Here is a 115,343-nt window from a genome sequence, read left to right on the forward strand (position 1 = left end):
TTACACATTGTCCACGTAAAATTGTATGTTCTGGTTGCGAGACAATCCTTTGCGGAAAACATTTTTTTGCTCTTTTATTGGGTTTTTAACCGATAGTAGAAACATTGATTCGACTGAATAAAAGATGTGTATAATGACAAGGGCTGAAAGCCGGGAGTTAATGAGAAGCGGTGGACGAGTGGGTGAGCGTTTGTTCCAAGAGGAAAATTCTTTCGTTGCTGGCGGGACTTGAATCGGAGGCGAACTAAAACCCAGCCATAAATGGCTGGGCTAAGATCTTTCGTCCCTGCGGGACTGCGGCGGCGTTAGTAGAGCTTTACCGGGGGCAATGTCAAGGGCGCCCATTGGGAAGTTTGGTTGCGATTTTGTCACGCACAAAGAAATGGAAATGCGGGACGGCGCTCATAGAGCGCCGCGACAGACGGAGGCATCCTCCGTTTCAAGTAATAGACGCTCTGGCTTATCCGCCGACTTCGGCTTTGGCTTCAGCCGCGAGCGGGGTGCTGAGGTAGCGTTCGCCGGTCGAGCAGGCGATGGTCACGATCAGCTTGCCTTTGTTCTCGGGACGCCTGGCGACTTCGATGGCGGCGACGACGTTTGCGCCGGTGGAGATGCCGACGAGCAAGCCCTCTTCTTTTGCGAGGCGACGGGCCATGGCAAAGGCCTCGTCATTGGTGACTTCGATGCACTCAGTGATTTGCGGGTTGCCCTTGCTGTCTTTGAGGTGAAGATTTTTGGGGATGAAACCGGCGCCCGTGCCCTGGATTTTGTGCGGGCCGGGCTTGAGCGGCTGGCCGGCGAGGGCCTGGGTGATGACGGGAGAATCTTTGGGTTCGACGGCGATGGCTTGGAAAGAAGGTTTGCGTTCTTTGATGACCTCGACGCAGCCGGTGATGGTCCCGCCAGTGCCGACAGCGGAAATCAAAATATCCACCTTGCCATCCGTGTCCGCCCAGATTTCTTCGGCGGTGGTGTGGCGATGGATCGCGGGGTTGGCGGGATTTTCAAACTGTTGAGGAATCCAGGAATTCGGAGTTTCCCTGGAAATTTGTTCCGCGCGGGCGATGGCGCCTTTCATGCCTTCGCTGCCGGGAGTGAGAACGAGTTTCGCGCCGAGCATGGCGAGCAAGGTGCGGCGTTCGAGTGACATCGTTTCAGGCATGGTCAAAATGATTTTGTAGCCCTTGGCCGCGGCGACGAAGGCGAGCGCGATGCCGGTATTGCCGCTGGTGGGTTCAATGATCGTAGTGCCCGGCTTCAACACGCCGCGCCGTTCGGCGTCTTCGATCATGGCCATGCCGATACGGTCTTTGACGCTGCCGAGCGGGTTGAAGAATTCGCATTTGAGGAGCACGGTGGCATCCAGGCCGGCGGTGACTTTGTTGAGCTTAACGAGCGGGGTGTGGCCTACGGTTTCAACGATGTTATTATAGATGCGTCCCATAAAATTTTTGGTTGAGTGTTTCTTTCTGTTAATTTGATTGAAAGCGTGGAAGTAATCTTCTCCAAATGACCAGCCACGGCAAGCATTTTTCTGAAAGGTCGCGGCGCGATATATTGAACGAAATTATTTGAACCTTCTGTTTTGCAGTGGGGATTGGTCGTCGCTGACGATGAATCAACCCAAGCGAACAATGCGCCGGCAGGTTTTGGGCTGTTCAGATTTTTTCGGCCAGAAAAACAATCACTGTCGCGACCGGGATGAGGAGGACCTGGGCAATGAGGGTTCCCGCCAGTCGGCTGCCGATCATCCATACGACCGCGCGGCGAAACGAAGGTTCGCTGACGCGGCCTTCGACGACGTCGTCGGTCATCATGGACATTTGCGGGTCTATGAATACAAACATGAGGACGGTCGCCACGCCGTTCACGACGGATGAAAGGGTGATGGCGGTCATGCGCAACTCGGGCTTGAGATAACCGGCGTAGAGCGCGGCGACCACGCCGACGGTCCAGACGGCAACGGCGGCGACATTGAGCAGGAGCAACGAGACGGTGACGCCCTGCCCCATTCGCAGTTGGGTGACGTTGCCGGAAACGGGAACTTTCATGGAATCTTTCACATAAATGACGCCGCCTCGAAAAAAGCCGTGTAGCAACAATGTGGGAATTGAACGGTGGGCTTGAAAATGCAGCACGGCGCGGCTGAAGACGCGTTGAAAGGTCGGAACCAACACGGCGCCGATGGCCGTGGCGAGTGTCGCCGAAAAAAGCAACCAGCGGAAATCCGCGAGCAGGTTGTGGGAGGCGGCATGGTCGAGGGATTGCTCGACTCGTTTGGCGAGGAAAGTGCCTTGAAAAGAATTGGAGGTGCGCGAGAGCAGAACGAGCACGTTGAACAGCGCAAAGGACACGGCAATGCGGCGGGTGCGAACGCCCGCGATGCGGACGGAGTAGGCGAGCGTGCCGATTAAATGAATGATGAACGTGAGGACACAGATCAAAATAAGTTGGCGGTCCATGGGTTGCCTTGAGCTGACGGATTCGCTGCGAGGTCAGGATGAGGGAGATGATGGATGGCGTCCATAATATTCAGATTTATCGAGTGAAAGAGTTTTCTCACTAAATGCCTCCATGCTGGCAAACGAGAAGTATCAAGCGAGTATCAAAGATTTGGTTTCAGGGAGCGATTCTTTCGTCCCGTTGCTGGCGGGACTTGGTTAAGAGGAGACTTTTTCCCAGCAATAAATTGCTGGGCTAATATCTGCCGTCCCCTGCGGGACTACGGCGAGACTTCTCTTACCGCGATTTAGAGTTGCTGGCGTGGCAGGATTTGATTTGAGCTTTCACAATGTTAAAAAAACAAAAAGTCCCCGCCCGATCTTTCGATCAAGCAGGGACAAATTGGGGATGGGAGTTCGCCGCACTCTCTTTCCCGGGCTGACATTTGGCGCACTTTGGCTGCCAGCTTCCCGACGCCATTCTCCACGGCAAGCGGAGTTATCGCGGCCTCATAGCAGGGCCGTCCAGCGCTTTACAGTCGCTGAATTTTGAGTGAGGCCTCTCAGCTCGCTTCGGCTGGCGTTTGCGGACGCCGGCGGGCGAACCAGGTAAAGACACGTTTGTGATTTCGTATCCACGTCTTTACCATTAGCTCCGGGTCGGCCACCGCTTTTTTCGGTGCGTTGGCCCGGTGCCACGGGTCTGACCTCTTAACTCTCAGGTTGCATTTCGCTCACATGCCAGCGGTGTTTTTTTGACATCGCCGACGTTTCGGAAGTTTAACGAGGCTTGCCTGCTCTCGAATTCTTCCCGGGGCGCAGACTCATTTTGTCACGCCTTTCGGCGTTTTTCATTGGCGCGTTCTTTTGGGGAACGGCCAGAGTTTTGCGCTCCGTGCTGGCGCACAGTAGCAACCATCTACCCTCTGGGTAACTGCGATTCACTCAGGCTCGAAACCTGCCTGAGCTACTTGACTCGGCTCGGAACGGTTTCTCATCGTTCCTAGCGGCTCAGTTCCTTTTTCGCGTTTACTGGCAGCGCGCGAACGCTGACAGAGGAACTGGTGAATTCTGCCTCTCCACTTTGCCTTGCGGCTTGGTTGCAGAGGGGTTGGGCCAACCAGCCTGGCTCAACCTTTCCCCAGTCGCCTGGGATTATCCTCGAGACTTTCTCCGGTTTTCTTTCGTCCGCCGGGCTCGTCTCGGTTCTTTCAATGAACTGTGAACAGGTTATCACTTTTTCTTAATCCAACAATGAAATGATATGCACATACTTATTCACCGAAACGGCGCGGTGAGTAAGCGGGGGACAAGTTGATTCATCCAATGTTTACGGGCGCTTTTTGCATTTCACGACCGGAGTTATTCACCGACAAAAACCTGACGAAAAGCGGGCGGTGAACAACTTGAATCCACGTTGCGTCAAAAAGCTGGCGAACTTATTGGTACATAAAAAAACCGTCCTTGCGGACGGTTCAACGGGATGCGAAATCGCTCAGGCTTTCTTGCCCGCGGCCTTGGTTTTGACTTTGGCCTTGGCAGCGTCACCTTTGCGTTTGATGTAGGCTGTCCGGCGTTTCCGTTTTTCCGCTTTGTTGTTCTGTTTACCCATAAGAATGAATCTTTACTTTGTCCGCGCTCTGCGTTTGTTTAGGTGAAGACTATGATGATTAAATTTATTCGATTCAATACCTATTTGTGGCTCGCGGCGGGCGCGCTGCTGCTGGCCACGGGTTGCAAGACCGGGGACAAGGACAAAAAACATCCGCTGAGCACGCTGGAATTGCACGCGGAGGTCGGACGGGACAATGGCGGCGATAACGAGATGGTTCCGGTCCTGCGCGAGCATCCGGTTTATGTGAATGTGGCCAAGGAAACTTTTCTCGACGCGGCGGACATCGTCGAGGCGAACGTGGTGGATGACCTGGGCGGCTTCAAGATCCGCTTGAAGTTCAACTGGCGCGGGACGCAATTATTGGAGAGCTACAGCACGGCGTATCGCGGGCGGCATATCGCGGTGTTTGCCGTGTGGGGCCCGGCGCGATGGATCGCCGCGCCCGTGGTGCAGAAACCGATCGCGGATGGGGTGCTGACTTTCACGCCGGATTGCACGCGCGAAGAAGCGGACCGGCTGGTCAAGGGGTTGAACAATGTCGCGGATGACATCAAAAAAGAAGAGAAGTTTTGAAATTGCTGACGTTGTGCGGCGCAGCCGCAGTTCTGGTTCTCACGGCGGATTTTTCCGCGCGGGGAGAAATGTTTCAACTGCCCACGGCGAACCATGCCTTGTTTGAACCGGGCGGCGAGGACCGGATGTTTGCCGGAACGGTCGGCAAGGGCTGGGAGAGCGGGACGTTCGGGTGCGTCCGCTCGGACGGCTGGCAGGTCCATGAGGGACTGGACATCCGCTGCCTCCAGCGCGACCGGCATGGCGAACCGACTGACCCGGTGATGGCGACGGCGGATGGGACCGTGGCGTACATCAACACGCGTCCGTCGCTGTCGAATTATGGCAATTACATTGTGCTGCGGCATCAGATCGAGGGGATGGAGATTTATTCGGTGTACGCGCATTTGCAGAGCGTGAAAGCCGGATTGCACAGCGGACAGCCGGTCAAGCAGGGCGAAGTCATCGCGATCATGGGGCGCACGGCGAACACGCACGAGGGCATTTCCAAGGACCGCGCGCACGTGCATTTTGAATTGGACACGTTCGTGAACGATCGTTTCAGCGAATGGTACGCGCACGCATTTCCCGGCCAGCGAAATGATCATGGAATTTGGAATGGGCAGAATCTCAATGGCATTGACCCGCGGCTGATTCTTTTGCAGGAGCATCGCGAGGGGGCGAATTTCAGTTTGCTGAAATATCTGCGTTCAGAGACGGAACTTTGCCGCGTGGTGGTGCGCAGCACGAATTTTCCCTGGCTCCGGCGTTACGCGCCGTTGATCAAGCGCAATCCGGTCGCGGAGAAGGAAGGCGTGGCGGGTTATGAGATGGCGATTGATTTCAATGGCGTGGCGTTCGAGTTGATCCCGCGCGCGAACTCAGAGATCAAGAGCAAGGCGAAGTTTACTTTGCTTTCGGTGAATGAACCGGAGGAGAAAAAGAATCCGGCGCGGCGGTATGTCGTCAAGCGGGGCAATCGCTGGGAATTGACGAGTCATGGGATTGGGCTACTGGAGTTGATCACGTATTGAAGGGCGAGTTGGGTTGATTGGTTTCAATTTTGGATAAGGCTGGAGCGGCAGTCTGGTCTTGTGTTGCTGCGGGTCATAGACCCGCGGTCCGTACGGAAGGAACAAAGCCTGACCGGGCGCGTCTTATGTAAGAGATAATGAACTAGCAATTTTTCGCATTTTTGCTAACTTGGGATGACCATTCCATCATCGGTCGCGAGAGATGTATGAAAGCAACCGGACAGCATCGAATATCCGTCGGCACTCCCAGCCGGCGTGGAGAGGCTGCGCCTTCTTCGGCTTTTACGCTGATCGAACTGCTCGTGGTGATCGCGATTATTGCGATCTTGGCCAGCTTGCTTTTGCCGGCATTGAGCCGCGCGAAGACGCAGGCGATTAGTCTGGAATGCCTTAATAATCTCAAGCAGCTTGCGGTTTGCTGGCATGGTTATTCCTCGGACAATAGTGATTTGCTGGTGCCGAATAATTCGGTGATGGGTTTTACCCAAACGAGCAGCAATTCGGACACGACGTCGTCCCTCGCCGCCGGCGCTTCGTGGTGCATGGATCATCCGCGCACGGACACGACGCCGATCAACATCATCAATGGGCTGCTGTATCCTTATAATCAAAGCGTGGCGATCTATCATTGCCCGGCGGATAAATCGGTGGTCGAAGATGCCAATGGCGTTCCCCTGCCCTCGGGCCAGCTTCGCACACGGAGTTATAATATGAGCCAATCGCTCAACGGCTATCCCGAATTCGACCAGGGATTTCTCATGCAGGACATTCCGTGGTTCAAGAAATTCACTGACATCTCCAACCCGAATCCTTCGAGTTGTTTTGTCTTCATTGATGTGCATGAGGACGAAATCATTGACGCGCAGTTCGGCATGCCGACCCAACCGGCTTACATCAATCCCAATGAATGGTGGGACATTCCGGCCAATCGCCACAACCAGGGTGCGAATCTCGCTTTCACGGATGGGCACGTCGAGCATTGGAAATGGGCGTATCCCAAGAATTACCAGGGATGGGACCCGCAGACGGTCGCGCCGACGGAATTGCCGGATTATCGGCGCGTGCGTTCGGGGATGCGGTTGTCGTTTGGCAACTAACCGCGCGGTTTTACCTTCGTTACTTCCTCAGCTTCCGCGTTTGATCCGATAGAACTGGGCCGTGGCTGAACTGGTGACGGTTGCTTGAAAATGTCCGGCGCTGGTGCGGGTGATGACCGCGCTTCCAACGGTCGTGTAGCCAGAGTTTGCCATCGCCGAACTTTGCAAGCTAAAGGACGTTGGAGAGGCGTCCGAGGGGTCGGTAAAGTTGATCGTCACGGTCGTGCTGTTTAGAATAATGCTCGTTAAGGTAATGGAGGAGATGACCGCGCCGGGCACAAAAACGGTTTCGACGGCCACAGTAGTGGTTTGATTGGTTCCCGGCGGCGAGAAGACGCGCCATTTGTTATCGCTTGCCGCGCTGTTGTTGATCGCGCCATACAGATTGCCCGCGCCGTCCCACGCCACGCCGTAATAGAGATTGGTCGAATCCAAATTGTCGAGCACTTGCGTGCCGTTGGTGATGATGAAGCCGTTCGTGGCGTTCAACACGCGCAATCCGCCGGAGATGCTGAGTGCGACAGCGACATATTTGGGATTGGCGCGCGAGTCGAGAGCGAGGTCGAAGCCGCCGAGAAAGCTGTCGTCGTTCGCGCCGGATTGCCAGGCAGAGCCGTTGGTGAACGTGCTCATGCCGTCCCAATTCGTGAATTCCAAAACGCGCGGCGAACTGCTGCCGCTGGTTTCAATATTCTGGCCGACAAAAATATTCGAGCGCTCATCCATCATTGAACCGCCGTTCGCGAACAAATCCAAATCGCCGCCGACCGCGATTACTTGCTTACCCATCGTGTCGTTTGGATCAGCGACGCCATTGGTGAGTTGCCAGAACCAAAGACCCAAGCCGGGCGAATCATTATCGCCGAGGAAAATGCGGCCGTTGGGCGTGCCGGCATCGGTGACATCAAATTCACCCCAGCCGAGCGATAAGCCGGTGACGGGATTCGCAGAATAATTATTGGCGTCGAGCACGACTTGATTGGTTGAAACCATCATGTCCATCGCATACACGACGCCGCGGTCATCCCAGTCGAGCGCGTAAATGCGGTCGTCCTGGCCGTAGCGAAGGAAATGCGGATTGCCGTTGAAGCCGTCCGTGCCCCATTGGATTCCGGCTTGAAAACCGTTGGTATTCCCCTGCCCTTCGTCAGCGGGGCTGCCGTCGGCGTTGGCCTTGAGAATGCCGGCCAGATCGCCGGGCAGCGCGGCGGAATCATTTTCCGTGGCGTTGCCGACAAAGACGCGGCCATAATAGACGCTGTTCGGATTTGTATTCACGGCAATTCCGCGCGGGGAGAAAACGTGGTAGCCGTCGTTGGTGTCCGTGCTGGTTTGGGTCCAATTCGTGAAACCGGTGGCCGAGGCGGTGATGTTCACGGTGTAGGCCCCGCCGCCCAAAGTTGCGCCGCCGCTGCCGAAACCATCCCAAGTGACCAGATTCGTGCCTTTGCGCGCACCGACGGCGCCGGAAGCAATCGGGATGGAACGCACGACGGTGGAACCGGAGAGAATATTGACCGTCACGCCACGAGTCGCGGGCTCGTTCAGAATGTAGCTGATGGCGACATTGGTTCCCGATCCATTCGTGATGCCGCTCAGGCCGCCATTGAGCTTAATATCGGTGGCATAAACATTTGCGCGGGCCGAGGGCGTAAAAAAAGCGCCTGCGAAAACGGACGCCAAGGCCGCGCCGATACAAATAATCTGATGATGGAAACGCATGGTGGATTTTCTCCTACTGTGGCCCGCGAAGATTAAAATGTCAAAACTTCGAATCAACGGCGATGGCTGGTTATGTCTCTTTCTATTACGGCGACGAATCGTGATTCATCAGGGAGGTTCTTAGCGCATCGGCCAACGCCAGTCCAGCAAAAAGGCCTCGCCTCTCCACTTGAGCGCATTTTGATGCGGTTCTTATTGGTCGCGGCAATTTTACAAGCAAACCGGCCCGGCCTGACATCTCTGCAAAAAACTTTGCGCCGTTAAGCGGACTTATCCGAACTTATGCGAACTTATCCGAGCCAAGGCGAACTTAGGCGAACGACTCAGGCGAACTTTTCCGCCCTAGTCCTAGTGGGCGTCCCTATTCGTCATATCCGCCTCGGTTGTCCTATTGAAACTTTTCAAAGAACCGCCCCACAATACTACATTCCCCAAATACAATCCACCCTTCCATAGGATACAAATACGCGTCCCTTTAAGAACCCTGCCCCGACGCGCCCTCCACTACGCTGCGAATCTCGCCGGACTTGAGGCGGGTGCGCAATTTTTGGCCGGGCTGAACTTCGGAAGCGGCGCGAATGACTTTGCCGGTGTCCGCGAGTGTGGTGATGGAGTAGCCGCGCGCGAGGACTTGCTCGGGGCCGAGGAGGCGCAAGCGCGATTCCAGCGTCGCGAGACGCGCACGTTTGTTTTCGATTTGCCAGCGCGCTTGTTCGTGGAGGCGTTTGGCGATGGCGATGGTCAATTCGCGTCGCTGGGCGAGAATTTGTTTGGGGCGCAAGCGCAGGAGGCGTTCGGTGAGGGCGCGCGAGGTAAGCGCGCGTTCACGCATACCCTGGCGGGCACGGCGCGAAATGCTTTCACGCAAATCGTCGAGGCGTTGCGACCATTCTTCAAGGCGGCGGCGTGGATGCACGCGGGCGAGGCGCTGGCCGAGGCGCGCGAGTTCTTCTTCCTTGTCGAGCAACCGTTGGCCAAGCAACTGGCGCATGCGCTCACCGACGAGTTCGAGAAAACGGCCACTGGCGAAGACGCCTTCGGTGAGAATCTCGGCGGCGGCACTTGGAGTCGCGGCGCGCAGGTCGGCGACAAAATCGCTAATGGTAAAATCTATTTCGTGGCCGACGGCGGAGATGACCGGCAGCGCGGATTCAAAAATGGCCCGGGCGACGACTTCTTCGTTGAAGGCCCAGAGGTCTTCGAGGCTTCCGCCGCCGCGGGTGACGAGAATCAAGTCCAAGTGCGGAGTGCGGAGTGCGGAGTGCGGAATGGGCGGTGGTGGATTTTGTGATTCGGCGTTGAATTGATTCAGCAGGCGGATGGCGGTGGCGATTTCTTCGGCAGCGCCTTGGCCTTGCACGCGACAGGACGCGATGACAATTTCCAGCGCGGGATTTCGCCGTTTCACGACGTGGAGCACATCGCGAATGGCGGCGCCGGTGGGCGAGGTCACGATGCCGATGCGCCGGGGAAAACGCGGCAGCGGGCGTTTGCATTCGCTGGCGAACCAGCCATCGGCGTTGAGCTTTTGCTTGAGACGCTCGAAGGCGGCTTGCAACGCGCCGACGCCGACCAACTCGACTTGCGAGACGCGCAGTTGATATTGGCCGCGCGGTTCATAGACGGTGAGGTCGCCCTGGAGAATGACTTTGCGGCCGTCCTGCAAGAGGCCGCGAGTCTCGCGCGCCTCGGTGCGGAACAAGACGCAGTTCAGTTGGGAATCGGCATCCTTGAGCGTGAAATAAAAATGGCCGGAACTTTGCGCGCGGAAATTGGAAATCTCGCCAGTGACCCAAATCTGGCCGACTTGTTTTTCGAGCAAGCCCTTCACCCGCAGCGTGAGTTCGCCGACGGACAGGACTTTGCGTGTCGCTTCGGTTGGAAACAACTCGCCGAAATCCCACTGTGATTTGGATGGTTTGGACACGTCAGCGTTTGTCGTACTTGGCGGCGGCTTCGGGGTCAATTTTTTTTAGTGAGATCAGGGCCTCGCGGCTCTTTTCACCCATGTTGCGTTCGATTACGATTTTCAACATAGGAACAGCCGATTTTGCCGCTGGCCCAAAATCTCCGAGAGAGCGAACCGCCACATTTCCCCAGAATCTAACGGCAAATATAGCATTGGTAAAGACTGGGATAGGCGCGGGATCGTTCTTATCTATTTCGTGAAGGTACACGGCTGACATCATTCCCAAGTCCAGGCCGTTTGAAAGCGGCGCGGCATTCAGGCCAGCGTGAAGCGCCGGAATGCCGTTGGTCAGGCGCGCAATCTGCCAGAGCGCTCGCGCGGATGAAATACGCACCCCCAAGTCCGGATCCTGCAAGGCGCGGTTCAAATCGGGAATGGCCGAAGCCGCATTGGTTCCCACGTGTTCCAAGAGGCCGGGAGCAGATTCCCGAGTCGAGACATTTGTGTCCACCAGCATTTCTTCAAACAGAGGAACATATTTTACGTCTATCGGTGCCGGTGTGGCCAGCACCACGCCAATAACGTAATCGCGCGCGCCATTGTTTTTATCGGCGATCATTTCCATCAACTGGGGAAATATGGGGCGCGGGTCGAGAAGCTCGGTTAGAACCGCCATAGCGGCACCCCAGCGTTCCCGTATTGGGAATGGTTTCCACGCGGGGCGCTGCCATTTCAACGGCAGATGGAAGTAACCCCACGCGTAAAATCTATCCTCGACGGTTTCTTTGCGTACTAGGTTCCGAGCCAGGTCCGGCAAAGCATTCGTGCCCATCTCGCGAAAGGCCTGGAATGCTGCGGATCGGTTGGTCGTAAAAACTTCCTCCAGCCATTGATCCACGTTTCGCCCTTGATAGACGGGTTGGCGATTTTTGTGGATGACGGTGGCAATGGCGTAACCCGCGAGAGCGAGAACCAGGACGAGCAGAATTATTTTGAACCTCTTATTCAAACGTGAGCGGTTGGGGACAACCGTCACTTCTCCATGTACTGCTTGAACTCCGCGGGGTCAATCTTTCTCAGGGCATAATGATCTGTGCGTTGCCAGCCCGCTACACCCACGGCTCGGAGACGCGCTGGATTTTTTCGGCGTGGCCGGTGTGGGAATTGATTTCGATGATTGCGCCCTGGAGTTTCACATCTTTTTCGGCGACGGCGAAGCGCTGGGGTTGCAATGTCAAAAAGCGTTTGATGACGGGTTCGATTTCACGGCCGATGATGCTTTCGTGCGGACCGGTGAAGCCGGCGTCGCTCAGAAAGGCGGTGCCGCCGGGGAAGATTTGTTCGTCGGCGGTTTGGACGTGGGTGTGCGTGCCGATGATGGCGCTGACCTGGCCATCGAGCATGCGGGCCATCGCGGCTTTTTCAGAGGTGGCCTCGGCGTGGAGATCCATGAAAATGATGTTGGTTTTTTGGCGCAGTTTTTCCACTTCGGCGCGCGCGGCGATGAAGGGGTTTTCGAGAGCGGCCATGAAGGTGCGGCCTTGCACGTTGAGGATGCCGACGGGCGGCTGGTTGTTGGCTTGATAAATGACGCTGCCCTGGCCGGGGGTGCCGCGCGGGTAATTGAGCGGACGCAGAAAGCGCGATTCGTTTTGCAGGAGGCCCATGACTTCTTTCTGGTCCCAGAGATGGTCGCCGGTGGTGATGATGTCCACACCGGCGGCGTAAATTTCTTCGGCGATTTTGGGCGTGATGCCGGAGCCGCCGGCGGAATTTTCGCCATTGGCGATGACGAGATCGAGTTCGTGCTGGCGTCGCAGGCGGGGCACGAGGCCGGTAACGGCGCGCCGCCCGGGTTCGCCGACGATGTCGCCGATAAAGAGAATTTTCACGGGTTGAAGTTACTGGCGGGGTGGATGGTGGCAAGTTGGAAGTGTGGAACGCGGAGTGTGGAATGCGGAATGCTCGGAGGCGCAAATTAATTTTGGGCGCGGTAGTGGCGGGTGGACGCGGCGGATTTATATGGGGCCCGCGAGTACGTTCGCCCACCCCATATTCCCCATATTGACTGGCCGGGATCAATTTGCCGGCGTGGCCAGCAGGCGGAAGAAGCGGATGGGGTCGGCGGGTGAAGGGGGCAGTGACGCGGAAGCCGCCGTGCCTTGGCCGGGAACCAATGAACCCAGATTTATCCACGCGCCGCTGGTGAGTGAGGTACGGTACTGCACTTGATAGTTTTCATTCGTGAGGCCAAACCAGGTTAAGCTCAAGACTGATGGATCGCTGGGCGACGGGCTGATTGACAGTGCGGGCAACTGGGGCAAGGCCTGGAGCGAAATGTTGCCGAGTTGAAATTGGGCGAAGGCGGAGCCGGGGGTGTTTAGTTGGTACGTAAGATTTAATTTGTCCGTGGCAGCGGCGGGGAGTCCGGCAAGGATGAGAGTGACCTCGGTGAAACCATTGCTCAATATCGTGGGCGCGTTGAGGTGCGCGACGACGCGACTGCCGAGCAAGACATCCACGGAGCCGCTGGTGGTCAGCCATTGGTATTCAAATTGTAATTGCACGGCCTCATTCGTTTCGACGACGGACTCGCCCGCGCGGGAATCAAATTGCAACCGGGGATCGGTCATGGGCGCGACGATGGAGAATGGGCCGTTGGTTGAGGACAGGATGAGGGTGTGAATGTTGTTGGTGAGGCCGAAGGTGAGGATGCCGTTGCCGAAGGTTTGCCAGTTGTTGGGCGCGTTGGTTCCGGAGTTGGGATTCATCACGGTGAGGCTGCCGCCGGGGCCGTCATTCCCTTCTTTTCCTTCGGGGATGTCGGCGGTGCCCTGGCCGTCCTGCCCATTCGGCGCGCCTCCGGCGCCGCTTCCGCCAGCGCCGCCCATGGCGGTATCTTCCGGTTGGCCGGCGCCACCCTTGCCGCCTTTACCGCCGGAAAAATCCATTTTGGCGAAGTTGGTAAAGCCAACCGAAACATTTATCGTTACGTTGCCGCCAAAACCTCCATTGCCCCCTGCTCCGCCCGGATTTATTTGAAGCGAAGCATCACCGCCATCGCCGCCGTTTCCTCCCCGGCCACCGACGCCGCCTTGCGGATCGGGGCTGCCGTTGCCGCCATCACCGCCGTTCATGGGCATGCCGAAATCACCACCATCGCCGCCGTCGCCCGCCTTTAATGAAAGCTGGCCTTCGAGATCAACTCCCAAAGCGGTTATGGTCAGGCTGCCGCCGCCAGCACCGACGCCACCGGTTCCGCCAAATCCAGCCGAGCCACCATTTCCGCCCGCGCCGCCGCCGAATCCGCTGCCACCATCGCCGCCTCTTCCGCCGGTGCCACTGTCACCACCTTTGCCGCCGCCACCGCCGCCGCCCATGTTATCGAGGGAGATGACGCCGTTCGTGCCCAGAATGAAACTGCCCGCGTTGGGCAGGGTACCGCCCTGGGCCACGACGCTGATAAATAAAGACGGGACGCCGAGAGATTGCCCGCCGTTGCCACCGACGCCGCCGAACCCGCCGAATCCAGCGGGCGCGCCTTGAAAACCCCCGACCGCAGGTGGACCATCGGCGCCATTTCCGCCGCCGCCGCCATCGCCGCCATCACCCCCGGTGGCTTGCGGATTGAAAAGAATGGAACCGTTGACGGTCATGTTCTTCGCAAGGATCGTCAGGCTCGGCGCGTCAGCGAAGGCATTGGTGCCATTGCCGGCGTCGGTGCCGCCATCGCCATCGGTGGCGCGGTTGCCGATGACTTCGCCATCGCCGCCGTCATCGCCATCGGTCCCCGACGGCGCGGTGCTGGAAGAGCCGCCGATCATTTGGCCGTTGATGAGGACGTTGGAACTGACGGTCAAGGAGACCACGCCGGAAATTTTCAGAGTGCCGCCGGTCTCGACGGTGACGGAGGTGAAGGAATAATTGGTGGAGATACCGGGCAGACCCAGTTGAATGGTCTGACCGCTGGTAACATCGAGTGAAGCGGCGCGGGTTGGACAGACAATCAGCAGCGGGAGGGCAAGGCTAAACAGGCTGAAAGCGAGTGAATATGACTTGCTCATAATGTGGGTTTTCGCGGCGGGAATTGTCTTTCTTATATGGGAGAAAAAGTTGACACGGGGTGGGCGTTTGTCAATTTGATTATTGTCCAGTTTCCAGCCGCGAATTTATTTCAAGACGTGATTTAATCCTGATTCCTGATCGTAATTTTTTCGCTTATTATTATCGAAGCAATGGAAACTAAGGGGTTGAAAAAAATTAGAACCAAACCATATTCAACCTGCCCTTCGCCTATCTCTATGAATGTAAAATTCTTAACCCTCTCGCTTGTCGCGGCAATGGTTTTGTTCAGCGCTTCCGCCGATGATTGGCCGCAGTGGCAGGGGCCAGACCGAAATGCGATGTCCAAGGAAACGGGTTTGCTCAAGGAATGGACGAAGGACGGGCCAGCGCTGGTTTGGGAGATTAAGGGACTTGGCGGCGGGGATAGCGCGCCGTCGGTCTCGGGCGGGCGGCTTTTCGGGATGAGTAATCGCGGCGGTTACGAAGTTGTCTGGGCGTTGTCGGAAAAAGATGGCAAGACGCTTTGGACGACTAATCTGGGCCCGGCTTTCAACCAAGATTGGCCGCAGGGAAAAGAAGGCCCGGGTTGCACGCCCACGGTTGATGGTGATTTGGTGTACGTCGAGGGCCTGGGCGGCAATGTGGATTGTCTGCGCACAAAGGATGGTTCGATTGTTTGGCGGGCCAGTCTCACGCAGGATTTTGGCGGTGAAGTGCCCAACTGGAGTTACCGCGAATCGCCACTGGTGGACGGGGACAAGGTGATTTTGACGCCGGGTGGCGCGGACGCGACGCTGGTGGCGCTGGACAAGAAGACCGGCAAAACCCTTTGGAAGAGCCAGGTTCCCGGAAATCCCAAAGCGGCGTATTCCTCGCCCATCGCGATTGACTTTGGCGGGCAGCGTCAATATGTGCAGTTTACTCAGAAGGCGCTCATTGGGGTCGCGGCGTCCGACGGCAAATTTCTTTGGCGTTATGGCCGGGCGGCTAACGGTTTTGGCGTTAGCTGTTCGACGCCGATTTATCACGATGGCGAAGTGTTTGCGGCGTCGGCTTACGGCGCGGGCGGCGGGTTGGTGAAGTTGAGCAAGGATACCGACGGCAAGTTCACGGCGGAGGAAATTTATCTCAGCAAGAAAATGCAAAATCATCACGGCGGCATGATTCTGCTGGACGGAAGTCTTTACGGAGCCAACGGCGGCAATGAGGGCGGCGCGCTCGTTTGTCTTGATTTTCAAACGGGCAAAGTTTTGTGGGATGAACGTGACGATGCCGGGCATCGCGCGCCGAAAGGTTCGGTGGCTTACGCGGACGGAAGAATTTATTATCGCACGGAAGCGGGGCCGGTGCTGCTGATTGAGCCGAGCCCGAAGTCTTATATCGAGCGCGGGCGTTTCGAGCAATCCGACCGCAGCCGATTGCCGGCGTGGTCGCATCCGGTGGTCGCAAACGGCAAACTGTATGTGCGCGATCAGGATATTTTGTTTTGTTATGATGTGAAGGCGGCGGGGAAATAGGGGGAGGAAATTTTTGGTCGGAATTATTTCGGGTGGGTGAATTTTAGATGTTCAGGTCTTCTTCAGAGCAAAATGCAAATTAAGGGCCGCCTACTTGCGCGGCCCATCGCGGCAGGTTATCCTAGGGGCAGCTTTCAAGCGCAATCATTTGCTCCTTACATTTCCAAACTTGTGACGGCCTTTTTAGGTTTGTCAGGTGCAGGAAAATAAATGGGCGTGGGCTACATCGCTTTCATGAAAACCATCCCTTTACTCTTCGCGTTAATCGCCCTTGGGAACATAAATGTCAGCGGGCAGCTATCCGTTTCAAACGTGGCGAATGGAAGTATCCAGATTTCCATTCCGTCGAACACAAACGCCGAATATTTTCTTGAGCGTTCGACTGATCTAAAGGAATGGGAACGAATGGGCGGCATTCTTCCAGGAACTGGCTCGGCTATCACGTGGAAAGATTCTTCGACCAATAGTTTCTCATTTTATAGGGCGTCAATAAGTCCATTGGTGAACGCGCCTCTTTATGGCATTGACTTCAGCCCTTACCTGGACGGCCAAAGTCCGGAAACAAATTTCGCCGTTTCACGCAGCCAAATCGAATCGAGAATGCACCCGTTGATTCCGCGAACCGGATGGATTCGTACTTTCAGCATGGTTGATGGCTTACAGGTTTCCGGCCAGGTGGCCCACCAATTTGGACTCAAAGCGGCGTTGGGAGCGTGGCTTGGCCCCGAAACAACTCCCGCCGGGATTTCTGCCAACCAGATAAACATCAGCAATTTGATTACGGCAGGTCTGGCAGGTGAAGCGGATTTATTAATCGTAGGAAGCGAAGTTCTGCAAAGAGGAGATCTTCCGGTGTCGAATTTAGTCGCCTATATCAATCAAGTGCGCGCGGCGGTTCCCGGTGTGCCGGTTGCCACGGCTGATACTTATTCATCCTGGATGTCTTCGTTCAACTCAGAATTGCTCGATGCCAGTGATGTTCTATTGGTTAACTTTTATCCATTCTGGCAAGGAATCGCGGTCGAAGACGGTGCCTCGACGGTTTACCAGCAGTATATCAATATGGTTTGGTATGCGGGAAGCAAACCCGTGTGGATTTCAGAGACTGGCTGGCCTTCGGCAGGACAGGCGGTCGGTGATGCCGTTCCGTCACCACAGAACGCAGCCAAATATTTTTCCGATGTCGTCACCTGGGCCAGATTTTATGGCGTGCCCTTTTTTTACTTTGAAGGCTATGACGAAGGTTGGAAATCTGACGAGGGTGCGGTGGGGCCAAATTGGGGAATATGGCAAAGTGACGGCACACTCAAACCGGGGATGGAGCCAACTTTTGACAATCGCATTTCGTCAACTAACTGGAATGCGCCGATTGACGGGGCGGGAATTCCAAGTCTGTCCTTTTCAAATGTTCCGGCGGTTGGCGACATGACCAACCTTTACGTTAGCGGCACGGCAAGTCACGTTTCACCTTTTAGCGTATTTTTGTGCCTGTACATTCAGGTCAACGGGTCCTGGTATCAAAAACCGTATTACACTGCTCCATACACCGCGATTAATCCGCAAGGAACGTGGCAGTGCGAGTATGCAACCGGTGGCCAAGATATATATGCGACGAATTTCACCGCATTCCTATTTCCCACAAATTATTCGCCACCTTTCGTTTTTGGCCAACCTTTACCCGCAGAGCTAAGTAGTAACGCGATCGCTTCGGCAACGGCGTCGAGACTATGAATTTAGTTGTTCACGGATGAATTGGGCCCAGATGGGGTCGGGTTGCCAGATGGCGTGCAGGTCGCGGGTGGCTTCGGTTTCGCTGATGCCCTGGCGTTTCACGCGGTAGAGAAAATGAAGGCGGAGACGCGCAGGTTCGCGGCGCAGTGGACGAAAACGGGGCGGTCGGCGAAGGCATCCATGATTTGAGTAAAGGCGCGGAAGTCGTGGGGCGTGGGTGAGGAGAAATCCACGGGGAGGTGGACGTACGCGAGGCCGAGGCGGGTGACGAGGCTGCCTTCTTCGGGGATGGCGTTATCGGAGGTGGGCAAGGCGAGGTTGATGACGGCGCGGAAACCGGCGTCGCGGATGAGCGGGAGTTGCGCGGGAGTGGGCTGGCCGGAGGTTCCGAGGCGGTCGCCGATCTGCCGGAAGGCGCGGATGGCTTGAAGAGGCGTGGAATTTTCCATGGCGGGAAGATAATGGGGATTTGCGGGGATGAAAATAATTTTGGCGAGTGGAGAAATAGGCGGGAGGGCGCGACAGATTTTATAATTGCCCGGCCTTTCCTTTTTCGGAGGCTGGTGGTATATCCATGCTTGATGACGCGCATCCAAATTTTGTCCAAGTGTCCGAATGAATGATACTGCCGCGCAAAGTGCTCCCGGCCTGACGGTCGGCGCGCGTTGTTCAATCACGATTCACGATATCGCTTTTGGCGGGGATGGCGTGGGGCGATACGAGGATTTTGTGGTGTTTGTGCCGTTCGTGTTGATCGGCGAAAAGGTGGAGGTGGAGATCACGGAGGTGAAGAAGCGCTTCGCGCGCGCGCGATTGTTGGAGGTCTTAGCGGGATCGTTGGAGCGAGTGAAGCCGCCGTGCCGATATTTTGGCGATTGTGGCGGGTGCCAATATCAGCATGTGGACTACGCGGCGCAACTTCGCCTGAAGCACAAGCAGGTTTCTGATTTGTTCGAACGCATCGGTGGCTTTGACGCGGAAGTGGTGGCGCCGGTCGTGCCGTGCCCGCAACCTTATGGCTATCGCAATCGCATCATGATCCGCAGCCAGTGGGATAAATTTAAACAGGGGCTGAACATCGGCTACATTCGCACGGACAATCGGCTGGTCGTGGACATCGAGGAATGTTTGATCGCGGAGCCGGCGTTGAACGAACAGATTTTGCACGTGCGCGCGCATCCGCCGCCCAAGGGCGGAATCAAAGTGGTGTTGCGGGTAAACCCCGAAGGCTGGGAAGTGCCGCGTGATTCTTTTTTTCAAAATAATTTTTTTCTGCTGCCGGGATTGGTGGAGACGGTGCGCGGATTTTTGCGCGAGGGGAAAAACCGATTTCTGGTGGATACGTATTGCGGGGTGGGATTTTTCGGTATCGAATGCGCGGACCTGGTGGAATCGTTCATCGGTGTGGAACTGGATATTCAAGCCATCAAGGCCGCGAAGAACAACGCAGCGAAGCGCAATATTTTAAATGGCGAATTCCTGACGGGTCGCGCGGAACAAATGCTGCCGGAGTTACTCCAGCGTTTTCCCGCGGAAGCGACGACGGTTGTGCTTGATCCGCCGCGGACGGGTTTGTTGCCGGAAAGTTTGAAATTGCTGCGCCAAGTGCGGCCCGGGCAGGTCATTTATATTTCCTGCCATCCGGCGACGATGGCGCGGGACTTGAACGCTTTATGCTCCGACGGTGTCTTTAAGTTATTACACGTGATTCCGTTGGACATGTTTCCGCAGACTGCGCACGTCGAATGCGTGGCGGATTTGCGCCTGAATCCGGCCAACCCCGGCCCGGCGTGTCTTATTTAGACGACATTCTGGGCTTGCCAATCCAACCACCATGATTTCAACTCTGGCCTTCACATCGAAATGACAAACCAAACCGAAACTCGACAACCGCAGGGAAGATTTTTTGTCACCTCCAAATGGCCCTGGATTCTGGGCGCGGCGATGTTCGCCGTCTATTTACTGACACTCAATCATTGGGTGACGCCCCGAGGCCTGACGGAAATCGCGGACGTAGCTGGGTGGAGTTACGGTCATGATATTTACAGCCCGGTCACATTTATTGTGCTGTGTCCCTTCCGCTGGCTGCCTGCGCAAATCATACCGCCAGCGCTTAATCTTTTTTCCGCAATCCTCGCGGCGCTCATCCTGTGGCAACTCGCCCGCTCAGTTTCATTGCTTCCACATGATCGCACCGATGACCAGCGCCAGCGCGAGCAGAGTGAATATTCCATTTTGACCATCAGCACGGCCTGGGCGCCGCCGCTTTTCGCCGTGCTCGTATGCGGTTTCCAAATGACCTTTTGGGAACACGCCACGCAGGCGACCGGCGAGATGATTGACCTGTTCATGTTTAGTTATGTGATCCGCTGCCTTTTGGAATATCGCGTCACCCAGCGAGAATTCTGGCTCATAAAATTCGCACTGGTCTATGGGCTCGGCATGGCGAACAACGTCGCAATGGTCGCATTTTTTCCAGCGTTTCTGGCGGCGGTGATCTGGATAAAGGGGACAAGTGCTTTTAATCCCGGCTTCATGTCGCGGACTCTGTTATTCGGGCTTTTGGGTTTCTCTTTAATTTTTTTCCCCTCGATTTACACCAGCCTTTCGCAAACGCTTCATGCTGATTTTGGGGAGACCATGCGGACAATGTTCGCAAGCGACAAACGGTTTCTACTGCACTTCCCGCGCAGTGTGATTTTGCTGATGTCTCTTACGTCAATTTTACCTGTATTCGTAATCGGTATCCGATGGTCATCCTATTTCGGTGATAACAGTCCGGTGGGAATCCTTCTGGCCAAATCGGGGTTTCACGTTGTCCATGGCGTGTTCCTCATCGTCTGCCTTTGGGTCATGCTCGACTGCCCCATCAGTCCGCGCGTGCTCGGCTTCGGCCTGCCATTTCTCGCTCTTTATTATCTGACGGCCTTGAGCATCGGTTATTTTATCGGGTACTTCCTGTTAATTTTCGGCACAAAAATTCCACGATCGCGCCGTTCGTTGAATCCCTTGCTGCAATTCACCAATAATTGTGTACTGCTGGTCATGTGGGTAGCGATTCTCACCACTCCGGCTATCCTTATCTACCGTAATTTTTCTGTACTAAAGGAAGACAAAGTTCAATTCCATTGGTACCAGGACTATTTCAACCAAATTGATGGCTCGCTTCCGCCGTCGGGCGCAGTGGTGCTCAGTGATGACACGTTTCGGCTTTATTATTTGGAAGCGGCGGCTTCTCGCAGAGGCCAGAACTCCAGCCACCTGTTCGTTGACACTAAATCGCTTGTCACCTATCCCCGCTACCTTTCATTTCTAGCCGAACGGAATCCCAGCTATCAAATTTCCACCACCTGGACGAATATCCCTCCCCTTGCACCGTCAATTCTTGGCTCGATCCAAATACTCGACCACCTTTCTCAAGCTCACGAATTATATTATATCCATCCCAGCTTCGGTTATTTTTTCGAACATTTTTATCTGCAACCTCAGGGACCGGTTTATCGCTTAAAAGTGTATCCCGAAAATTCGTGGGACGCCCCGCCGATGACTCCAGCCCAAATCGCTGAAAACGAAACTTTCTGGCAGAAAACTTACGCGGACCTGCTGCCCCCGATAGCGGCAACCATGACCAATTTAACCGCAAAAATCCAGCCGGAATGGTGGGGTGATTTTCTTACTTTGGCCCACATCAGACCCGAACCCAACCGTTTCGCGTTGTTGCTCGGGTCTTACTATTCACGCGGCTTGAATACCTGGGGCGTGGAAATTGAGTGTGCCGGCAAGCTGGATGAAGCCGCTAAAAATTTCGATTGCGCGCTTGAAGTAAACCCTTTGAATGTTTGCGCCAAACTTAATCAACTGTTCAACAAGAGCCTCAAGGCCGGTGAGAAACAATCCATTCAACCGCCGAAAGACATTGAAGAACGGCTGGGCGGACGCAGAGGAGATCTGCTCAACGCCAACGGCCCGATTGACGAGCCGAATTTTCGCGTGGACTTCGCGAGCTTTCTCGCCGACGGCGGAAACTTTCGCCAGGCAGTCCAGCAGTTGGAACGCGCCAGCCAGGTAGCCCCGGATAACTTTCGTCCGCGGCTCGAATTGGCCCAGTTGCTGGTTTACATCCAAACTTACACGAATGGCTTATCTCATTTGCTGCCCTACGAACATGGCTTTGACGAAGCGCTGCAATATACGGACGATATTCTCAAAGTTGCTCCCACCCAGCCGATCGCGCTTTTCCTGAAAGGTGTCGCGCTCATCCAGCTTCAGCAGTATGACAATGCCATCGTGCCCCTGAGTAAACTGCTCACCACAGAAACTAATAATTACGCCGCCCGCCTTAACCGCGCGATCGCCTATTATAAAATAAATAATTTGGACGCCGCCAAAGCCGATTACACCGTTATCACCAAGGTTTCTCCCAAGGCCTATCAGGTTTATTACGGCCTCGGAGAAATCGCCTACCAGCAAAAGGACAAGGCCGGCGCCATCAAAAATTACGAGCTTTACCTGAGCAACGCTCCGACGAACACCACTGAATCCGCATCAGTCGCTGAGCGCTTGAAAGAATTGAAATCCAGCGCGCCCTGACGCATGCGCGTCACGCACGTCATCACCCGGCTCATCGTTGGCGGCGCGCAGGAAAATACCATCGCCTCCGTCCTTGGGCTTCGCGAAAAACCAGGCATGGATGTGCGCCTTATCTCCGGCGCGGACACCGGCCCGGAAGGTTCACTCGCCTCCGCCTTTGACCGCATACCTTCCGCGCTAACTTTCGTGCCCGAATTAGTGCGGCCGGTTCATCCGGTGAAGGATTTGCAGGCGCTGGGCAAGCTGGCAAAAATATTTCGCGAACAGCGTCCCGATATTGTCCACACGCACAGCGGCAAGGCGGGAGTGCTGGGCCGCCTCGCGGCGCATCGGGCCGGTGTCCCCGTTATCATCCACACCATTCACGGGCCGTCGTTCGGCGCGTTTCAATCCGCGCTGGCGAATCTTATTTTTCTCGAAGCCGAACGGCGCGCTGGAAAAATCACCACCCATTTTGTCACGGTCGCGGATGCGATGACTCGGCAATACCTGGCGGCAGGCATCGGCCGGCCGGAACAATATACGAAAATTTTTAGCGGCTTTCCGCTCTCGCCTTTTTTGTCGGCTGACAACGATCCGAAATTGCGCGCCCGCTACGGCCTTACGCCAAAAAATATCGTCATCGGAAAAATCGCGCGCCTGTTCAAGTTGAAAGGCCACGACGATCTGTTCCGCATCGCTCCTGAACTCGTCCGCGCGCATCCGCAAGTTCGTTTCCTGCTGGTTGGCGATGGTTCCTGGCGCATGCATTTTGAACAACAGGCCCGCGCCCTGGGCCTCGAAAAACATTTTATTTTCACCGGCCTTGTGCCGCCCGCCGAAGTGCCGCGACTGGTGGGTATCATGGACATCGTTGTGCATTTATCCTTGCGCGAAGGACTCGCTCGCGCATTGCCGCAGGCGCTTGCCGCGGGCAAACCCATAGTCGCTTACGATTGCGACGGCGCGCGCGAAGTATGCCGCGATAACGAAACCGGATTTCTCGTTCGCCCCGGTGATTTGACCACGTTGCGCGAACGACTGGGAAGGCTCGTGGCCGACGCCGCGTTGCGCGAAAAATTCGGACGCTGTGGCCAGGAATTTGTTCGCGAACACTTTCCTGTGGAAAAGATGGTGGACGATTTATTCGCGCTTTACTTGAAGCTGTCCCCTGCGCGTAAATAAAGGAACGTGATTTTTCCTTTCAATGTTTATCTTGCTGCGCTGGTGGCCGCGTTCGCCGTATCGCTGCTGGCGCTGCCCGGATGCCGCGCGTTGTGCCGCCGCATTGGGCTGTTGGATGATCCCGGCCATCGCAAAATTCACGCCACGCCCATTCCTCTCGCCGGCGGGTTCGCGGTGCTCATCGGCATGGTAATTCCGCTTCTGCTCGGCGCAGCGATGGTGCATTGGAATTTGCCCAAACTGCATCACGGCGATGGACTGCTGGAACATGGTCTTGTCAAACGAGGCTGGGAATTGATCGCCATCATCATTGGAGCATTTATCATCGTCCTCACCGGCGGACTCGACGATAAATACGAACTGCGTCCCGCCGTAAAGTTTGCCGGCCAATTTTTCGCCGCAGTTCTAATCGCAAAAGCGAACGTCCGCATCACTCTGTTCGTTCACAGCGATATTTTCAGTTACGCCATCACCATTCTTTGGATTCTCACCGTGATCAATGCCTTCAATTTCATGGACAACATGAACGGCCTCTGCGCGGGACTGGGTGCGATCAGCGCCTGGACTTTCGCATTGATCGCCGGGATGGATGGTCAATATCTCGTGACGATTCTCGCGCTCCTGACGAGCGGGGCATTGCTCGGATTTCTGCCCTACAATTTTCCGCGCGCCAGCGCGTTTCTCGGCGATACCGGCAGCCATCTCGTCGGTTACCTCCTCGCGGTCATGGCCATCCTTCCGCATTTTTACACCGCGCAACATCCGCGTCATTTCACGGTGCTCATTCCCCTGCTCATCCTTGCCGTGCCGCTGGGCGATCTCGTGTGGGTGGTGATTTTGCGCTGGCGCATCGGCCAGCCCTTTTATCAGGGCGACAACAATCATCTGTCGCATCGCCTGGTAAAACGCGGCTGGAGCAAACCCAACGCCGTGCTCATTATCTGGCTGCTTGCCGCTGTCTGCGGCGGAGTGGCCGTCGCGCTAATGCTTGTTCCCGGATAATTCCGCCGGTGGCTGCGTTTGCGCGCCTTTGGTCGCGATGGCTTCAGACAAAAGCCCCAGCGCCTCCGCGCGCAAGACCGCGCCCACCAGCCGGTTTTCCGTTCGCGAATTGACCACGGGAATATTTCGCAATTCACTCGAGAGTAGCACCGGCAGCGTATCGAGCAATAATTGATCGGGCGTGATCGTGAGCGGCGGCGGGCGCATCACGTCGTAGGCGATGACTGCGCTCATTTCCTCACCTGCCGAGAGATATTCTTTTAAGTCTTGCAACGCGACGACGCCAATCAATTTATAGCCGCTGTCCACCACGGGCAAAAAATTATTCGGGCTGGTAAGAAAACGCTCGCCGATCTGTTGCAGGGTGGCCGTCTCGCGAATTGGCGGCACCGGCGTGTGCATGAGGTCGGCCACGGTTTGCTCTGTTGCCGAACCGGGCCGAAGATTTTCCCGGTCCATGAGCAAGCCTTTTTTGCGTAACGGCGCCGTGTAAATCGAATCTGTGTGAATGCGCCGCGCGACCAAAGTTGAAATCACGCATGCCAGCATCAACGGCGGCATCACTGAATAGTTCAATGAAATTTCAAACACCATGATCATCGCCAGCAATGGTGAACGCGTGGTGGCCGCAAGCATGCTGCCCATGCCCACCAATGCGAATGCGCCCGTCGGCAGTTCGCTTCCCAGTCCCAGCCGATGCAACGCCGTGCCGGTGATCGAGCCTACTGCCGCGCCGAGAAACAATGTTGGTGTGAAGACACCGCCCACCGCGCCTGAACCCACCGCCGCGAGTGTTGCGAGCAATTTGGCAAAATACAGCGCCAGCAAACCGATCAGCGGATACGCGTATTCCAAAAATCGCTCGTGCAATATTTTATTGGTGACGCCGTAACCGTTGCCCCACACATCGGGATAACCGAGTGTGATCAATCCCACGATTAATCCGCCAATCATCAACCGCACATAAATCGGCACCGGAATTTTTTTGAACCCGGCTTGTGACCAATCGAGCATGCGCAGAAAAACCGCGCCCATGATTCCAGTGAGCGCGCCCAGCACCAGGAACCACGGCAGCTTGGTCAGGCTGTTGAAATCGAACGGCGGCACGTCGTACCACGGTTGCAATCCAAAAAAGCTTCGCGAAACCATCGCCGCGATGACCGAGGAAAACACCAGCGGCGCGAACAGGCTCATCGAAAAATTTCCCAGCACAATCAGCGACGCAAAAACCGCGCCCGTGATCGGCGCATTGTACGCCGCCGCGATTCCCGACGCCGCGCCGCACGCCGTCAGCAGGCGCAGGCGATACGGTTGCCAATGCGCAAACTGTCCCCACTTCGACGCAAACGTCGCGGAAAGCTGCGTGATCGCGCCTTCGCGTCCGATGGATGCGCCGCTACCGATGCTGATCAGTGAGGAGATGGCCTGCACAATGCCCGTGCGCGCGGGCAGCCGACCATCGCTCGTCGTCACCACTTCAAGAATATTGGTTGAGCCTTGCTTGCCCACGAGTCGCAAGCCCCAATACAACACCACTCCTGCGACCAATCCGCCAATCATCGGAACCAGCAATCGGATTGGATAACTGCTGCTCGCGGCGAGTTCGACCGGATCGCCCGTGCGCTGAAGAAAAAGCAACTGCGAGAGATCAATGCATTTGTGAAAAACCAGATTGACCAGTCCGCCGATCACGCCCACGCCGCCGGCGAGCACCAAATGAAATGCCTCCTCGCTGAAGCGCAATTTTTCGCGGATGCGCAAGGCACGCTGCCAATGCTTGCGGGCCAGCGCCCGGAGCGTCGTGATCAACTGCTCGATTTTACCCTTGCCAGCCTGCACTGGTTTAATATGCCCGCAGTTGATTCCTTTTACGAGTCGCGATTTCATTTGCCTCGCGATGGCCAACACCGCCGCCTTGCAAATCGCCGCCTCGTCAGCCAAAGTAGCGGGAATGGATAAGCGTTTTTACATCACGACTGCGATTGATTACGTCAATGGCGAACCGCACCTCGGCCATGCGTACGAGAAAATTGTGTCGGACGTCATCGCGCGGTCACAGCGCAGTTTCGGGCAGGATGTTTTTTTTCTTACTGGTCTGGATGAACACGGGCAAAAAGTTCAGCAAGCCGCGCTGGCGCAAGGAAAGAGTCCTCAGGCTTACTGCGACGAACTGTTTAGCATTTGGAAAAATTTTCCAACCAAACTGGAATTGACGAATGATGATTTCGTCCGCACCACCGAGCCGCGCCACAAAAAATTTGTCCAAGCGATCCTGTCCAAACTCAACGAGCGCGGACATTTTTATAAGGCCGCCTATAAAGGTTATTATTCAACGAAGGAAGAAACTTTTTTGACGGAGAAAGACCGTTTGCCCGATGGCTCGTTTCCCGCGAATTACGGCCAGGTAACCGAGTTGCTCGAAGAGAATTATTATTTCAAACTCAAAGACCAGCAAGCGTGGCTCATTGAATATATCGAATCGAACCCGAATTTTATCCAGCCGGATTATCGCCGCAATGAAGTGCTTGGCTTCCTCAAAAATAATGCGCTCGAAGACCTCTGCATCTCCCGGCCAGTGAATCGCCTGAACTGGGGCATCCCCATTCCGTTCGATGCCAATTTCGTCACCTACGTGTGGTTCGACGCACTGGTGAATTATATCAGCGTTGCCGCCGCGCAGGGTGATCCGCTCGTGAATGCCGCCGCCGGAACTGTTTCCGAATCGCCGAATGCCGCTCAACTCTGGCCCGCCGATATTCACGTCATCGGCAAAGACATTTTGAAATTTCACGCCGTCTATTGGCCGATCATGCTCAAAGCGATGGGCCTTCCCTTACCTAAGCAAATTCTCACGCACGGCTGGTGGCAAAAAGATGGCGAGAAAATAAGCAAGAGCACCGGCAACGTCGTAGATCCCATCGCCGTGATTGACGAATGGGGGCTGGATGCGTTTCGTTTTTATCTGGTGCGCGAATTGGCGATCGGCCCCGATGGAAATTGGACCGATGCCGGTTTTCAAGCGCGTTATCAGGCCGAGCTTGCCAACGGCCTCGGCAATCTCGTGAACCGTTCGCTTTCGATGCTCAAGCGTTATCGCAATGGCGTCGTTCCCCAGCGTTCTGATGAACTCAGCGCCGAAGCCGCCAAAATCATCGCTGAAACTCGCGCGCATCTGGAACAAAATCAATTGCAAGCCGCGCTCGTTTCGATCTGGTCGCTGGTCAACCGCGCCAATCAATACGTGGACCAGACTGCGCCGTTCAAACTGGCGAAAGATCCTTCGCGCGCGCAACGGCTCGACGAGGTGCTCTACAATCTCGCGGAAAGTTGCCGCATCCTCGCGGTGCTGCTCTGGCCGTTTTTGCCGGGAACGTCCTCGAAAATTTATGCGCAACTGGGCTTGAGCGGCGCGCCGGAAAAATTTTCCGCGGCGGCCTGGGGCGGACTTCCCGCCGGCCACGCTATCGGCGAACCCGCGGCGCTATTCCCGCGCAAAGACAAGCCGCCGGCCTAACCAACATGGACTGGATGGGCACGCAAGGAAGCGATACCATGAAACCGCAGTTGCGCCGCAAGATTGCTTTTGGGCTGCGAGGATTTCTGTCGCTATTCCTCCTCGCGCAAGCCGCCCGCGCGCAGGTTCTCGCGTTACCGCCTCGCCCGGCCGATGCGCTCACCGGAAGCGTGTTTGCGCAGAGTCTCACCAATCTTGCCCGGCCAGAGCGCGAGGAAAAAATTTACCAGCAGATCGCGCTGGGAAACGTGCCCGATTTTCTACGGCTGCTTTGCCCGGTTCAGGTTGAGATGAGCGAAAACGGAAAAACCAACTCGGCGATTTTTTATGTGACGCCGGACTACCTCGCCGTGGGTTGTGATACGAATTATTTTTTTACACCACTTACGCCCATCACGGCCCAGCGAGTTGCCGACCTGGCCCATTGCTCGCTGCCCACCCGTAAAATGGTGGACATGATTTACTCCAACGCGGTGGTCAAGCTTGCGCCGTTCCCAATTCTGCCGAATGCAGCGATGACGACCGTTCCCATTTTCATCGAGCATAATTATGCAATCGCGAATCAGCGTGAGGCTTCTCTGCCGGAACATCCGCTCGGCGCGTTGGTTGCGGGCGACAAAAAGGACGTAGTCATTTCGGCAAAACTTGCCGGCACATCCGGCAAGGTCGCCATCTACGGCTGGCATAAGCTGGACGGCCACGCGATCCAGCCATTATATCTTGGCCACACGGAAACCTGGGCCGATTACAGTCACGGAATTCGGCTCGTCCAAATGGAGATGACCGTAAATGGCAAGCAAACAACTGTCGCAACAACGCTCGCGGACCCGGCTTTATGCGAATTGTTGAGCGACGAAGGCCCGATCGGCACACCGCGCTATCCGACAACCTTCAAGCCGGTTCCCGTCGTTGCCAGCGCCACCGGAAGCGACACCAACCATGAAGCCAAATAAATCTCGCGATATATTTTGGCCTGGCATCCTGTGGTTGAGTCTGTTCGCTTTTTTTCTGAGCGGCTGCCAGAGTGCGCCGGTGATGCGAGCAGTCACCCTGCCCGGCTTTCAACCCGCGCCGTTTGATGAGCAGACGATTTCCTACGTGTTTGAGCCGGAGACGAAAGTTTATATTGATGCGCCACAACATTTCCCCGCGAACCGCAAAGTGAAATTGATTTTTTACGCGCTGCCCAACGGCAACACGACGGAACAGACCATCGGCAAACTCACCGGCACAAACGACGATGGACATTTCGACATTCAACACATCGGGGCGCAAACGCGATTCCTCCGGCGAGTCTATTCCAACGAGGCCATCGTTGTCGTTTATCTCGAATCGAATCAGCGAAGCTGGCCTGCGTGGCGCAAAAAACATGCGCTGCAACCCAACCTGGTTTTGCAACTCGTGGATGAAGTCAAAAAACGCTTCAGCAATTTCAATGTGCGGGTGACCTTGAGCGCTCACAGCGGTGGCGGCAGCGAAATCTTTGGCTTCATCAACGCTGAACAACACATCCCCGACGACGTCGAACGCATCGCTTTTCTGGACGCCAATTATGCCTACAACGAGTCGTTGCATCACAAAGAGAAATTGATCGAGTGGTTGCGCGATTCAAACCGCCATTATCTAAGCGTGCTGGCGTACAACGACGCGGTCGCGCTGCTCAATGGGACTAATTTTGTCTCCGCCACCGGCGGGACGTGGGGTCGCACCCACGCGATGTTGAAGGATTTAGGCAGTGAATTGAAATTTACTTCCCAAACCAATGCCGCGACTGGAATTGAAACCTATGCCGCATTGAACGGCCGCGTGGAATTTCTGCTCAAGGAAAATCCTGATCAAAAAATCTTTCACACCGTGCAAGTCGAGCGCAACGGTTTCATTCAAAGCCTGCTTTCCGGCACGCCGCATGAAGGCCAGGACTACATTTATTTCGGAGATCGCGCTTACACCAACTGGATCGCAACCAACTAACTCATACCATCATGAACCAGCAATCCCTGTTTAAAAAAATAAAGGCCGCCGCGTTGTTTGCGTTCCTGGCAGGCGCGCTTGCGTCGGCGCACGCCGCGGACGTTTTCTTTTCCGACGGTTTTGAAAATTACACTCTCGGTCCGCTGGATGCCGACCTCGCGGTGAGTTCGGGTGGCGTGAATAATTTCACCAATGGCGCTCCCTACGTGCGCGGCGCTTTTTTCAATCCGTGGTGGGGCAGCGAGCCACCGAACTTGATCGTGGTGGGCGCGGAGAATGGCGTGACGCCGCACAGCGGGAGCCAGATGGTTCGCGGCGCTTCCACTAATTTTATGACCGTTAGCCAGGACTTGTATAATATTGCCTACCGCGAAAATCTCGGCACGCCTTTCCGGGGAAACCTGGTGCTCGATTGGTGGTTCTACGACCCCATCGGCGCAGGCACGGGTGCGGTCAATTATCAGGATTCGATCTCACTGGTTTACTATCCCGATTTGCCAACGAACGCCGATTACACAGATCCATTCTTTTTCGGCGCGGGAGGCGCGAGTCAATTTGCGCTGGGCGCCGCCAAAGACCAAAATGGAGGTTTCAACCCAGCCAAATACCAGGCGGAAGTCGCCACCGGCAGCGGCTACGATGGCACCGGTCCCGGCCTCGGCTGGTTCAACACAGCCACGACGCGCAGCGTGGGCTGGCACCATGCGCGCATCACGATTTCCGCCGTCCTGCCGACGGGCGGTGCGTTTGTTTTCTTTTATATTGATGATCTTTCCCATGCGACGATGAGCACCAGCGCTCCAGTGGGCGTGGGTGTAAACGCGATTCAAATGGATGCGGGTTTCGGCACTACCACCGGTTACTATGATGATGTTACTTTTGACCTCTCGCAACACGCGCAATTAACCATGACAAGGTCGAAGACAAATATTGTCCTTCGCTGGCCGGCGGGTTGGGTGCTCCAAAGCGCAGCGAACGCGGTGGACACGAATTTTACCGACGTGCCGAGCGCTGCTAGTCCCTACACCAACAATTATTCCGTCGTCACGCACTTATACCGGTTGCGTTCGGCGAACCCTTGAACGATTTTGAAATCGTATCGCGCGGCTGAATTCCCGCTTGCACTGGGGGCCGCTGCTCGTTATTCCTTTCCGGCTAAATATGAATTATAAGATTTCACATCGCGCCGCGTCGCTCACGGCGTCGCTCACGCTGGCGATTGATGCCAAGGCCAAACAAATGAAGGCCGAGGGCGTGGACGTGGTCGGCTTTGGCGCCGGCGAACCGGATTTTGACACTCCGCAGCATATCAAGGATGCGTGTGCGAAAGCGCTCGCGGATGGTTTCACCAAATACACTCCGGCGGCGGGCATACCCGAATTGCGCCAGGCGGTCGCGGACAAATTCAAGCGCGATAACGGCCTCACGTATAAGCCATCGCAAGTGATCATTTCCTGCGGCGGCAAACATTCCTGTTACAACGTCATCCTCGCCACCTGCGAAGAAGGCGATGAGGTCATCATCCCCGCGCCGTATTGGCTGAGTTATCCCGAAATGGTGAAGCTCGCGGGAGCCATGCCGGTGATCATCGAGACGAGCGACCAGACGGAATTCAAAGTCACGCCGGCGCAACTGCGCGCGGCGATCACTCCGCGGACGCGTCTCTTCGTGCTGAACACGCCGAGCAATCCGACGGGCTCCCTCTACACGCGCGATGAGATCAAGGCGCTCGGAGATATCTGTGTCGAAAAAGGCGTGCTCATCATGAGCGACGAGATTTATGAGAAGCTCGTTTATGACGGCGCGGAACACGTGAGCGTGGCGAGCTTTTCGCAGGCGCATTATGAACACACGATCGTCGTGCACGGATTTGCGAAGGCGTGGTCCATGACGGGTTGGCGTCTTGGTTTTCTTGCGGCGCCGGAACCCATCGCCAAGGCGATTGACGCGATTCAAGGTCATAGCACGAGCAATCCGACTTCATTCGCGCAGAAGGGCGGCGTCGCGGCGTTGAACGGCTCGCAGGAGCATTTGAAACTGTGGCTGGCAGAGTTTGACAAGCGCCGCACCTACGCGCACAAGCGTTTCAACAGCATGCCGGGGATCACTTGCGTCAATGCAAAGGGCGCGTTCTATTTGTTTCCAAACATCTCGAAGCTCGGACTCAAGTCCACGGACTTCTGCGCGAAATTGTTGGAGCAGGAAAAAGTCGCGGCGGTTCCGGGAATTGCCTTCGGCGCGGATGATTACTTGCGCATCAGCTATGCGACGAGCATGGCGAATATCGAAAAAGGGTTGGACCGCATCGAGAAATTTGCCAAAGCGCTGGCGAAGTAAATTAAGTTCTGGTTCTCGTGATAACGTGGTGGAAAAACGAAACTGTTAAAACAGTTTCGCCTCTTCTCTTGCATTATACCCCCCCCAGCTAAAGCTGGGGGTTAATGAGAAACGGTGGAAAGTTTGAATGCCTTAGACGGCCAATTCCAATATCTTCGCGACGGCTTCTTCGACTTTCACTGGCGTTAGTGCACCGCCGCGGAGCTTCAATTCCACTTCGCCTTTGGCGAGAGATTTTTCGCCGATGCCGAGACGGATGGGAAAGCCGACGAGTTCGGAATCTTTAAACTTCACACCGGGACGTTCATCGCGGTCATCAAGAATTACGTCCACGCCTTTCGCGGTAAGCTCAGCATAAATCTTTTCAGCGAGCGTCATCACCGGACCGCCAGCGGCGACGCTCAGCGGCGTGATACATACACGATACGGCGCGACACTCAACGGCCAGATAATCCCGTCCTTGTCGTTCGATTGCTCAATGACCGCCTGCAACGTGCGGGTGACGCCGATGCCGTAACAACCCATCACGGCGGGTTGTTGTTTGCCGGCCTCGTCGAGGAACAATGCTTCGAGTTTCTCGCTGTATTTGGTGCCGAGCTTGAAAACGTGCCCAACTTCAATAGCCCGGCGAATTTTCAGCGGTTGTCCCGAGACGGTGCATAATTCACCGACCTGCACGGTACGCAAGTCAGCCCATTCGGTGGCCTTGATATCGCGGTCAATCGTAATGTTGCGAAGATGGAAACCATCTTCATTCGCGCCAGTCGTCATGCCGGATGCGCCACGAAGGACTTCATCGGCGATGATCCGCTGGCCGCTCACATTGACCGCGCCCAAACTGCCGGGATGCGCGCCGAGCGCGGCGAAGATTTCCTCGGGCGTCGCTGGACGAAATTGCGCGGTGCCGAGATGCGCGACAAACTTGGCTTCGTTCAACTGATCGTCGCCGCGCATGAGCGCGATGACCAATTTGCTTTCGACCATATAAATAAGCGTCTTGATTTGCGCGTGCGCGGCGACGTTGTGCGGCGCGGCAGCGAGCGCTTCGATGGTGAGGACCCCGGGCGTGGCAAATTTTTCGGGAGCGGCAGCGGCGGGAGTTTTGGGCGTCGCAGTCAACGGTCCCTGGCTGGTGGCTTTTTCAAGGTTCGCGGCGTATTTGCCGGACTCGCAATAAACCACTTCATTCTCGCCTGTCTCGGCGGGAACCATGAATTCGTGGGAGAATTTTCCGCCCATCACGCCGGTGTCAGCCTCAACCGCAATGGCCTTCAACCCGCAGCGTTGGAAGATGCGTGTGTAAGCGTCGTACATCTTTTGGTAGCTAAGTTGCGCGAGTTCGTCGGTGGCGTCGAAGCTGTAGGCGTCCTTCATGATGAACTCCTTCGCGCGCATCAAACCGAAACGCGGACGCACCTCGTCGCGAAACTTTGTCTGAATCTGATAAAAATTTTTCGGCAACTGGCGATACGAATTGATTTCTCCGGCGACGAGCGTCGTGATGACTTCCTCGTGCGTCGGCCCGAGAATCCATTCGCGCTTGTCGTGGTCGCGCGCCTTGAAAAGAACGGCGCTTGCGGTTTCGTAACGGCCGCTTTTGCGCCAGATTTCGGGCGGCTGCAACGCGGGCATCAGCAATTCCAACGCGCCGGCACGATTCATTTCTTCGCGGACGATTTGCTCGACTTTGCGCAAGGCCCGCAAACCGAGCGGCATGAAAGTGTAGAGGCCCGCCGTGAGTTTGCGCACCAATCCGGCGCGCAACAGAAGCTTGTGCGACGTGATCTCCGCCTCGGCAGGAGTTTCTTTGAGTGTCGGAATGAGGGTCTGGGTCCAGCGCATATTAAATGTTCAATGTTCGGTTTAAATCGAGGGGTTACGATAGTGAAGGGAACGCCGCGCGACAAGCCTTGTTGAAGCCGAGGTTGAACCGCGGAGACGCGGAAGCGCGGAGGTTGAAACTAAAAGGAGAAATTTGAGAAACCGGCGGTGAATTAGTTGTGAATAAGTTTCGGTTGATAACCACCGTGAAAGTGCTAAATAAAAAAGCAGCAGAGCAATGAGTCTGTAGTCCAAATACCGGGTTTGAGAACTTCGTCCGGGGCCAGGACTTGCCGCAAGGCAAAATTCCCGTTCGCGGGACGGCCTATCTCGTTAGACCATTGCTTTGCGCTTTTTTTTTTACCGATTCGATTTGCCCAAATTCCTTCCTTTTTCTCAAGCCGTTTGACCTGCGCACGAACGCGGAATAGTTTGTCCTCATGCAATTAGATGAAGTGCAGAAGGCGGCGCAGGAGCAATTTGCCAAACAGAGCCATCGTTACGGCCAGGGCCACATTTTGGAAAATGTGGAGGACGTGCGAAAAGCCGTCACCGAAATTTCACTGCCAGCCAGGGCTCGGGTGCTGGACGTCGCCACTGGCGGCGGCCACACGGGAATTTTTCTCGCGAGTCTTGGGCATGACGTGACGCTCGCGGACATTGCCCAGCCCATGCTGGATCGCGCTGCCAAGGCGGCGACCGAACGGGGATTCAATGTCGGCACGCAGTTGCATGCCGCGGAAAAATTTCCCAATGCCGATGGCGAATTCGATCTGGTCACTTGCCGGGTCGCGGCGCATCACTTTAGTTCGCCGGAAGATTTCATTCGCGAGACGGCGCGCGTGTTGAAACGAGGCGGTTATTTTTTATTGATTGATGGTTCGGTGGCGGATGACGAAGCGGAAGCCGAGGAATGGCTGCATGCGGTGGAGAAATTTCGCGATCCGAGTCATCACCGATTTTTGACGCCGCGCGCGTGGAGCAAAATATGCGAAGCAAAGGGCCTCACGATTCAAAGCGTGGCGATGAATCCGTTCAAGCAGCCGGATTTGAATTGGTATTTTGAAACGGCGGCGACTTCGCCGAGAAATCGCGAACGCGTTTTGGAGTTGATCACGAACGCGCCCGAGTCCGCGCGAAGACTTTTTCGCCTCGGTGGGGAGGACGGAAAAATTGTCTGGTGGTGGCAGCGCTTGACGTTAATTGCGCGAAAAAATTAATCCACGTTTAGAACCACGACCAACTTTGCGGGGAGCGTGACGTCGAAAATTTTCCCCCTTTTACTTTGCGAGTTTTAGATTACTTTGGCGGCGTGACGATTCGGGAACAAATGATTGATCTCGCCAAAAAGGCGAAGGCGGCGTCGCGTGAACTGGCCAAACTCACGACCGCCGAGAAGAATGCCTGCCTGCTCGCGATGGCGGACGCCCTAATTGCGGGCACGGATACCATCCAGGCTGCCAATGCCAAAGACATGGCTGGTGGCACGGAGGGCGGTCTTTCCTCGGCGATGCTGGATCGTCTCAAGCTGGATGACAAACGCATCGCGGGAATGGCGAAAGGCTTGCGCGAAGTCGCGGCGCTGCCCGATCCGGTGGGGCGCATCCTCGACAGCCGCACGCGGCCCAACGGGCTCAAGCTGCAAAAAATTTCCACGCCCATCGGTGTCGTCGTGATCATTTACGAATCACGGCCCAACGTGACCGCCGATGCCGCGAGCCTTTGCTTTAAATCCGGCAACGCGACCATTTTGCGCGGCGGCAAGGAAGCGATTCATTCCAACCAGGCCATCGCGCAGGTGATGTTGAGCGCGGCGAAAAAACAATTTCTTAATTTTCCCGTGGACGCCATCCAGGTTGTGCAGACGACCGAGCGCGAGGCGATCAAGGAATTGCTTTCGCTCACGCAATACGTTGATCTTTGCATGCCGCGCGGTGGCGAGGGATTGATTCGCGCGGTTGCGGAAAATTCCAAGGTGCCGGTCATCAAACATTACAAGGGCGTGTGCCATATCTATGTGGATGGCGAGGCGGATTTCAAAATGGCCGAGGAGATCACGATGAACGCGAAGGTGCAGCGGCCCGCTGTTTGCAATGCCGCGGAAACTTTGCTCGTGGACCGAAAAATCGCGCCGACGTTTTTGCCGTTGGTTGCGGCAAAACTGGTCGAGAGCAAAGTGGAGTTGCGCGCGGATGAGGAGAGCGAGCGCTTGATCGCCGAGGCCGCGCCGCATTTTAAATCCGCGCCCAATTTAAAGCGCGCGAGTGATGAGGATTTTTTCACCGAGTATAACGATTATGTTTTGAATGTGCGCGTGGTGGATGGCGTGAACCAGGCGATTGAGCATATCAATCATTATGGCTCAGCGCATTCAGACAGCATCGTGACCCGCGATGAAAAGCATGCGAAGCAATTTCTCGCCGAGGTGGATTCGGCCACGGTGTATTGGAACGCCTCGACGCGTTTCACCGACGGCGGCGAATTCGGCATGGGCGCGGAGATAGGCATCAGCACCGATAAAATCGGCGCGCGCGGGCCGATGGGTTTGGAGGAATTGACGACTTACAAGTGGGTAGGAATTGGGACGGGGCAGTTGCGCGGTTGAAAAAATTCAGAAGGAAATATTTGTGACCACAGCCATCACGCCGGTTCCCGAGACGGATTCTGATCGCGCGAATTTTGTCCGCAGCAATCTGCCGAAAGAAGGACTTTTTTCCGGGCACGACTGGCGCGTGTCCCCTGCCCCGCTGCATCTCGGCACAGAGATGGCCAAAGACCTGGCGACGCTCGGTCGCGTGTTGCTGCAATTCAACAAGGCGGTGAACCGGCTTTATCGCTTGAGTATCGAAGGAAAGCAACCCGCGTGGGTCGCGGCGTGGCTCGATCAGGGCAAACCGGCGGAGTTGATCGAATTGCAACGCGATTCGGTGATGAAGAACGAATGGCCGCGCGTGATCCGGCCGGATCTTTTGATCACGGAACATGGACTGAGCGTGACCGAGTTGGACAGCGTGCCCGGAGGCATCGGCCTGACTGCGTGGCTGAACCAGACGTATTCGCAAATGGGATTTTCGGTGCTCGGCGGTGCGCGCGGAATGTTGGATGGATTCGCCAGTATTTTTGGCGACGCGCCGAAAGTGGACATCGTGGTTTCCGAGGAAGCGAAAACTTATGCGCCCGAGATGGCGTGGGTCGCCGCGCAGCTGGGCGAAGAACGCTTCAAAGTGCGCGATGCTAATTTTACCGATTTCAGCGACGGAAACGCGGCGTATCGGTTTTTTGAGTTGTTCGACGTGCCGAACGTGGCGAACGCGCATGAGCTTTTCAGTCGCGCTCGCAACAAACAACTTCGCCTGACGCCGCCGCCAAAAACTATTTTCGAAGAGAAATTACTTTTCGCGCTTTTGTGGAATCGCAACCTGCGGGATTTTTGGCGGCAGGAATTGGGCGAAGGTTTTTTTGCGCGCATGCTCAAGCTCGTGCCGTATAGCTGGCTGGTGGATTCCTCGCCGCTGCCGCCGCACGGGGCGATTCCTGAATTGAATCTTACGGATTGGAACCAGCTCAAGACCCTTTCGCAGCGCGAACGCGAATTGATTTTGAAAGTGTCGGGCTTTTCACCGAAGGCATGGGGCGCGCGGGGGGTTTATTTGGGGAACGATCTTTCGCACGCCGAATGGTCGGCGGCGGTGGACGAGGCGCTGCAAAGTTTTCCAACGTCGCCATATATATTACAGCGTTACCAAAAACCGAGCCTGGTGGATTTTCAATGGTTCGATTTTGCGAAACAGGAAATCGTGAAGATGCCGGGCCGCGTGCGGCTATGTCCCTATTATTTTGTTTCAGGCGATGGCGATGCCGCTCGCGCCAATCTCGGCGGCGTGCTAGCAACGGTTTGCCTCGCCGACAAAAAAATCATTCACGGCATGACCGAGGCGGTGTTTGCGCCGGGCGCGGAATAATAATGAGTCCGAGCATCCAACGCCAAAAGGTCTTGAAAACGGTCAATACGGTGGGATAGTTTTGCCATGAGTGCGACCATTGTGAGGAAGAAAAACCAGACCACCCTGCCAGCGGACGTGCTGGCCGCCGCCAACATCCAAGCGCGGGACCAGGTAGAATGGCGTTTTGAGGACGGCGAGATTCGCGGGGTCAAGCTCATCCCGAAAAAAAATGAAGCCCCGCGCCTCACGGTGGTCAAGCGGAAAGGACGCCACATGTTGTCCGGCAAATTAAGCCGCGAGCAAATTCTAGCGGCTATTCGAGCCGATCGTGAAGGTAAATGAAAGCCTATTGGGATTCGTCGGCACTGATAACCGCCGTCAGAGATGATGCCACCAGAGATCGTCTCCAGTTTGAACGAGGTTTTTCGAGGCGGCACGCGCTGGCGGAAATGTTTTCGGCGCTCACGGGCAAGGCTCATCTCAAGTTGGACGCCTCCAAAGCGGCGCTATTGGTTAAGGAAATTGCCGCCGATCTGGACTTCATTGACCTTTCCACGGCTGATATTCTTCGAGCAATGGCGGATGCGCAGAGGCTGGGTGTTCGCGGGGGAGGAATTCATGATTTGCTTCATGCCCGGGCGGCGCTGAAATCCGGCGCTGCAGAATTTCTCACAATGGACAAAAACGATTTTTTACATCTGGTGCCAGGGATGTCCATCAAGCAGGTTTAGTGGATAGATATTTATGGACGCTTTCAGAATAATTTCTGAGAAGCATTAATGCGTGGAAACTGCCAGCGAGAGCGTACGAACGGTGTATAATAGGTCCGCCGCTTGGCTTGAAGTTCGATAAAATTATTTTTTTAGAGAAAGACCTTGCATCGGCGGTGGATTGAAGTAACTTGTCCTACCTTGATCGCGGGGTGGAGCAGCCCGGTAGCTCGTCAGGCTCATAACCTGAAGGCCGTAGGTTCAAATCCTACCCCCGCAACCAATTTCTTCCTTACCCCCGCCTGTTGCCCAAAGAACCTGCAACAGCAATTCTCGACAAACTGGATCAGTGTATCCGTGAATTATCTTAGTCTCTCCATTCAGTGGATTGCCCAAAAATTGTTTTAGGATACCAGTTCTGCGGACGGATGTTTAAGCTGTCCGTCGAGCGTGGCGAGTTTGAAACCATGTTTTGAAGCCAAATCAGCCAGATAATGATCCGTCACCTGGCCGGAAGTCCGGGGACGACTGTTCAAAGCAGGGAGATCATCGGGGATTCTGTCCGCTTTGGTTTGAATGGCAAATTGGTTCAGTCCGGTTCGAGCATCTTTCATCGCAAAATTAAAAGCCCGGCGATGTGCGCTGATACGAAGAAACCCAAGCTCGGAGATGGGCACAAAACAAGGTCTTTTTGTCCCAGCCAAGTTTTGGCTTTAGCATGATCCGGATGCTGAGTCCAAATCGCCGCGAGCAAGACGTTCACGTCCAGGAGATATTTCATGGAAATTCCGCCAAAAGTTCTTTTACAGCTTCTATCTTCACCGGCACGTCCGATTCTCCCACGGTATAACGCCCGCGTTTGACGAACTTAACTTTGGCCGGGCGAGATTCCGGCTGCTCTACCGGTTTTACCAGCGTAAGTGTAAAATGTCCTTCCGAGGCGCTTTCAAAGACAAAGACCTGCCCGGGCTTGGCTCCCGGCAACTGGACTCGCCGGCGGTTATCAGCTTTCACCGTAATCATACGAGGATTATCCCACATTTTTAGCCTGAATCAAAATGTTTTGCATGTGGCGCTGATTCGCTAAACGTAGCGCGCCACAATAGGTGTTGTGGAAAGCAAAAACGCCATCCATCAGCACTGGGTTAACACACCTGTGCCGGACACGACTAAAAACAACCTCGTTTTTGCGGCTATTTGCTTCGTGCATCACGATTTCGATACCCCGCTTTGGGGGAATGACAGGGCTCGGGAATTTGTTGATGATTTTTGATGCCTTTAAATTTAATGCCCGCCCTGCCCGCGATGTGCCGGCAGAATTTTTTTAATTTTAAACCGCGATTCGTTCGCAGCGTTGCCGCCGTATTGTTGTTTGCGATGCCGGCATTGCCGGGTTTTGCGCGAGAGCAGACGGATGTTCGCGAATCGCTCGATGCCTGCAACGTGACGTGGAATGAACCGGGGCCGACTTCGGCGGAATCCATGCCGCTGGGCAATGGCGACATCGGTCTGAATGTGTGGGTCGAGCCGAGTGGTGATCTGCTTTTCTACATCGGCAAAAGTGATTCGTGGGATGAAGATGTGCGGTCGGATCACGGCTTGATGAAGCTGGGAAAAATTCGCGTGTCGGCAAAACCCAATATGTTTGCCGCAGGCGCAAAATTTTCGCAGATGCTCAAGTTGCAGGATGGCGAGATTCAAGTGGATGAAGGCTCGGGCACTGAGGCGATTCATTTTCGCGTTTGGGTGGATGCGAATCATCCAGCGATTCATGTTGAAGCCAAAAGTGACGGGCAGCCGGTCTCGCTGGCGGTGGCGTTGGAAGATTGGCGACTGTCGCAGAGGAATCCGGATGTCATTCTGCCGAATCAGACTAACCAGATTGTCTGGTATCATCGGAATGGTTTATCGGCTCAGCATGTTAGCAACTTAACTTTTGGCGGAGTGATTGAGGGCAAAGGCTTTGTCAGCACGAATGCCGCGATGCTCGAATCGTCTTCGCCCGCGAAAACTCAAGTGGTGTCCGTTTATCCGTTGACCGCAGCGACAGCTACGCCGGATGAATGGGTGTCGAAGGCCGAGGCGCAGGCGAAGCAACTTGAATCGGTGAAATTGGAGCGCGCGCGCGCTGAGCATCAAAAATGGTGGTCACAATTCTGGCATCGCAGTTGGATATTTGTCAGTGGCGATCATCATGCTGATGAGGTAAGCCACGCATATATTCTTCAACGATTCGTCACGGCGTGCGCCGGGCGCGGGGCGTATCCGATCAAGTTCAACGGCTCGCTGTTCGTGGTGGATGATCCCGCGTTGCCGCAAGGCAATGGCCGCGCGCCGCGCGCGGTGACGGCGGACTATCGCACCTGGGGCGGGCAATATTGGTTTCAAAATACGCGGGCGATGTATTGGCCGTGCCTGGAGGCGGGCGATTTTGAGATGATGCTGCCGCTGTTCAAAATGTATTCGGCTATGCTGCCCGCGAATGCGGCGCAGGTTCGCGAATATTATCATCACGGCGGCGCGTACTTCGCCGAGACGGCGCCGTTCTGGGGCGGGTTGCGGTATTGGGGGCCGGAAGTGAAGGAGGATTGGACCGGGCATTATTTCACGCCGATCCTCGAATTGAGCATGATGATGTTTGATTATTATGAGTTCACCGGCGACAAAAAATTCGCGAAGGAAATGCTGGTTCCGGTGGCGTCGGCTGGCGTGCAATTTTTTAATGAACATTTTGGCCGTGACGACCAGGGTAAAATCCTTTTGGACCCGGATAACGCGATTGAGATGTATTGGAAAGTCCACGATCCCGCGCCAGACATCGCTGGTTTGCGAGCGATTCTGCCGCGCCTGATTGCGCTGCCGGATGATCTGGTCACGGCATCCAATCGGGTTGCGTGGCAGAAAATGTTGGGTGAAATTCCGGAATTGCCCGTCGGAACTCGCGATGGAAAAACCGCCCTGCTCCCTTACACCGGCCCGCAAACTGCGCGGTTTCGCAACGGTGAAAACCCGGAGCTATATGCGGTTTATCCTTTTCGGCTTTATGGAATCGGCGAACCGGATTTGAACCTGGCGATTGATACTTTTAACACGCGCCGGATGACGCAGATGGGCTGCTGGGTGCAGGACCCGATCCAAGCGGCGATGCTCGGCCTCACGGATGTCGCGCGAAAATATACGACGTATGATTTGACCAACAAGGAACCGCGCCTGAAGTTTCCGGTTTTTTGGGCCAAGAAAAATGATTACGCGCCGGACGAAGACGATGGCGGCAATGGCCAACATGCGTTGCAGGAAATGTTGATGCTCACGCAGGGCAGCAAAATATTTCTGCTGCCCGCATGGCCGCAGGGTTGGGATGCCGATTTCAAATTAAACGCCCCGTTCGAGACCACGGTCGAGGGACGCGTTCAGAATGGAAAAGTCGTCAATCTCGTAGTCACTCCCAAAAAACGCGCGGCGGATGTGGTGGATATGTCGGCGCATTAACACTCAAAAGACATATACCGATGAACTACGAAATTATTAATTCAAACTGTTTAATGGGCCGCCGTCGTTTTACAAATTTGATTCGCGCCAGTTTTGTATTTGCGTTGATGATGATGGCCTCCTTCGTGCGCGCGGATGATGAGCGCGTGACCAAAGACCTCGTTTATAGCACGGTGAATGGACGCAAGTTATTGCTGGATTTCTATCGTCCTGCGACGCCGCCGCCCGCGGATGGGTATCCGTTGATCATCAGCATTCACGGCGGAGCGTGGGCAGGCGCGGACCGCCACAACGATTTGATATTGCGCAAGCTCACCAATAGCGGTTACGCGCTGGCCAGTATTGATTATCGCGTCAGCGGCGAGGCGAAATATCCGGCGCAAATTGATGACTGCCGGGAAGCCGTGCGCTGGCTGGTGGCCAATGCCGCGTCACTGCACGTCAACACGAATAAATTTGTCGCCACGGGCATTTCCGCCGGTGGACATCTTTCGTTGCTGCTGGGTCTTTCACAGCCGCACGGAGATCGGACAATCAAGGCGGTTTGCGCGCTTTATGGGCCCGCGGATTTGGTCGAAATACTTCCGCCTGACATGCGCGACAAAAAGTCCAACGCTGTCGCCGCGTTGCTTGGCGGTTCAGTCACGGAAAAGCTGGCGCTCGCTCGCGAAGCCAGTCCGATCACTTATGTCAGCAAGGACTCGATTCCGATTCTGCTGTATCACGGAGAACAGGATAAACTCGTGCCTGTCGCCCAGAGCATTGCGCTGAATGCGGCGATGAAGGCAGCGGGAGCGCAATCAACGCTCGTCATTTATAAAGACAAAGGCCACGCCTTTGGGCTGGACGATCAAGCCCTGGCGCAAGTGAAAGAGTTTTACGACCGTTGCCTGAAAGATTAATTACGCTTCCGTTCTTTTTTGGAAAGGCCAGGTGCCGGAAATTGCGGACCAAATCAGGAACGCGACGATTCCGACAATCAAAGCTCCGGTGCTGTAGAGCATCTGATTTTCTCCGGAAGTCACAAAAAGAAAAATCCATCCGGCAAGGGCCAGCAAGGCAGGCAGCGGATACAGCCACATCTTGAACGGACGTTCACTGGCGGGTTTGATTTTGCGCAGCCGCATCACCGCAAAGATTTGGCCGATGAATTGCACGAGAATGCGCATGGTTACGAGCGTATCAATCACGACTTGCAAAGGGTAAAAACTCGCGGCGATGGATAACACGCCGATGAGCAGCAGGGAGAAGTGCGGAAATTGTTTTGTGCGATGGAGTTTTCCAAAAATCCGGAAGAAGCCGCCGTCCTGTGCCGCCGCGAAGGGAATGCGCGAGTATCCGAGCATCAAGGCGAATACGGAAGCAAAGCTCGTCCAGAGCACCATGACCGTAAAAATCAAGGCGGCTTTTGAACCGTAAAGTTTTTCGATAAAGATGGAAGCGATTGGCGGCGCATCCGCGTTGGGATCTTTAAGCGCAAATTCGCGCCACGAAATCACGCCGTTGATCGAGAGATTCATCGCAATATAGATGACAGCAACAGCAAACAGGCTGATAAGAATGGAGCGTGGAATGACCTTGCCGGGATTTTTAACTTCATCACCCAAATAGCAAACGTCGTAATAACCAAGATAATCGTAAATGCCAATCCGAGCGGCTGCGCCAATGCCAAAAACAAAACCCATGCTGAAATCAAACGCCTTCGGCGGAAAATCGAATGCAATGCGGGGATTGAAATGGCCCGCGCCACCGAAGATGACCACGCCCGTGGTCAACAAAACACCGATCCAAAGCGCAACGGTGATTTTTCCAATGGAATTAATTTTGCGATACAGCAAGGCGATGGCGACGACGCCCAGCGCCGCCGTAATGAGTTTTAATCGCAGGTCCAACTGCGCATCGCCGGCGACCGGCCAAAAATAATGCAGGTATTGTTTGAAGCCGATGAAGCCGGTGCCGATTTCCAACGGGCCGCTGATGATGAATTGCCAGATGAAAAGAAACGCCATCAGGCGTCCCCAGGTTTCGCGGCCAAAACCTTCGCGCAAATAAACGTAGGAACCGCCCGAACCGGGCATGGCCGCGCCGAGTTCCGCCCACACCAAGCCATCGGGAATCGCGATGAGCAAACCGACGATCCAGCCGAGCATCGCCTGGGGACCGCCGCCATTGATCGCGCCCATCAGTGCAGGAATCGTGATGAACGGCCCGACGCCGACCATGTTCGACATGTTGAGCGCGGTGGATTGGAGCAGACCGAATCGGCGTTGAAGGTGGGGAGATTCGGCGGCAGAAGGTTGGTTTGCCATGCGCGGATTTTGTATGCGATGCGAAGGCGCGCGGAAAGTTTAAAGTTATGAAGGGCGATGACCGGTAGTGGAGTGGAAAGCAATTCCTGGCGGACCGCGGGTCTGTGACCCGCAGCAAGGTTCATGCGGTCAAACCGGTCTTGAATCAGCCTGACGCGGCAATCTTAATTGTGAATTGCTGCGGGTCATAGACCCGCGGTCCGTTGGGAAGCGAAGGTGCTTGCGGGAATAATAATTATAATATTAGCTAACGCGCGCGTATGAGAAAAACTTTTTCCCTGCCGAGCCTCACGCTGGCCATGATTTTCCTGCTCAGCCATGCCGCATGCGCCGTGGATGGCTGGCCTTCAGACAATGACCATATTGTTTACCTGCGCGATGGCTGGACGGTATCGCCAAGCTCATCCGACACCAATGCCTCGCCCGATAGCCTGCCCGCTGGCGGACATCCGGCTTCCGTGCCGGAAACTGTGCTGGCTTCGCTCGTGGGTGACGGGGTTTACACAGATATTTTTACCGGCACGAATCTCGCAAAAATCCCCATGGAACCTTTTGAGAAGCCGTGGTGGTATCGCAAAGAAATTGACGTCACCGCCGACCAGGCGGCGGAAGGCGCGACGCTTATTTTTGAAGGCATTAATTATCGCGCGAACATCTGGCTCAATGGTCAAAAACTGGCGGGCGAAGATACTATTTTCGGCGCGTTTCGCATTTTTAAATTGGATGTCACCGGCCATTTGAAGGCGGGGAAAAACCGGCTCGCAGTGGAAGTATTTCCGCCGAAAAGCGGCGATTTCACGATGGGTTTTGTGGATTGGAATCCCAAGCCGCCGGACAAAAACATGGGTTTGTTTCGCCCGGTCAAATTACATTTTTATAATACCGTTTCGGTGGACAATGTATTTGTTGAAAGCAAAATTGATCACGCGAATTGGCGGACCGCGGCGTTGACCGTGCGGGCGGATGTCATGAACCATTCGGATAAATTGGTTCAGGCCGTGTTGAAAGGCGAAGTGGACGGGCGGCATTTTAGAGAATTGGTATCGCTGCGGCCAAAGGAAGAAAAGTCAGTGACTTTGACCACGCAGGAACATCGGGAACTTTTATTTGACGACGCACATCTCTGGTGGCCATGGGAATTGGGTGAGCCGAATCTTTATACGTTGAATTTAAATTGCGATGCGAATGGTGCCGTGTGCGACGAGACGAGCACGCGTTTTGGCATTCGCGAAGTTTCGGATTACGTCAATGCGGATGGCTATCGCGCTTACAAGGTAAACGGCAAACGTGTTTTGATTCGCGGAGGCGGTTGGGCGGATGAATTGCTGCTGCGCGAGAGCGAAACCAACCTGACCGCGCAGGTGCATTACACACGCGACATGAATCTCAACACGATTCGACTCGAAGGTATTTGGGGCAGCAGCCAGCGGCTTTACGATCTGGCCGATGAAAATGGTTTGCTGGTGATGGTAGGCTGGAGTTGCCAATGGGAATGGGGAAATTATTTTGGCGGCAAGGAAAATCCCAAATACGGCGGCTTCACCACCGAGGCGGAGATGACGCTCGGGACGAATTATCTTCATGACCAGGTTTATTGGCTGCGCAATCATCCGTCCATTTACGTCTGGGTGCTCGGCAGTGACAAACTGCCGCGACCGGATATGGAGCGGCGTTATGATTCCATGCTTGCGGTGATTGATCCGACGCGCCCGACGTTGAAAAGCTGCGGCGGCGGCACGAGCGATGTGAGCGGGCCTTCGCGCGTGAAGATGGAAGGTCCTTATGATTATGTGACGCCGGATTATTGGTATCTCGACGACAAACACGGCGGCGCGTACGGCTTCAACACCGAGACCGGTCCCGGCCCGCAACCACCGCCGCTGGAAAGTCTCAAGCGCATGTTTCCGGGCGACGAACTTTGGCCGATCAACAGCGCGTGGAATTTTCATTGCGGACGCGGTGAATTCGGCAACATGAAACGCTACCTGAAAGCGTTCGATGCGCGTTATGGCAAGGCCGATACGGTTGAGGATTTCGCCGCGCGCAGCCAGGCCGCGAATTACGAAGCGATTCGCCCGATGTATGAGGCGTTTTCCGCGAACCTGCCGAAGACCACAGGCATCATTCAATGGATGCTCAATCCGTCGTGGCCGAAATTATACTGGCAGCTTTACGATTATTATATGGTTCCGGGTGGCGCGTATTTCGGCGCGAAGAAGGGCGCGGCGCCGATTGCGGCGATTTATAATTACGGCGACGGCGGGGTTTATCTCGCGAACCAGGTGGATGCCGAGCAAGGCGAAATGCAAATGACGATCAACGTCTATGATTTGGAATCGAAAAAGGTTTTCTCTACCAACATCACGGCGGAGTGTCCCGTGTTCGGCGCTAGGAAACTTTTGGATCTGCACACGGTGAAATTGCCCACGCCGGTGTATTTTCTGGAATTGCAGGTCACCAATAGCGCCGGAAAAGATGCGGCGGATAATTTTTATTGGTTGTCGGCCAAGCCGGATTTGCTGGATGAGAAAAAGAGCGAGTGGTACGTGACGCCGAATACGTCATTCGCGGATTTTACGGCTTTGAATCGGTTGCCCAAAGCGCATGTGGACTCCACGGTTTATTTTACTCCGACTGCGGGCGGTATGGATGCGGAAGTCACGCTCGCGAACACGGACAGTCATCTGGCGTTTTTTGTGGAGATGTCGGTCGTGGGGGCGGTGTCGTATGAAATACTCACGCCGGTGGTGTGGACGGATAATTACGTTTCCTTGCCGCCGGGCGTGAAACGGGTTTATCGGGCGCATATTCCTTCGGTCGCGCTGGGAGAGAGACCAGAATTGCGGTTGGAAGGCTGGAATTTGCGGTAGGCAAGCAAAACCGGGGAGCAACCGGACATTGTTCGCGATGATAGCCAAGGTGGAAACGCCTGCGGTTTTGAAGAGCGCATTTGTATCCTATGGAAGGGTGGATTGTATTGGGGAAATGTGGCATGGTGGGGGACAGTTCTTTGAAAATGGAGCTGATAGTTGACATGGAGCCGGGTTGGGTGACCAAGGTTTTCTGAAGGGCGAGATGGATAAAAAACGCCATTGAAGTGTTTTAAGCGAGCCAAAAAGGCTGGGTCAGTTGAAATTTGGTTCGGAAAAGTTCGCCTGAGTTCGCGTTGGCTCGGATAAGTTCGGATAAGTTCGCTTAACGGAGGAAAAAAAATTATTGAGTGAATGGCCTGTGCCTTACCGGCTTGCCAATAAAATCGCTTCCCGTGGCGTCTTTGCTCGAACGGGTTAGCGACATTCCAAGAGCCGTTAGGCCATGGACCGATACCCCAAATGCGAGCGTTAAAACTTGATTTTAAGGGCAATTCTGCGAGGATTGCTCCTTACATGACTTACCGGCGCGACGAATCTAAGGAATCCAACTCACAGGCTATTCATCCGGATGGAGTGGGTATCTTTTCCAAAGACGTTTCGCAATTACTTGGAAGCTGGGCGGCAATGGCACGAGACCAGCTAAGTCACCAATGATGAGCCGTTTAGAAATCGTCAAGGGAGGCGTAAAGGGGTTCAACTGGCGAATGATTTACCTGGTTGTAACTCTGCTGATTGCGTTGATGCATCAAGACGCATTGGCGAGCTTAAACGTCGTTGCGACCAACGCGCCGATGCACAAGATTCAGGTCAGCGATCCGGCGGCGGCCAAACAAATCGAGGCATCCGGCGGACACCTGCTGGCTGATTATGGCAGCTACAAATTATACGAGACACCCATGCTGACCTCGAAGCTTCTTTCCAGCCGACGCGCCGAATTGCGCGATCGCTATAATTTGATTCTCCTGAATGCCGGCCATCTCGACACGACGAGTCCACAGATGAAGGCTGCGCGCCGAAGCGCCGGTTTTTTTACGGGCAAGCACCTGCATCTCGTCCAGTTTGTCGGGCCGGTGCAACCATCCTGGCGAAATGAATTACTTGCTGCCGGGGTGCAAATCATTTCCTACATTCCCGAAAATACTTATCTCGTTTATGGCGATGCGGCCAGTCTTGCGCGCGTGCAAAATTTTGCCAGCACTACGCCGCACGTGCAGTGGAATGGCAGTTATCTCGACGACTATAAAATTCATCCGATGGCGCGTGACGTGGACAAGCAGGGTCATCCGCGAAATATCGGCACCGATCTTTTTGAAATCCAACTCGTCGCTGACGACGCTGCCAACACAAACACTTTGAACCTGCTCAATCAGTTGAAATCAGAACCCTTCAAACGCAACAGCCGCGTGGCGCAATATTTGAATATCATCGCGCGGCTCGATGCGAAGCAGTTGAAACAGATCGCGGCCCAGCCGGACGTGGTCGCGATACTGCCGTATTTCAAGCCGCAAAAACTGGGCGAGCGGGCGGACCAGATTATAGCGGCCAATCTCACCGGCACGGTTCCCAGTGCACCGGGATATTTATCGTGGCTCGCCGGACTCGGTTTCACACAGGCGCAATTCACCGCTTCGGGACTGGTCGTGGACATTTCCGATAGCGGCGTGGATAACGGCACGACTTTGCCGACCCACTTTGGCCTTTATACTTCGGGCGACGAAACCAATCTCAGCCGAGTCGTTTATGCGCGGTATGAAACGAACGCCAGCTACGACGATAATTCTCTCGAAGGCTGCGATGGCCACGGCACGATCAACGCGCATATCATTGCCGGCTATGATGATTTTCCCGATTTTCCTTTTGCCGACACTAATGGATTTCACTACGGCCTTGGCGTCTGCCCGTTCGTCAACATTGGTTCCTCGGTCATCTTCGATTCGGCGGACATGGATAATTTTTATTTTCCGAACTACAACAATCTTCAATCGGAGGCTTATCACGATGGCGTTCGCATCAGTAATAATAGTTGGGGCGGGCGAAATTCCGAGGGCGTTTACGATTCTGATTGCCAGAATTATGATGCGCTCGTTCGCGACGCCCAGCCGACCAATTCCACTTACCCGGCCGATGGCAATCAGCCGATGGTGATCGTCTTCGCGGCGGGTAATGACGGCCCGATGGCCCAAAGCATGGACTCGCCCAGCACGGCAAAAAATGTGATTACCGTCGGCGCGGCGGAAGGCGTGCAGGCATTCGGTGGCGCTGACCACAGCAATATTCCTGATTCCCAGGCGGACAGCGCGAATGACATTGCGGTGTTTTCCAGCCGCGGCCCCTGCGCGGATGGACGTTTCAAACCGGATCTGGTCGCTCCCGGGACGCACATCAGCGGCGGGCTTATTCAGGCGACCAATGACCTGGTGAATTTTCCCGATGGCGATGCCGATGCTTGCTTTCAGGGCGCGGATGTTTCCGGCGGCCCGAACGGTTCCATTTTCTGGCCGAGCGGCCAGCAATTTTATACGGCGTCATCGGGCACGAGCCATTCCACGCCGGTCGTCTCCGGTGGATGCGCGCTGGTGATGCAGTATTTTTTGAACAGCTTCACCAATCTGCCGAGCCCCGCGATGGTCAAAGCTTATTTGATGAACTCCGCGCGTTATCTCAATGGCGACGGCGCCAATGACACCCTGCCCTCGCAAAGCCAGGGCATGGGCGAAATGAATCTTGGCCAGGCGTTCGACGGCACGCCGCGAATTTTGCGCGATCAACTTCCACAAGACCTTTTCACCAACAGCGGCCAGATCCGCACCGTCACCGGCACGATCGTGGATACGAACAAACCTTTCTGCATCACGCTCGCATGGACCGATGCTCCCGGCACACTGACGGGAAATGCCTATAACAATAACCTCGACCTGAGCGTGACCGTCGGCACGAACACGTATAAGGGGAATGTCTTCAACGGCGCGTATTCCGCCACGGGTGGAGCCGCCGACGGCCAAAATAATGTCGAAAGCGTTTTTCTTCCGCCCGGCACGTCGGGAAATTTCAACCTGACCGTCGCCGCCACGAGCATCAATTCGATCGGCGTTCCCAATACAAACGACGCCGTGAACCAGGATTTCGCGCTTGTCGTTTATAATGCCCAGGCGGTTTCTCTGCCGATCGTGATACCGGACGGCACCAGCCTCGAATCGGAAACTTGCACGAATGGCGCGATTGACCCTGGCGAGACGGTGACCGTCAATTTCACTTTGCAAAATATCGGCACGGCAAATTTCAGCAACCTGGTTGCCACGCTGGAGGCCAACACCAATATCACCGGCGTGAGCGCGCCGCAAAGTTATGGTGCGCTGGATGCCGCCGGTCTGCTGGTCAGTGAGGCTTTTACTTTTACCGCGAACGGCGCATGCGGTGACACCATCAACGCGACATTGCAGTTGCAGGATGAGGGCGTGAATGTGGGGACGATTACTTTTCCCTTGTCGCTCGGCAAATTGACTTTTGCGCCGACGTTGATGGAGAATTTTGACGAGTTGGCCACGCCCAATCTTCCGCCGGGTTGGACCAGTTCGGCCACGAATGCGGAAGCGCCGTGGGTCAGTTCCACGAACCTGTTCGATACTGCGCCCAACGCGCTTTTCGTCGGCGAACCTGACATGCCGGGCTTGAGCGAACTTGACATGCCGGTCATCCATATCCAGACGGCGTCTGCCCAGCTTACGTTCATGAACGATTATGATTTCGAAGCATTCCCGACGAATGATCCCTCGCCAACGATGGCATTCGACGGCGGTGTGCTGGAGATCAGCGTGGATGGCAGACCCTATGCGGACATCCTCGCGGGTGGCGGCAGTTTCGTTACGGGCGGTTACAATTCCACAATCACCAACAATGACGCAAACCCACTCAATAATCGCGCCGTATGGGGCGGCAGTTCGGGCGGCTTTATTCAGACGGTGGTAAATCTTCCCGCGAATGTGGCCGGGCACGACGTCCAACTGCGCTGGCTTTTCGGAACGGACATGGGCAATGCCTATGGCGGTACGGGATGGTACATTGACACGGTCACGATGATTGATGGTTATTTTACCTGCTGCACTCCTTTGGTTGCGCCCACGATTTCCAATCCGCAATTCGACGGCACGAACGTGACCTTCACTTTTCAAACCGTGCCCGGGCAGACTTATTCGGTGCAGTTTAAGAATGATTTAAACGATTCTTTCTGGACAACTTTTCAATCCGTCACCGGCGACGGCACGATGCAGCAAATCTCCGACACGCCCGGCTTGCCGCAGCGATTCTATCGCGTGAGTTCGCCTTGAGATCAGCTTCGGATGACCGGCGGGACATTCGGCAAAGGCACGAGTGATTGCCGGTTGGTGCGATACCCCGGAATCGCCGTCTCGCGAAATTCCTTCGTTAATCTTTCGCGCCCCAGCAAAATAAAAAAGAGATCGAAGAAGACATTCGGTATGCAGAACAGCATTACCGGAAAAATGGCGCCGAACAGGATCGTCCAGGCCGGCGCGAAGGCCGGTTTTTTGGTCGTCAATCCCATCCACATTCCCAGCCATCCAATTGCGAAAATATCCGCCACCAATATCAAAAGTTTGTATCCCATGAGGACCGCATTGATAAATGACGCGGGAATGGCTCCATTGAACAAATTGCCGTTCGAGAATCCCGTGCCGATTCTCATGAATCCCGCTACACTCCGGGTATCAGTCATCTGCAATATCAGAACGAACAAATAAGCGCCGCAAAAAACCAACACGGGCCCCAGCATGACCCGCCGAAACGCAAGCCATTGTCCGCGGATGATATCACGGGCTGTCAAGGGCGTGCTCAGGATCAATTCCAGTGAACCATTGCGCCGGGCATCCGCAAAAAAACGGCATGCCTCGGTAGCTGCGAAGACTTTCAATACAAAAGCGAGCGCCAAAAAAAAGAAAAGCGAGCCTCGAAGGACTGCCTCGTCCGCCTTCATATAGAAAAGAGAAAATGCGAACACGGCTGCAACTACAGCAATCGCCCAAATCCGCCAGCGAACCCCTCCCTCTCTCGCCGCCAGCCAAACCAGAGGACTTTGATCGAGCAAATGCGCGCGCTGGATGTTTCGCCGCGCACTCGCTCCTGCGCTGCGTGACACAGTAATGAATTTCGCCCTGCGCTCTTTGACCGGCCTGTCCTGCCACACCCGCGGCACCAGCCACGTCGTAACCGCGAGCATGCCCCACGCAAATAAATTCGAACTCGCCAGACACGCGCCGTAAGAAAATAAATTCGTATGTCCCAGCGCGCAGGCGAAAGGAAAGTAGGGGCTGAAGGAAATCGCGTAAACCCATGTCCGCGAAATGGGCAAAACTGATAACAACAAACCCAGCAATGGCAAACCGACCGTTGCCAGAATCAGCAGGCTCGTGGTATTCGCCGCCGCGCGATTAGCCTTGCGTGAGCACGCCGAAACCAGCATGCCCATTGTCAGTGAGAAAAATAACGCGTTCACCAGCGCGAGGGCCATACGCCAAAATTCCGCGCCAGTCACGCCGCCAAGCAACAGCGGCAGCCCGGTCACCGGCAGCACCGCGACCAAGCCGTACAGGGCGTTGAGTCCGACGGTGATGAATTTTCCCGAGACGATGTCATAACTTTTCAAGTCGGTGAGAAACAACAGTCCGAGTGTGCCTTCGCGTTTTTCCTGACTGATGCAATCGGACGCCAAAAAAACTCCCGCGAGCAGCGACAGTCCAAATGCGTAAAATGTCAGAATGGAAAAAAGCGCCCGTCCCATCCCGGGCGAAGCCGACCCCGAGATTTCATTGCCCACCAAAAACAAAAAACTCAGCGCGAGCGCGAAGGAAGTCGTCCACAGCCGCACGCGGTATGTTCCCTTGCGGCGGGTGGCGAGGCTCAATTCCCTTTCTACAATGGGCAGAAATACCATGACTCATTCGGGAGGCAGACTGGCCGGCTCAACGGTTTCAGGAACGTCACCGCGCAAGCGGCTCCAAATCGAAACCGGCGGCGTGTAGCGCTGCACCGCGCGCGTGCGAAATTCATCGTGTAATTTCCCCCACGATTCAAATCCCATTTTTAAATCCACCCCTAATCCGACGACCATATAAATCACCAAAAATAAAAGCCATTCTTCACTTCTGCCAACTTGTGAAAATATAAGCAAAGAAATGATGATCAATACCCAAGGGAAAAGGAGCATCCATCGTAACACGATGCCTGTCGTGCGATTGGGATTTTTTGTCGTGAGGCTCACCCACATGGCCATCGCGCTCATCGCGTACAAATCCGCGAAAAGCATTACCGTGATTCCAATGGCGTAACACACCGAGCCCACGGTTTCGTCTGCACCCGGTGATTCCTGCTGAATGCCTGCCAGCAGCAACAATCCTTCGGTCACGAGAATCGTTATCACCGGCCAGAGAAACTGCCGCCGCAACGCGAGCATTTGTCCGCGCAAAATATCCGGCACGGTGAGCGTGGTCGAAAGCAGCAATTCGAGCGCGCCACTTTTACGGTCTTGTCCCAGCCGGTATCCCGCTTCGGACGTCACCCAGATTTTGAGCGTCGTATTCAAGACGACCGCTGTCAGAAAAAAACCATAGACGCTGGTCCAATCACGCCCGCCCGCTGCCGCGCCCCACAGCCAGAGACCCGCGTAGCCGATCAACACCAGCCAGATCAGCGCGTGCTTGAATCGCCCCCGCCCCGCCAGCCAGGAAAACGCGTTGCTATCCAACTGTTGTGTGCGCACCGCGTGTCGCTCGGCGCCGTTGAGGTCGTTGACGCCAAGGGAATTTTTGCGCGAGCTGGCGGCTTTGTCCTGCCATGAGCGCGGCACGATGAAACTTGCCAACGCCAGCATCAGCCAGCACGTTCCTTGCGTAATGGCGACGGACAGCCAAAAATCGTCCTTGCTCGTTTTATAGACTATATCCGGCGCATAAACCATCGCGGAATCCGGTGTGCCGATCTCGAAAAAATGATTGAGTCTTGGCCAGGCGTTGCCACGACTGGTCCATCCTTGAAACAATGGAAAACCAAAAGCGAATATTCCCAGCAGCACCAGCGTCGCGCTCATCGCCTTCCGCGGATATTTGCTGATGGAAGAAACGAACATTCCGGCGCAAAGCGAAAACAGGCAGGTGTTCGCCAGTACCAGCGCCGTGCGCCAAAATTCGCCTTGCGTCACGCCGCCCATCAAAAGCGGAATCGCCAGCACCGGAAAGATTGAAACCAAACCATAGAAACGGTTGAGCGAAGTCGCAAACAATTTGCCGATGACCACGTCGTAACCCTTCAAGTCCGTAAGAAATAGCAAGCCCAGCGTGCCTTCGCGTTTTTCCTCGCTGATGCAATCGGCCGTGGCCGTGCCCGCGCAAAACGCATAAATGAACGCCAGCCAGGAAAGCGTTTGAAAAATATTTCTCCCTTGCTGCTCCGGCCCGGTCGAGCCCGGCGAATCGTTATACACGAACATCCCTAGGCCGATGGCGATCAGCGCGGCGATTGTGCGCGAAAAGTAAGTGAATCGCCGGCGGGAGGCGAGTCGCAATTCGCGCTCGACGATGGGCAGAAACGTCATGGGAAGCTCACGTGATGATGGGCGGCGCCACGGTAATGGGCGCCGTTCTCGAAGACAGCTGCGGACGATGAATCATGGTTTCGTTTCCCCGCGCCACTCGTTCGGCAAAACGGGTCAACAGTTGATTACGCGCCCACCAGATGAGGAAAATATTTTTCACCAATTCAAAGATCCCGGCGAATACCACGCCGATCCAAAAGGGCAATCTGGCCCGGCCCGCTGACATCATTCCAAATACCATGATAAACATCTGGATCAAATATGGCAAAACGACAACGAAACAAACCGTCTTCAATATCGCCATGGAGGCTTTGCGCGAAGTCACGCCCATCCACATGCCGAACCAGGCCATGGCGAGGAAATCGCCCGCAAGGGTTACAAGGCCGCAAATACCACTGATGATCCAGTACGTGTCCAATGGCGTGGATGGGGGCGTTAACAAATGCCGGGCATTTGAAATTTCATGAACCAGACTCACAACTTGCATCGCCAGAATCACGAGCACGGGCAGCCAGAAATTTCGGCAGATGGCTTTCCATTGGGCGAAAACGATTTGGCGGGGCTTCACTGGCGTGACCAGAATCAATTCCAGCGCGCCGTTGCGGCTGCTCTCCACAAAAAAGCGGCAGGCTTGCGATGCGACCCATAGCATTATGACGACCACGAGCAGCGCGTGGGCGGATGACAATGCGTTATAAGCTTTCTGGGAATCCCATATATATAAGTCCATGCCCATCCAAAGGGCCGCGATCAGCACCGCCAGCCAGATCAGCCGCGCCATCCAGAGGTCGCGCAACGCAAGCCATAAAATAGAATCCCGCGAAAGCGTTTTGCGACGGAATGCCAACCGCGCCTTGCGTCCGCCGTAGCGCCACCATTGAATCATGGATCGGCGCGGCCCTTTCGCAGAAGCGGTTTTTTCCTGCCACGCCCGTGGAATGCAAATCGCTGCCGCTGCCAAAAAGATCCATGCCAATAAATTTTGCAATCCAAGATACGACCAAAAACTTCCTTTCAAATCCCCCGCATGTTCGAAAAGAAATCCTGGACTGAGGACGCTCGTGATCGGTTTGAATTTTGTGTCGTCCCAATGCGTCAGTCCCAGGTCCAGCCACGGCAAGCCAACGAGCAGCGCGAGATTGATGAACAGCGTCGCGTTCATCGTCTTCATCACTTCGCGGCTGATGGAACTGGCAAAGATTCCAACCGCGAGAGAAAGAAAAAGCGTGTTGCAAATTACCAGGAGCGAGCGAGCGAATTCCGTTCCGGTGACGCCGCCGACCAGCAAAGGCAGCGCGAGAATCGGCAGTGCCGCCAACAGGCTGTAAAATGCCTGGAGTGAGTGCGACATCAGTTTGCCCAGCACCACGTCGTAACCATGCAAATCAGTGAGAAAAAGCAAACCCAACGTGCCTTCGCGTTTTTCTTCGCTTAACGAATCCGAGGTAAAAAATACTCCCGTCGAACAAACAAAAATGAAGGCGATCCATCTGAGTGTGCTGAATTGCGCCTGCCCCGGGCTTCCGAATGGCGACGACATCGTAAACAGCACCAGCGTCATCACGAACATCAGCAACATGAACGCGGCCGCGATCACCCGCAGCCAATAGCTCATCTGCCGGCGCGCGGCGATCCGCAATTCGCGTTCAACTATGGGCAGAAAGGTCATGTAAAATTTGTCCACTGGTGGGCGGCATGCCAACGGTTCCCACGGAAAACCAGGCTGGAACTTGTCACTGAGTTTCGCCGCGCGTGACGCGCAGGAAAACTTCCTCAAGGCCTAGCTCGTCTTCCTGCAACGCGGTAAGGCGCAGCCCCGCGCGAATCAGCATGTCGGCGACAAAGCTATGGTCAGTGTCATGATTCACCATCATGACTTTGATGCGGCCATCCACCGGCGTGACTTCGGCAACTTCGGGGCGGGTCTTCAATAATTCCACGGCCCGATCAGTTTCGGCGGCGACTTTCACCCAGACAATCAAACCCGCCGCCATCTGATCGCGAACGCCTTGCACCGGACCGCTGTAAATCAATTTGCCCTTTTCGATGATGGCGACGCGATTGCACAACGTCTGCAACTCACTGAGAATGTGCGATGAAATGATGATCGTTTTTCCGAGGCGCTGGAGTTCCTGAAGAATCGCCATCATTTCAATGCGCGCGCGCGGGTCGAGACCGCTTGCCGGCTCATCCAGCAAGAGCAGTTGCGGATCGTGAATCAATACGCGCGCCAATCCCAGGCGTTGCTGCATGCCGCGGCTCAAAGCGCCGATCAATGCGCCTTTTTTTTCGCTGAGGCCAACCAGTTCAAGCACGTCGTTGACCGTCTTCTCGCGTTGCGCCGTCGGAATTTTGTAACACGCGCCGAAGAAATCCAGATATTCCGTGACCTCCATGTCTTTATACACGCCAAAAAAATCGGGCATATAACCGATGACATGACGGACGGCGTCGGCGTCATTGACGACATCATGGCCAAGGACTTTGGCCTGGCCCGACGACGGCGCCAGAAAGGTGGCGAGGATGCGAAGCGTGGTGGTCTTGCCCGCGCCATTGGAACCAATGAAACCGAAGAGATCGCCGCGATTGACGGTCAGGTCGAGCGAACTGAGCGCGGTCATGGAGCCGTAGGTGCGCGAGAGGCCAATGGTGTGCACAGCGGGCAACGGAGGGGCAGAGGCAGCAGCGTTCATAATATTAAATCATTGCGCGGATCCGGCGTTGATGGGAACGGAAATGCGCCAGAGCGTGTTCTTTTGGCTGCGGCGCGCCGAAAATTGGTTGAGCGGCGGGATGGGAGAATAGTTGGCGTCCCACGCGAGCAGCACGGCATTGCCTTGAGTGAGCAGCGCTGAAAGGTCGAGCCCCGGCGGACAGAGAAACCGCTCTCCGGATGTCCGCGAGAGGAACGAAACCGCCTCGGTGCTGTCCGGCAAATCCGTGATGTGCCCGCCATTGCCGCCGAAAGCGCGCTGGCGTGATTGCGCGGCGTTCATGAAATTTCCCGCCTGGCCGGAAACGAAATTGCCAATCGGCATTCCTTGTCCGGCCGAAATATGAATCGTCCTAGCTTGGCCCGCCGGAAGATTGCCAACGTCAATGATGTGATCGCCAACCGCCAACTTTGCATTCGATAAATCGCGATCGCGTAAATTATTTATGACAACCGTGGAATCGGAGCCGTTTGATGTGACGCTCAACTTGAGTGGCAGATCTTCGTGCTGCCACCAATCGCTTTCAAAAAGCTGGCTGGTCCAGACTGGCACGGAAATATCGGCGCGAAAATTATCACCCATTTGCAGAACGTCGGAACGCTCGCTCCCCTCTCCGCCGCCGACGAAACTGCTTTGAAACTCATCGCGGAATGTCGAAAAATGCTCCTGCGTTGCAACGCGATAGTTGGCATTCACCGGCGAATAAATTGAAGCGTAGCTGTGCCCGCGCAATTCCGCGCCGTCGCCGTTTACCAGCACATCCACGATGTGAAGCTCGTTCCATTCCGTTTCACCGGCGCGCAATTTGTAGCCGATGAAATAGATCAGCAGCGAGAAAAACACGACGTAACACGGAAAAGTGACCCATGTCAGCATCGGTCGTTTGATGCGCTTGAGCCAGTATTGATCGAGCGGCCCGATGACGACGAGATAGACGATCAGCAACAGCAGCAGCCATTCGACGGGCAATTTCCGCACCTGTTTGCTGTCAATCATGGCGCCGAACACACCGTCAATGCTCCAGCCACCGCGCGAGTTGATCATATTTTTTCCCGAGTTATCGCCGAAATAAAGATCGGGCGAAACCTCGGTGATCCTGGACCAGAATGACGGCAAATTATTCCAGATGCTGAAGGGCTTGCGTTCGGGACTGAACATCAGAGCTGTCACGCGCCCGCGACCCTGATGCGAAACCAAAATCAAGGGCGTGCCGTCGGCGGAAACCAATTCCTTGCCGCCGCGGATGGCGCCGACTGCGACCTGCAACGGTGAACTCTCGAACGCCGTGTCTTCGCGAACATCCGAATAGGGATTGAAGTCCGTCGGAATATTTCTGCCAAGCGGATGCAAGCTCGGCGGCAGCGGTGAGTCATGCAGCCATTTTTCCAGTTCGGGATGATTCTGCACCGAGCGCATGCCGGTCAAATCGCACGGCACGAGTTGTCGCAGCCACGGCACGGCATTGACGTCGGTGATTGCCTCGATGCCGATGATGAGATGTCCTCCCAGGTTCAGCCACGCCTCCAATGCGGCGACCTGTTGGTCGTTCAGTTCAGTGGCTTTTTCTGAATTGAGGTAAATAACATTCATCCCCTCCAGCGAAATCGGGTTGTCGGGAAAAATCGCGGTTTGCAGACGCGCGGTGGCCGGTTGAAGCTCGGCATCGCCAACATGCACCGCCCGCAATTCAGGAATGCCCGTGGCCGTGCGCGCCATCGCGCCGACGAGAGTGGCGCCGCTGCCTAAAGCGCGGCGAGGTTGTTTGCCAGACTGATCGGCATGAACCCGGCCGCGTTCATCCAGCAGGCGCACGTCCCAAGTGCTTTGATAACGCGCTGAGGAAAAAACCGGGATCACTACTCGTTTGAGCGTGCCCGTGGGCAATTCCACGACGAGCCGGTGTGTTTGGTTTTCATTGAATCGGCCGGCGGAAACTTCGACCACGCCGGTAAAGGCCGGCCCGTCATTTTTGATTTCGCAAACCACCGGAAACCAGCTTGCCTCGGGAACCAGTTCATCGTAGCCGAGAAATACGTCAAATTGAATCGCAGCTCGCGCGGCGGTCGCATGCAAAATCAAAAGCGCAAATATCAGTAAAAAAAAACGCAGCGCAGCCACAATTGCAAACGGGCGGAACGATGTCCTTGGTTTCACCATTTTAATATGAGTGATCTGATTCCCTCTCTTTATAAGCAGACCATTTTCGTTTAGCAATGTTCATTTGAACATCGCAAAAAATTTGCGGCTGCCTGCCTCCTGCCACGAACATGACACAGCGCTGCGAGAAAAGCAATTCCGCAACTGCGCCCACCAGAATTTTGCGCCTACTTCGCCATGGCAATGTCCATCGTCTCTTCGCGTTTGTGCGGCGCGTCTTCAGCCGACTCGACTTGCGTTCCCGCCACCGGCGGCACAAGGGGGGTGGACTTCAGGTCGAGCGTCGGTTCGTCAGCCTTGTGGAATTTCACGCTCACGATTTTGCTGATGCCATGCTCTTCCATCGTCACACCGTAAAGCACGTCGGCCATGCCGATGGTGCGTTTGTTGTGCGTGATGATGATGAATTGCGAATGCGAAAGAAAGCGTTGCAGCACGCGCACGAAACGATTGATGTTCGATTCATCAAGCGGCGCGTCCAATTCGTCGAGCACGCAGAACGGACTTGGCTTGACCTGGTAAATGGAAAACAACAGCGCCACCGCGGTCATGGTTTGTTCGCCGCCCGAGAGCAACGAAATCGTCTGAAGCTGTTTACCGGGCGGACGTGCGACAATATCAATCCCACTTTCGAGCGCATCGCCTTCACCCACGAGGATCAGGTCCGCCTTGCCGCCGCCAAACACTTCGGTGAACATCGCGCGGAAATTATCGCGAATTTTCTCGAACGTCTCGGTGAACATCTGGCGGGTCTGCGAATTGATGCGATTGATCACGTCAAGTAACTGCGTCTTGGCATTGACGAGATCGTCGTGTTGCGTCGTGAGAAATGTGTGACGCTGCTCGGTTTCTTCGTACTCCTCGATCGCCACCAGATTCACAGGCCCCATTTCATCAATGCGCTTTTGCAGCGCCGCGACTTGTTCAGTCACCGCGTTCCAATCCGTCGCCCCGCCACTCGCCGCCATCTCCTCGGGCGTCAGGGTCTGTACTTTCGCCGGACCTTCGTCGGCATACGTGATCGTGATGCACTCGCTCCGAATGTCATCGAGATTAAGGTGATATTTTTGCTGAATGCGTTCGCGGAGGTTTTGGACACTCATCGTTTTTTGCGCCAATTCGATTTCGATCGTGCCGCGTTGCTGCTGGCATTCGGTGAGCCGGCGACGTTGTTCGCGCAAGGCATCCTCACGCGCCGAAATATCCACTTCTTGCATCTCTTTTTCGCCAAGCAACGCCGCCGCCTGCGTGTTCACCTGCTCGCGTTCGTGCTGCAACGATTCGATCTGGCGATGTGAATCCTGGATTTCCGATTCCGCCTGGGTTTTGCGATTGAGAAATCCCGAGACTTCCGAACGCCGTTGCGTGACAAGCTGCGCCAATTCGCGTAAACGCTGTTCGAGCGTTTGTTGCTGGTGGCGGAACGATGCGCAAATCTGCTCTTCCGAAGCCACGGCAACTTTCGTTTCGGTCAGCGTCGTGGTCGCGGCGTCGCGCTGCTGGCGCAAATTTTCGAGCGTCGCGGTAATGCCCGCCACCTCTTGCTGAAGACTCAACTCGCGCGCTTCAAGTCCTCCGGCTTGCTGGGCGAGCGTGGCGCGTTTGCGAGTACCCTCGTCCTCCTGCGACGCGAGACTCTGGATTTCGTAAACGACCGTGTCAATTTTTTGATGCAGCAACCGCTGGGAATTTTGCAGCGCATTGAACTCGCCCTGATGCGTCGCGATGGCGACTTCCTGCTGGCGCAATTCCGTCTGCGCCTGTTGCAAGCCCGCTTGCAACAAAGTTTGTTCGCTTAATAACACGCCCTTGTTGCGGCTCAGTTCGCTCACCTGCTCTTGCGCTTGCGCGAGTTGCGCCTGTAATTCGGTGATTTGATTTTTGCGGCCAAGAATCGAACCCGGCGCTTTTCCCGAGCCATTGCTCGACCCGCCGGTATAAACTCCATGGCGCGTAAGAATCTCGCCCGAGTGTGTGACGTAATCGAATTGGCCATTGCTCTCCTGCCATGCGGCCGTGGCCGTTTGCAGATCGGCAACCACCAAAGTGCGGCCGAGCAAACTCTCGAGTAGCGGTTGAACCGATGCCTCCGATTCCACGACGCTCAACGCCGTCGGATAGTTCGTGTTCGGAAGAGCAATATTTTCGCTCGTCCCTCGCAGCGACAACGCCGCGATGCTCGCGCGGCCTTTTTTATTCGCGCTCAGGTCGGAAAGAATGTGGCGGGCAGCTTCGGGTTGCTCCGTGATGACCAGTTGCAGGTGATGACCCAGCGCCGTTTCGATGGCGGTAATATATTGGTCGGGCACACGGATTTTGTCCGCCAATGAACCCAGCACATGTTCGGCATTTTTGAGCGCGGCGAGCGTACCCGCGCTGAAGCCTTCGTGCTCGGATTGTAATTGCTCAAGCACGTTGAGACGCGAGCGCTTTTCCGCCTGCCGCTGCAACTGGGCGTCCAACTGCTGTGTCAACTGCGCCAGTTCCGCTTGAATCTCGCGCAATCGCGCCTGACGTTCCTCAACCGTGCCACGCTGGGTTTGGACATTGAGCTTTTGCGTTTCGACATTCGCCGCGAATTGATGCAAGCGCACTTCCAACTGGCCGCGCTCCTCTTCAAGCTGGATTTTTTCGGCGGAAAGTTTTTCAAGCCGCACGACGTTCCCCTGCTTCTGCAAATCAAGCGCGTTGATCTCGTTGCGTGCGCGGGTCAGTTGTTGCGCGTGAGAAAAGGCTTCCGCCTGTGCCTTGCGCTGGTTCTCCTGCAACTGGCGCAATTCATTTTCAATAGCCTGAACCGCGTCGCGTTTAGCTTGCAATGCGGCGCGATTCTGTTCGAGCGCGGCGGTGGACGCGGTTAGGCGCTCGCTCAACGCAGCCAATTCCTGTTCCGCGGCGCTGTGGCGCTCCTCGGCCTGGGTGATGTCGCCGAGAGCCTTCGTGTTTTGCGATGCCAATTCGCGCAGGCGTTCCTCGTTGAATTGCACCCGGCTTTCCTGCCGCTCCACCTGCCCCTTGAGTTCAAGGCCGCGCTGCTGCATTTCGTTGATGCGATGTTCCAGCACGGATAATTGTTCGCGCAACGCAGCGATTTCATCTTCGCCTTGCAGCACGGCGGCGGAACTTTGCTCGATTTCGGTGCGCAACTTTTCGGCGGATGTCTGACGATCCGTGATCTCGGATTGAAAAACATCGAACTGATGCCGCGCAAGCTGCGTGTCGAGGTGTTGCAACTCAAGCATGAATTGTTTATAGCGCCGCGCCTTGCCCGCCTGGCGTTGCAACGAGCCGATCTGCCGCTTCACTTCGCGAATCAAGTCGGCGACGCGCAAAAGATTTTGCTCGGTGTATTCGAGTTTGCGCAGCGATTCTTTTTTTTGCGCCTTGAACTTCGTGATGCCCGCCGCTTCCTCAAAAATCATCCGGCGATCTTCAGGTTTGCTGGAAAGAATTTGCGTGATGTTCCCCTGCGCCATGATGCTGTAGCTCGTGCGCCCGACGCCCGTGCCCATGAAAAGCTGCTGCACGTCTTTGAGACGGCAAGGAGTCTTATTGATGAAATACTCGCTGCCACCGTCGCGAAAGACCCGGCGCGTGATCGTAACTTCGTTATAGGCCACTTCGACGCCCGCCGCGCTAAGATGTTCCTCGTCCACACCGCCGATGGTCAGCGAAACTTCGGCCATGCCGAGCGGTTTCCGCCCGTCGGTTCCGTTAAAAATCACGTCCGCCATTTCGCCACCGCGCAAGGCCTTGGCCGACTGTTCGCCCAGTACCCAGCGGATGGCGTCGGACACATTCGACTTGCCGCAACCGTTGGGCCCGACAATGGCCGTGACGCCCGGTTGGAAATTCAGGCTCGTTTTATTTGCGAACGATTTGAAGCCTAAAACCGTTAAATTCTTGAGATACATGATTTTCCATTTAATTGAGCAAATAAATGGCAGAAGTAAAGTAAAAACCACCATATACAGGGGGATAGTTATTCACAGGGCACAACTAATGGTGAGATACTAAAATCGCGGTTTTTGGCAAAAATAGCCGTTTTTGAGTAAATTCTGGTTCAAATGCTTTGACCGCCGTGACCGCATGCGCCAGCCTTCTTTCCGTGCGGACCGCGGATCTACGATCCGCAGCAACCCAAGAAGAGATTGCCGTTCTCGGATCATCCAAACGCACCCCTCTTGATCACGTTGGCCGCCGCGCTTCGTTTGCTCAGCCACTCCAATATTCCACCCGCATATATATATTATATCCGATTATTCCGCCCATACCCGTTTTTGTATTAAACAAAAAAGGTTTATTACTTGAAACTATCATTAACAGTGTAGTTAATGAGTAACTCATGGTTTGTAACATCCGCGCCTTCACTCTAGTCATCATCGCTGCACTTTATGTGAGCTTCAGCGCTCGCGCGGGGAATTACGTTCCGGTGGTGATGGATCCGCCGGCGGTGGAACGGGAATTTCGCGGCGCGTGGGTGGCGACGGTGGGAAATATTGACTGGCCTTCCAAACCGGGCCTGACGGTCAAGCAGCAACAGGACGAATTCCTCGCCATCCTTGATCGCGCGGTCAAATTGCATTTGAACGCCATCGTCTTTCAAGTCCGCCCGGCGTGCGATGCCATGTATTCCTCCAAACTCGAACCGTGGTCAGGTTATCTCAGCGGCACGATGGGCGCGGCGCCGCAACCATTTTATGATCCGCTGGAGTTTGCCGTCACCGAAGCGCATCGCCGCGGGTTGGAACTGCATGCCTGGTTTAATCCGTTTCGCGCCGCGCTGCTCCCGGCGAAAATGCCGATGTCTTCGAATCACATCAGCCACACCCATCCCGATTGGGTGCGCAAATACGGAACGATGCTTTGGCTCGACCCCGGCGAGAAGAAAGTGCAGGACTATTCGTTGCGCGTGGTGATGGATGTCGTGCGGCGCTATGACATAGATGGCGTCCATTTCGACGATTATTTTTATCCCTACAAGGAACAGGACGCCCAGCATCGCGACCTGGAATTTCCCGACGAGGCAAGTTGGAAAAAATACGGTGCGGGCGGCAAACTCAGCCACGAAGATTGGCGTCGCGAAAATGTGAATACCTTCGTACGCCACGTCTATGAGTCTATTAAGGAGACGAAGCCTTGGGTGAAATTTGGCATCGCGCCTTTCGGCATTTGGCAACCCGGTTATCCCGCTCAAATCAAGGGTTTCAACGCCTACAATGTCCTTTACGGCGATTCGCGTAAGTGGTTGACGAATGGCTGGGTGGATTATCTCGCGCCGCAGCTTTACTGGGCTATCGCGCCGCCGGATCAAAGTTTTCCCGTGCTCTTAAAATGGTGGGAGGAACAAAATCCGAAGCATCGCAACATCTGGCCCGGCCTTGATTCGGAACGCGTGGGGGGAAAATGGGCCGCGTTTGAAATCATCAATCAAATTAAGACTACCCGCGAGTTGAGTGGCAGTTCGGCGGGCTCCATTCATTGGGCCGATCACACTCTAATGTCGAATCGTGGCAACTTGGCAACTGAATTGGAAAATGGCCCTTACTCCGCACCTGCGCTTATTCCTTCCTCGCCGTGGCTGGAAAAAAAAGCTCCCGGAAAACCCAAGCTGATGGTGGACGGGCACGATCAGGTCAACTGGCAGCCGGCGGCGTTCGATAAAATTTCCGCCTGGGTGGTTCAGACGAAAGCCAACGGAAGCTGGCGCACGGCCATTCTTCCCGGCGACGCGCGGCATCAGCCTCTCACAGACTCACCTGAAATCGTGGCGGTGACGGCCATTGATCGTTGCGGAGTGGCAAGTCCGGCGATGGTCGTCAAGCGGTCAGACGCGAAATAAATTTATTCTGATTGAAGAGCGGAGCGTTGCAGAGTTATTCCGCAACCCTCCGTTGATTTTTAGTTTTGAAGTGTGATCACATGCTTGCGGGCTTCACCAAAATCATCCATGAAACGCCGAATTTATCCGTGACCATTCCGAAGCGCTCGGAGAAGAAAGTCCTGGCGGGCGGCATCACAACCTGTCCCCCCGTGGCCAAACCGTTGCAAAGCCGTTCCACTTCGGCTTCGCTATGCACAGTGATGGACAACGCGAATCCCGAGAAAGTTTCCTTGCCCTGGCAACGTCCGTCTGAAACCTGAATCAGCGTCTCACCAATGCGGATTCGCGCGTGCATTATTTTGTCGGGAGAAGTTGGCGTGCACATGGATTTGTCGGGAGAATCCTTGAAGCGAAACATCATCGCCACCTCCGCGCCGATCGCCTTTTGATAAAACTCGATGGCCTCCTCGCAACGGCCGTCGAAATTCAAGTGAGGTTGAACTAAATAATTATTTTCTGTGCTCATATTTTTTTGATTTATCGGAACATGTCTTCGACACCGCGCCGGAGCGAATGCGTCCGTTTTCTATACGACGAACGGAAAATCCCTTTCGAGACAAAAAAAAGATTTTGGAAGGGCTGTAAGCCGATTTTTGTCTTCACCCTTGCGGATGGAGAGAATCATTTGTCTCAGCAGCCAATACCCGAAACCTGTTCCGCGAACGGAACCCGGAGCGGGCAACTCCTCGGTTTCCTATTTGGCCTTGCACCCGATGGGGTTTTCCGTGCCTCCGCGATTGCTCTTGGAGCGGTGGGCTCTTACCCCGCCGTTTCACCCTTGCCGCCGACCGAAGCCGGCGGCGGTTTCATTTTCTGTGGCACTTTCCGTCGAAAGTTTTTAACCTTTCTCCCGCGTGTATCCCCTGCTCAAGCAAAGGTTACGCGGCATCGCGCCCTGCGGAGTTCGGACTTTCCTCCCCCGGCTTGCGCACGGGAGCGATTCTCCGCCCTTCCAAAATCACCGCCATTCTACGCCGTGAATTTGTCCGAATCAAGCAGCGTAAACAAAAGTCCTTAGAGGGCTTAAAAAAAAATCACCCGGGTAAATCGGTTTTACGCGACTCACCCGGATGGCGGTTTAGTTGATGTTACAGTTACCTTGCTGAAAATCTGTGGGGTGGTTCGATACGTGGTGGCCAGGGCGATAATAGCTGGTGATTGACATCATGTTCCCGGTTGAATTTATCGTGGCCAAGTTCTCCGTGATGAAGGCCGTCGTGAAAACGATTGCGGCCTTCGTCAATAGTGGGAATCGCTATAGCGCCGCCTCCATCCGTCCAGCCGTAGCCTTGGTCATTGCCGCCGGATTCGCCTCCAGTCTGGACGCGCGCGAGATTTGCTTCGGCTTCGTCAAGTTGCGCCAGAGCAGCCAGCCTTTGAATTTCCATTTGCGCGTCGCGAGCGTCGCGCTCGTCACGGGATTGCATCTCAGCTTTCGCGGCTTGTTCCATCCGCGCATTTTCCAATCGCCAATCCTCACTGGCCTTTGCCGCGCCATTTTCATATTCGCGGGCTTTTTGCGGGTCATAGCCCGCGGCCTTTTGTTGATCGACGGAAAGCCGGGAAAATTTGATTTTAGCCACGCCGATTCCGTTTCTTATCGGTTCGTAATTAACCAAATAACCGTCTGGTTCCACGCGAATGAGCGACACGCCGTTATAAGTGACACCATCGGTAGTAATAATCGTGGCAGGGATTTCAGCGCCGGCGGAAATGACAAAAGTCATAAGGGCCGCACCCGTGAAAAGAATTTTTGGAGTTTTCATAATCTTCCGAGCAATAGCAGCACGAGCAGAATCACTACCACGAGTCCGAGTCCGCCGCTGGGATAGTATCCCCACCCGCTGCTATACGGCCACGCGGGCAGCGCGGCGATGATGAGGATAATCAATAGAACCAATACCAGTCGTGAAGGATTCATAATTTTTGATTGCCTTCGGCCAATTTTGGGCCGTTACCAACGAAAAGCTAAAGGTGTACCAGTTCCCTATCCCTCCATTTTCGCCTGAATTAAGTGACGGTAAAAATACGAACGGGGCAAATTGCATTATTCCTCTTTTGTAAAATGCAAATTGCGGCCCCGTTTTTTTCAACGTGATTCACTGGCTGCGCGGACTCGCGTCAGAGTTGGTCGTTTTCTCCGGCTTCAGCGCGCCCTCGACAATGGTGGAAGCCAGAACCATTTCATTTTTGTCTGGCAACATTTCCAATCGCGCCAGCGGTTCAAAGTCACGCCGGACGACCAGCGCGGCATATTTGGAACCAGTATGGGTCCAACTAAACCAGGTTTTGTCGGGCTGAATCGGCAGAAAAAAACCCGGGGTCGGCTGGATGTACCAATAGCTGAAGGCGCGAGCATAAATGATGACAACGCAATCGGCGGGCACCGGACCGCTGACGCGTCCGGCGATGTCCGCGTGGGTATCGGGACCGCCGGGCTCGAATGGCGGAATCGTCGTGATCTCAATCTGGACGTTAGCCGCCTGCCGCCCATTGCGCGAACTGTCGCCATCGAATTTCACTCTAATTTCCGACTGCGCGACCCGCTGATTGCCACGCCATGCTTCCACTGAAACTTTGTCCTGCCGCACCCCTTCGGCAAATCTAAAGGTAGTGGAAGGCCGGTCGGATTCCTGTGGCTCACACTCGCCGGAAACCGCGAACCATTTATAGTGAAGTCCCGCCGTGGGTCCCGCGACCTGGGCTTGAATTTCAAGAAGATTCGCCGGCTCTTGCGGCGCTGCGCGTTCCGACAATTGGACATTGACATCGTTGCGTTCGCCACAGCCCGCAAAGCCGATCGCGAATGCAATCAATAGGATGTTTATCATGACGCACCATTCTCGCGGGACAAATGCAGCACGGCGCTTGAGACGGATTTTGTAAAAAATTTTATTCATGCCCAAGACGATTCAAATAGGTGAGCGAATAACAACCTACGCGTTCACCGAAATCGAATTCGCGCGTGAGAAAATGGTTTCGACGCTCCACCCACACTGTGCCGTTCTCGCTGTCGAGCGATACCGGAGTGGCTAGCGGAGCGAGACGCATTTCCGCGCGCGGCAAGGCATTTGGACCGCGGCGCGGAAGCAAATTCGCCCGGCGATTGGACCAAAAATGCGACTCCAGGACTACGCGGAAATCTTCAGGATGCCGGGTGTCAAGGGTCACCCAAAGGTAGGAAGGTGATGGAGAGGACGGCATAACGGCCAGCGGTGCGCGCGGAGGGAACAGAACGGCCCGCAGGCCGCCATTGCCGAAAAGGATCACGCAACTTACCGCGAGCGCGAGCGCGTTGACCGCCATTTGCCGCGCGCTCGAAAGATTGCCGATCCGCATCAACGCGCCTGCCACATGCCGGCAACGATGAATCGCCAATCCCTGGCTCTCCGCCGCAAAACCGAGTTGTTGCAAACCATCCGCCGCAGTAACCGGCGTGCGCTCGAAAACCGCCGAAGCCAGCGTGCCGCTCAAGTCTTTCATTTTGCCGCGGCCCGCGCCGCTTTGTCGTGGCATCAGCAGATGGGTGATTGAATCATGCTGAACACACGCGCGCAACTTCGGCTCAATCACGACCGGACGGAGGTGCGCTTCGGCAGTGACCACTCCCGTCGCGGCCCAGCCGTTCGTCTCGGAATTTAATTTTGTGTAGATATTGCGCCATAGCCATGAACGATGTTCTTTTCCACGTTTGGCGCGGAACAACGAAAGCATCGTGCTCAAACAAAAAACGACGCCCGCCGAGCCACCTTTTAGCGTCAGGCCGCCATTCATTCGCAGCCGCACCTGGCTTCGATTCAACAGAGCATTCCACTCGCGTCCATCGCGCCACGCCGCGAGACACTGGGTCATTGAAACTTTCGCCGCGATCGCAATCAAACCGACCCAAAGCGTGACGAGTGCCGCTACTACATAAAACAACTGCCTTCCCGGATCGGGTCCGATCAACAAATATAAAATAATTCCAGCCACCCCGAACCATCCGGCCATTAGCGCGACTCTCACCACTTTTGAATACGGACGCCGCCCGCTCGCGATCCACAAGGCGAGAAATACCAGCAGCCCTTTGCCGTTCAAAAGGCTCATCGCAGCGCGGCGTGGTATTTCCAATTCCACACCGTCCACTTGAAAACCTTCGCTCACGATTTGCGGAGCGGTGGCATCGGCCGGCAGCGCGATCGCTTCGACCCGACGGACGTCCTCCGCTTCGCCCAGGCTTTTTTCGGTGAGGATAATCGCCGACAGTCCGCCTACGCCGAAGCTCGCACGATATTTTTCAAAGGCGGCCCATTCGTTGAACGGCGCGACCCCGGCAAGTTCACTCAGGATGAAATGCCGCGCCAAACCGTTTTTGCGCAAATTGGCTTCGCGCGCCCAGCGGTTCAGCAGCCACGCGATGAATTGCCGCTGCGAATGGCGCGTGCGGCCCGCTTGCTGAACTGCGGCGCGTTCACCAACCGAGGCTTCGTGGCAATACCATTCGTCCCAATGGCTGCCAATCCCGTGAAGCGGGCTGCGCAAAAGCGAGCCGTCACGGAAACTTTCCGTACTCCAGTGCCAGAATGTCCAGAACCAGACGAAGCGCATTCAGGATCACGTATTAACTGCAATGGACTAGGGACTCGCGCGCAGAATGAATCGAAACGGCATGCGGTCGGTGACTTTCAGCGCATCCCATCCCACGACGACTTCCGCGGGCAATTCGGCATCCATGCGATATTCGCAATCCACCGCGACCGTCGCAGGCGCTGACAAAACCGGACGCGAAGTTCTATCCGCCACCAAGGTGACTTCAAAGTTTTCAACCTTCGCCCCATCGGCAGGCGCGCTCAACTCAAAACGCAAACGCAACCGTCCGTCGCGCACGACCAGATAAACTACGCGCGCAAAATCTTCGGTCTCCTGTCCGTCGCTTACGATTAACGCGGGAACTGGATGTCCCCCGCGGGCCTGTCGGAGTTCCGTCATGGCATGCGCATAGGCGACCCGCATCTTGCCGAGGCGCTCGGCGCAGGCCTGAAATTTTTCTGGCCAGGTTTCCCACCAGGGCCGCGCCAATTCGAGCAGGCGTTTTCCCCGCGGTGCCGGCGGAGCTTCCGCCTCAGCCTGCGCGAGCCGCAACTGTAAAAGTTCTTCCATGGAAATATTTTTTTTCATGTTGCAACCGTTTCGGGATCGACCGGGCGCGAGTCCTCAAGATGAATTTTCATTTGCCGGACGCCTTCGCGCACCCAGGCGCTGATGGTTTGCTCGGTGCGACCGTAGCGCAAGCCGATCTCCGCGCACGACTCGCCCGCGATGTAACGCGCCACAAGGATTTCGTGCAGCAATGTGTCCAGCCGGCCCAACGCCTCATCAATATCCAGCTTGAGCAGCGTGCTTTCGACGTGGCGAATCGTTTTCAAGTCCGGCAGAAAGTCCGCAAGCCGGCCATTTTCTCCGGTGTCGCTGGCGATCTCGGCTTCGAGCGAAGCCAGTCGGCCTTCGGCCATCGGCCCGGCGCGGCGGGCCGAGCGGCAATTATCACGCCACAGGTTCGTCGCTATGGTCAGAAGATAGGCGGGGAAATTACCGTCGGGCTTAAGCGAACGGCGCGCGCGCAAGACGCGGCACCACGCTTCCTGTGCCAGATCGCTGGCTTTTTGGGAATTCAAGGTCATCACCTGGCAGCGCGCAAAAAGCTTTTTCCAGTAACGATCCACTAATACATCAAGCGCGGGACCGTCGGGCGGTTCGCAGCGAATGGCGGCGATCAACCAGGCGTCCGGCCACAAATTGGCATCCTGCAAACGGGCCCAACTCTCGCCCTGAAACTTCTGCTCGTTCAGCGCTGTCGCATCGGCCATCAAACGGCGAGCTTCGGCGGCATCCCCAGCCGCGAGCAATGACTCGATGGTCATGCGCAACGTCTCAGGCACTCGGTCAATGGGTTTGATGACGGCGTCAATCATTCGTTTGAGTGGAACTCATAGGTATGATTACGCCGTGGCACTCTAAAATGAAAGCAGTTTGAATCCGAAATCTGCGGATCAATTCAAACGACGACGACGAAGCCTAGTGCGTATGCGCCACGGAATTCGCGTGCCGCCAGGCATGAAGGATATGCTCGATGATGGCATCCACGCCGGGACCGTGCTTGACCTGCGCAAACACCACCGGGCCATCGCCGCGCATGCGCCGGGCGTCACGGGCCATTACCTCAAGGTCGGCGCCGACCGCCGGGGCGAGGTCGGTTTTATTGATCACCAGCAAGTCCGCCTGCGTGATTCCAGGGCCGCCTTTGCGGGGAATTTTATCGCCGCCCGCAACATCAATCACGTACACCGTGAAGTCAGCCAGTTCGCGGCTGAAATGCGCGGCCAGATTATCGCCGCCGGATTCCAGCAGCATTAATTCCGGTTTGAAATGGCGTTGCAGTTCTTCCAGCGCGAGCAGATTGGCCGAGATGTCCTCGCGAATCGCGGCGTGCGGACAACCGCCCGTCTCGACGGCGCGAATACGCTCGGCTTCCAACGCCTGATGCCGCACCAAAAATTCGCCGTCTTCTTTCGTAAAAATATCATTCGTCACGGCGGCGATATTCATTCGCTCGCGCAATTCCCGGCACAGCGCCAGCATCAACGCCGTCTTGCCACTGCCCACCGGGCCGCCAACGCCGACAGTGAAAGCGCGTTGAGCGAAATCTCGCGTCAAAGGTTGTTCGCGTTCACCGAAGCGTCCCGGATGTTCCAGGTGTTCGTGAGTATGGCCGTCCGGCCCGTGATGATGATGACCTGCGCTCATAATGTTATTCGATGCGAAAATCAACTTTGAAACAATCGCGAATAGAGACGGTCTTGCGCGCCCTGCCAGAGGTCGAGCAATGGTGCTGTCTGGGCGACGTCATCCACAGTGAGCATTTCGCAGTGATCAAGAATTTCCACGGCTGGTGACGCGCATTGGTGTTGCAACGATTGTGCTTCCATCGGCCCGATGACACCCAATCGCACCGCGCTCGCAGTCAATCCGCGCATATAAGTAAAAAAGAAAAGTTCCGCCACCGTGCGCCGCCCAATCCCCAAAGCTCGAACCACGCCGCCAAAAACCGGGCTCAAATGAAACGGCTGCCCGGCTGATGCTGATTCGCGAATTTGTTTCAAATCCGCGCCGCCAAAAATGCGCTCGGCTGATGCCAGCAATGCGCGCCCCTGCAACCGGCTCGCTCGATTGGCGACATGGTTCGTCGTAAAGGAATCGCACAACAAATCGAGACGCAAAAGTTCCGCCGGCTGGTCGTAAGCGCCCAGCATGAATGGCAGCGAACCCTTTCCAAATTGCCACAAACTGGCCTCGATGAAACTTCGCAGTTCAGCACGATTGCGCAGTTCGCCGTGCTGCCATGTTGCCTCGAGTCCGCCGGAGTGGGCGAATCCGCCGGTCGGGAAAGCCGAATCCGCCAGTTGCCAAATCAACCACTGATCGCCGGCGATTTCTGCCTCGCCGCCAGCCTTGGCAAATTCTGATTCTGGTTGTACGCGCGCGAACACAACTTAAAAAAGATGATAGCGTTGCGCGAGCGGCAGGATTTTTGCCGGTTCGCAAACGAGCGATTCGCCATCCGCAGTCACGGCGTAGGTTTCCGGATCAACCGTGATGCGCGGCGTGGCGTCATTCCATCTCATGTGGGACTTGCCGAGGTTGCGACAGCCGCGCACGGCCTCAAGGCGTTTCGTCAGACCGTAAGTTGAAACAACTCCGCGCTCTTTGCTCAATGCGCTGACAAAGCTCACCGAAATCGGCCCCGGCGCGCGGCCAAATGCGCCGAACATCGGCCGCATAAAAACCGGTTGCGGTGTGGGAATGGAAGCGTTGGGATCGCCCATCTGCGACCACGCGATAACACCGCCTTTGATGACCATTTCCGGCTTCGCGCCAAAAAACGCCGGCTTCCACAAAACCAAATCCGCCAATTTGCCAACCTCAACCGATCCGATCAAATGACTCATCCCGTGCGCGATTGCGGGATTAATTGTGTATTTGGAAATATAGCGTTTGATGCGCATATTATCATTCGCGCCTTTTTCGCCAGGCAGCGCGCCGCGTTGTTGTTTCATCTTGTCCGCGGTTTGCCACGTCCGCGTGATGACTTCCCCGATGCGGCCCATCGCCTGCGAATCCGAACTCATCATGCTAATGGCGCCCAAATCGTGCAGGATGTCTTCCGCCGCGATGGTTTCGCCACGGATGCGGCTTTCCGCAAACGCCACGTCCTCCGGCAATCCGGGATCAAGATGATGGCACACCATCAACATATCGAGATGCTCGTCAATGGTGTTAACGGTGTACGGCCGCGTTGGATTCGTCGAACTCGGCAAGACATTCGGCTCGCCGCAAATGCGGATGATGTCCGGTGCGTGCCCGCCGCCCGCGCCCTCGGAATGATACGTGTGAATCGTGCGGCCTTTGATCGCGGCGATGGTCGCGCCGACGAATCCCGATTCGTTAAGCGTGTCGGTGTGAATCGTGACCTGCACATCGTGTTCGTCCGCGATGCGCAAGCAACAATCAATCGCGGCGGGCGTCGTCCCCCAGTCTTCGTGCAACTTGAGTCCAATCGCGCCGCCGAGGATTTGTTCCGCGAGACCTTCGGGCATTGCCGTGTTACCTTTGCCGGTAAAACCAAAATTCAGCGGCAGTTGATCGGTCGCCTGCAACATCATTCGCAAATAACCTGCGCCCGGCGTGCAAGTCGTCGCGCAGGTTCCCGTCGCGGGTCCGGTGCCGCCGCCCACCATTGTGGTCAATCCCGCCGCGATCGCCTCGAACGCTTGTTGCGGACATATATAATGGATATGCGTGTCCAATCCTCCCGCGGTCAAAATCATCCCCTCCCCCGCGATCACTTCGGTCGTGACGCCAAAGATCATTCCCGGTGTCACTCCAGCCATGACATCCGGGTTGCCCGCCTTGCCGATGCCCTTGATCAAACCGTCCTTGATGCCGATGTCCGCCTTGTAAATTCCCGTATGGTCCACCACGATCGCGCACGTTATCACGCAATCCAACGCATCGGCCTGTCCCACACCCGCCGCCTGCCCCATGCCTTCGCGCAAAACCTTTCCACCACCGAATTTGCATTCGTCGCCGTAAACGGTGAAATCCTTTTCCACCTCCAGTTGCAATGAAGTATCGCCGAGCTTCAACCGGTCACCGGTCGTCGGCCCGAACATCTCCGCGTAATGCGAGCGTTGCATTTTATGAGCCATGATTTTCCTCCTGATGCGCGAAGCCGCCGTCTTTTACCCGCGCCATGACCGCCGGCAAATTTTCCGCCGAGACTTTGCCATTGCCAAGATTGTTGCCGCCACGAATCACCCGATTGCCCGCAATCTCAACCAAATTAACGGTTTTGGTTTCGCCCGGTTCAAAACGCACCGCCGTTCCTGCAGGAACGTCCAACCGGCGACCGTAAGCTTTTGCGCGATCAAAGCGAAGCTGCGCGTTCGTCTCGATAAAATGATAATGGCTTCCGACTTGCACCGGACGGTCACCAAGATTGGTGACGGACAAAGTGATGCTCACGCGGCCCGCGTTCAGTTCGAGTTCCCCTGGTTGCGGCGTCATCGCGCCCGGCTCGAAATCTGTGACCGCATCCGCCTTGAAAGTTGAAATATCCGGCACCGGCAGAAAACTTCCATACAACGCCAATTTCAAATCTCCATGCTCCGCAGCGATAGGATGATGCACCGTTACCAGTTTTGTCCCGTCGGGAAATGTTCCCTCCACCTGCACTTCGCCAATCATCGCAGGCACGCCGGACATCACCTGACGACGGCCTAGAAATTTTCGGCCCAGGTCCATGAGTTCCGCCACGCTGCGGCCATCGCGAATGAATTCGAGAAGCTGCGTCGCGATCAACGCGACGGCTTCGGGGTAGTTGAGCCGCACGCCGCGCGCAAGCCGTTTCTGGGCGAGGAAGCCCGCGTTGTGAAGCAGCAGCTTGTCAATTTCTCGAGGCGACAGATGCATTGTGGTAAATGAATTGGGTCTCCGGTTTCAGCGCTCACCATTTTCGCGCCCAGGGATCATCGTGCAAAACGTCACGAAGAAAATCAAGCTGTTGGTGAATCTCCCGCCGGACTTGTTCCACTGCTTCGCCCGCCAAACGAAGCACCACGCCGCCTTTGATAGCACTCGCGCTGCACAGAAGCGACGCGCGGCGCTCAATGGGCCGCACAGCGATGCGCTCCAGGACTTGAGCCGCAACCGTATTCAACACTTCGCCAAGAATGACAATCGTCGCGATACAATTCATCCGCCCCATCCGATGTGCACCACCCAGCGGCCCTGGTTCGGCATCGAGCGACAACGCATCCAAAAAAACGCGCTCGCCGCCGACGAAAATTTCATTGCGACTTTGAAAACGATTGAATACCCAGCGTTCACCACAAGCCGCGCGCCCCGAGCCAAGCCAATCCACCAATACCAATCCGCTCCCGCGCGCGAGTTGAAATCCCTGGCGTTGGACATAATCAGAATCGGCGAACGCCTGCACCGCATCCGGCGCCAGCACTAACAGGGAATCTTCCGCGAGGTCTGCGCGAAGTTCATGACCGCACGGGCGATTTTTTGGATTGCGATAAACTTTTGTCGAAGCCTGCGTGCTCAGGAAGCAGCGTGTTCCCGCGCCGAGTTTCACCGTCAGTTTAGTCTCGTCACCGGCGACCATGCCGCCGCCGAAACTGCTCAGATAGGCCCACACACTTTCGCCGCGCGGTCTGGGAACGAGAATTTTCAACGGGCTCGACGCGCAAACTGAAGTCGCCGTGCTCATACCCGAAACCATTTGAACCTCGAGATGGCCAAATCCCTTTTCCACTGGCGATGCGCAGCCGTTTTCGGTCACGCCATTCAAAACGCCAGCCTCGCCAGGCGGGTTGCGAAATAGTTCATGCAAAGAGGAAACACGCGGGACAGGTTTCGCGACGACTATCATACCGTCAAGTATTTCTTCACGATCCCTTCGTTCAAATCCGCAATCGGCCCGCCCGCGACCACCGCTCCGCGATCCATCACGTAAAACCGGTCGGCAATTTCGAGGCAAAAATCGAGATATTGTTCGACCAATAAAATACTGATCTTGTCCGTCTTTTTGATTTTCACCAGCGTCTCGCCGATCAGGTCAATGATGTTCGGCTGAATACCTTCCGTCGGCTCGTCCAGAATCAGAACTTTGGGGTCCGTCAACAATGCGCGCGCGATCGCCAGTTGCTGTTGTTGGCCGCCGCTGAGCACTCCGCCTTTGCGTCCCAGCATTTCCTTGAGCACGGGAAAAAGTTCCAGCACGCGTTCCAACTGGCCGTTCGCCTGCGTGCCATGCACGACAAGGCTGATCTTTAAATTTTCCCACACTGTCAAATTTGGAAAAATATCGCGTCCCTGCGGCACGTATCCGATGCCCTTGCGCGCACGTTCTTCTGACGGCAATCCGCTCAGTGATTCTCCGCAGATGCGGATGTCGCCGCTGACGGGTTTGACCAAGCCAACGATGCATTTCAGCGTGGTCGTTTTCCCGACACCGTTGCGTCCCATGAACGCCACTAACTGCCCGTCGGGAAGGGTCATGTTCACATCGCGCAAGATTTGCGAGCCGTCGTACGCCGCGTTGAGATTCGAGATCGCCAGCAACGGCGGTGGTTCCGGCGTGGTCATAAATGTTTCTTCTCGTGCTTGCGGCCCAAATAAACATCGAGGACGCGTTCGTTGTTTTGCACTTCATCCACGCTGCCTTCGCACAACACATGGCCCTGGTGCAACACCGTGACCTTCCTTCCCAGTTGCCGCACGAAAGTCATGTCGTGTTCGATGACCACGACGCTGTGCTTGCCTTCGAGCCCGAGCAATAACTCGGCGGTTTTGTGCGTTTCCTCGTCGGTCATACCGGCGGCGGGTTCATCCACCAGCAAAAGTTTCGGATCTTGCGCAATCAACATGCCGATCTCCAGCCATTGCTTTTGCCCGTGGCTTAACAATCCCGCTTTCCAATCGGCGCGCTGGGCCAGGCCAACCGTCTTTAAAACCTCATGGATGCGCGCGCGCTCGTCCTCACTGATGCGATGAAACAACGCGGCAAAAACCCCGCGCGGCCCTTTCAGCGACAACAGCAAATTTTCAAATACGGTGTGATGGACATACACGGAGGGCGTTTGAAATTTTCTGCCGATGCCAAGGCGGTTGATTTGATATTCGTTGAGCCGGGTGAGGTCCGTGCTCTTGCCAAATTCGATTTTTCCGCTGTCAGGGCGCGTGCGTCCGGTGATGAGGTCCATCATCGAACTTTTGCCCGCGCCATTGGGGCCGATGATGATGCGCAACTCGCCATCATCCATGTAAAAATTCAGATCGTTGATCGCCTTGAAACCGTCGAAGGATTTATTCACCCCTTCGAGCATGAGAATAAATTTCTTGGACATGCTTATTTGGTTCCCAGGAGTTGGCTTTTCTCCGCGAGTTCGGCAGCCGCGTTGTCGCGGGCTTTTGCCCGGCGCTGACGCATCTGGCGGATTTGCGCGGGAAGCCCCACGATTCCGGCGGGCATGAAAATCGTCACCACAATGAACAAACCGCCAAGGATCAAGAGCCACAAATCCGGGTAGGCGCGGGTCGCCCAACTTTTGATGACATTCACCACCACCGCGCCGATGACCGGCCCGATCAATGTGCCGCGGCCGCCGATCGAAACCCAGATCACCGCCTCGATGGATTTGTCCACGCCCATTTCGCTGGGGTTGATGATTCCCACTTGCGGCACATAAAGCATCCCGCCGATTGCCGCGATCAAAGCGCTCACGACAAACACGAACAGCTTGTAATTTCCCGCGGCATAGCCACTGAACAGCACGCGATTTTCACTATCGCGAATCGCTTGCTGTACCAGTCCAAATTTTGTCCGGCTCAGCCATTTGCAAAACCAATAGACCAGCAAAAGTGTCACGCCCGATGCGAAATACAAAATCCGTTGCGTGGAAGCCAGGCGCAAATCATATCCCAGCATGAATTTGAAATCGGTGAAGCCATTGTTGCCGCCGAGCAAAAGACTGTTGCGAAAAAATAGCAAACAGGCGGCATAGGTCAGCGCCTGGGTGAGAATCGAAAAATAGACCCCGCGAATGCGCGAGCGAAAGGCGAGAAAGCCAAATACCAACGCCAGTACGCCCGGCAAAACCAGTGCCATCAGCACGGCAAATGGGAAACTCGAAAAAGGCTTCCAGAAGACCGGCAGATTGCTCCAGCCCAGGAACACGAGAAAGTCAGGAATGGGTTTGTGATACTGGCCAAGGTCGCCAATCATGCGCATCAGATACATCCCCATCATGTAACCGCCGAGCGTGAAAAAGAGCGCCTGGCCGAGACATAACAAACCCGTGTAACCCCAAAGCAAATCCACGCTGATCGCCAAAATCGCGTAGCAAAGATATTTGCCATAGACAGTGATCGAAAAATCGGAGACGTGCAGGAAGCTGCTCGCGGGCACGAACGCATTGAGGGATGGCAAGATCGCCAGAATATAAATCGCCGCGATGGCGACACCCCACTTTTGATATTTCGATGTTTCCATTTTAATCCAGACTGCGGCTGCGAATTGAGAACAATCCGCCGGGCTTCCATTGCAGGAACAAGATGATGGTGATAAGCACCACAATCTTCCCACTCACGGGCGAGCCGGTCAGTTGTTGCAACACCTGGTCGGACGTGCCGATGCCCAGCGCGGCACATACCGTGCCGATGATGCTTCCCACACCGCCGACGACCACCGTCATGAACGCATTGACGATATGGTCCTGCCCCATGCTCGGTCCGACATTGCCGATTTGTGAAAGGAACGCGCCCGCCAGCCCGGCCAATCCCGATCCAAAAGCAAAGGTCAGCATATTGATGCGACGCGTCCGCACTCCGAGGCACGCGGCCATGTTGCGATTCTGCATCACCGCGCGAATCAAAAGACCCAGCGGCGTTTTTGTCAGCAGCAGCCAGGTTCCGATAACGATCAGGACTGCGAAGCCGATGACGAACACGCGATTGTAACCGAAGCTCACGTCATCCACCGTAAAATGGCCGAGCAACCACGACGGCGAATTTACCTGCACATTGTTCGCGCCAAAAACCATGCGGAAACATTGCTGCATCACCAGCGAAACTCCCCACGTCGCCAGCAATGATTCCAGCGGACGCCGGTAAAGAAATTGAATCACCGCCCGTTCCACCAGCAAGCCCGCCAGCGCCGCCATGATGAAACTCAAAGGCAGCGCCACCAGGAAATAACTTTCATACGTCGCGCCGGTGGTATTGAGTCCCGGCAAGTGCATTCCAAATTGGATGGCCTTCCCGGCAAAATTGAACGGCAGCACAATCGTGAAACCAAATCCCGCGCCAAAAAGATTTTGCACCACGTAACAAGTGTACGCGCCGACCGCGATCATCTCGCCGTGCGCCATATTAATGATGCCCATCAAACCGAACGTGATCGCCAAACCCAGCGCGACCACCAGCAAAATCGAACCCAGACTGATCCCATGAAAAATGGTGCCGAAGAAATTGACCCAGCCAATGTGGTTCTTGATGGAACCAATCGCCTTGGTTGCCGCCAGCTTCGCTGCGGGCGGAGTCGTATCCTTCTCGGCAAACTTCTGTAGATTTTCCACTGAACCGATTGACTGAAGTTCCGCCAGATGATTCACCGCAGAAATCTTCACGTCTGTGTTTGTATCCCCCAACTGGAGCATGGCAATAGCCTCTTCAATGGCCCGGCGCACTTCCGCATTCGTCTCCCTGGTCAGTCTTGCCTGCAAAATCGGGAGGTATTGCAGCTTCTGTGAGTTGCCGAGTTTGCTCACCGCCGAGTGGCGGACTTCGGGATCTTTGTCGGCAAGCGCGAGCGAATCGAGGGTGCGTTGAATCACTTTGCGCAAAGCCATGTCCGTCTCGGCGGCTTCAAGATCGCCGGAACCAAAATGCAACTCCACTCCCTTATCATCCTTCAAAATCTGGCCGTCATCCACGCGAATGGCGCGCGCCTTGCCCTGGGCGTCCTGTTGGTCCTCCAACTGCACCGGCACCTTTGCGCCGCCCGGCGCGCCATACATATATATTCCATCGCGCGTCCACGCCGTGAGAACATCGTGCGCCGTCTTCGAGCCGGTATCCACCAGTTCGCTCAACAGCTTTGGCTGGTCTTCCGGTTTCGCGACGATCACCTCGGCGAGCTTTTTCCTGGCTTCAAGTTCCGTGGCGCTCTCCGCGGCACGCGCCATCCCTGTGCCGGAGAGCAATAGCGCGATCCAAACCATCAATCCAAGGCGAAAAGTTGAATTCATATTTGTGAAAAAGGAGGAACGAAGATGGACAACTTCGTTCCTCCTTGAACTAACTAACTCGGAAACAAGATCAACACGGCCATCATTTCGCGGCTAGCTTTTCGTCCAGGCCTTTCAGCAGGAACGGTTCACCGGTAACTCCGTCAAATGATTTGAGAATCTTGAACTGGCCGTTGGCCTTGGTTTCACCAATGTAAACATTCTTGGTGGCGTGATGGTTGGCTTGCATCGTGACCGTGCCGCCCGGGCCACCGAAGGAGATCGCACCGGATTCCAGCACTTCGCGAACTTTGTCCACGTCAGCCGTGCCGGCCTTTTCGACCGCGGCCTTCCAGAGATAAACGCCGTCATAGGAAAGCACCATCGGACTGTCCACCGGGCGGTTTTCTTTTACGACACCGGCATGGGATTCAGTCGAGAGCCAGTCTTTCCAGTTGCCCAGGAACTTTTTGTTCTCCGGCGTAGGGAGGGACATGAAGTAAGTCCAGCAACCGAGTTCACCGACCAGGTCTTTGGTCGGCAGCGCGCGGAGTTCGTCTTCCGCCAAGCTGAAGGAGACCACCGGGCAATCCGAAGGCGTCAAACCAGCGGCGGCAATTTCCTTGAAGAAAGGCACGTTGGAATCACCGTTGATGGTGTTGATCACGCAGGCGTCACCACCGGCGGCGAATTGCTTGATGTCGGCCACGATCTGCTGATAGTCGGTGTGGCCGAATGGGGTGTATTTGCCAGCAGAGATGACCTTGCCGGAATCATCCTTGCGCAAACCGCCGCCGATGTCCTCGATCTTGATGCCGTGCAGCAACAGATATTTGTAGAGGATGAGGTTCGTGGTTTGCGGATACACGTAGTCGGTGCCGATCAGGTAGAATCTCTTCTTGCCCTGCGCAAGCAGATAGTCAACCGCCGGGGTGGCTTGTTGATTCACCGCTTCAGCAGTGTAGAAAATATTCTTGGAAAGCTCTTCACCTTCATACTGCACCGGATAGAAGAGCAAGCCATTGTCCTTCTCAAAGACCGGCAGCACGGATTTGCGGCTGACCGAAGTCCAGCAGCCGAAAACCACCGCGACCTTGTCTTCTTCGAGCAACTGCTTGGCTTTTTCAGCGAACAGCGGCCAGTTCGAGGCGCCGTCCACGATGACCGGCTCGATAGTGTACATCTTGTCGCCGATCTTGATGCCGCCTTCCTTGTTGATTTCATCAAACGCGAACAACAACACATCGCGCAACGACGTTTCGCTGATGGCCATCGTGCCGCTCAATGAATGGAGAATGCCGACCTTGATGGTATCTGCGGCTTGACCGACCGTGGCTGCGAATAAACACGCCGCCCCCGTTACCAGACTAAAGAATTGCTTTTTCATAGGATTTCAAATGACGTTGATTTCAGATTCAGGTTTTCAATGTTGGGTTTAGAACAGATAAGAAAGGCCGGCGCCGAAGATGACCCGGTTTTGTTTGCCCGGCACGAAGCCTCCCGAATACGAGGTATGGTCGTAGCGGATTTCCGGCTGGAACTTGATGGCGGGAACCGGAGTGTAGTTGAGCGTGACCGCGACACTGGAAAGGTCCTGGCCAACGCCGACCGGGTTCATGAACCCGAGCGCGCCGCCGGAGGCATCCACACCGTCATGATCCGCGAGATATTCCGCGCGCAAGGCGAGGTCGAATTGCTTGGTGAACGCGTAATCCGTCCAAAGCCCGGCGGAATAAACATCCGAGTGCCCGGCAGCATACGCCGCGGGAGGAGCTGCAAGATGCGGATTATAGAAGTTGAACCAGTCGAGTTCCGTGCCGAAGGTCCACTGCGGCGTTGGATTCCATCCGGCGAGGATTTCCGCGCCGATGAGATTTTCGGTAAAGCCCGCATCCTCACGACCGCCGAATACCAAGCCATTGACCCAAAGATTTTTCAAGGGCTTGAGGTCGAGCGCGGCGATGAAACTCTTGGAAGAGTTATTGTCAATAGGTCCGGCATAAGTGCCGTTTTGCACGCGCAACTTCACATCGGCCCAATCCGTCAGGGTATAGCCGAGTTGAATGCCTTCCGCGGGACCATTGCCGGTGAAGAACCATTGGTAACCCTGCGAAAAGTTCGCATTCGCCGCGCCGCCATCCCCCGACTCATAATTGAGCAGCGAGATCATTTCACCCGCCCGGAAATTCACGCCGGTGCCGATGGGAATGTTCAACTCAACATAGGCTTCGCGAACGGCATTGAAACCAGAATCATTGTTATACGTTCCAGTCGCGCCCCCCGGAGTGGTCGTGACGGTTGAATGATTGCCGTTGAAACCGGAATTGACGACGGGCGCGTCCTGGCCGTAGATGAGCGACACGCGAAACGCGGCGTCGAACTTATCGCCGCTGCGCTCAACCGGTTTGCTGGCGAGCGTCACTTTGATTTTGTTCAACGAAAAGTTGTCGTTGACGCGGTTCCACAGATAACCGGGCGAAACATGGCCCGCCGGTTCGCTGCTGTCATGAAAGTACGACGTGGTGATGAAGCCGCTGAGGGTGATGTCCGACAGCGCTGCAACGGACGAATTACCGCCCTTGTTGCTGGGCATCCAGCCTTCTTTTTCCGCGGCCGTTTCGAGCGCATCCAGGCGCGCCTTGAGGTCTTTGTTTTCCTGCGTCAGTTTTTGCATTGACTGGGGATCGGTGGCCGAAGGGTCGGCGGCCATCGGATCCGCATGCAGCGCGATCGCGCTGCTGACGACCATCCCCATGCACACACCGGCCGTCTTTAACTGCTTGCCAAGTCTAGGTTGTTTTTTCATCGCGTAGTCAGTTGTTAGGTTGTCCTGTCGTTGCATTGTTCGAGCCAGTTCACAATCGGTGAGCTTGGCTTGACAGTTGCTTGTATTGGGTCACCACGGCGTTTGGCCTCTGGTTGATCAAGTTGTTTTCGGAAAAAGCAACTCAGATACCGATTGGGCGAATTGTTCCGTGAAATATTTTAACGACCGCCTTGAATCGCATTCACACATGGATGAACCACTAGATAGCAGGCAGCTAAGAGCGTTTGTCGTCCTCGCGGAAACCGGCAGTTATACCGAGACCGCCCGCCGTCTTTTTGTCACGCACTCAGCCATCAGCCACGCGATGCGCGCACTGGAGAGCACGGTGGGGTGTCGCCTTTTGAACAACCTGAATAAAAAGGTCATGCTCACGGACGCCGGCGAGGCGCTACTTCAACATGCACAGCAGGTTTTGGAGGAAATGCGCCGCGCGAAAACAAATCTCAACGCGCTCAACAAATGGGGCTCGCGCCGTTTGCGCATCTCCGCCGAAGCACCGCTGGCAGGTTATTTTCTCAACGATGTGCTCGTGGAATTTCATCACAAATTTCCCAACGTCATGGTCAGCGTGGAATTGCACAACCGTTGTGATGCTTATGCTTTTCTCACGGCGAACCGCACCGACCTGGTATTTGCCGAAAAGCCGCCGGTGGATGGGCGCTTTGAATTTTGCCCGCTGTTCTCCGACACGTTTCACGTGGTCATGGGCCCACAACATCCCTGGGCGGTCAAAAAATCCGTGACGCTTTCAGAATTTCCCAAAGCGCCGTTCATCCTTCATCGCAACCTCGCGCGCTCCCAAAAAATGCTGGCGGACTACCTGGAAAAATCGGGTTTCCAACTCAACACCGTGGCGGAGATGGACAGTCTGGATTCAATCAAGGATTTCGTGCGCCAAACCCGCGCGATCAGCATCCTCCCGACGTGGGCAATCGAGTGCGAATTACGGGACGGAATATTGGTGGCGCTCCCATTGGGCCGCCGGTCATTTGAACAAACCTGGGGATTCACCCGTTGGACCGAGCGCGCACTGACTCATAGCGAGTCCGGCTTCGTCCATATTTGCCGAACGGTTCTGATGGAAACCGCCGCGAAAATAAAACTTAAATCCACTACGTTTCCAACCATGCAGGCCTGAGCGGTATTCCGTAAACCAGCAGCAAATTTTTTCAGCTTATTCTTTCGCCGACTTTCATCTGGCTTGCGTTAAACCTTTGCGGTCCCTTCGATGGGATTGACTCCGCTTGCAGGGCTGGAATATTGTCTAAACCCGCCAAGACGCAAATGCGTCGCAGTCAAGCGCGTCCGCTGGTCTGCGGATCGGTCTTTTGCCAAAGAAAGATTTGCGCCCGGCGCGGTTCAGTTAATAATACATTGATATGAAACAAGGCTCCCCGGGAGAACCTGGCCACACAAAATCGAAAAGCCGTCTGTTGATCGTCATCTTCACGATCGCCGCGACGCTGCTGGTGCTCAGCATGGTCGTGGTTTTCCGGGCTGGGCATATCGCGATCCTGGCCCAGGACCGGATGAACAGCCAACTTGAGGCGGTCAGCGAATTACAGGAATGGTTGTCCACGGTCAAGGATGCCGAAACCGGCCAGCGCGGTTATTTGCTCACGGGCGAGGAAAGTTATTTGCAGCCGTACACCGATGCGCTGCAAAAACTGAAAACCGATTCCGTCGCGCTGGAAAATCTGGTTTCCGCCGGACAATTATCCCGGGAGGATGTGGCGCGAACCGCTGGTTTGGTCCAGGAAAAAATCAACGAACTGGCAGAGACCATTCGCTTGCGAAATGAAAAAGATCTGGCGCAGGCATTGTTGGTCGTGCGGAGCGATCACGGCAAAATAACGATGGACCAAATCCGGATGAACATTCAGGCGTTGCTTAAGACCGCGCGGGAAAATTATAATGAGGCCACCCAGGAGGCCGACCGCATCAGCTTCTGGCGTTCGGCGACTTTTTTCATCGTGACCATCGTCAACCTCGCGTTTCTGACCTGGGCTTTTCAAACCATCCGGCGCCAGGAATGGCTGCAATTTGGCCGGATGCAATTAGGTGAGAAATTATCCGGCGATCCGCAACTCCACGATTTGACGGCGAAGGCGCTGACGTTTTTGGCGGAGTATTTGGGCGCGCAGTCGGGTGTGCTTTATGTGGATGACGGCGGGGCTTTTCGGCGTTCGGCGGTTTACGCTTTGCCTGACCCGCAGAAAGTCCCGGAAAAATTTTCACCCGGAGAAGGTTTGCCGGGACAAGCCGTGCGGGACAAGCGGTCGTTCGTCGTGCGGGCGCTTCCCGAAGGATACATCAACGTCGGGTCAGCGTTGGGAAAGAGCGCGCCGCGCCAGATCATCATCGCGCCGATTCGCGTGGAGGAATCCGTCAATGCGGTGGTCGAACTGGGCTTTCTCGATTCGGTTCCCGGCGCGGCGCTGGAGTTTCTCGACGATATCAGCGAGCCCACAAGTGTGGCGCTACGCTCGGCGCAATATCGCACCCGCTTGCAGGAATTATTGGAAGAGACGCAGCGCCAATCCGAAGAACTTCAGTCTCAGAGCGAGGAACTTCGCGTGTCCAATGAGGAACTTGCCGAGCAGGGCCGCGCTTTAAAGGAATCCCAAGTGCGGCTTGAACAGCAACAAGCCGAACTCGAGCAATCCAATTCACAATTGGAGGAGCAAACACAAATTCTTGAAGGACAGAAGGACGATCTGTCTCGCGCGAAAATCGAACTTGAAAATCAAGCCGCCGTGGTCGAGCAGGCGAGCCGTTACAAATCGGATTTCCTCGCCAATATGTCCCATGAATTGCGCACGCCGCTCAATTCCTCGCTCATCCTCGCCAAACTCCTCGCCGATAATCGCGAGGGAAATCTGTCCGCCGAACAGATCAAATATGCGCAGACGATCCAGTCCGCGGGCAACGACCTGCTGACGCTCATCAATGACATCCTGGACCTCGCCAAGGTCGAGGCGGGGCGACTCGATTTGAAGCCGGAGGCATTTCTGCTGCCCAGCCTCGTCGAAAGCTTGAATGGATTATTTGACCCGGTCGCCGAAGGCAAGGGTTTGAAATTGCGCATGACGCTCGCGCCGGACGCGCCGCAGACGCTCGAAACCGACCGCAAGCGGCTTGAGCAAGTCCTCAAAAATCTTTTATCCAACGCCATCAAATTTACTGAGAAAGGCGAAGTGAGCCTTAACATCAGCCGCAAGCCGGGCGGCATCGCGTTTGCGGTGCAGGACACGGGCATCGGAATCGCCGAGCAGCATCAGAAAATTATTTTTGAGCCCTTCCGCCAGGCGGATCCGGCGACCGACCGCAAGTACGGCGGCACCGGCCTGGGACTCTCGATCTCGCGTGAACTGGTCCGGTTGATGGGCGGGACCATCACGGTCACCAGCGAACTCGGGCGCGGGAGCGTGTTCATCGTCGTGCTGCCCGAGGTTTATAAACCCGCAAAATTTCTCACGCCAAAGTCCGCCCAGGACATCAATCCGCTCAGACATGAGGCCGCGCCCGCCTCGCCTCCATCGGCGCCGCAGCCCGCATTGAAACATGTGCCGCGCGTGCCGGATGACCGCGAACGATTGACCGCGGATTCCCGGATGATCCTGCTCGTCGAAGACGATGCTTTATTCGCCGGAATCCTCGCCGACCTGGCGCACGAACTGGATTTTCAAGTCCTCATCGCGCAAAGCGCCGAGGAATCCCTGGTGCTCGCGCGGCAATTCCAGCCGAGCGCCATCATCCTCGACATCGGCTTGCCGGATAATTCCGGCATGTTCGTTTTGGAACGGCTTAAGGGAGATTCGCGCACACGGCACATTCCAGTGCATGTCGTTTCGGGAAATGATTATTCGGAACCGGCGCTCGCCATGGGCGCGGTCGGCTACATGCTCAAGCCCGTCAAACGCGAGCAACTGGTCGAGGCGTTTCATAAATTGGAATTTCGCCTCACCCAGCGGTTGCGCCGGGTGCTGGTCGTCGAGGATGACAAGGTGCAACTCGACAGCTTGAAACGCCTCCTCGGTTCGCGCGATGTCGAAACCGTCGGCGTGCGCACGGCGGCGGAATGCCTCGAAAATTTGAAGTCGTCCACCTTCGATTGCATGGTGCTCGATTTGAGTTTGCCGGACGCGTCGGGTTTTTCGCTCCTTGAGACGTTGAGCGCGGAGGAGGCTTATTCTTTTCCGCCGGTGATCATTTATACCGGGCGCGATTTGAGCGCCGACGAAGAACAGCGGCTGAGAAAATATTCCAAATCCATCATCATCAAAGGCGCCAAATCTCCCGAGCGGTTGCTGGATGAAGTCACGCTCTTCCTTCACCAGATCGTCTCCAGCCTGCCGGCGGAAAAACAGCAGATGCTGGAAAAAGCTCGCCATCGCGATGCCGCCTTTGAGGATAAATGCATCCTCATCGCCGAGGATGACGTGCGAAATATTTTCGCGCTCACTTCCTTGCTCGAGCCCAAGGGCGTGAGGACGCGCATCGCGCGAAACGGCCGCGAGGCGTTGCGCGAATTGGAAGCGGCCGGCAAAGATCCTTCGAAACGCGTGGATCTCGTGCTCATGGACATCATGATGCCGGAGATGAACGGGCTCGACGCCATGCGCGCGATCCGAAAAAATTCCGAGTGGCAGCGGCTACCCATCATCGCCCTGACCGCCAAGGCGATGAAAAACGACCAGGAGCAATGCATCCAGGCCGGTGCAAACGATTATCTCGCCAAGCCGCTCGACGTGGACAAACTCCTCTCGCTGATTCGAGTCTGGATGCCGAGATGAAAACCTCCGCCGTCGAAACTGAAGAGATTGAGTTGCGTCTTTTGCTGGAGGCAATCTTTCAGAAATACCACTACGACTTCCGTGGTTATTCGACAGCGTCACTCAAGCGGCGGCTGGCGCAAGCCCTGGACCGGCTCGAGTGCAAAAGTTTTTCGCAGCTTCAGGACCGGGTGTTGCACGACGATTCCCTGCTGCCCTACCTGATCGGTTTTTTAACCGTGCAGGTGAGTGAGATGTTTCGCGACCCTTCCTATTTTCTTTGTTTGCGGCGGAACGTCCTGCCGCATTTGAAAACCTATCCGTCATTAAAAGTGTGGGTGGCCGGCTGCTGCACCGGCGAAGAATTATATTCGATGGTGATCCTTTTTCGTGAAGAAGGATTGGAGAATCGCACGATATTTTATGCCACGGACATCAATACGCATTCGCTGGAAAAAGCCAAGGCGGGCGTGTATGAACTGGATCGCATCGCCCTCTTCACAAAAAACCATCATGAGTCCGGCAGCAAAGTCTCCTTGTCCAACTATTACACTGCGGCTTACGGCGCGGCGAGGTTCGACAAGAGTTTGCGCGAGCGGGCCGTGTTCTCGGACCACAGCCTCGTTTCGGACGCCGTGTTCGCCGAAGCGCAACTTATCTCCTGCCGGAACGTATTGATTTATTTCAATCGCGACTTGCAAAACCGCGCGCTGGGGCTTTTTAAAGATTCACTCGTGCGCAAGGGTTTTTTAGGATTGGGTTCGCGCGAGAGCCTGCGTTTTTCTTCTCATACGGCGGATTTTTCCGATTTTGCACGAAATGAACGCATTTATCAGAAGGAGGAAAGCAAGTGATGTCCGGCGTGAAGCGTGAAGCCATCGTGATCGGCGCCTCCGCGGGGGGCATCGGCGCGTTGAGTGAGATTCTGCCGCAACTGCCCGCGAACTATCCCCTGCCCACTTTTGTCGTCGTCCATATTCCGCCGGACATGAAAAGCCTGCTGCCGGAATTGTTCGCGTCCAAATGCCGTGTCCAGGTGAAGGAGGCCGAGGACAAAGAAACTATTCGTCCTGGTGTGGTTTATTTTGCGCCGCCGGATTATCATTTGCTTGTGGAGACCACCGGCCTGCTGTCGCTCTCGAGTGATGAACCCGAACTTTTTTCCCGGCCTTCCATCAATGTGCTTTTCGAGTCGGCGGAAGATGCCTATGGTACTGGGCTAGTGGGTATTATTTTAACGGGTGCAAGCAATGATGGCGCTAAAGGTTTGCACGCTATTTCTAAAGCCGGCGGGCTCGCGATCGTGCAGGACCCTAAAACTGCCGAATCCAGCCACATGCCCGAATCCGCACTCGAATCCTGTCCGGGCGCGCTCACACTTACATCAGCAGACATAGGCGCGCTGCTCGCGCGGCTGCCCAACGATGGAAAAACTGATGGCCAATAAAACCGTAAAATTTTTACTCGTTGACGATCTGGAGGCCAACCTGCTGGCGCTGGGCGGCTTGCTGAAGCGCGACCACCTGGAACTGCTCATGGCGAGTTCGGGCAAGGCGGCGCTGGAATTGTTGTTGATCCATGACATCGCGCTCGCCTTCGTGGATGTGCAGATGCCGGAGATGAATGGTTTTGAACTCGCCGAATTGATGCGCGGCACGGAACGCACCCGCCGCGTTCCCATCATTTTTCTGACCGCCGGCGCGACGGACCAGGAACGGCGGTTTCGCGGTTACGATGCGGGCGCGGTGGATTTCCTGACGAAACCCATCGAGGCGCACGTGCTTCAAAGCAAGGCCAACGTCTTTTTTGAACTCGCGCGCCAGCACCAGGAATTGCAGGCCGTCGCGGAGGAAAAAGCGCGCCTGATTTCTTCGCTGAGCGAGGCCCAGCGGGAATTGCAAATCCATGCGGAAAACCTGGACCGCCGCGTGCGCGAACGCACCGCTTCACTCGAAGAAACGAACAAGCACCTGGAAGCATTCTGCTATACCATCGCCCACGATTTGCGCGGCCCCATGCGCGCGCAAAACGGTTTCGCGCAAATTCTGCTTGAAGAATATGGCGACGCGCTGGGCGATACCGGCCGCGACTTGACGATGCGCATCCAGGCCGCCGCCAAGCGCCAGGAAAATTTGATTGATGATCTGCTGGCGTACTCGCGGGTGAGCCGCGATGAGATGTCGGTGAATCGCGAGAACCTTCACCGCATCGTTTCAGATGTATGCGAGGAAATGTCCTATTTCATAAAGGAAGCGAAGGCAGAGCTTACATTAGAGCCGTTTGACTTCAAAGTGCGTGCCCACGAAATGTCCTTGCGCCTGGCGATCACCAACCTGCTTTCCAACGCGCTCAAATTTAGAAAACCCGGCGGGACGCCTCGCATTGAAATCCACGCCGAACGGAACGGCGAATGCACCCGCCTTTGGATCATGGACAATGGCATTGGCATCGCCCCGGAATATTTTGAGAAGATTTTTGAAGTCTTTCAACGCCTTCACAAAACCAGCGAATATCCCGGCACGGGCGTGGGCCTCGCCATCGTGAAAAAAGCGGTCGAACGCATGGGTGGTCGCGTGGGTTTGGAAGCCGAGGAATCCGTCGGCAGCCGTTTTTGGATCGAACTTAAGAATGCGGATTAAACCGTTTTCAAAAACCCGATCACTTCCTCGCATAAAGCGGATTTTTGCAAATATTTCGTCACCCCTAATGCAGCCGTTCGTTTGAGGTCCCGGGCATCGTCCGATGAACTGAGCACGACGACCGGCAAATGCTTAAGCTCGTCCTTTTCTTTAAGCCATTCCAATACATCAAACCCGGATTTTTTTGGCATCTTCAAATCCAGGATCAGCAGGTCGGGTAAAGGATACTTTTTGCGGTCGGCATAACGGTTATCACCGCGCAGCCAGCAGATCGCCTCTTGTCCATCATCCACACAATGAAGCGCATGCGCGAACCCGGCGCGTTTGAAAGCCATCTTGAGGATGAGCATATCGTCCGGATTGTCCTCCGCATATAATATGATCTTGTTGGCCATTTTCAGAAATCTCTAAGTCCCAATATGTTGATATGATGCAGAACCCCTCAGAAAGCGCAAGTCCCCTGAGGACATGACTTGCCTAAAGTAAATGTAATGCCTTTCCGTGAATTTGCGGCTTCAAAAATGATTTTTATTTGCGCGCCTGATTTCGTCTTGTAACTTTCGCCAGCGCCATGATTTCGAAACCGCCGAAATTATTTTTCATTTTTGCCATCTGCCGCAAGTGGAGGCAAATCTTTCGGTTGCTTGCGTTCGCCGTTTTGATGCTGCCGGACGGCGAACTTGTGGCAAAAGATATTCCTCCAACTTCCTCCGTTGTCTTCACAAATATTCTCGAAGTGCGCCGCGCGGTGATCACGCATGGTCTGGGTTGCGGCGCCGTGCGGCTGGAAGGCGTCGTGCTCTGGGTGAGCCCCACGCGCGACGAATTTATTTTTCAAGACGCCACGGCCGGCGTGGCGGTGAAAATGAGTTTGACGAACCAACCCGCCTTTGAACCTGGCGAGCGGGTGCGCATCGAAGGCGCTTGTGTCGTCGGCAGCGATGGCATCGCCGACCAACCGCTCATTGACAATGACGGACTCCATTCCGGCGCGGAGAAATCGGAGACTGCATTTTTCTCCGCAGGTCTGCATCCATTTTTTATCGAGTGGTTCAATGGACCAGCAGAATATGAATTGAGCCTGGATTGGGCGAACGCACATCTGCGCCGCCAGCACGTGCCCACCTCCGCTTTTTTTCGCGATGACCCGGATGCCAGCGGCGGCAAAATCGGCGGCTCGTTGAACTACCGTTATTACGAAGGCGAATGGAAACACGTTCCCGATTTTTCGCAACTGCCCGTAGTTAAATCAGGAAGTTTTACCAACTTCAATCTTCATGGGTTGGGCCATACGAACAACATTGGCATGGTCATCTCCGGTTATTTGGATGTGCCGCAGGACGGGCAATATCAACTGTGGCTGCGGTCCGATGACGGCGCAAAAATATTTTTTGGCAATGGGCGGTTGCGCTTGACCGACCTTGGCCGCGGGGTCATGCCCCTGCCGCGGGAAATTTTTCCTGGCCAGGCCATTCCCGCAGAACAGGATTCGCAATGGGCCGAGGTCGAGGGCGTCATCACGCGCGTGAGCGAGAGCTATGGCGGCCTGAATCTCGAACTCAGCACCAGCATGGGCCAGGCGTATCTTCGCGTGCTGGCCCGCGAGCATGGGCCATTGACGCTGTTGCCGCAAAGCCGCATCAAGACTCTCGGCATCTGCCAAAATGCCCGTTCTGTGGATGGCCAATCGGTGCCGTCACTCTGGGTGGCAAAAGCCAGCGACATCACCGTCGAAGAAGTTGCCGAAGCCCAATGGCTGGATCATCCGCTGATTTCTTTGGGATCGCTCACCGATGCCACTCTGCCAAAAACTCGCGGCGAATTGATTCACGCCAGCGGCAAGGTCATTCAAAAGACCGGCGAGAAATTTCTTACGCTTGCGGATAAAACCGGCGAGGTTCTTTTTTCCACGACTCAATCGCCGCCCGGCATCGGAGAGCAAATCGAAGCGCTCGGCTGGTATGACGCGAGCGAAACAAATGGCTTATTGCAAATCGGATTTTACCGGACCATTTCGCAACTGCCGGGCAGCAATCCCGCGGCTCTGCCGCTGTTGACCGAAGCCATCCAGGTCAAAAGCCTGAACCGCGCCGAAGCCGCGCGCGGCTATCCGGTAAAAATCCAGGGCGTGATCACTTATCGTGGCGCGACCGACTACGTGCTTCAGGATGCCACCGCTTCGGTTTATCTTTTATGGGCCAATCCGGATACGCGCGAGTTGCCGCGCATCGGTGATTATTGGGAGATGGAGGGCGAATCCACAGTTGAATTTGCGCCGAACGTCCGGGTGCATCGCGCGACTTATTTGCGTCCGGGAGTTTTGCCTGAACCGTTGCACCCCACCGGTGAGGAATTAATCAATGGCAGCCTCGACACCAAGTTCGTGGAGATTCGCGGCATCGCGACTTCGATTGAAAAAAACATCGTCACATTATTGACGCGCGATGGCTCGGTGAAATTGCGTTTGACCGGGCTTGATACGAATTCGCTCACGGACTGTGAAGGCGCGCTCGTGCGGATTCGCGGTATCTGCGCTCCGGGGCGCGATAAAAATCAAAGGTTGCTGCCGCCGCTTGAGTTGTTGAATGCCTCGATTGTTGCCGATGAATTTCCGCCGGCCAACCCGTTCGCCGCCCCGCTCAAACACGCGTCCGATCTGCTGCTGTTCGACGCGAATGCGGATAATTTGCGTCGCGTGAAAATTGCGGGGCAAGTGACTCAGGAACGGCAGGACGAATATTTTCTGATGGACGGCATCAACGGTTTTCGTTGCGAGCCGAAATTGGATCCCAAACTGGAACCGGGTGAATTGATCGAAGCGGTTGGTTTTCCCGACATCAGCGGCCCTTCGCCGGTTTTGCATGAAGCGGTCATGCGGCGGCTGGGCAAAGCGAATTTGCCGCCGGCCGTTCCGCTGGCTGAAGATGCACTGTTGAATGGAAAACTGGATGCGACGCTGGTTGAGGTGCAGGCGCGGCTCGTCGGCTTGAGCATGCAACGCACGGAACAGGTGCTGGAATTGCAGACTGGCAATCGCACTTTCAACGCGCGGCTGCCGAATCGGCACGGGTTGTTGTCGGGGCTTTTGCCGGGAAGCAAGCTCGCGTTGAGGGGCGTGTATATGGGTGAAGGCGGCGACCGCGCGTCCAGCCGTGAAATTGATTCGTTTGAGTTGCTGCTCGATTCGCCCGATGACATTCGCGTGCTGGCGCGTCCGTCGTGGTGGAACATTCGCCATGCGTTGACGATGATGTGCGGGATGCTGGTCGTGCTGTTGCTCGCGCTGGTTTGGATCACGATGCTGCGGCGGCAGGTTGAGGAACGCTCGCGACAACTGACGGCGGAAATCAAAAGCCGCGAGCAGGCCGAGCATCAACGCGCGCTGGAAGGCGAACGCGCGCGCATCGCCCAGGATTTGCACGATGATCTCGGCGCGACGCTGACGGAAATCCGTTTTTTGAGCGCGGTGGAAAGTTGCGATTCGCTCGTGCCCACCGCCACGCGCACGCAGATGCGAAAGGTTTCCGAGAAATCGCATCAGTTGGTTTCTTCGCTGGATGAAATCGTCTGGGCGGTCAATCCGGCGAATGATTCGCTGTCGAGTCTCGCAAATTATTTATGCCACGTGGCGGAGGAGTTTTTTCGCACGACCTCCATCCGTTGCCGGCTGGACGTGGATGAATCGCTGCCGCCGATGGCCTTGAACTCTGAAGTGCGCCATAATCTTTGCCTGTCTGTTCGCGAAGCGCTGAATAATATCGCCAAACATTCCCACGCCACGGAAGCGTGGCTGCGCATTCATTGGCAGAGGCCGGCGCTGGACATCGCGGTTGAGGATAATGGCATCGGTTTCGTTCGCGGCGAGCGCGAGCCTTCGGGCAACGGATTAAAAAACCTGCGCCGGCGAATGGAAATGATCGGCGGACAGTTTGAATGCGAAAGCCGCGCCGGGGAAGGCACGGTTTGCCGGATACATCTGGCTTTCAATTAAATTTTTTCTATGTCAATCAACACGGCGGTGGTCGAGGACAATCGCGATTTTCGCGCGACGCTGGAAAATTATGTGAACGAAGCGCCGGGCTTCAAGTGCGTGGGCGCGTTTGGCTCGGCGGAGGACGCGCTCAAGGCGATTCCCCGTTTGCTGCCCGACGTGGTGCTCATGGACATTCATTTGCCCGCGATGTCCGGCGTCACTTGCACGAGAAAATTAAAAGATCTTTGTCCGTCCGTGCAGATTTTGATTCTCACGGTGTATGAAGATAACGAGCGCATCTTTGGGGCTTTGAAAGCAGGCGCGAGCGGCTATCTGCTCAAGCGCGCCGAACCCGCCGACATCCTGCGCGCGATTCAGGAAGTTAAACTGGGCGGCGCGCCGATGAGCTGCCAGATCGCCCGCCGGGTCGTGCAATCGTTTCGCGAGAGCGCGCCCGACCCGATGAAGGACGAAAAACTTTCACAGCGCGAGGAGGAAATTCTTCAGCAACTGGCCAAGGGTTATACGACCAAGGAAATCGCGGAGCGCTCGAGCATCAGCGTCAACACCGTGCGCACGCACCTGCAACATATCTACGAAAAACTTCACGTTCGTTCGCGGACGGAAGCGATTTTGAAGTTTCTTCATTAGGCGGAATTTTCGTCGCCGTTCCCCTGACCGGTCAAAATCATCCGTTTGGATGATGCAAGCGTGTCGTGCGTTTTCGTAAATTGGGAACATGAATCACCCACGGTCTTTGGCCACGCGCTATTTCACGCAGCATCGCGCTGGGTCATTTTCCGAAAATCCAACCACTCCTCCATCAATCCAACTATGAAGATTCAACCGACCCGAATTCCCACCGCGAAGCTGTTTGCCAGCCTGATCGCAGGCGCGGCCCTTGCACTTTTCGCGCAACCGGCAGGCGCGCAAGTCGTCAACTTCGATGTCACTGGCGGTTTGGGTGGCGACAGTTACACCGGCCAGGGCGCGTATCTCGACGCAGGGCATAATTACTGGAATCCGATTGTCAAAAGCGGCACGACTTCCAGCGGACTCCTTTCGGACGGCGTCACCACGACGCCAATCACTTTGACCGAAGGTGAAGCGGGTGATTACTCCGGCGGATCGTCATCGCCGCAAGGCACGCCCGCGGAATTGGAATATTGGTATGCTTACGCAAACAACAATTCCGTGCAAACCTGCACGCTGAGCAATATTCCGCCGGGCACGTACAATCTTTTTCTTTACGGAAAAAACGACAACCAGGGCGACGCCAATCGCGGCACGACCTTCGCGGTGACGGTGGGCACGAATTCCTTCGGCAGCCAGAGCACGACCAATAGCGTGGATACCAGCTACACATTGCACAACGATTACGTGGAATTTACGAATGTGATTGTCGGCGCGGGCGGAGCGGTCACGTTCACTTACACGGCCAATCAAAATGTGCAGGGCAATTACGGCGTCAATCACGAGGGTGACTTCAACGGTTTGCAATTGGTCAATGTCACCGCGATTAATTTCGACGTCGCGGGGGGCGTGGGCGGGATCAATTTTTCTGGCCAAGGCGCGTTCTCCAATCCGGGATTGAATTATTGGAATCCGATCAAGGCGAACGGCACCACTTCGCCGGGCACGAATTCGGACGGCCAAAGCGTCAGCCTGGTCACTTTCACCGAAGCGGAAAATGGCGATTACCAAGGTGGCTCGCCGACGACCCAAGGCACGGTGGCGGAACTGGAATATCATTTTGCGTATGCGAATAATTCCTCCACGCAGACCTGTTCGTTGAACAATGTTTCGCCCGGCACTTACACTTTGTATCTCTACGGGAAAAACGACAACCAGGGTGATGGCAATCGCGGCGCGACTTTTTCCGTCACTTCCGGGGGAGTTTCCTACGGCACGCAAAGCACGACCAACCATGTGGACAGCGTCTTCACTTTGGGCAACGACTATGTGGTGTTCAGCGGCATTGTCGTCGGGACCAACGGCAACATCACTTTCACCTATACCCACAATCCCAACGCTCCGGGCACGCCCAATAATGCGGAAGGCGATTTCAATGGTTTGCAGCTCGCGCAGGTGGTTTTGCTGCCTCCGCTGATCACCGCGCAGCCCCAACCGGAAGTTCTTTACGCCGGTGAAACCGCGCACTTCAGCGTGTCGGGCGCGAGCCAGCCCAGCGGTCCCGTCACAGTTCAATGGATTGTCAATGGCACTCCCCTAACCGATGGCACCACGGGTTCGGGTTCGATCATCAGCGGTTCGCAAACCAGCACTTTGACCATCAGCCACGTGAGCGCGGCGGATCAACTGAATTATCAGGCGGTGCTTACCGGCGCTGATTTGCTCACGCTCAAATCTGTTGCTGTGCCACTGACAATCGTCACGGCCAGCGGTACGCTGGAGACGACGGAAATTTCCGAGAACCCGCTGCACTTTTATCAATTCAACGATACCAATGATCCCGCGACGACGAATGCCGTCGCACTGGATTATGTCGGCGGCGATAATGGCATCTACGGTGTCGCGACCCAAAATGGCAATCCGAATTACAACGTCTCCGGCCCGACGCCGACGCAAGGCTGGCCCGGATTTCCCGCGACCAACGGAGCCGTGGCTTTCGCGAATGGCAACCTCAATGAAAATGTCGCCATCACCACGCCGTGGAATCTCGATACGAATACCGTCACCATCAGCGCGTGGATCAATCCCAACAACGGCGCAGCGAACCAAAAATTTGTCTTCAGCCGCGGCGGCGATACCATCGCCGGATTCGGTTACGGTCCCAACGCCGATTCAAGTGGCAATCCTGTTTTGGGCTACACCTGGAATAACGATCCCAATACCACGGGTTGGAATTCCGGTTTGGAAGTTCCGCCGAACCAATGGTCGTTCGTCGCGCTCTCCGTGACTTCGACCAACGCGACCGTGAGCATCATGAATGCGAACGGCCTGCTTTCCGCCACGCATGTTTATCCCCATCCGCTGCAAAGTTTCAACGGCCCGACGCTTATCGGTGATGACCCGGCGGACGGCAATGGCGCAAATGTTTTCGGTGGCGTCATTGACAACGTCGCCGTGTTCAACCAGGCGCTTTCCTTCAATCAACTCTTTAACGTATTCACCAACGCTTCGGGCACCGCGAACTACGGCGCGCTGATCGGCGTGCAGCCGGTGGCGCAAAGTGTTTATCCCACGCAAACGGCGCAGTTCACAGTGAATGCCGGCGGCTCAGGGACATTGAATTATCAGTGGCAGGTGGATCGCACCGGCGGGGGCACGTATGTGAATCTCCAAAATGGCGCGACGGGTTTTGGCTCGATAGTTTCCGGCGCTGACTCGGCCGCATTAAGCATCGCCAATGTCGGCAATGCGGATGCCGTGAGTTATCAAGTCGTGGTGACCGGCTCGTTCGGTTCACCGGTGATAAGCACTCCAGTGGCGCTGACGCTGCTTGCCACCAGCAGTGCGCAAAATATCACTCTCTCGAATCGTGAACCGGCTGGCCAGGACTGGAACACGGCGGCAAATTGGAGCGACCTGCTTTCGGCCTACGATTCCGCCGCCGCGTTTCCGGGCAGCACATTTGAAGTCTTGCCGGGCGCGCAACTGCGCAGTGTTAATACGAATGCGAGCATCGCGTTCCCGGGCGTTGAATTGACGATTGACGGCACGAACGCCATCGGCCTCTCCGGCGAACTGTTGCTCAACCATCCGGCAGGCACAACGGCGTATTCATTTGCCGACCTTGTGCTGGCAGGCGGACGATTGGACAATGGCGACGATGGCCTAGCCACCATCTCCGGCGCGATCAATGTTTCCAGCAATGTCATCATTGCGAGCGATCCCATCGGCACGGCGATCAACTTTGATGTGCCGGGAAGTTTCGCGGCGAATTATGTCGGCCAAGGCGCGTTCTCCGATCCCGGCCACAATTATTGGAATGCGCTCGCCAATAACGGCACTACTGCCAACAGTCTGCTCGCCGACGGCACGACGGCGTCGCCGATCACCTTTACGAGCCATGAGCAATTCACCTACGCGGACGGCGTGGGCACGCAAGGACAACCGAGCGGACTCGAATCAGCGTTTGAAGGCATCACCAGTTCCGGCGTCGAGCCCAACAACTCGCTCAACAACGTCCCGCCCGGCACGTATGATTTGTATTGCTACGGCGTCAACGGCGGCAATGGCGACCATGATCGCGGCACGAGCTTTACTATCTCGAGTGACCTGACTTCGTCACGCACCTTGAGTACGATTTGCACCCCGGCTGGTTACAATCAATTCATCGAGGGCAACGATTTCGTTGTCTTCCGCAACGTGCTCGTCGGCGCGGGCGGCATCATTCACATCTCCTATACCGCGAATCCACTGGCGGGCAACGGCCACGGCGCGACGCCCAATCCGCCGCCGAATACGGAAGCGGATTTCAATGGCGTGCAACTCGTCAAAGTTACGCCGAGCTTGATCGCGCGCTCGATCCGCGTGGACTCGGCGTTATCCGGCACGGGTTCAATCCAATACATCTCGAGTGATACCAATTATCAAAGTGATTTGAATATTACCGACAGCAGCAATACTTACTCCGGCCAATGGAACGCCACGCAAGGCACGTTGCTGGCGACGGGCGCGAACTCTTTGGGAACCAATTCCATCACCGTCGGAACCAACGGCGCGCTGGAAACTGCTTATGATCTCAATGACCCGAACGCGGTCTTGTTCCTCAACGGCAAACTGTTCCTCCATCAGAATGATACTTTCAAAAGTGTATTCCTGAACGGTGCGGCCATGTCGCCGGGCACTTATTCCGCGGCGCAGTTGACGAGCCTCAATGCCGCGGCCTTCCCGGCAAGCTGGGCGTTGCAAACCGGTTCGAGTGTGTCGAATAGTTCCGGTTCGCTACACGTTCTGTCGAGCCCGCCGCCGGTGTTCTCACAGGACATATCGCCGCTAAGTCTCACGATCTATCCAAGCCAGGTGGCGCAATTCTCAGTCGTGGCCGTCGGCTCGCCGCCGGTGACTTACGCGTGGAAATTCAACAGCACGACGTTGAGTGACGGAAAGATCACGGGCATCGGTTCCGTGTCCGGCTCCGCGACCAATACGTTGACCATCTCGAACTTCACCGCTGCGGCGGGCACTTACAATGTGCAAGTCACGGTGAGCAATCCGAGTGGTTCATCGCCAAGCCAAGTTGCCACCGTAACCATCCTGCCGACTTCGCCGCCGATGACGGCGACACTTATCACTGTTCAACCGCCGGGAGACGATTGGAATTCGTCGAACGATTGGGACATTGACATTTCGGCGACGCAGTTGGCATTGCAAGATCCCGGCAGCACAAACATCGTTCCTCCGGGCACGGTCCTGAACACACCATTTATCGGCACGACGCTGGCATTCCCCGGCGCACGTCTGATCATTCAAGGTGACGGTAATTTCTTGAACAACGCCGGTGATACCGCAGTGGGCGGGAGTTCGACCGCGGAATTGCGCGCCAGTGAACCGGGCAATGTCACGATCTTCTTCCCTGACTTGCAATTCGCCGGCGGCCAGTTGGATAATTCCGGCAACAACACCGGCAACGCCAACGCGGGCCAAAGCCTCGGCATGCTGACGATCAATGGCCAGGTGGACATCCTCGCCAACACCACGATCTATTCCGACAGCGGCGTGCGCGGCGGTTCGTTGCGCGCGATCAATATCGGCGCCTATCTCACCGGCAACGGCACGATTCAGTATTCCGCGTTCGACACCAGCCTCACCAATGACCTGGATATTTCCGGACCGACGAATAGTTTCAGCGGCCAGTGGAACGTGCTGCAAGGCGCGCTCCTGGGCAGCACACAAAATTCGCTCGGCACCAATTCCATCACGGTGGCGACGGCGGGCGCATTGGAGACTTCCTACAACCTTAACAGCCCCCAAGCCGATCTCGTGTTGAACGGCCAGTTGTTCCTGCATCAGGCCGATACGTTCCATACAGTTACGATCGCGGGCACGGCTCTGCCGGTGGGCACTTATTCCGCGCTGGATTTGAGTCGCGCATTTCCGGCGAATTTCCCGCTCACCTGGCCGCAACAAATCGGTTCCAGCGTCAACAACGCCTCGGGCACTTTGACGATCCTCAGCGGCCCGGCTCCGGCGCAACCGGCGCATTTCGCGCCGGTGGTGGTCAACGATGGCAACCTCACCCTGTCCGGTTCGGGCGGCACACCATCGGGTTCATTCCAGTTGTTGAGTTCGACCGTATTGAACTCCGTCACGAACGCGAATTGGACGGTGGTCGCGAGCGGCAACTTCGACGGCAGCGGAAACTTCAGCGTGAGTTTGCCGATCAACACGGGTGAAGCGCAACGGTTCTACTCGATCGTCGCACCTTAGTGGCGTGAGAGCGAAGGGAGCGGGGCGGACTCTGAAGATGGTGTCCGCCCCGTATCTTAATGAATGATTTGAACGAAGAATGTTTTTAATTGCGAAAAATTTATGAAGAAAAAATATTCGATTCACGCTGGCCGCGCGGCGCGCCAGGATGATTTGGCGTCGCGGGCATTTACCTTGATAGAATTGCTGGTGGTGATCGCGATCATCGCCATTCTTGCGGGTTTGCTTTTGCCCGCGCTGGCCAAGGCGAAGTCCAAGGCGCAAGGCATCACGTGTATGAACAACACGAAGCAGCTTGAGCTTGCGTGGATCATGTACCCGAACGACAATCAGGATCGCACCGCGCCGGTAGATTCGAATTGGGAGACTCCTGGCGCGCCCGCGGAATGGGCGATGTATTGGTGCGGCGGGACGATGTCCGATCCTTCCAACAGCACCAATCAACAAACGCTCACGCTGGGGCTGTTGTATCCTTATGTGCGAACGATAAATATTTATCACTGCCCGGCGGACAAATCCACGCAGAATTATCCCGCCCAAACGGGCGCGCCGCGTATCCGCAGCGTTTCGTGCAGCCAGGTTTTCTCCACGGGGAATTGGCTTCCCGCGCCGCCGTACGTGACTTATACCAAGGCGAACACGATTGTGAATCCATCTGAAACCTGGTGCTTCATTGACGAAGCCGCCGCGAGCATCAACGACGGCGGTTTTGCCGTGGCGATGACGGCGGACACGGCGAACTCGGCGTCCGAACCGGATTTTCCAGCGGGTTATCATAATGGCGCGTCGGGGATGTCCTTCGCGGACGGCCATTCGCTCATTCATAGATGGTTTTCGTCCGCCACTTACACGCCGCCCAATCCCATCCAGACTTACTCGAGCAGCAGTCCCGCGTTTATGCAGGACATGCGCTGGCTTACGTCCGTCACCACCGTGCACCAATAACCAATGCGATTAACCAACGTGGTTCGTTCGCTCGCCGCCGCATTCACTTTTGCGGTGTGCGCTTTCAACATTTCCGCGGGCGTTCCCGAGCGCGGCGCGGTCAGCACGAATTGGACGGAGAATTGGGAGAGCGGCATGGTCACGGGCAATGGCCGCATGGGCGCGGTCGTTTACGGCATGCCGGAATCGCCCATCATCATCATCAATCACGACCGTCTCTATACTTCGCAGTACGATCCGAAAACAGTGGGCCCGGCGGACACGGCGCGTTTCGTTCCGGAGATTCGCCGCTTGATTCGCGACGAAGGTTACAAACAAGCGATGGATTTTTCGTTTCAAAAATCGAAGGAGAACGGTTTGGCTCCCGATGAGACGATTGATTATCACCCTGGCGCTTTTTTGAATTTTAAAATCGAAGGCGCGGACCAGGCGACTGATTATCGCCGCTCGGAAAATTTTGAGACCGGTGAAGTGGAAACGACCTGGCATGGCGCGAGCGGGGATTTTTCCACGCGTGTTTTTGTTTCGCGCGCGGACAATCTGGTTGTGATTTCCATTAAAGGTCCCGGCGCGGGACAGCTCGATTGCACGATAGATCTGGGACGCATCACGAGCCGGTTGATTCATTCGCAATCCACTAACGGCACGGATTGGATTGGGTTTCATAATCTTTATGCGCCGGGAAATGGTGGTTACGACGGGGTCGTGCGGGCGGTGGCTCAAGGTGGTTCTATCACTGCGGAAAACGGACGACTTACTATTCATCACGCGGATGAGGCTCTTATTCTTGCGCGCATCGAGCGGTTTCGGCCGCCGGAGATTGGCGGGGTGAAAGGCCTAGCCCGTGAGTTGGCTTCGGTGCATTCCGATTATACTCGATTGCTGGCGCCGCATGAAAAGATTCATCGGGCTTTGTTTGATCGGGTGCGGCTGGACCTGGGTGGCGGAGTTGATCGCGCGCTGACCACGGATGAATTGCTCGCTCGGGCTCAGCGGGAGAAGAAACTTTCGCCGGCGTTGATGGAAAAAATCTATGACGCGTGCCGTTATGTTGTGTTGTGCTCCAGCGGGGATTTGCCGCCGAACTTGCAAGGCATTTGGACCGGCACGTGGAACCCACCGTGGCATAGCGATTATAGCGCTGATGCGAATCTGCAACTGGCGGTTGATTCGACTTGCAATGCGAATATGCCGGAATTGATGAGCGGGTTCTTTAATCTTATCGAGGCGGGCGTGCCTTCGTGGCGCGAGGGGGCGCGCAAGCTGGCCGGGTGCCGGGGGATTCTTTATCCGGCGCGCATGCAGGATCAGGGAACTTATTTTCAGCAGAATCGCGAATGGCAGTGGTTTAACCAGGTTTCCATCGCGGGATGGCTGGGACATTATTTTTACGATTATTATCTCTATACTGGCGACCGCGCGTTTTTGCGGAAGCATGCCATTCCTTATCTCAAAGAGTGCGCGTTGTTTTATGAAGACTGGTATGTGCCGGATACGAATGGTTTGGTTCGCGCGACACCTTCGTTTTCTTACGAGTGCGCTTTTTGTGATAATGCCACGATAGATTTCGCGGTTGCACGGGAAACGCTGACGCATCTTATCGCGGGCTGCGAACTGCTCGGCGTGGAACGCGATGGGGTCGCGCGCTGGAAGGCGTTGCTCGCCAAAATTCCGCCGTACATGATCAACACGGCGGAAACGACCGGCGGGCCTTTGCCGCGCTATCGTCTCATGGAAGGTAATGAAGTCGCGCCGAAAGCGAACGGGACGCTCAAGGAATTCATCGAGCCGAACATGTATGAATTTCCGATGCACCGGCATCTGTCGTCGCTCTATCCGCTGTTTGTCAGTTACGAATTCAGTCCCGACGCGACGCCGGAGCTTTGGAAAGCGTCGGCGCTGGCGTATGAGAAAAAAATCCGCTCGGTGCGCGAAACGGAATCGCATTTTCGCATGCAGGCGGCGCTGTCCGCGGCACGACTTGGGCGGGGAGACGACGCGTGGAACTTTCTTACGGCGATGGCGGTCAATGGGGTTTTCCACACGAGCCTGGTTCCTTCGCACTATGACCATTTGCAGGTTTTCAATGTGGATGCCAGCGGCGGCATTCCATCGGTGATTTATAACTGCCTCGTTTTTTCGCAACCGGGCCAACTGGATTTGCTGCCCGCGTTGCCGTTCGCGTTGCCAAAGGGGAATTTCGACGGCAGCCTTGCCCGTGGCCAAATTAAAATTGACGATCTGGCGTGGGACATGACGGCGGGAACGGTCACTGCAAAATTGACTTCTGCCATTGCGCAAAAAATGGCCATCGGTTTGCCGCCGGGCGTCACGAATGCGCATCTTGCAATGAACGGCGCGGCGCAGGAAATTGTCGCGCTGGGGATGGAGAAGCGGGGTTGCCGCCTGACCTTGCCCAAGGGCGAATCGGTCATCACGGCGACTTTCGATCCGCAAGCGGCGGTCGTGGTTTCGTCGGCAACGCCGGCAGCGCTGCTTTCGCAAGGCAAACCGGTCACGGCGTCGTCGGTGAAAAGCGACGATGGCGATGTCGTTGCCACGCACGCGGTGGATGGCGATGAAAGCACCCGCTGGACGAGCGACTATCTCGACAACCAATGGATCTCGGTTGATCTCGGCGCATCCAAGCAGATCACGGAAATCAAACTCGATTGGGAAGCCGCCACCGGCAAGGATTATGACCTCGAAGTTTCCGATGATGGCCATGACTGGACAAACGTGAAAAGTGTCACGGGAAATTCCGACAGCGGCTGGCTGGATTATCCCGGGCTGCACGCACAGGGTCGTTATGTGCGGGTTAATTGCAAGACACGTGCGACGATTTACGGTTTCTCACTTTGGGAATTTCAAGTCTTCGGCAGCGACGGTAAAAATCCGTAAAGATTTCCCAGCGGCGATTTTTATTATGCGAATCCATTTAGTTTTTCGTCACGTTAAAAACCTCTTTGTCGTGTGCGCGGTCGCAACGCTGATCACGGCCTGTCATAAAAATGCGGGCGGGACATCCGGCTCTGCTGAGCAGCCCACCCCGCCTCCGCCGACGGTTGAAATTCCGGCGGGAAGTCCAAGCAACGCTTTGACCGGCGAAGTGAATTCAGATCTGACGCGCCAGCTTCGTTCTTTCATCCGGCAGAAAGCGCGGTTCCCCGTGGACCTGGATGAGCTTGCCCAGTCACGTTCGATGCAACTTCCCGCACCACCCGCGGGCAAACATTGGGTGATTGACGTTCAAACCACGGAAGTCAAAGCCGTGGACTCCGCCGCGCATTGAGGCTTACGCGCGAAACTATTGCGCCGCCGGTTTGTCGGTCGCGAATTCGAGTTTGGAAACGAAGCTCTTGTCGCTGCATTCAAACTTGCCGGTGAACTTCCATTCGCCCTGCCCTTGCACGACGCGGATGATGAGTTGATTCCATCCCAGCTTTAGCAGCAGCGGATTGATGGTGAACCCCTCGGGTTCGAGCGGGCCGGTGCGATTATGCGTCGCCAGCAAATCATGATTCAACCACACCTCGCAGCCGTCATCGGAACCGTAGATGAACGACAATTTTGGCAGGTTCGGTTCGGACAACAAATCATTGAGCGGCTTGGGCGATTTTATCCAGACCACAACGTAGGCAAACGCATTTTCCTGCGGGCCATCGGTGAGGGCAGTTTTGAAATCAAATACTCCGGCGTCGTTCGCCTGACGAATCACCCAACGACGGCCATTGATGCGACCATCTTCCTTGATCTCGCGGTCGGGCAGACTCACGGCATAGGCATCATCGGCGGTTTTTACGCCGAATGAGCCGCTCACCAGTGCGCGAATAAGATGGCCACCCGCGTCCAAATATTCGTCCCTGGTGTCAATCGCCTGCGGTTGAATTCCTTCATTGCGGAACAACCGCTCGATCAGCGAGGATTTTTTCTTCGACGTCGCATCGGGACTGATATTGCAAAGAATCACCCGTCCCGGATTCATCTCGCGAATAACGACTGCGGCGAGCGGTCCCGGGCGTTCGACTTCGGAGCGATAAAGCGCCGCCGTTTTTACGGGCTCGGATTTATACGACCACCGGCGCCAATCCGCCACGCACGCGTCCACCGCGACCTTCGAGCCTTTCACGAAATCGCCGCCCAAGGTGAAATTAAGCTGACGCCAATTATCATTGTCGGAGAAATACAAATTGGGATTTCCCAATCCCGCCGTCAACGCATCCGCTTGCTTGATGACGAACGACGAGGCCGGGCGGGAGTCCACCGTGATCTCACTTCCCAAGATTTTGCTGAGAGCCGCTGCGCCATTTTTATCAAGGTTCCAAATCCATACAGTTCCGTTGGCTTGCAGGGTTTTGGAAATCGCCGCTTGGGATTCCGCGTTGCCGGGTGAGTCGGACAGTTTGGAAGCATCCACGAGCAGGAAATCCGTATTCTGATTATCGGAATAGGCGGAAGGTTTGATGCCCACTTTGCCGAATGCCGTCGCGAGGCGCGCGCCATTGTCGGGCAAGTACGCGATGGTATTGATCTTCATATTTGCGTCAGCCGTTGGTGATTTTTTGACGGGCATACGCGGCGCTTCGGCCCATTGCGAATTTGTCACACCCGTGTTGGCATCGCGAATGGCCTCGAACATCGGCCAGGGACGATAGAGCGGCAGAGAAGAATCGTAACCGGGATTCAGCGTCGAACAATATGGCCCCAATCGCTCCGGTTGCACGCCGGGCATGCCTTCTTTGTAATCGCCAAAGAAAATACCTTCGTCCATTTGAATGGGCCGCGTCACGACGCTTTTGCCGAGAGGCAGCGGCTGAATACTATACCAAACGATGTTGAATACACTCTGGTAATCGCCGCCGAATTTCTGTTGCGCGCGCAGGAGGCCGTAACATTCGTAAGCGAGACCTTCCATGCGTCCGAGATCGGATTCATACGCGCGATCACCGTTGAACTTCGAGACCTGCTCGGGCGTGCCATAATAAGCCATGCTGGTTTCACCAACGCCCCACGGCTTGCCGGAATTGGCGGCGCGGCGCATGTCGTTATCGCCACCGTAATGGATATTGATGGTAGGCAGGCGGCCGTTCGCGTCGTCTTCGCCATCGCCGGAAATCCACGGGCGGGTTGGGTCGTTCGTGCGGCAAATTTCCACCCACGCGGAAATTTCCGCGAGGTTGTGATCAATCATGCTTTTCGGCGCGTGCCAGACATTGCGCAGGACCGCGAGGCTCTCGTTGCAGACGCTCCAGCCGAACACCGAGGGATGATTGCGATCGCGCCGCACCAACTCCTCCACGTGCGTCCGGCAATTCGTCCAGAACAAATCGCTGTCCGCTTTGGGGCCGCCGTCGCTGAGCCAGATGGCGCTTTCGTCCAAAATCATCATGCCCATCTCGTCGGCCATTTCATGATAAAGCGGCGGATAAACCGTGGCGTGCAACCGCACCGCGTTTGCGCCCGCGTCCTTGAGCAAGCGATACCACGCGTAGGCATAACGGCGCGTCATTTGCGGGATGCCGAGGAAATGCCAGGAGTCGCCTTTCAGCGTGATCGGCTGGCCGTTGAGCAGAAGTTTGTTGCCCTGAAAGGAAAACTGCCGCCAGCCGAATCGCTCGTATTTCGTATCCACCGTTTTGCCACCGCCCGCGATGTGCAACAAAATGCCGTAAAGATTTGGCGCGTCGGGCGACCACAATTTTAGTGCGGACTTCACCGGCACGTTGAAGATGACGTGCTGGGTTTCGTTCGGCGCGACGGTGATTTTCTGCGCGGGCAAATCCAGGGATTTCTTATCTGCGAGGCTCCATTTCACCTCGGGTTTTTCGAGCACGGAATCGCCGGTTTGGTTCAGCCACTCGCGAACTTCACCGGACAAATCCACGGTTGCCGGCGTGCTTCCGCGGTTGATGACCGTCGCCTCGATTTGCAATTCATCCCGATCAACCCAGGGCTGCACATAAATCTCACTGACGGAGACGTTCGGCTCGGCCAAGAGATAAACGTCCTGCCAGATTCCCGCGATGTGCGTGCCCCAAAAAGAACCGGATAAATATTCGCGACGGCCGTACCGACCGGGTTTATCAAAAACTCTTGAACTAACCACCTTGACCAGAATTTGATTTTCCGCGCCCGGATGAAGCAGATCGGTGACGTCGTATTCCTGTGGAAAGAAAATATCGAACCCCTGCCCGGCTTTCTGACCGTTCACGAAGACAGTCGCATTTCCACCGATTGCTCCGAAATGCAGCAACAGACGTTGTCCGGCCCATTCCTTGGGAACCGTTACGGTTTTCTGCATCCACGCGGCGCGGACATTTTCCCATTCTTTGGGATAGGAAGGATAAGCGCGAAAATCGCCGCCGTCCTCTTCGCGATCCATCGAGAATGAATTTACATTCCACGGCGAAGGGATCTTGATCGCGGTCTTTTCCCACTCGCCCAGTTTCGGCAAGGCATCCGGCACGGAGACGTCTTTGTCGGCTTGAAATTGCCAGGTTCCATTGAGGCAAATTTCCTGCCGCTGGGGTTTTTCATACGAACTTACCAAACCGGATTGCGGCGCGAATACGTGGTCGAAGGTTATTTTTTCAGCGGAGGCGCGCGTTACACACAACGCGGCCAACAGGCCACAGGCGACGGTTACAAGATAGGACTTCATCAAATGCGTTTGATTGCCAAGATTGCTCATGAGTGGAATGACTTTGGATAAAAAAATGCGGCCTCACAATTCCCTAAAGCGGGGAGTGCGATTTCGTGGGTTGGAGTTTTAACGGGATGCAAATTTTAAGGACTGACGATTCGATAAAACATCGCCGGAGTGCCGGGATTCACGGAGTTGGTGAAAACGGAGTTGCCGGCGCTGTCGAAATAATTTGTGGCCACCGGCGTCCACGCGCTGAGCGGAGCCAGCGAGTCCGGGGATGCCAGCAAGCGATACGCGCTATTCGCGGGCCCGTTGGCGCCATTAATGACGATGTATTTTCCATCGAGCATTTCGATACGCGGACTGAGGTAGTAAGCCGGTGACGCGATTTTTCCAACCAGCACCGCATTGAGTTGATAACCGTAACCGGAGGCGGTGTTGGTGAATGAGCGGGTGGTCGCGCTTGCGATAAAGGTGGCAAACACATATCCGCCCAAACCGCCCTGCCCCGCCGGAAACGCATAAGCCTGGCTCAGGCTCGAAGTCGTCCCGGACATGATCGCAAAACTGCGCGAGCCGACGCTCGCGCGCGTATCCGTGGTGAGAAATAAAACATTATAACTTTGCCCGGCGACGAGATTGCTCAACACGATCACGCCGCTGCCGATGCCCAATTCCGCATTGTTCAGCACGCCGTCAAAATTCGCATCGCCACTGGTCGCGCCGCTCAAAAATCCCGATACTGAATAAGCGCCCGAGCCGCCGTAATTTATGTTCGTATTTGGATAATTTTTGAAAATGTACTGATTCGTGGTCGTTCGGCTGGTGGCATCGCCTAAAGAAATTCCATACAATTCCTGCGACGGCGATCCGATCAAACTCAATACGGAATCGTTGGAAAAGACACCGCTGGTGAAGGATAAAATATTTGAGGAACCTACCGGCTGCGCGGCGACCAATGTGGAATTCGGACTTTCACCCAAGGCGTTCGACGCGGAGACGACATAATAATAAGTGCTGCGATTGATCACGTTGGTATCGCAAAAATAAGCATTCGCCGGGCTGGAAATATTGGTGAACGGACCGGAACCGGACGGTGAGCGTTTGACATTATAATTCAGCGCGCCGAAAACGGAACTCCAGGTCAGCGCCACTTGTCCGTCACCGGCAGCGGCGGAAAGATTGGCGGGAGCATCGGGAATGGTGTAACGCGAGGTGGCCGTGACTTCCGTGGAGTTGGCGCTTTCACCGGAAGGATTTACCGCGGACACCACATAATAATATTTATTTCCATTCGCCAAAATACTGTTGGTGAAACTTGGATTGAAGACGCTGTTTGAAATCACGGTGTAAGGGCCGCTGGAAGTGGCCGAGCGTTTGACATTGTAACTGAGCGCGCCATGCGCCGGGCTCCAACTCAAGACGATTCCGGTGTCCATCGCGGTTGCGATTACGTTCGTTGGCGGCATTGGCGCCGAACCGCCGCCGTTCATCAGAATCACATCCGCCGCGCGCGCTGCCGGAGTGACGACGAGATTGGTGACTCGACCGTTCACAATATTTCCTTGAACAGTGGTTTGAAACGGCGCGCTGAGTTTGAAGGCCGCGTTCCAGGTGGCGGGCCACGCGGGCAGCAGCATGATTTTCGTTCCGTCACTCTGCATGAGCATGCGTTGTAAGGCGTCGAGGGCCACGCCGCCGGTATCTTCGCTCGGCATATAATCGTTTTGCTCGCGCCAAAATGCGGGGAACTTCAGCGACGGGTCGGTATTCGTGAAATTATAAACGGTATATTGTTGGGCGACATCCGTGAGCCCGATGACAGCGGCTTGAATCGCGTCCTGCATCCAATCGGCCCAGCCGAGGCCGTGGAACAAGCGCGCGTTGAAAGTGGAAACTGCGAGCGGCAGATTGGCTTTGTCCACGCCGAAAACGCGATACGGAAAAACTGCGTAGAGTTCGGTGTTTTCGCCATTTTCGATTTGATTAGTTTGCGGGCCGGTGTAGGGCAGAAGCACGCTCGCGCCGCTTTTCGTTCCGGTCGGCAAGGGCGGAACTTCACCGAGCATGCGCGTCCATTTCACCTGATTGCTCGGGGCGAGGAGATTCGCCGGGAGCGCGAGCATGCGCGGCAACACGGAGGTCAGCCCCGCGATGTCGGGCGCGGGATCGTGAGTTTTCCAATAGGTCTCGAGGGAATTGACGGGGTCGAGAAACATTTTGCCACTGGCATCGAGCGGAAAATGTTGGTCGTAAAAATCGAGCCCGGCGGACGCAAGCGGCAGGAGGGTGTTCGCGGCGAAATTGGTGTCGCCGGTGTAATCGTAGTAATCGAGCATCATCGTGCTCAACTCAAGAATGCCTTCAAAATAATGCGCGGTGAAATTTGCGGGACTGTTCGTGCCCTCGAAACTAATTCCGCCCCAGAACGGAGCCGTCTCCGCAAAATACGCGCCGCCGTGACCGTAGAAACTGGTGACTTGCGCGGCGTCGGCGGGAAGCAACTGCGCATACATGTTGAAGAGCGGCGACATGAGGTCGAAGTCGCCGGATTCGAGCATGGGCCAATACATTGGGCGGGTGTTCTGAAACCAGTATTGCCCGCCCCAGCGGCGGCCATCGGCGTTGTAGGGAACGGAGGGATTGTCAACGACGAACAGGGAGCCGTTGAACTTGATGGGGTAGGCGCCGCGTCCGGCGGCGGCGGTCACGAAGCGTTGCAATACATAGCCTTGCGTGGTGGTTGCGGCGCTGGAATCGCCGCTGACATAAATCCAACTGCGATGCCAGAGGGCATCCCACCAGGTTTGATGCGCAGTGCGCGCGATTGCGAGCGATTGCGCGCTGATTTGCGTGAGATTCGTCTGGACTTGAGCGAGCCATTGGTTTGCCGTTTGCGTACGAGTCGTGAGCGGGTAGATGGAGATGAGTTGAGAGGTGACGGGGTTGGAGAGCAAATTGGTCGAAGTGGTGTTGGTCATGCCGGCGCCGGCGATGAGCGCGCCGAAGATCCAGTTCGCGATGTGCGGATCGTCGCTCGCGCTGTTGCGATGATACCACCCGATGCGGTTTGTTTGGGCGGTGAGCACGACGTCGGGATTTGAAGCTTTCAAACGCCAATCGTTCAAGCTCGCTTGAAAGGTGAAGGGCGCGCCGCCACTGGTGGCTTCAACGTGGATGACGGGATTGTTGGCATCCACCCAAACGACGTACACGATGGAATTGTTACCCGTCCCTTCGGTGATTTGGATCTGGCCTTCGTGCAACATTAATACCTGCGAAAAAAACGCGCCACTGGTGAGCGGACTTGGAGTGGCCGCGATGCGTACGCCGCCGACTTTCATGAGACCTTGATCGCCGGGTACGTTGTCGCCCCAGGCGTCTGTTTTGCCGATGTAAAAATTCACGGCGCCGTTTGTCTCAACCCAAACATTCAAGCCAATGTCACCATTGCCCAGCGGCATGGATTGGGCATAAGTCGGTCCCGGTGAATTCCAAGTGACGTTGTTTGAGGCCAACAATGGAACGATGTCGGTCGTGGTTTGCGCGACGGCAGATGCCATCGTCATAGAAAGCGCTGCCAAACATCGCGCCAGTTGAAACCAAATTTTCGTCCGCATCACTTTCAAGGTTCGACCAACCGATAGAACCGTCCCGGTTCATTCAAGTTGATCGGAATGCTATTGGAAAATGCGCCACTGGCATCGAACGAATTGGTCAGCACCGCCGTCCAGTTCACCAGCGGCAACATGGCGTTGGTGGAAGTGAGGACGCGATAAGTGCCGTTGGCAACACCGTTCGTCCCCGCGAAATGAATGCTCGAACCGCTGACTATCGCAGCCGTAATCACCGCCGGCGTCGGCGGAGGAACCGCGCCGATGAGAACTGCGTTTAATTGATAGCCGTAACCCGCCTGAGTGTTCGTGAAAGATTGTGTCGCAGCCGTCGCCAAAAGTGTGGCCTCGATATAACCACCCAGCGCCGGAACGCCGCTAACAAACGCATACGATTGCGCCGCGCTGGAAGCCCCTGAAACGATGGTGAAATTTCGCGTGCCCACGCCAGTGCGCGTATCGGATTCGAGGAACAACACTTTGTAAGTCATGCCCACGACGAGATTACTAAGCGTGATCACACCGTTGCCGATGCCTAACTCCGCGTCATTGAGCACGGTATCAAAGTTCGCGTCACCGCTCGTCGCGCCACTCAGAAATCCCGATACTGAATAAGCGCTCGAACTGCCGTAGCTTAGGTTCGTGCTCGGAAAACTTCCGAATTTAAAACCGTTGGCGGTCGAGTGTGCGGTTCCATCGCCGAGGCTCACGCCGTATAATTGGGTTGCGTTGTTGCCGACGAGATTAAGCACGGAATTATTCGAGAATGTTCCGCTGGTGAACGACACCGGAACGCCGATGACGGTCACCAAACCAGACTGCGCAACCAGCGCCTCATCGGCTTGAATTTTGGCCGAGCCCAGTGCGTGACCGGTGAAAGCCGCGCTGCGATCGTCTGCTGAAGAAACGAGATCACGAGCTAGTACACCGCCGGTGATATTGACGAGCGACCACGTCGCCGCAGAATTAGTTATGAAATTACCTCCCGAATCACGCGAGATGGCGAACACATTGAGCGAAGTCCCGGCAACGATCAAACTTGCCGCAACGGGTGAACCACTGCCGTCGGCAGCGGATTCGATGCTCAAACTCGCAGGCGCACCGGGCGTGATTTGAAATGCGGAAGAAGTGACCGGCTGAACACTCGCGCCCGATGCCAGCAAAGTTTTTGCGCCAATCAAATTAATGATGAGGTTATTGAAATGAGCAATGCCATTAACATCTGTGACAGCGGTATTTCCAGTGAGCGTGCCATCACCACTGGCAATCGAGAGAGTGATGGTCAAGCCCGTGATCGGATTTTGGTTCGCATCTGCGGCGGCAAGTTGGACTTCGTTCAGTCCGCCCGCTGTGATGGACAAACCTTCCGCGCTGTTGTTGGGTTGCGCAACGAATGAAAGTGAATTGGCGGACACTTGCGTCACCGCAAATGTTTCCGGCGTGCCGGCATTGAAGCGAACGCGATTCGGCACCAGCGGATAGGCCGATGAACTATTCGTGGCCGACACCATGAGACTGTTGGCGAGCGCGCGCAAATAGATAGTGCCGTTGCCATTGTCCACCCAATCGAAAACCTGCATCGAACCAATGGAAGAGGCGTTCGCGCTGAGCGGCAGGATGCCATTGGTATCAGCCGTGACATATTGATTGTTCGCCGCGAGCAAGGCCACGCTGCCGTAACCAAAACTGGCGCTGGCATCCACTACTGTAAAAGCTTCGTTCGTGCCCGGCGACGCGGCGTTCGCATTGAGCGTGCTGTTCGATGCCGTGACCCACTTGCCGCTCGCGCTGGAGCGCAAATTAATATTTGCGCCGATGGGAATGTCGTCGTGATATTGCCAGTAATTGAGATTGAAGCCCCCAGTATCGCAAATGAGCATCACGTTATGCACACTGTTCTTCGCGAAGGTGTAGCTGCTCGCGCTTTCAACCGTCGCCCATGATTGATTGCCGCCGGTGTTCGGCACGGTCATGGCGGGATAATTGGTTCCGTCAATCACGAAGTGCAGTTGGCAACCGTTGTTCGGACTCGCGACACGCACGCGCAAATGCACCTGACTCCCTTGGATCGGCACACCAGTCCATTCAAACCATTCGCCCGCCTGGATCCAGCCGATGTCGAAACCGCCGCCTGCGTCTGTCGTCGGTTCGATGGCAATATTGCCATTGCGATAAAAATTCGATTTGCCGTTGCCGCTTGCTGCGCCGCCAAAAGTATCGCAACCCTCCGCCTCGAATTTCATTTCCGCCGGAAACGGACGCACGCTGAACTGACGCAAAATATTCAATCGCTGGTTGGGGTAATCATACAACGTCTGGCTGTAAGTCAGGGCATTGCTTTGCGCGTCGAGATTACGCACGCGAAATTGCGCCGCGTCTTCCTCGTAATCGGTAAAACCTTCGCACAAGGTCAGCAACGCATTTGCGCCGA

76 protein-coding genes, 1 tRNA gene and 1 other RNA gene (1 of these 78 running past the window's edge) are annotated in these 115,343 nt (G+C 55.6%); 36 read left to right on the top strand and 42 right to left on the bottom strand.

The window, feature by feature from the left end:
- Positions 1 to 460: 460 nt before the first annotated feature.
- Together cysK and VH413_19840 are read right to left on the bottom strand one after the other, a co-directional pair.
- Positions 461 to 1,444 carry a cysteine synthase A gene (cysK, locus tag VH413_19835; protein HEX3800953.1) on the bottom strand — a complete coding sequence of 328 codons (984 nt, stop codon included), beginning with the start codon at positions 1,442 to 1,444 and terminating at the stop codon, positions 461 to 463.
- A 214-nt stretch (positions 1,445 to 1,658) separates the two neighbouring features.
- The gene (locus VH413_19840; GenBank protein ID HEX3800954.1) at positions 1,659 to 2,462 is read right to left on the bottom strand and encodes a lipid II flippase Amj family protein; all 804 of its coding nucleotides are present in this window, start codon (positions 2,460 to 2,462) and stop codon (positions 1,659 to 1,661) included.
- Positions 2,463 to 4,104: 1,642 nt separating this feature from the next.
- Between VH413_19840 and VH413_19845 the strand changes: the two genes are divergently transcribed.
- From VH413_19845 to VH413_19855, 3 genes are all read left to right on the top strand, one after another.
- Positions 4,105 to 4,629 (top strand): hypothetical protein, encoded by a 525-nt coding sequence (locus VH413_19845; protein HEX3800955.1) that lies wholly within the window; start codon positions 4,105 to 4,107, stop codon positions 4,627 to 4,629.
- Positions 4,626 to 5,642 carry a M23 family metallopeptidase gene (locus VH413_19850; protein HEX3800956.1) on the top strand — a complete coding sequence of 339 codons (1,017 nt, stop codon included), beginning with the start codon at positions 4,626 to 4,628 and terminating at the stop codon, positions 5,640 to 5,642. The genes VH413_19845 and VH413_19850 overlap by 4 nt, the downstream gene beginning before the upstream one ends.
- Before the next feature lie 206 nt (positions 5,643 to 5,848).
- The gene (locus VH413_19855) at positions 5,849 to 6,739 is read left to right on the top strand and encodes a prepilin-type N-terminal cleavage/methylation domain-containing protein (GenBank protein ID HEX3800957.1); all 891 of its coding nucleotides are present in this window, start codon (positions 5,849 to 5,851) and stop codon (positions 6,737 to 6,739) included.
- Positions 6,740 to 6,766: 27 nt separating this feature from the next.
- Here VH413_19855 and VH413_19860 read toward each other — a convergent pair whose 3' ends face one another.
- The 5 genes from VH413_19860 to VH413_19880 all read right to left on the bottom strand — a co-directional run bounded on the left by VH413_19860 (position 6,767) and on the right by VH413_19880 (position 14,434).
- Positions 6,767 to 8,461, bottom strand: coding sequence for a hypothetical protein (locus VH413_19860; protein HEX3800958.1), 1,695 nt, complete (start codon positions 8,459 to 8,461; stop codon positions 6,767 to 6,769).
- A gap of 475 nt (positions 8,462 to 8,936) precedes the next feature.
- Positions 8,937 to 10,388 (bottom strand): exodeoxyribonuclease VII large subunit, encoded by a 1,452-nt coding sequence (gene xseA / locus VH413_19865; GenBank protein HEX3800959.1) that lies wholly within the window; start codon positions 10,386 to 10,388, stop codon positions 8,937 to 8,939.
- 1 nt (position 10,389) lies between these two features.
- Entirely contained in the window at positions 10,390 to 11,379 is a 990-nt protein-coding gene (locus tag VH413_19870; protein ID HEX3800960.1) for a hypothetical protein, read from the bottom strand.
- Between the two features lie 100 nt (positions 11,380 to 11,479).
- Positions 11,480 to 12,262 carry a TIGR00282 family metallophosphoesterase gene (locus tag VH413_19875; GenBank protein HEX3800961.1) on the bottom strand — a complete coding sequence of 261 codons (783 nt, stop codon included), beginning with the start codon at positions 12,260 to 12,262 and terminating at the stop codon, positions 11,480 to 11,482.
- A gap of 186 nt (positions 12,263 to 12,448) precedes the next feature.
- A complete protein-coding gene (locus VH413_19880; protein ID HEX3800962.1) occupies positions 12,449 to 14,434 on the bottom strand; it encodes a hypothetical protein in 1,986 nt (661 codons plus the stop codon).
- Positions 14,435 to 14,671: 237 nt separating this feature from the next.
- Between VH413_19880 and VH413_19885 the strand changes: the two genes are divergently transcribed.
- Positions 14,672 to 15,952, top strand: coding sequence for a PQQ-binding-like beta-propeller repeat protein (locus tag VH413_19885; protein HEX3800963.1), 1,281 nt, complete (start codon positions 14,672 to 14,674; stop codon positions 15,950 to 15,952).
- Between the two features lie 234 nt (positions 15,953 to 16,186).
- Positions 16,187 to 17,683, top strand: a complete 1,497-nt coding sequence (locus VH413_19890; GenBank protein ID HEX3800964.1) for a glycosyl hydrolase family 17 protein — start codon at positions 16,187 to 16,189, stop codon at positions 17,681 to 17,683.
- Between the two features lie 98 nt (positions 17,684 to 17,781).
- On the opposite strand, the gene VH413_19895 is transcribed toward VH413_19890, so the two are convergent.
- A complete protein-coding gene (locus VH413_19895; GenBank protein ID HEX3800965.1) occupies positions 17,782 to 18,132 on the bottom strand; it encodes a protein tyrosine phosphatase family protein in 351 nt (116 codons plus the stop codon).
- A gap of 166 nt (positions 18,133 to 18,298) precedes the next feature.
- On the opposite strand from VH413_19895, the gene VH413_19900 reads away from it, so the two are divergent.
- Genes VH413_19900 through VH413_19915 form a run of 4 tightly spaced genes read left to right on the top strand, consistent with a single transcriptional unit; the run spans position 18,299 to position 24,439 of the window.
- Positions 18,299 to 19,486, top strand: a complete 1,188-nt coding sequence (locus tag VH413_19900; protein HEX3800966.1) for a class I SAM-dependent RNA methyltransferase — start codon at positions 18,299 to 18,301, stop codon at positions 19,484 to 19,486.
- Between the two features lie 60 nt (positions 19,487 to 19,546).
- Positions 19,547 to 22,273: a tetratricopeptide repeat protein gene (locus tag VH413_19905; protein HEX3800967.1), complete on the top strand. Its 2,727-nt coding sequence runs from the start codon at positions 19,547 to 19,549 to the stop codon at positions 22,271 to 22,273.
- A gap of 3 nt (positions 22,274 to 22,276) precedes the next feature.
- Positions 22,277 to 23,437: a glycosyltransferase family 4 protein gene (locus VH413_19910; protein ID HEX3800968.1), complete on the top strand. Its 1,161-nt coding sequence runs from the start codon at positions 22,277 to 22,279 to the stop codon at positions 23,435 to 23,437.
- Between the two features lie 6 nt (positions 23,438 to 23,443).
- Positions 23,444 to 24,439, top strand: a complete 996-nt coding sequence (locus VH413_19915) for an MraY family glycosyltransferase (GenBank protein ID HEX3800969.1) — start codon at positions 23,444 to 23,446, stop codon at positions 24,437 to 24,439.
- Here VH413_19915 and VH413_19920 read toward each other — a convergent pair.
- Complete coding sequence (locus VH413_19920; GenBank protein HEX3800970.1) at positions 24,419 to 26,326, bottom strand: ClcB-like voltage-gated chloride channel protein; 1,908 nt, start codon at positions 26,324 to 26,326, stop codon at positions 24,419 to 24,421. The genes VH413_19915 and VH413_19920 overlap by 21 nt on opposite strands.
- Before the next feature lie 10 nt (positions 26,327 to 26,336).
- On the opposite strand from VH413_19920, the gene metG reads away from it, so the two are divergent.
- The 5 genes from metG to VH413_19945 all read left to right on the top strand — a co-directional run bounded on the left by metG (position 26,337) and on the right by VH413_19945 (position 32,261).
- A complete protein-coding gene (gene metG / locus VH413_19925) occupies positions 26,337 to 27,953 on the top strand; it encodes a methionine--tRNA ligase (protein ID HEX3800971.1) in 1,617 nt (538 codons plus the stop codon).
- 38 nt (positions 27,954 to 27,991) lie between these two features.
- The gene (locus VH413_19930; protein HEX3800972.1) at positions 27,992 to 28,906 is read left to right on the top strand and encodes a hypothetical protein; all 915 of its coding nucleotides are present in this window, start codon (positions 27,992 to 27,994) and stop codon (positions 28,904 to 28,906) included.
- Entirely contained in the window at positions 28,893 to 29,924 is a 1,032-nt protein-coding gene (locus tag VH413_19935) for a hypothetical protein (protein HEX3800973.1), read from the top strand. The genes VH413_19930 and VH413_19935 overlap by 14 nt, the downstream gene beginning before the upstream one ends.
- Positions 29,925 to 29,935: 11 nt before the next feature.
- The gene (locus tag VH413_19940) at positions 29,936 to 31,006 is read left to right on the top strand and encodes a hypothetical protein (protein HEX3800974.1); all 1,071 of its coding nucleotides are present in this window, start codon (positions 29,936 to 29,938) and stop codon (positions 31,004 to 31,006) included.
- Between the two features lie 79 nt (positions 31,007 to 31,085).
- Positions 31,086 to 32,261, top strand: a complete 1,176-nt coding sequence (locus tag VH413_19945) for a pyridoxal phosphate-dependent aminotransferase (protein ID HEX3800975.1) — start codon at positions 31,086 to 31,088, stop codon at positions 32,259 to 32,261.
- 132 nt (positions 32,262 to 32,393) lie between these two features.
- Here VH413_19945 and VH413_19950 read toward each other — a convergent pair whose 3' ends face one another.
- On the bottom strand, positions 32,394 to 34,103 hold the full coding sequence (locus VH413_19950) for a proline--tRNA ligase (GenBank protein HEX3800976.1): 1,710 nt from the start codon (positions 34,101 to 34,103) through the stop codon (positions 32,394 to 32,396).
- A gap of 419 nt (positions 34,104 to 34,522) precedes the next feature.
- Here VH413_19950 and VH413_19955 point away from each other — a divergent pair, with 419 nt between their 5' ends.
- The 6 genes from VH413_19955 to VH413_19980 all read left to right on the top strand — a co-directional run bounded on the left by VH413_19955 (position 34,523) and on the right by VH413_19980 (position 39,019).
- Positions 34,523 to 35,302, top strand: a complete 780-nt coding sequence (locus VH413_19955; GenBank protein ID HEX3800977.1) for a class I SAM-dependent methyltransferase — start codon at positions 34,523 to 34,525, stop codon at positions 35,300 to 35,302.
- A gap of 92 nt (positions 35,303 to 35,394) precedes the next feature.
- On the top strand, positions 35,395 to 36,687 hold the full coding sequence (locus VH413_19960; GenBank protein HEX3800978.1) for a glutamate-5-semialdehyde dehydrogenase: 1,293 nt from the start codon (positions 35,395 to 35,397) through the stop codon (positions 36,685 to 36,687).
- Positions 36,688 to 36,709: 22 nt separating this feature from the next.
- Positions 36,710 to 38,044, top strand: a complete 1,335-nt coding sequence (locus tag VH413_19965) for a hypothetical protein (protein HEX3800979.1) — start codon at positions 36,710 to 36,712, stop codon at positions 38,042 to 38,044.
- A 66-nt stretch (positions 38,045 to 38,110) separates the two neighbouring features.
- Entirely contained in the window at positions 38,111 to 38,368 is a 258-nt protein-coding gene (locus VH413_19970; protein ID HEX3800980.1) for a hypothetical protein, read from the top strand.
- On the top strand, positions 38,365 to 38,757 hold the full coding sequence (locus VH413_19975) for a hypothetical protein (GenBank protein HEX3800981.1): 393 nt from the start codon (positions 38,365 to 38,367) through the stop codon (positions 38,755 to 38,757). The genes VH413_19970 and VH413_19975 overlap by 4 nt, the downstream gene beginning before the upstream one ends.
- Positions 38,758 to 38,942: 185 nt before the next feature.
- Positions 38,943 to 39,019, top strand: a tRNA-Met gene (locus VH413_19980).
- 121 nt (positions 39,020 to 39,140) lie between these two features.
- On the opposite strand, the gene VH413_19985 is transcribed toward VH413_19980, so the two are convergent.
- Complete coding sequence (locus tag VH413_19985) at positions 39,141 to 39,413, bottom strand: hypothetical protein (GenBank protein HEX3800982.1); 273 nt, start codon at positions 39,411 to 39,413, stop codon at positions 39,141 to 39,143.
- Positions 39,414 to 39,513: 100 nt separating this feature from the next.
- Positions 39,514 to 39,777 (bottom strand): hypothetical protein, encoded by a 264-nt coding sequence (locus tag VH413_19990; protein HEX3800983.1) that lies wholly within the window; start codon positions 39,775 to 39,777, stop codon positions 39,514 to 39,516.
- A 231-nt stretch (positions 39,778 to 40,008) separates the two neighbouring features.
- Here VH413_19990 and VH413_19995 point away from each other — a divergent pair, with 231 nt between their 5' ends.
- A complete protein-coding gene (locus VH413_19995) occupies positions 40,009 to 42,225 on the top strand; it encodes a DUF5703 domain-containing protein (GenBank protein ID HEX3800984.1) in 2,217 nt (738 codons plus the stop codon).
- A gap of 107 nt (positions 42,226 to 42,332) precedes the next feature.
- Entirely contained in the window at positions 42,333 to 43,127 is a 795-nt protein-coding gene (locus VH413_20000) for an alpha/beta hydrolase (protein ID HEX3800985.1), read from the top strand.
- On the opposite strand, the gene VH413_20005 is transcribed toward VH413_20000, so the two are convergent.
- Positions 43,128 to 44,534: an APC family permease gene (locus tag VH413_20005; GenBank protein HEX3800986.1), complete on the bottom strand. Its 1,407-nt coding sequence runs from the start codon at positions 44,532 to 44,534 to the stop codon at positions 43,128 to 43,130.
- Positions 44,535 to 44,794: 260 nt separating this feature from the next.
- On the opposite strand from VH413_20005, the gene VH413_20010 reads away from it, so the two are divergent.
- Together VH413_20010 and VH413_20015 are read left to right on the top strand one after the other, a co-directional pair.
- A complete protein-coding gene (locus tag VH413_20010; GenBank protein ID HEX3800987.1) occupies positions 44,795 to 47,404 on the top strand; it encodes a glycoside hydrolase family 2 TIM barrel-domain containing protein in 2,610 nt (869 codons plus the stop codon).
- A gap of 653 nt (positions 47,405 to 48,057) precedes the next feature.
- Positions 48,058 to 51,732, top strand: a complete 3,675-nt coding sequence (locus VH413_20015; GenBank protein ID HEX3800988.1) for a S8 family serine peptidase — start codon at positions 48,058 to 48,060, stop codon at positions 51,730 to 51,732.
- A gap of 2 nt (positions 51,733 to 51,734) precedes the next feature.
- Here VH413_20015 and VH413_20020 read toward each other — a convergent pair whose 3' ends face one another.
- From VH413_20020 to smc, 6 genes are all read right to left on the bottom strand, one after another.
- Positions 51,735 to 53,354 (bottom strand): ABC transporter permease subunit, encoded by a 1,620-nt coding sequence (locus tag VH413_20020; protein ID HEX3800989.1) that lies wholly within the window; start codon positions 53,352 to 53,354, stop codon positions 51,735 to 51,737.
- 3 nt (positions 53,355 to 53,357) lie between these two features.
- Positions 53,358 to 55,010, bottom strand: a complete 1,653-nt coding sequence (locus VH413_20025; GenBank protein HEX3800990.1) for an ABC transporter permease subunit — start codon at positions 55,008 to 55,010, stop codon at positions 53,358 to 53,360.
- A 7-nt stretch (positions 55,011 to 55,017) separates the two neighbouring features.
- Positions 55,018 to 56,679, bottom strand: coding sequence for an ABC transporter permease (locus VH413_20030; protein ID HEX3800991.1), 1,662 nt, complete (start codon positions 56,677 to 56,679; stop codon positions 55,018 to 55,020).
- Positions 56,680 to 56,743: 64 nt separating this feature from the next.
- On the bottom strand, positions 56,744 to 57,703 hold the full coding sequence (locus VH413_20035) for an ABC transporter ATP-binding protein (GenBank protein HEX3800992.1): 960 nt from the start codon (positions 57,701 to 57,703) through the stop codon (positions 56,744 to 56,746).
- Between the two features lie 9 nt (positions 57,704 to 57,712).
- The gene (locus tag VH413_20040) at positions 57,713 to 59,842 is read right to left on the bottom strand and encodes a hypothetical protein (protein ID HEX3800993.1); all 2,130 of its coding nucleotides are present in this window, start codon (positions 59,840 to 59,842) and stop codon (positions 57,713 to 57,715) included.
- 206 nt (positions 59,843 to 60,048) lie between these two features.
- Positions 60,049 to 63,795 (bottom strand): chromosome segregation protein SMC, encoded by a 3,747-nt coding sequence (gene smc, locus VH413_20045; protein HEX3800994.1) that lies wholly within the window; start codon positions 63,793 to 63,795, stop codon positions 60,049 to 60,051.
- Between the two features lie 431 nt (positions 63,796 to 64,226).
- On the opposite strand from smc, the gene VH413_20050 reads away from it, so the two are divergent.
- On the top strand, positions 64,227 to 65,723 hold the full coding sequence (locus VH413_20050; protein HEX3800995.1) for a family 10 glycosylhydrolase: 1,497 nt from the start codon (positions 64,227 to 64,229) through the stop codon (positions 65,721 to 65,723).
- Between the two features lie 76 nt (positions 65,724 to 65,799).
- Here VH413_20050 and VH413_20055 read toward each other — a convergent pair whose 3' ends face one another.
- From VH413_20055 to VH413_20145, 19 genes are all read right to left on the bottom strand, one after another.
- Positions 65,800 to 66,231 carry a VOC family protein gene (locus VH413_20055; GenBank protein ID HEX3800996.1) on the bottom strand — a complete coding sequence of 144 codons (432 nt, stop codon included), beginning with the start codon at positions 66,229 to 66,231 and terminating at the stop codon, positions 65,800 to 65,802.
- A gap of 100 nt (positions 66,232 to 66,331) precedes the next feature.
- Positions 66,332 to 66,721, bottom strand: an RNA gene (gene rnpB, locus VH413_20060) — RNase P RNA component class A.
- Between the two features lie 138 nt (positions 66,722 to 66,859).
- Positions 66,860 to 67,531 (bottom strand): hypothetical protein, encoded by a 672-nt coding sequence (locus tag VH413_20065; GenBank protein HEX3800997.1) that lies wholly within the window; start codon positions 67,529 to 67,531, stop codon positions 66,860 to 66,862.
- Positions 67,528 to 67,686 (bottom strand): DUF3309 family protein, encoded by a 159-nt coding sequence (locus VH413_20070; protein ID HEX3800998.1) that lies wholly within the window; start codon positions 67,684 to 67,686, stop codon positions 67,528 to 67,530. The genes VH413_20065 and VH413_20070 overlap by 4 nt, the downstream gene beginning before the upstream one ends.
- Before the next feature lie 178 nt (positions 67,687 to 67,864).
- A complete protein-coding gene (locus VH413_20075; protein ID HEX3800999.1) occupies positions 67,865 to 68,596 on the bottom strand; it encodes a hypothetical protein in 732 nt (243 codons plus the stop codon).
- 61 nt (positions 68,597 to 68,657) lie between these two features.
- Positions 68,658 to 70,352 (bottom strand): hypothetical protein, encoded by a 1,695-nt coding sequence (locus tag VH413_20080; protein HEX3801000.1) that lies wholly within the window; start codon positions 70,350 to 70,352, stop codon positions 68,658 to 68,660.
- A gap of 27 nt (positions 70,353 to 70,379) precedes the next feature.
- Positions 70,380 to 70,904: a hypothetical protein gene (locus VH413_20085; GenBank protein HEX3801001.1), complete on the bottom strand. Its 525-nt coding sequence runs from the start codon at positions 70,902 to 70,904 to the stop codon at positions 70,380 to 70,382.
- Positions 70,905 to 70,918: 14 nt separating this feature from the next.
- The gene (locus VH413_20090; GenBank protein HEX3801002.1) at positions 70,919 to 71,716 is read right to left on the bottom strand and encodes a sigma-70 family RNA polymerase sigma factor; all 798 of its coding nucleotides are present in this window, start codon (positions 71,714 to 71,716) and stop codon (positions 70,919 to 70,921) included.
- 103 nt (positions 71,717 to 71,819) lie between these two features.
- On the bottom strand, positions 71,820 to 72,548 hold the full coding sequence (ureG, locus tag VH413_20095; protein HEX3801003.1) for an urease accessory protein UreG: 729 nt from the start codon (positions 72,546 to 72,548) through the stop codon (positions 71,820 to 71,822).
- 20 nt (positions 72,549 to 72,568) lie between these two features.
- Positions 72,569 to 73,291, bottom strand: a complete 723-nt coding sequence (locus VH413_20100) for an urease accessory UreF family protein (protein ID HEX3801004.1) — start codon at positions 73,289 to 73,291, stop codon at positions 72,569 to 72,571.
- Between the two features lie 3 nt (positions 73,292 to 73,294).
- Entirely contained in the window at positions 73,295 to 75,010 is a 1,716-nt protein-coding gene (ureC, locus tag VH413_20105; GenBank protein HEX3801005.1) for an urease subunit alpha, read from the bottom strand.
- Positions 75,000 to 75,773, bottom strand: coding sequence for an urease subunit gamma (gene ureA, locus VH413_20110; GenBank protein ID HEX3801006.1), 774 nt, complete (start codon positions 75,771 to 75,773; stop codon positions 75,000 to 75,002). Before ureA ends, ureC begins: the two co-directional genes overlap by 11 nt.
- A 34-nt stretch (positions 75,774 to 75,807) precedes the next feature.
- On the bottom strand, positions 75,808 to 76,740 hold the full coding sequence (locus VH413_20115) for an urease accessory protein UreD (protein HEX3801007.1): 933 nt from the start codon (positions 76,738 to 76,740) through the stop codon (positions 75,808 to 75,810).
- Positions 76,737 to 77,432 carry an urea ABC transporter ATP-binding subunit UrtE gene (gene urtE / locus VH413_20120; GenBank protein ID HEX3801008.1) on the bottom strand — a complete coding sequence of 232 codons (696 nt, stop codon included), beginning with the start codon at positions 77,430 to 77,432 and terminating at the stop codon, positions 76,737 to 76,739. The genes VH413_20115 and urtE overlap by 4 nt, the downstream gene beginning before the upstream one ends.
- 20 nt (positions 77,433 to 77,452) lie before the next feature.
- Positions 77,453 to 78,217 (bottom strand): urea ABC transporter ATP-binding protein UrtD, encoded by a 765-nt coding sequence (gene urtD, locus VH413_20125; GenBank protein ID HEX3801009.1) that lies wholly within the window; start codon positions 78,215 to 78,217, stop codon positions 77,453 to 77,455.
- A gap of 2 nt (positions 78,218 to 78,219) precedes the next feature.
- Positions 78,220 to 79,362: an urea ABC transporter permease subunit UrtC gene (urtC, locus tag VH413_20130; GenBank protein ID HEX3801010.1), complete on the bottom strand. Its 1,143-nt coding sequence runs from the start codon at positions 79,360 to 79,362 to the stop codon at positions 78,220 to 78,222.
- A gap of 1 nt (position 79,363) precedes the next feature.
- Positions 79,364 to 81,118: an urea ABC transporter permease subunit UrtB gene (gene urtB, locus VH413_20135; GenBank protein ID HEX3801011.1), complete on the bottom strand. Its 1,755-nt coding sequence runs from the start codon at positions 81,116 to 81,118 to the stop codon at positions 79,364 to 79,366.
- An 82-nt stretch (positions 81,119 to 81,200) separates the two neighbouring features.
- Entirely contained in the window at positions 81,201 to 82,484 is a 1,284-nt protein-coding gene (locus tag VH413_20140; GenBank protein ID HEX3801012.1) for a transporter substrate-binding protein, read from the bottom strand.
- Between the two features lie 48 nt (positions 82,485 to 82,532).
- A complete protein-coding gene (locus VH413_20145) occupies positions 82,533 to 83,903 on the bottom strand; it encodes an outer membrane beta-barrel protein (GenBank protein HEX3801013.1) in 1,371 nt (456 codons plus the stop codon).
- Positions 83,904 to 84,111: 208 nt separating this feature from the next.
- On the opposite strand from VH413_20145, the gene VH413_20150 reads away from it, so the two are divergent.
- The 5 genes from VH413_20150 (at position 84,112) to VH413_20170 (ending at position 91,338) form a co-directional block, all read left to right on the top strand.
- On the top strand, positions 84,112 to 85,062 hold the full coding sequence (locus VH413_20150) for a LysR family transcriptional regulator (GenBank protein ID HEX3801014.1): 951 nt from the start codon (positions 84,112 to 84,114) through the stop codon (positions 85,060 to 85,062).
- Positions 85,063 to 85,303: 241 nt separating this feature from the next.
- Positions 85,304 to 88,720 (top strand): response regulator, encoded by a 3,417-nt coding sequence (locus tag VH413_20155; protein ID HEX3801015.1) that lies wholly within the window; start codon positions 85,304 to 85,306, stop codon positions 88,718 to 88,720.
- Entirely contained in the window at positions 88,717 to 89,553 is an 837-nt protein-coding gene (locus VH413_20160) for a CheR family methyltransferase (protein ID HEX3801016.1), read from the top strand. The genes VH413_20155 and VH413_20160 overlap by 4 nt, the downstream gene beginning before the upstream one ends.
- Complete coding sequence (locus VH413_20165) at positions 89,553 to 90,146, top strand: chemotaxis protein CheB (GenBank protein HEX3801017.1); 594 nt, start codon at positions 89,553 to 89,555, stop codon at positions 90,144 to 90,146. Before VH413_20160 ends, VH413_20165 begins: the two co-directional genes overlap by 1 nt.
- A complete protein-coding gene (locus VH413_20170; protein ID HEX3801018.1) occupies positions 90,136 to 91,338 on the top strand; it encodes an ATP-binding protein in 1,203 nt (400 codons plus the stop codon). The genes VH413_20165 and VH413_20170 overlap by 11 nt, the downstream gene beginning before the upstream one ends.
- Here VH413_20170 and VH413_20175 read toward each other — a convergent pair.
- Positions 91,335 to 91,733 (bottom strand): response regulator, encoded by a 399-nt coding sequence (locus VH413_20175; protein HEX3801019.1) that lies wholly within the window; start codon positions 91,731 to 91,733, stop codon positions 91,335 to 91,337. The two genes, VH413_20170 and VH413_20175, sit on opposite strands and share 4 nt — an antisense overlap.
- A 176-nt stretch (positions 91,734 to 91,909) precedes the next feature.
- On the opposite strand from VH413_20175, the gene VH413_20180 reads away from it, so the two are divergent.
- The 6 genes from VH413_20180 (at position 91,910) to VH413_20205 (ending at position 105,944) form a co-directional block, all read left to right on the top strand.
- Entirely contained in the window at positions 91,910 to 95,329 is a 3,420-nt protein-coding gene (locus VH413_20180) for an ATP-binding protein (protein HEX3801020.1), read from the top strand.
- Between the two features lie 9 nt (positions 95,330 to 95,338).
- Positions 95,339 to 95,962, top strand: a complete 624-nt coding sequence (locus VH413_20185) for a response regulator transcription factor (protein HEX3801021.1) — start codon at positions 95,339 to 95,341, stop codon at positions 95,960 to 95,962.
- Between the two features lie 183 nt (positions 95,963 to 96,145).
- Positions 96,146 to 101,707 (top strand): LamG-like jellyroll fold domain-containing protein, encoded by a 5,562-nt coding sequence (locus VH413_20190; GenBank protein HEX3801022.1) that lies wholly within the window; start codon positions 96,146 to 96,148, stop codon positions 101,705 to 101,707.
- Positions 101,708 to 101,809: 102 nt separating this feature from the next.
- The gene (locus VH413_20195; GenBank protein HEX3801023.1) at positions 101,810 to 102,652 is read left to right on the top strand and encodes a type II secretion system protein; all 843 of its coding nucleotides are present in this window, start codon (positions 101,810 to 101,812) and stop codon (positions 102,650 to 102,652) included.
- A gap of 3 nt (positions 102,653 to 102,655) precedes the next feature.
- Positions 102,656 to 105,553: a glycoside hydrolase N-terminal domain-containing protein gene (locus tag VH413_20200; GenBank protein ID HEX3801024.1), complete on the top strand. Its 2,898-nt coding sequence runs from the start codon at positions 102,656 to 102,658 to the stop codon at positions 105,551 to 105,553.
- Between the two features lie 25 nt (positions 105,554 to 105,578).
- Positions 105,579 to 105,944: a hypothetical protein gene (locus VH413_20205; GenBank protein HEX3801025.1), complete on the top strand. Its 366-nt coding sequence runs from the start codon at positions 105,579 to 105,581 to the stop codon at positions 105,942 to 105,944.
- Positions 105,945 to 105,959: 15 nt separating this feature from the next.
- Here the strand turns inward: VH413_20205 and VH413_20210 are convergent, their stop codons facing one another.
- The 3 genes from VH413_20210 to VH413_20220 form a co-directional block, all read right to left on the bottom strand.
- Entirely contained in the window at positions 105,960 to 109,343 is a 3,384-nt protein-coding gene (locus VH413_20210; GenBank protein ID HEX3801026.1) for a glycoside hydrolase family 2 TIM barrel-domain containing protein, read from the bottom strand.
- 95 nt (positions 109,344 to 109,438) lie between these two features.
- Positions 109,439 to 112,867, bottom strand: coding sequence for a DUF5703 domain-containing protein (locus VH413_20215; protein HEX3801027.1), 3,429 nt, complete (start codon positions 112,865 to 112,867; stop codon positions 109,439 to 109,441).
- 56 nt (positions 112,868 to 112,923) lie between these two features.
- Positions 112,924 to 115,343 carry the 3' portion of a DUF5010 domain-containing protein gene (locus tag VH413_20220; protein ID HEX3801028.1) on the bottom strand. Its footprint extends 847 nt past the window's final position, so 2,420 of the gene's 3,267 nt are visible here — the last part of the coding sequence; the start codon falls outside the window, past its right edge; the stop codon is at positions 112,924 to 112,926.

The sequence above is a fragment of the Verrucomicrobiia bacterium genome (genome assembly GCA_036268055.1).
Taxonomy (GTDB): Bacteria; Verrucomicrobiota; Verrucomicrobiia; order Limisphaerales; family Pedosphaeraceae; genus DATAUW01.

Coding starts and splice junctions, on each gene's coding strand:
- VH413_20145 (HEX3801013.1), bottom strand. CDS start 83,903: ATGAAAAAACAACCTAGACTTGGCAAGCAGTTAAAGACGGCCGGTGTG.
- urtD (HEX3801009.1), bottom strand. CDS start 78,217: ATGTCCAAGAAATTTATTCTCATGCTCGAAGGGGTGAATAAATCCTTC.
- VH413_20090 (HEX3801002.1), bottom strand. CDS start 71,716: ATGATTGACGCCGTCATCAAACCCATTGACCGAGTGCCTGAGACGTTG.
- VH413_19880 (HEX3800962.1), bottom strand. CDS start 14,434: ATGAGCAAGTCATATTCACTCGCTTTCAGCCTGTTTAGCCTTGCCCTC.
- VH413_20085 (HEX3801001.1), bottom strand. CDS start 70,904: ATGGAAGAACTTTTACAGTTGCGGCTCGCGCAGGCTGAGGCGGAAGCT.
- VH413_19910 (HEX3800968.1), top strand. CDS start 22,277: ATGCGCGTCACGCACGTCATCACCCGGCTCATCGTTGGCGGCGCGCAG.
- VH413_20075 (HEX3800999.1), bottom strand. CDS start 68,596: ATGATAAACATCCTATTGATTGCATTCGCGATCGGCTTTGCGGGCTGT.
- VH413_20185 (HEX3801021.1), top strand. CDS start 95,339: ATGTCAATCAACACGGCGGTGGTCGAGGACAATCGCGATTTTCGCGCG.
- VH413_20155 (HEX3801015.1), top strand. CDS start 85,304: ATGAAACAAGGCTCCCCGGGAGAACCTGGCCACACAAAATCGAAAAGC.
- VH413_20000 (HEX3800985.1), top strand. CDS start 42,333: ATGATGATGGCCTCCTTCGTGCGCGCGGATGATGAGCGCGTGACCAAA.
- metG (HEX3800971.1), top strand. CDS start 26,337: ATGGCCAACACCGCCGCCTTGCAAATCGCCGCCTCGTCAGCCAAAGTA.
- VH413_20150 (HEX3801014.1), top strand. CDS start 84,112: ATGGATGAACCACTAGATAGCAGGCAGCTAAGAGCGTTTGTCGTCCTC.
- VH413_20190 (HEX3801022.1), top strand. CDS start 96,146: ATGAAGATTCAACCGACCCGAATTCCCACCGCGAAGCTGTTTGCCAGC.
- VH413_20180 (HEX3801020.1), top strand. CDS start 91,910: ATGATTTCGAAACCGCCGAAATTATTTTTCATTTTTGCCATCTGCCGC.
- VH413_20035 (HEX3800992.1), bottom strand. CDS start 57,703: ATGAACGCTGCTGCCTCTGCCCCTCCGTTGCCCGCTGTGCACACCATT.
- cysK (HEX3800953.1), bottom strand. CDS start 1,444: ATGGGACGCATCTATAATAACATCGTTGAAACCGTAGGCCACACCCCG.
- VH413_19945 (HEX3800975.1), top strand. CDS start 31,086: ATGAATTATAAGATTTCACATCGCGCCGCGTCGCTCACGGCGTCGCTC.
- ureG (HEX3801003.1), bottom strand. CDS start 72,548: ATGAGCGCAGGTCATCATCATCACGGGCCGGACGGCCATACTCACGAA.
- urtC (HEX3801010.1), bottom strand. CDS start 79,362: ATGGAAACATCGAAATATCAAAAGTGGGGTGTCGCCATCGCGGCGATT.
- VH413_19940 (HEX3800974.1), top strand. CDS start 29,936: ATGAACCAGCAATCCCTGTTTAAAAAAATAAAGGCCGCCGCGTTGTTT.
- VH413_20020 (HEX3800989.1), bottom strand. CDS start 53,354: ATGGTATTTCTGCCCATTGTAGAAAGGGAATTGAGCCTCGCCACCCGC.
- VH413_19855 (HEX3800957.1), top strand. CDS start 5,849: ATGAAAGCAACCGGACAGCATCGAATATCCGTCGGCACTCCCAGCCGG.
- VH413_19900 (HEX3800966.1), top strand. CDS start 18,299: ATGAATGATACTGCCGCGCAAAGTGCTCCCGGCCTGACGGTCGGCGCG.
- ureA (HEX3801006.1), bottom strand. CDS start 75,773: ATGCATCTGTCGCCTCGAGAAATTGACAAGCTGCTGCTTCACAACGCG.
- VH413_20195 (HEX3801023.1), top strand. CDS start 101,810: ATGAAGAAAAAATATTCGATTCACGCTGGCCGCGCGGCGCGCCAGGAT.
- VH413_20025 (HEX3800990.1), bottom strand. CDS start 55,010: ATGACGTTTCTGCCCATCGTCGAGCGCGAATTGCGACTCGCCTCCCGC.
- VH413_20050 (HEX3800995.1), top strand. CDS start 64,227: ATGGTTTGTAACATCCGCGCCTTCACTCTAGTCATCATCGCTGCACTT.
- VH413_20210 (HEX3801026.1), bottom strand. CDS start 109,343: ATGAGCAATCTTGGCAATCAAACGCATTTGATGAAGTCCTATCTTGTA.
- VH413_20140 (HEX3801012.1), bottom strand. CDS start 82,484: ATGAAAAAGCAATTCTTTAGTCTGGTAACGGGGGCGGCGTGTTTATTC.
- VH413_19930 (HEX3800972.1), top strand. CDS start 27,992: ATGAAACCGCAGTTGCGCCGCAAGATTGCTTTTGGGCTGCGAGGATTT.
- VH413_20030 (HEX3800991.1), bottom strand. CDS start 56,679: ATGACCTTTCTGCCCATAGTTGAACGCGAATTGCGGATCGCCGCGCGC.
- VH413_19845 (HEX3800955.1), top strand. CDS start 4,105: ATGATGATTAAATTTATTCGATTCAATACCTATTTGTGGCTCGCGGCG.
- VH413_20070 (HEX3800998.1), bottom strand. CDS start 67,686: ATGAATCCTTCACGACTGGTATTGGTTCTATTGATTATCCTCATCATC.
- smc (HEX3800994.1), bottom strand. CDS start 63,795: ATGTATCTCAAGAATTTAACGGTTTTAGGCTTCAAATCGTTCGCAAAT.
- VH413_19840 (HEX3800954.1), bottom strand. CDS start 2,462: ATGGACCGCCAACTTATTTTGATCTGTGTCCTCACGTTCATCATTCAT.
- VH413_20175 (HEX3801019.1), bottom strand. CDS start 91,733: ATGGCCAACAAGATCATATTATATGCGGAGGACAATCCGGACGATATG.
- VH413_19860 (HEX3800958.1), bottom strand. CDS start 8,461: ATGCGTTTCCATCATCAGATTATTTGTATCGGCGCGGCCTTGGCGTCC.
- VH413_19885 (HEX3800963.1), top strand. CDS start 14,672: ATGAATGTAAAATTCTTAACCCTCTCGCTTGTCGCGGCAATGGTTTTG.
- VH413_19995 (HEX3800984.1), top strand. CDS start 40,009: ATGCCTTTAAATTTAATGCCCGCCCTGCCCGCGATGTGCCGGCAGAAT.
- VH413_19970 (HEX3800980.1), top strand. CDS start 38,111: ATGAGTGCGACCATTGTGAGGAAGAAAAACCAGACCACCCTGCCAGCG.
- ureC (HEX3801005.1), bottom strand. CDS start 75,010: ATGGCTCATAAAATGCAACGCTCGCATTACGCGGAGATGTTCGGGCCG.
- VH413_20080 (HEX3801000.1), bottom strand. CDS start 70,352: ATGCGCTTCGTCTGGTTCTGGACATTCTGGCACTGGAGTACGGAAAGT.
- VH413_19935 (HEX3800973.1), top strand. CDS start 28,893: ATGAAGCCAAATAAATCTCGCGATATATTTTGGCCTGGCATCCTGTGG.
- VH413_20205 (HEX3801025.1), top strand. CDS start 105,579: ATGCGAATCCATTTAGTTTTTCGTCACGTTAAAAACCTCTTTGTCGTG.
- VH413_19890 (HEX3800964.1), top strand. CDS start 16,187: ATGAAAACCATCCCTTTACTCTTCGCGTTAATCGCCCTTGGGAACATA.
- VH413_20010 (HEX3800987.1), top strand. CDS start 44,795: ATGAGAAAAACTTTTTCCCTGCCGAGCCTCACGCTGGCCATGATTTTC.
- VH413_19895 (HEX3800965.1), bottom strand. CDS start 18,132: ATGGAAAATTCCACGCCTCTTCAAGCCATCCGCGCCTTCCGGCAGATC.
- VH413_19975 (HEX3800981.1), top strand. CDS start 38,365: ATGAAAGCCTATTGGGATTCGTCGGCACTGATAACCGCCGTCAGAGAT.
- VH413_19905 (HEX3800967.1), top strand. CDS start 19,547: ATGACAAACCAAACCGAAACTCGACAACCGCAGGGAAGATTTTTTGTC.
- VH413_19920 (HEX3800970.1), bottom strand. CDS start 26,326: ATGAAATCGCGACTCGTAAAAGGAATCAACTGCGGGCATATTAAACCA.
- VH413_20005 (HEX3800986.1), bottom strand. CDS start 44,534: ATGGCAAACCAACCTTCTGCCGCCGAATCTCCCCACCTTCAACGCCGA.
- VH413_20115 (HEX3801007.1), bottom strand. CDS start 76,740: ATGATAGTCGTCGCGAAACCTGTCCCGCGTGTTTCCTCTTTGCATGAA.
- VH413_20015 (HEX3800988.1), top strand. CDS start 48,058: ATGATGAGCCGTTTAGAAATCGTCAAGGGAGGCGTAAAGGGGTTCAAC.
- VH413_20065 (HEX3800997.1), bottom strand. CDS start 67,531: ATGAAAACTCCAAAAATTCTTTTCACGGGTGCGGCCCTTATGACTTTT.
- VH413_20160 (HEX3801016.1), top strand. CDS start 88,717: ATGAAAACCTCCGCCGTCGAAACTGAAGAGATTGAGTTGCGTCTTTTG.
- VH413_20215 (HEX3801027.1), bottom strand. CDS start 112,867: ATGACGATGGCATCTGCCGTCGCGCAAACCACGACCGACATCGTTCCA.
- VH413_20165 (HEX3801017.1), top strand. CDS start 89,553: ATGTCCGGCGTGAAGCGTGAAGCCATCGTGATCGGCGCCTCCGCGGGG.
- VH413_20055 (HEX3800996.1), bottom strand. CDS start 66,231: ATGAGCACAGAAAATAATTATTTAGTTCAACCTCACTTGAATTTCGAC.
- VH413_20170 (HEX3801018.1), top strand. CDS start 90,136: ATGGCCAATAAAACCGTAAAATTTTTACTCGTTGACGATCTGGAGGCC.
- VH413_20200 (HEX3801024.1), top strand. CDS start 102,656: ATGCGATTAACCAACGTGGTTCGTTCGCTCGCCGCCGCATTCACTTTT.
- VH413_19955 (HEX3800977.1), top strand. CDS start 34,523: ATGCAATTAGATGAAGTGCAGAAGGCGGCGCAGGAGCAATTTGCCAAA.
- VH413_19990 (HEX3800983.1), bottom strand. CDS start 39,777: ATGTGGGATAATCCTCGTATGATTACGGTGAAAGCTGATAACCGCCGG.
- urtB (HEX3801011.1), bottom strand. CDS start 81,118: ATGAATTCAACTTTTCGCCTTGGATTGATGGTTTGGATCGCGCTATTG.
- VH413_19950 (HEX3800976.1), bottom strand. CDS start 34,103: ATGCGCTGGACCCAGACCCTCATTCCGACACTCAAAGAAACTCCTGCC.